Below are 113798 nucleotides of genomic sequence, written 5' to 3'. Positions count from 1 at the left end.
CGTCAAGGGCCACAACGTGCCCAAGCCCGGCGTGCCCGAGTCCTTCAAGGTTCTGGTCAAGGAGCTGCAGTCCCTGTGCCTGGACATCAAGGTCCTGGACGAGCACGGCGCCGAGATCGAGCTGAAGGAGGACGACGAGGATACCTATCAGCCCGACCGCATCCGGGACGACGACGATTTCTACAGCTACCGGGACAACGACTCCGAGTCGGAGTTTGCCGCCGCCGGCTTCACCATGAAGGAGGAGAGCGACGACGATGACCTGGGTGTCAGCGCCGCCGCCGTGGAGTCCGACAACGACGACTCGTTCCTGGACGATCAGGATATGTAAGAGAGAGGGAGGAATCATAATCCATGAGTTACGCTGAATTTGATGCCATCCAGATCGGTATCGCCTCCCCGGAGAAGATCCGTGAGTGGTCCTACGGCGAGGTCAAGAAGCCGGAGACCATCAACTACCGGACCCTGAAGCCGGAGCGGGACGGCCTGTTCTGCGAGCGCATCTTTGGCCCCACCAAGGACTGGGAGTGCCACTGCGGCAAGTACAAGAAGATCCGCTACAAGGGCAAGATCTGTGACCGCTGCGGCGTCGAGGTCACCCGGGCCAAGGTCCGCCGTGAGCGCATGGGCCACATCGAGCTGGCCGCGCCCGTGAGCCACATCTGGTACTTCAAGGGCATCCCCTCCCGGATGGGCCTGCTGCTGGACATCTCCCCCCGCATCCTGGAGAAGGTCCTGTACTTCGCCAGCTATATCGTCACCGACCCCGGCTTCTCTCCTCTGGCCAAGAACCAGATCCTCTCCGAGAAGGAGTACCGCGACATGCGGGAGAAGTACGAGGACGACTTTGAGGCCGGCATGGGCGCCGAGGCCATCAAGAAGCTCCTCCAGGACATCGACCTGGAGCAGCTCTCCGAGCAGCTCCGCGCCGAGCTGAAGGAGGCCTCCGGCCAGAAGAAGGCCCGCATCGTCAAGCGCCTGGAGGTGGTGGACGCCTTCCGCATCTCCGGCAACAAGCCCGAGTGGATGATCATTGACGTGCTGCCGGTCATCCCCCCCGAGATCCGCCCCATGGTCCAGCTGGACGGCGGCCGCTTCGCCACCTCTGACCTGAACGATCTCTACCGCCGCGTCATCAACCGCAACAACCGCCTCAAGCGCCTCATCCAGCTCAACGCCCCTGACATCATCGTGCGCAACGAGAAGCGCATGCTCCAGGAGGCCGTGGACGCCCTCATCGACAACGGCCGCCGCGGCCGCGCCGTCACCGGCGCCAACAACCGCGCGCTGAAGTCCCTGTCCGACATGCTCAAGGGTAAGCAGGGCCGCTTCCGTCAGAACCTGCTGGGTAAGCGTGTCGACTACTCCGGCCGTTCCGTTATCGTCGTCGGCCCTGAGCTGAAGATCTACCAGTGCGGCCTGCCCAAGGAGATGGCCATCGAGCTCTTCCGCCCCTTCGTCATGAAGAAGCTGGTGGAGGACGGCGTGGCCAACAACATCAAGTCCGCCAAGAAGATGGTGGACAAGGGCAAGGCCGAGGTGTGGGACGCCCTGGAGTTCGTCATCAAGGAGCACCCCGTCATGCTCAACCGCGCGCCTACCCTGCACCGCCTGGGCATCCAGGCCTTCGAGCCGGTGCTGGTGGAAGGCCGCGCCATCAAGCTGCACCCCCTGGTGTGTACCGCCTTCAACGCCGACTTCGACGGCGACCAGATGGCCGTCCACGTCCCCCTGTCCGCCGAGGCCCAGACCGAGGCCCGGGTGCTCATGCTCTCGGCCAACAACCTCCTGCGGCCCCAGGACGGCGGCCCTGTCACCGTGCCGACTCAGGATATGGTGCTGGGCTCCTACTACCTGACCTTCGAGCGTTACCCCGAGCACACCCCCGAGGAGGTCTATCCCGACTGCGCCGCCGTGCGCAAGGATCTGGAGGAGGGGGTCATCACCCCCGACGCCAAGATCTGGGTGGCCAACCCCGGTTCTCTGGACGACATCCCCACCGTGGCCGACATCGCCGCCAACACCCCCGACGGGGAGCTGCCCCGGGAGTGCCTGCCCAGCTACGGCAGCGATACCGACGCCCGCCTGGCCTATGACGAGGGCGAGCTGGAGCTGCATGTGCCCATCCTGGTGCAGCGCACCATGGAGGTGGACGGCGTGGAGCAGCACAAGATGGTGCGCACCACCGTGGGCCGCCTGATCTTCAACGAGGGCATCCCCCAGGATCTGGGCTTCGTGGACCGCACGAACCCCGAGACCATGTTCGATCCCGAGATCAACTTCATCACCGGCAAGAAGCAGCTGGGCAAGATCATCGACCGCTGCATCACCAAGCACGGCTTCACCGAGTCCGCACGCGTGCTGGACGTCATCAAGGCCAAGGGCTACAAGTTCTCCACCCGCGGCTCTCTGACCGTCTCCATCTACGACATGACCATCCCCGAGAAGAAGTACGGCCTCATCGCCGACACCGAGAAGGAGATCGTCAAGATCGAGCGGCAGTACAAGCGCGGCTTCCTGACCAACGAGGAGCGCTACCGCCTGGTCGTTGAGGCCTGGGAAAAGACCACCGGCGCGGTCTCTGACGCCCTGATGGCCGGCCTGGACCGCTACAATCCTATCTGGATGATGGCCGACTCTGGCGCCCGTGGTAGCTCCGCCCAGATCCGTCAGCTGGCCGGTATGCGCGGCCTGATGGCCGATACCTCCGGCCGCACCATCGAGATCCCCATCAAGTCCAACTTCCGTGAGGGTCTGTCCGTCCTGGAGTACTTCATCTCCAGCCGAGGCGCCCGTAAGGGCATGGCCGATACGGCTCTGCGTACCGCCGACTCGGGTTACCTGACCCGCCGTCTGGTGGACGTGTCCCAGGAGGTCATCATCCGCGAGCACGACTGTGGTACCGACGACGGCATCATGGTCAGCGAGATCAGCGAGAACGGCCAGGTCATCGAGACCTTCGGCGAGCGCCTGAAGGGCCGCTATCCCGTGGACGACATCTGCGATCCCGTCACCGGCGAGGTGCTCATCTCCAAGGACCGCCTGATGGTCCCCGCCGACGCCGACCTCCTGGAGGCCCACGGCATCCACGAGGTGAAGATCCGCTCCGTGCTGACCTGCCGTGCCCGCAGCGGCGTGTGTACCAAGTGCTACGGCATGAACCTGGCCATTGGCGAGCCCGTCGGCCCCGGCGAGGCGGTCGGCATCATCGCCGCCCAGTCCATCGGTGAGCCCGGTACCCAGCTGACCATGCGTACCTTCCACACCGGCGGCGTCGCCGGCGGCGATATCACTCAGGGTCTTCCCCGTGTTGAGGAGCTGTTCGAGTCCCGCCGTCCCAAGAAGATGGCCCAGCTGGCCGAGATCGGCGGCCGGGTGTCCATCGAGGAGACCAAGCGCAACGCGCTGTGCAACCTCACCATCACCGCCGACGACGGCGAGACCGTCACCTATTCTCTGCCGTACAGCGCGGGCATCCGCGCCAAGCACGGCGAGGTGGTGGAGAAGGGCTTCGCCCTCACTGAGGGCGCCCTGTATCCCCAGGACGTCATCCGCATCCGCGGTGTCCACGCCGTGTACGACTACCTGATCCGCGAAGTGCAGAAGCCCTACCGTCAGCAGGGCGTTGATATCAACGACAAGCACATCGAGGTCATCTGCCGCCAGATGATGCGGAAGGTCCGCGTGGAGGACGCCGGCGATTCCGACCTGCTGAGCGGCTCCACCATCGAGCTCATCGAGTTCGAGGACGCCCGCGACGCGGTGCAGAAGCGCATCGACGCCGGTGAGACCAACGACGGTATGGAGCTGCGGCTCCCCACCGCCACCCGCCTGCTGATGGGTATCACCAAGGCCAGTTTGGCCACCGAGTCCTTCCTGTCCGCCGCCTCCTTCCAGGAGACCACCAAGGTCCTGACCGAGGCCGCCATCAAGGGTAAGGTGGACCACCTGCTGGGCCTGAAGGAGAACGTTATCATCGGTAAGCTCATCCCCGCCGGCTCCGGCCTGTCCATCTATCGCAAGTACGATAAGATCGAGGACGAGTGCCCCTGCGGCTGCGAGCATGAGCATGAGCACGACCACGCCGCCGAGGCGGAGGCTGAGCCCATGGAGGAAGCTCCCGCCGAGGACGAGATCCTCTCCATCACCCTGGAGGGGGAGGATGAGTCCGGCGAGGCCGACTGATCCAGCAAAGTCCTGAACAGGGGGCGTGCCGCAGACCCGGCGCGCCCCCTTTTGCATACTCCGGCGGAGACTGGATACTTTGACGGAGAGTGAAGCTGAAAAAAGGGAAATTCCGGGCTCTTTTCTGCTTGACGAGTGAGTATCCATATGGTATAATCCAAAATTGCGCGGGACTGAAAAACTGCGCAGGATCGACCCGACCTGAACCGGCTCTGCTGGGAAGAAAAAAGGAGGCGCGTGGGGATGCTCAACGAACTGAAGAGCGGCCGCAAGGTCGTGGGCGCGAAGCAGACCAAGCGCGCGCTGGGCGACGGGACTGCCGCCCGGGTCTATCTGGCCGAGGACGCCGACCCCCGGGTCATCGAGCCCGTGGAGGCCATGTGCCGGGAGCGCAGCGTCCCTGTGGAGCGGGTGGAACGCATGAAGGATCTGGGTTCCGCCTGCGGCATCGCGGTGGGCTCCGCCGTCGCCGCGTTGCTGCGTTGATTTTAGCTGAATGATCTCCGGGTCATTTGGTTAAAATAAATTTATGTATCACTCAAAGAAAGGAGGAACCACTTCATGCCTACTTTTAACCAGCTCGTCCGCAAGGGCCGTGAGCAGGCGACCTACAAGTCCAATTCTCCTGCCATGCAGTATGGCCTGAACACCCTGAAGAACAAGGAGACCGATCTGCCCTCTCCCCAGAAGAGAGGTGTCTGCACCGCGGTCCGTACGGCCACTCCTAAGAAGCCGAACTCCGCTCTGCGTAAGATCGCCCGTGTGCGTCTGACCAACGGTTACGAGGTCACCGCCTACATTCCCGGTGTCGGCCACAACCTGCAGGAGCACTCCGTGGTCATGATCCGTGGCGGCCGTGTCAAGGACCTGCCCGGTGTTCGTTACCACATCATCCGCGGCACTCTGGACACCCAGGGCGTCAACGGCCGTATGCAGGGCCGTTCCAAGTACGGCGCCAAGCGGCCCAAGGCCGGCAAGGGCGGCGCGAAGAAGTAATTCTCCGCACTCCGTACGACTTCCGGCATAGCGCCGGACACTGAAATGCACTATGCGCATGCGCGCAAGGCACATCGCCTTGCCGAGCGTTTACCATATAAGGGTAGACCTCGGAAAGGCACTGGACAAGCAGGCACTTGTCTTACACGGGGGTCCCCCCTCGTGGGGATCTTCGAGTACCTATGAAATCATACTATGAAGGAGGGAAGCAAAGTGCCCAGAAGAGGTAATGTACCCAAGCGGGAGGTTCTGCCCGACCCGCTCTATAACTCCGTTCTGGTGACCAAGCTCGTCAACAGCATCATGCTGGATGGCAAGAAGGGCGTGGCCCAGAAGGTGGTTTACAGCGCTTTCGACATCATCAAGGAGAAGACCGAGAAGGATCCTCTGGAGGTCTTCACCACCGCTCTGGAGAACATCATGCCGTCCCTGGAGGTCAAGGCTCGCCGTGTCGGCGGCGCCACCTACCAGGTGCCCATCGAGGTTCGTCCTGAGCGCCGTCAGACCCTGGGTCTGCGCTGGCTGACCACTTATGCTCGCGCCCGCAGCGAGAAGACCATGAAGGAGCGCCTGGCCGGCGAGATCATGGACGCCGCCAACAACCTGGGTTCCGCCGTGAAGAAGCGCGAGGACACCCACAAGATGGCCGAGTCCAACAAGGCCTTCGCTCACTACCGCTGGTAAGGAGGGTAACAGCATATGGCTAGAAAGGTTACCCTGCAGAATACCCGTAACATCGGCATCATGGCTCACATCGATGCCGGTAAGACCACCACGACCGAGCGTATCCTGTTCTACACCGGTGTTAACTACAAGATCGGTGAGACCCATGATGGTACCGCCACCATGGACTGGATGGCTCAGGAGCAGGAGCGCGGCATCACCATCACCTCCGCCGCCACCACCTGCTACTGGAAGGGAACCAAGGATCAGTTCCCCCAGACCCGTATCAACATCATCGACACCCCGGGCCACGTGGACTTCACCGTCGAGGTGGAGCGCTCCCTGCGCGTGCTGGACGGCTCCGTGACCGTCATGTGCGCCAAGGGCGGCGTTGAGCCTCAGTCCGAGACCGTGTGGCGTCAGGCCGACCACTACAAGGTCCCCCGCATGATCTACGTCAATAAGATGGACATCATGGGCGCTGACTTCTACAACGTGCTCAACATGATCCACGACCGCCTGAAGTGTAACGCCGTGCCCATCCAGCTCCCCATCGGCAAGGAGGAGACCTTCAAGGGTATCATCGACCTGGTGGAGATGGACGCTGACATCTACTACGATGACATGGGCAAGGATATGCGCGTGGAGGAGATCCCCGCCGACATGATGGAGCTGGCCCAGGAGTACCGCACCAAGCTCATCGACGCTGTCGCTGACATCGACGACGAGATCATGGAGCTGGCCCTGGAGGAGCAGCCCATCCCTCAGGAGAAGATCCGCGCCGCCCTGCGTAAGGGCACCATCGAGAACCTGCTGGTTCCCGTGGTCTGCGGTACTTCCTACAAGAACAAGGGCGTGCAGAAGCTGCTTGACGCCATCGTGGACTATATGCCCTCTCCTCTGGACATTCCCGCCATCAAGGGCGTGAATCCCGACACCGAGGAGGAGGACGAGCGTCCCGCCGACGACAACGCTCCTTTCTCCGCTCTGGCCTTCAAGATCGCCACCGATCCCTTCGTGGGCCGTCTGAGCTTCATCCGTGTGTACTCCGGCGTGCTGAACACCGGTACCACCGTGCTCAACTCCACCAAGAAGCAGCGTGAGCGTATCGGCCGCATCCTGCAGATGCACGCCAACCACCGTGAGGACATCGAGACCGTGTACTCCGGCGACATCGCCGCCGTCATCGGCCTGAAGAATTCCACCACCGGCGACACTCTGTGCGACGAGAAGGCTCCCATCATCCTGGAGTCCATGGAGTTCCCCGAGCCTGTTATCCGCGTGGCCATCGAGCCCAAGACCAAGGCTGGTCAGGAGAAGATGGGCATCGCTCTGGCCAAGCTGGCTGAGGAGGACCCCACCTTCAAGACCTACACCGACGAGGAGACTGGTCAGACCATCATCGCCGGCATGGGCGAGCTGCACCTGGAGATCATCGTCGACCGTCTGCTGCGTGAGTACAAGGTCGAGGCCAACGTGGGCGCTCCCCAGGTTGCCTACAAGGAGACCATCCGCAAGAGCGTGGAGCAGGACACCAAGTATGCCCGTCAGTCCGGCGGTAAGGGCCAGTACGGTCACGTCAAGATCCGTGTGGAGCCCAACGAGTCCGGCAAGGGCTACGAGTTTGTCAACTCCATCGTGGGCGGCGCCATCCCCAAGGAGTATATCCCTGCTGTCGACGCCGGTATTCAGGGCGCCATGCAGGCCGGTGTTCTGGCCGGTTACCCCGTGGAGGACGTGAAGGTCACCCTGTACGACGGCTCTTATCACGAGGTCGACTCCTCTGAAATGGCCTTTAAGATCGCCGGCTCCATGGCCTTCAAGGAGGCCTGCCGCAAGGCCGGCGCTGTGCTCCTGGAGCCCATCATGAAGGTGGACGTCATCGTCCCCGAGGACTATATGGGCGACGTCATCGGCGACCTGAACGCTCGCCGTGGCCAGATCCAGGGCATGGAGGCCCGCCCCGGCGCCCAGGCTATCGACGCCCTGGTGCCCCTGAGCGAGATGTTCGGCTACGCCACTGACCTGCGTTCCCGCACTCAGGGCCGTGGCCAGTACTCCATGGAGCCCCACAGCTACGTGGAAGTGCCCAAGAACATCGCTGAGAAGATCATTGCCGAGCGCGGCCGTCGGGACGACTGATCGACTGCGTAAAAATGAGGTTGCATTTTGTCCCACAGTAGGATAAAATAGCATCATCATTGGGCAACAACCCCAAATTCATTTACAACCGATTCAAGGAGGCTAATCAAACATGGCTAAGCAGAAGTTTGAGCGCACCAAGCCCCATGTCAACATCGGCACCATCGGCCACGTTGACCACGGCAAGACCACCCTGACCGCCGCTATCACCAAGTATCTGGCTCTGAAGGGTCAGGCTCAGTACGAGGACTACTCCAGCATCGACAAGGCTCCCGAGGAGCGCGAGCGCGGCATCACCATCAACACCGCTCACGTCGAGTACGAGACCGACGCCCGTCACTACGCTCACGTTGACTGCCCGGGCCACGCCGACTATATCAAGAACATGATCACCGGCGCTGCTCAGATGGACGGCGCTATCCTGGTCATCGCCGCCACCGACGGCCCCATGGCTCAGACCAAGGAGCACATCCTGCTGGCCCGTCAGGTCGGCGTGCCCGCCATCGTCGTGTTCCTGAACAAGTGTGATCAGGTCGACGACGAGGAGCTGCTGGAGCTGGTCGAGATGGAGGTCCGCGAGACCCTGACCGGCTATGAGTTCCCCGGCGACGAGATCCCCGTCATCAAGGGCTCCGCTCTGAACGCTCTGACCTGCGAGGGCGGCGTGGACGATCCCGACTTCGCCTGCATCAAGGAGCTGATGGACGCTGTCGACAACTATATCCCCACTCCCGACCGTAAGGCCGACATGCCCTTCCTGATGCCCGTCGAGGACGTCTTCACCATCACCGGCCGCGGCACCGTGGCCACTGGCCGTGTCGAGCGTGGCCAGCTGAAGGCCGGCGAGGAAGTCGAGATCGTGGGCCTGACCGACGAGAAGAAGAAGACCGTCGTCACCTCCATGGAGATGTTCCGCAAGACCCTGGACTTCATCGAGGCCGGTGATAACGCTGGCTGCCTGCTGCGCGGCGTGTCCAAGACCGACATCGAGCGTGGCCAGGTTCTGTGTAAGCCCGGCTCCATCCACCCCCACACCAAGTTCGTGGGCCAGGTGTACGTCCTGAGCAAGGACGAGGGTGGCCGTCACACCCCCTTCTTCAACAACTATCGTCCCCAGTTCTACTTCCGTACCACCGACGTTACCGGCGTCATCACCCTGCCCGAGGGCACCGAGATGTGCATGCCTGGCGATAACGTCGACATGAAGGTCGAGCTGATCACCCCCATCGCCATCGAGAAGGGCCTGCGCTTCGCTATCCGCGAGGGCGGCCGTACCGTTGGCTCCGGCGTCGTCATCGACATCGAGGAGTAATTTAAACTCCCTCAGAGGAGCAGCCCAACAGGGCTGCTCCTCTTTTTTTGTCACCGGGGCAGGGACGCTTGCCCTTTCGGCGGGAATATGGTAAACTAGAACGAACCTCTCAGAAAGGAGGCGTATCATGTCTGCAACGCCCATTCCCAGCGAAACCCTGGCCCCGGTAACGGAGATCATCGACAACGTAGCGGGTGACACCACCGGTTCGGTCAGTGATGTGCTCAACGAAGTGGCGGAGAGCACCGGCCTGAGCGAGCTGTTCCGGAATTTTACCGGTCTGTCGCTGAGCAAGGTCATCTCCATCGCCATCCTCGCGGTATGCTGCCTGCTCATCATCAAGGTGATCCAGCACTGTCTCAACCGCATCCTGGCCAAGGGCAAGATCGAAAAAAGCCTGCACAGCTTCCTGCGCAACAGCGTGAATATCCTGCTCTGGTTCCTCTTTGTCCTCATCATGGCCAGCGCGGTGGGCATCGACGTGACCTCCCTGGTGGCGGTGCTGAGCGTGGCCGGTCTGGCGGTGTCCCTGGCCGTCCAGGGGAGCCTGTCCAACCTGGCTGGCGGCATTCAGGTCCTCACCGCCAAGCCCTTCAAGGTGGGGGATTACATCGAGACCAACAGCGTCAGCGGCACGGTCAAGGAGATCGGCATGGCCCACACCAAGCTGGTGACCGTGGACAACAAGCTCATTTACATCCCCAACAGCGAGATCGCCGGAGCCAAGATCATCAACTACAACCCGGAGGAACGCCGCCGGGTGGATCTGGTATTCAGCGCGTCCTATGACGACCCCACGGAGCGGGTCATCGCCGCCATCCGCGGCGTCATCGAGGCCCACCCCAAGGCACTGATGGACCCGGAGCCGTTTGTGCGGCTCTCGGCCTTCCAAGACAGCTGCATCGACTATACGGTGCGGGTGTGGTGCGAGACGGGGGACTACTGGGACCTGTATTACGACCTGCTGGAACAGGTGCGTACCGCCTTTGACCAGCAGGGCATCACCATGACCTATCCCCATATGAACGTACATCTTCTGAAGTAGGAGGGAGCCTTTTGAATCAGAACCGAACCCTGCAGCGGGGCCTGGAACAGCTCTTCCTGGCCGAGGTGCTCACCACGGTGGTGGGCGTCGGGACCCTGCTGCCCCTGGGGGATTTCTTCCTCAGCGCCATCAGCCTGCTGAGCATCGGCGCCCTGGTGCTGATGCTGGTGGGCCTGAGCACCCTGCGGAATGTGGCCCAGGGCTATCGCCTGGCCTTCCTGCTGAGCATTGTGGAGCTGGTGATGGCCTTTATCGGCGGCCTGATCACCGCGGTGCTGGGCCTGTATGTCAGCATCTCTACCATGCTGGCCGCCCTCGCGCTGATTTCCGTGCTGGCGCTGGCGCTGGAGGGCGCGGTGCTCTACCTGAGCTGCGGCGCCACCATGGAGCAGATCCGTCCCATTGCCGACCAGACCGCCGACCAGGGCGGCCTGGTGCGGATGCTGGTGCCCCTGGTGGTGGCGGTCGGCGTGGTGGGACAGGCCCTCTACGTGCTGCCTTTGACCCGGGATCTCTCGGATTTCGTCACCCTTCTGGCCAGCGTGCTGCAAGTGGCGTGTCACGCCTGCTTCGTGCGCTTCCTGTTCCAGTGCCGGAAAGTGGTGGCCCCGGTGGCCCGCTGAGCGGACAGAACGGGAGAGCGGCGCGCCCCAAGGCGCGCCGCTCTTTTTCTTATGGCATGGCCAGCCCGTGGAGGAAACCGTCCAGATCGGTACACAGGATGTCGCCGCCCACCACGGTATTCTGGCAGAGGAGCAGGTTGGCCTGGATGTCCTCCTCGCCGGTGGGGTAGTTGAGCACCGTGTAGGTGTAGCGCTTGACCCGTTTGCCGGCGTATTTGCCCAGGTCGAAGCCCTGGCTGGCCTGAAGGTCCAGATACTGCTGATAGGTCTCGTCGGGCTCCTCCGGGAGGATGAGCTCCTCCACCGCCACCGGGTCGGCGGAGACCTCCCAGCCGTAGGAGGCCAGATAGGCCACCCGATCCTGATTGGTGCGGATGTTCTTGGGGCTGACGGCGGCGGAGGCGGTCACGTGGCCGCCGCTGAGGGCCCCGGCGGCGGTAAACACCGCACCACAGAGCAGCGCGGCCACGGCCACGCCGGCCGCGATCCGGCCCCGGGTGAGGCGGGCCGTGAAGATGAACACAGCGCAACGCTCCTTTCTGTTCCTGGTGGGACCATCCTATGCGCCGGGGCGGGGGAGTATGCGCGGAGAAAGGAGCCGATGGATGGAACGGCTGGATAAGATCCTCTCCGGTACCGGACGCTGGTCCCGGAAAGAGGTAAAGGAGCTGGTCAGGGCGGGGCGGGTGACCGTGAACGGCGCCGTGGCCCGCTCGCCGGAGGAGAAGTATGACCGGGAGGGGCTGGACCTGCGGGTGGACGGCGAAGCGGTGTCGGGGGAGAAGTACCTCTGCCTGATGCTCCACAAGCCGGCGGGCTATGTCTCCGCCACCGACGACCCCCGCCAGACCACCGTGCTGGAGCTGCTGCCCCCCCATCTGCGCCGGGTGGGGCTCTTCCCGGCGGGGCGGCTGGACAAGGACACCGAGGGCCTGCTGCTCCTGACCAACGACGGCGCCCTGGCCCACGACCTGCTCTCTCCCCGCAAGCACGTGGACAAGACCTACTTCGTCCGGGTGGACGGAGTGCTGGACGAGAGCGACACCGCCGCCTTTGAGGCCGGGATGACTCTGGGGGACGGGCTGGAGTGTCTGCCGGCGGGGCTGGAGCGCCTGGAGCGGCCGGACGAGGGCCTGGTGACCCTGCGGGAGGGGAAGTACCACCAGATCAAACGGATGCTGGCCGCCCGGGGCAAGCCGGTGGTGTATCTGAAGCGCCTCACCATGGGTCCACTGACCCTGGACGAGGGCCTGGCGCCGGGGGAGTGGCGGCCGCTCACCGCCGAAGAGCGGGCGGCGCTGGACGCCGTGCGCCGAAAGTAAAACGGCGATTTCGGCATTTTCACCAAAAAACTTGGAACAAGCTATTGAAAAGAGCGAAAAAAGCCGTTATAATATTGCCATACGAGCGTGAATGTACTGCGTGTGTTGACGAACGGGGTAACCCAGCGCGAGTAATGAAGTTTAGGGGGGCATTCCAATATGTCTAGCAGGATTTTCCAGAGTGTTGTTCTCCAGATGAAAGATAGTACGGACCGGGCCATCGGCGTCATCGATTCTGAGGGTACGGTCGTTGCCTGCAACGAGCTGACTTGCATTGGCGAGCGCTGGACCGGAGTAGTGGACGCGGTCAACCGCGGCGAGGGGAACGTGGTGGCCTACGAGGGGCGCACCTTCAAGTCCCTGACCGGCTGGGGCTCCCAGTTCGACTATGCCGCCTTCGTGCGGGGCGACGACGCCGAGGCGCGGCTCATCTGCTCCATGGCGGTGGTGGCGCTCAACGGCGCCAAGACCTACTATGAGGAGAAGCACGACAAGGCGACCTTCATCAAGAATATCATCTCGGACAACATCCTCCTGGGTGATATCTACGTCCGGGCCAAGGAGCTCCACTTCGTCTCCGAGCTGCCCCGGGCGGTGCTGCTCATCCGTCAGGTGGAGAGCAGCGAGGTGGCGGTCATCGACGTGGTGCAGTCTCTGTTCCCCGACAAGCAGACCGACTTCGTCCTCTCCATCAGCGAGACCGACGTGGCCCTCATCAAGCAGCTGCCCGAGGGCAGCGAGGGCAAGGACCTCTACAAGATCGCCAAGCAGGTAGAGGAGGCCATCACCAAGGAGCTCAACATCAAGGTGGTCATCGGCATCGGCACCGTGGTGGGCCACATCCGGGATCTGGCCCGCGCCTACAAGGAGGCCCAGGTGGCCATCGACGTGGGCAAGGTGTTCGACACCGAGAAGTCCATCATCAACTATGAGAACCTGGGTATCGGCCGTCTGATCTACCAGCTGCCCACCACGCTGTGTGAGATGTTCCTCCAGGAGGTCTTTAAGAAGAACCCCATTGACGCCCTGGATCAGGAGACGCTGTTCACCATCAACAAGTTCTTCGAGAACAACCTGAACGTCTCGGAGACGGCCCGGAAGCTCTTCGTCCACCGGAACACCCTGGTGTACCGCCTGGAGAAGATCAAGAAGCTCACCGGACTGGACCTGCGCGAGTTCGACGACGCCATCACCTTCAAGGTGGCACTGATGGTGAAGAAGTATCTCATTTCCCGGGGGATCGACAACTAAAAACCACAGGATGCAGAATCCGGCGCGGCGCATATGTGCCACGCCGTATTCTGCATTGCTGTTGCGTGCGAGGTATTTATGATCCGATTTATTGACATCTACAAATCCTACGACAACGGGACCAAGGCCCTGAAGGGGGTCTCCATGCGCATCGACGACGGGGAGTTTGTGTTCCTGGTGGGGCCGTCCGGCTCGGGCAAGTCCACCATCATCAAGCTCATCACCGCCGAGATCGCCCCCAATGAGGGCCGCCTCATGGTCAACGGCTACAACCTGAACACCATCCGGCCCCGGCAGGTGCCCTACATGCGCCGCACTCTGGGGGTCATCTTCCAGGACTTCCGCCTCATCGAGAAAAAGACCATCTATGAAAACCTGGTCTTTGCCATGCGGGCGGTGGGCGCCTCCCCCCGGGAGATCAAGAAGCGCATCCAGTACGTATTGGAGCTGGTGGGTCTGGACAACAAGGCCGACCGCCGGCCCGACGAGATCTCCGGCGGTGAGCAGCAGCGCGTGGCCATCGCCCGGGCTCTGGTCAACAACCCCAGCATGATCATTGCCGACGAGCCCACCGGTAACCTGGACCCCCAGCGCTCTCTGGAGATCATGATGCTCCTGGAGAAGATCAACGAGCTGGGCACCACGGTCCTGGTGGTCACCCACGAAAAAGAGCTGGTCAACCGCTTTGACAAGCGGGTGATCGCCATTGAGAACGGACGTATCATCAGCGACGGAATGGGCGGGTATTACGACAATGAGATATTTTAATAACATCGGATATTTCTTCGCGGAGGGCTTCCGGAGCATCTTCACCCACGGGCTGATGTCCTTCGCGGCTTTGTGTATGATCGTGTGCTGTCTGCTCATCATGGGCTCCTTCTCCCTGGTGGCCATCAACCTGGACGAGATGTGGGGCAATTACGAGCAGCAGAACGAGTTCCTGGCCTTCATCGACGAGAATTATACGGAAGAGGAGGCCCGTGCCCTCCAGAGCCAGATTGAGGCGGTGCCCAACGTGGCGGAGGTCACCTTCGTGACCAAGGCCGAGGCCAAGGAGGACTTTTCCGCCGACAAGGAGGAGAACGAGCTCTTTGAGAGCCTGCCCGACACCGTGTTCCGGGACCGCTACCGCATCCACGTGGTGGACCTGGAGCAGCTGGAGCAGACGGTGGACCAGGTCAGCCAGATCCCCGGCGTGGTCAACACCAGCGCCGCGCCCGAGATCGCCGAGGGCTTCGTGGTGGTGCGCAACATCGCCAGCGGCGTGGCCCTGATCCTGGTGATCACCCTGCTGTTGGTGAGCCTCTTCATCATCACCAACACCATCCGTCTGGCCACCTTCAACCGCCGGGACGAGATCGCCATCATGAAAATGTGCGGCGCCACCAACGGCTTTGTCCGCTGGCCCTTTGTGTTTGAGGGCCTCATCATCGGACTGGTCGGCGCGGTGGTGGCCTTCTTCCTCCAGTGGGGCATCTATGTCCTCATCACCAAGGCCATCGCGGGCACCGACACCATCCAGCTGATCACCATGCTGCCCTTCCGGCGTCTGGCCGGCCGGGTCATGGCCATCTTTGCGGGCACCGGTTTCGTCATCGGTGTGGGCGGCAGTGTGCTGGCCATCCGCAGGTTCCTTCAGGTCTAACGCGAACAGGAGAACAAGATGAAGAAAAGCAACCATCCCAAACACAAGCTGGAAGCCCGCCGGGTGCTGACGCTGGTGCTGGCGGTGCTCATGGCCGCCTCGCTGGTGGTGCCCATGCTCACCATGACGGTGGGCCGGGCCGGAGCGGTCACGCAGAGCGAGATCGACGCCCTCAAGGAGCAGCAGCAGGCCTCCAAGGAGAAGCAGGAGCAGCTCCAGAACGAGCTGGACGACGTCAAGGCCCAGAAGGCCGACGCCGAGGCCCAGCTGAGCGTTCTCACCCAGCAGCTCAACGCCATTGCCGACGAGATCGACAGCATCGAGAGCCAGATCAGCTACTACGACGGCGAGATCGCCCAGAAAGAGGTGGAGCGCCAGGCCGCCGTGGAGAAGGAGGAGCAGCAGTACGAGCTCTTCTGCCAGCGGGTGCGGGCCATGGAGGAGGACGGAGACATCTCTTACTGGTCCATCCTCTTTTCTTCCGAGGATTTTTCCGACCTGCTGAGCCGTCTGGCCGATATCAACGAGATCATGGACTATGATAACGCCATCATGAACGATCTGGTGGCCACCCGGGAGCAGATCGAGCAGCTGAAGGCCGACCTGGAGACCGCCCGCAGCGAGCAGGAGACCGCCAAGGCCGCCAAGGAGACCGCTCTGGCCCAGCAGCAGAGCAAGGTGGACGAGTCCAAGGCCCTTCTGGAGCAGATCAACGCCAGCGCGGAGAAGCTCAACGCCGCCCTGGACGCGGAAAATGCGGCCCTGGCGGAAGTGAACGCCCAGATCGTGAAGAAGCAGAAGGAGCTGGAGGCCCAGCGCCAGCAGAACAATGTGGTCATCAACACCGGCTCGGGCTATGCCTGGCCCCTGCCCGGGCACTATAAGCTGACCTCCGCCTTTGGCTACCGCATCCACCCCATCACCCAGCGGCCCCACAGCCACACCGGCATCGACATCCCCGCGCCCGGCGGCACCTCCATCCTGGCGGCCCGGGGCGGTCAGGTGGTCACCTCCGCCTATCACAGCTCCTATGGCAACTATGTGGTCATCGACCACGGCAATGGTAATTCCACCCTCTACGCCCATATGAGCTCCCGCGCGGTGAGTGAGGGCCAGATGGTGAGCCAGGGCCAGGTCATTGGCTACGTGGGCACCACCGGCTCCTCCACCGGTAACCACCTGCACTTCGAGGTGCGCGTGAACTACCAGCGTGTGGACCCGGAGCAGTTCTATAATCTGCCCTTCGTGCGGGCCTACAACTGGTAACCTCTTACATCCAGCGGAGCGGACCGGGCGAGATGCCGGTCCGCTCCGTTTTTCGATTCTGCGAAAGGAATTCCAGCTATGAAACAAACGCGCTTTGGTCAAAAACGGTTTTCCCTCTTACAGCTGCTCCTCGCCGTACTGCTCACGCTGGTGGTGGTGCTGGGCGTGCTGGCGGCGGTGTTCTGGCAGGTGCTGGGGAAGAGCGGGCTCACCCTGTTGGAGGGTCTGAGTCTGGTCAACACCTGCTTCGTGGGGGAGTACGACGAAGACACAGTGGTGGACGCGGCCATGGACGCCATGATCGAGGCCACCGGGGACCGCTGGTCCTACTACCTGACGGCGGAGCAGTACGCCTCCGAGCAGGAGCGCCGGAGCAACTCCTATGTGGGCATCGGCGTCACCGTGACCTATGAGTCGGAGGACGGCCTCACCATCCTGGCGGTCACCGAGGGCGGTCCGGCGGCCGAGGCCGGACTGAAGGCCGGGGAGCTCATCACGGCGGTGGGCGGCCAGAGCGTGGCGGGGGAGGCCCGCTACGACGCCACCGGTCTCATCCAGGGGGAGGAGGGGACCACCGTGGTTCTCACCGTCCGGGATGCCGCCGGAGCCGAGCGGGAGGTCACCGTGGAGCGGCGGAGCATCGAGACCGACCCGGTGCGCTATGAGCTGCTGGACAACGGCGTGGGCTATGTGAAGCTCACAAACTTCTTCTCCCGCAGCGCCGAGCGGGTGGAGGAGGCCGTCACCGACCTCCAGGAGCAGGGCGCCACCGCCCTGGTGTTCGACATGCGCAACAACGGCGGCGGCTACCTGGATGAGCTCACCGACATGCTGGACTTCCTGGTGGACGAGGGTCCCATCCTCCGCACCCGCAGCAACACCGGCAAGGAGGAGGTGGTGGAGTCCGACGCGGACTGCGTGGACCTCCCCATGGCGGTGCTGGTGAACGCGGACACCTACTCCGCCGCCGAGATCTTCGCCGGGGAGCTCCAGGAGCGGGGCGTGGCCGTGGTGGTGGGCGTACCCACCAGCGGCAAGGGCTACTCCCAGCAGACCTTCCCCCTGGCCAACGGCGGCGCGGTGGGCATCTCCACCGCCGAGTACTTCACCGGCGAGGGGGTGAGCCTCATCGGCACCGGCCTCACCCTGGACCGGGAGGTGGCGCTCACCGACGAGCAGGCCGCCCTCCTGGCGGCGGACGCCCTGGACTACGCCGACGACCCCCAGCTCCAGGCGGCACTGGAGCTGCTGGAGCAGGGGGCATGAACCAAACCCCCGGCGCATAGCCTGGGGGAGAGGTGATGGACATGGTGGGCTGGCTCAGTGAGACGGAGCGCCGGGGATGGCGGGTGGCGGTGACCTGGGGGACGGTGGAGGGCGTGACCCTCTGCCGGGCGGACTGCCCTGTGGGGCGGCGGACCTCCCAGCGGGCCCGGCAGCGCCGTCTCCGGCGGGCCGCCCGGCTGCTGCTCCAAAGGGGCTGCCGCCGGGTGCTCACCACCCCGGACTTCGACGGCTGGCCCACTCTGGAGGCGGCGGGGCTGCGCCGGGTGGAGCCCGGCCCCCTGTGCGGTGCGCTGGCCGCCCGGCTGGCGCTTGCCTGGCTGGAGCGGGCCGCCATCCCCCCGGAGCGGGCCACGGTGGCCCTGGCGGGGCGTCGGGTGGATCGGGACCTCTTCGAGGCCGCCGCCGCCCTGGCGCCCCGCGTGCGCCGTCTGGCGGTGGAGGTCCCCGGCGAGGGAGCGGAGCTGCTGCGGTGTCTGGCCGAGGAGTACGGCCTCCCCGCCCTGGAGGGACGTGCCGGAGCCGACGTGACGCTCTGCTTTCCCGGTGCGGCAGGGGAGGGGAGCGGAGCGCTGATGCTCTGGGGCTCCCGGCCGGACCTGGACGGGCTGGTCCTCACCGCCGGGGACCGGGTCCTGCCCGGGGAGCTGGACCCACTTCCGCTGCTGCAGATCTTGTGGGAACACGGGGTACTGCTGGGCGCGGAGGTGGGCATCCGGCCCGGGGTTTCCGGGCAAATCACTTGACATCTGGACGGAAACTACATATAATGTAAAAACAAAATTATGCCTAAAGATACGAGCCGGAGACGGCTCATTTCTAATATCCGGCAGAAAAGGAAAGGTGTGCGCAGTCATGGCAAAAGAGTATAAGCTGAGCCCTGAGCGTTTTGAGAAACTCAAGGAGGAGCTCAATTACCTGAAGACGGTCCGCGAGCGCGAGGTGGCCGACCAGATCAAGGAGGCCCGCTCCTTCGGCGACCTGAGCGAGAACAGCGAGTACGACGAGGCCAAAAACGAGCAGGGCAAGCTGTACGCCCGCATCGCCGAGGTGGAGAACATCCTGCAGAACTGTGTGGTCATCGAGGACGAGCACAGCGATGACACCACCATGGTCCGCCTGGGCAGCCGGATCACCGTGCTGGACAAGGAGTTCGACGAAGAGGTGGTCTACGAGGTGGTGGGCTCTCAGGAGGCCGACCCCATGAACGGCCGCATCTCCGAGGATTCCCCCTTCGGCCGCGCCCTGCTGGGCAAGAGCGTGGGCAACGAGGTGGAGGTGGAGGCCCCCGCCGGCACGCTGTACTACAAGATCCTGAACATCGAGAAGGCATAAGACAGAGAGGGAGAGGCCAATGAGCAACGAGAAGAAGAACCCGGCGCAGGAGCCGTCGCTGTCCGAGCTGCAGCAGGTCCGCCGGGCCAAGCTGCAGGAGCTGCAGCAGGCGGGTCAGGACCCGTTCCAGATCACCCGCTTTGACTGGGACGCCACGTCCTCCCAGATCAAGGCCAATTTTGACGCCATGGAGGGCCAGAACGTGAAGGTGGCCGGCCGTCTCATGTCCAAGCGCGGCATGGGTAAGGTCAGCTTCTGCGACCTCCAGGACCGGGACGGCCGCATCCAGCTCTACGCCCGCCAGGACGAGATGGATGAGGAAGTTTATAAGAAGTTCAAGAAGTTCGACATCGGCGACATCGTGGGCGTCGAGGGCGATGTGTTCCGCACCCAGCGGGGCGAGATGAGCGTCCGCGCCAGGAACATCACCCTCCTGTCCAAGTCCCTGCTGCCCCTGCCGGAGAAGTTCCACGGCCTCACCGACAAGGAGACCCGGTACCGTCAGCGCTATGTGGACCTGATGGTCAACCCCGAGGTGAAGCGGAATTTCCTCATCCGCTCCCGCTTCATCCAGTTCATGCGCAGCTACCTGGACGGCATGGGCTATATCGAGGTGGAGACCCCGGTGCTGAACACCATCGCCGGCGGCGCCGCCGCCCGGCCCTTCATCACCCACCACAACACCCTGGACATCGACATGTATATGCGCATCGCCACGGAGCTCCCCCTGAAGCGGCTCATCGTGGGCGGCATGGACCGGGTGTATGAGATCGGCCGCATCTTCCGCAACGAGGGCATGGACCCCAAGCACAACCCGGAATTCACCACTGTGGAGCTCTATCAGGCCTACACCGACTTCCACGGCATGATGGACGTGGCCGAGGGCATCCTGTCCGGCGCCGCCAAGGAGATCCTGGGCACCTATGAGGTGGAGTGGCAGGGCGAGAAGATCGACCTGACCCCCGGCTGGCGTCGCCTCACCATGGTGGACGCGGTGAAGGAGTACGCCGGAGTGGACTTTGGCGCCATCACCGACGACGCCGAGGCCGTGGCCGCCGCCAAGGCCATCGGCGTGGAGCTGGCGGATACCGCCGACAAGACCTGGGGCAACGCCCTGTACGCCTGCTTCGACCAGAAGGTGGAGGAGCAGCTGATCCAGCCCACCTTCATCACCATGTACCCGGTGGAGGTCTCCCCGCTGACCAAGCGGAGCCCCCTGGACAGCCGCCTCACCGAGCGGTTCGAGCTCTTCGTCTGCCACAGCGAGCTGGCCAACGCCTACTCCGAGCTCAACGACCCCATTGACCAGCGCGGCCGCTTTGAGAAGCAGCTGGAGCTGCGGGAGCGGGGCGATGACGAGACCGAGATGCTGGACGAGGACTTCCTCACCGCTCTGGAGTACGGCATGCCCCCCACGGGCGGCATGGGCATGGGCATCGACCGCTGCGTCATGATGCTCACCGGCGCCGACTCCATCCGGGACGTGATCCTCTTCCCCACCATGAAGCCACTGGAGCAAAAACGGGATGAAAGCAAGGCTGGGAATGCAGCTGTAAACGTATCTGCGGAGGCTGCAAGCGTGTCCGCGCCGAGCGTACAGATTGATCTTACCAAGGTGAAAATCGAGCCTTTGTTTGCAGATGAAGTAGACTTTGAAACATTCAGCAAATCTGATTTCAGAGTGGTCAAGATCGAAGCTTGCGAGGCTGTACCGAAGTCCAAGAAGCTCCTGAAGTTCACATTGAATGACGGAACAGACCGGAAACGCACGATTTTAAGCGGTATTCATGAATATTACGAGCCGGAAGAACTGGTTGGTAAGACCTGTGTGGCAATCACAAACCTGCCGTCGAGGAAGATGATGGGGATTGATTCCGAGGGTATGCTGATTTCCGCAGTGTACGAGTATGACGGACGGGAAGGCTTAAATCTTCTGATGCTGGATGACAATATCCCGGCGGGAGCGAAGCTGTACTAAAGAGGTCGTTTAACACTGAAATTCGTGTTACTACAACTTTTTTACAACTTTTGCTTGAAACCGGACGACACCAGACGGGCCAAAATAAAGGGCAAATCCGCGTTTGAAATGCGGATTTGCCCTTTTTTGTAATTTTCACATTAGCACCAAATCGTCCTTGATCACTTCAGCTTTTTCCTTCATGCTTTCCTGCGTGATATGGGTGTAGATATCCATGGTGGTGGAGAAATCAGCATGTCCCATCACTTGCTGGATGAACTTAATGTCGTTTGTCTTCTCGCAAAGTCTGGTGCAAAAGGTGTGCCGTAAATTATGTACGCTGAAATGAGGCAAGAGATTCGGTTCACGGTCTTCCAATTCTGCTTGATCCATTTCTTCAGCGTTATAGGCGATGGAGATGCGCTCAATGGCCCGATTGATGTTATGGGCGCTGAGAAATAGCCAGAGCGGTTGCGGAAGAGGAACCCATGATATCCATTCATTACGAGATCCTCCGGATACAAGGCGTCCATCACTTCAATCAGAGCGCGGAGCTGTTCGGCAACCTGCGGATACAGGATGGGAATAGTGCGTGTGCCGCTCGCCGTTTTAGGAGTGGTGATGTGAAAGCCTGCTTTTCCATCAATGACTCGATAAATCAGGCTGTGATTCACAGAGATAGTGTTGTTCTCCAGATCCACATCGTTTTTGGTCAGCCCGGTACACTCTCCCACACGCAGTCCCGTACTGAGCAGTACGACCATGACTGGTAGCCAGTGGCTATACATCGGTGACTTGGAAATAAAGCGAAGAAAATTCTTCTGCTGCGTCATCGTGAGAGCGATCCTTTTTTTCGCAGGTTTCCCTGCGCCATCTGCTTTTAGGGAACGATAAACGCCTTTACTGGGATTCTTCCGGATGTAGTCATCATCGACTGCCAATTCAAGTGCAGGATGAACCAGATTATTGATGTTTTCCAGTGAGTTGATTGCAAAGCCCTTTTTCAAGAGTTTCGTGTAAAATGTCAGGATATCGCTTTTACGAATATTGGGCAGGGGAATGTTAGCAAACGGCTCGTCTTTAACATAGTTGCTCCAGAGGTATTCGTAATTAGCTCGCGTGGAAGCCTTCAACTGGAGTTTCGTATCCATGAGAACTTTGAACATATCATTTAGGGTGATTTTCATGGCCTCTTGGGTACGAATGCCGTCATCGGCATCTTTCGTGAGCTGTTTTTCTTTTACACGAAGAGCAGCTAAGTCGGAATCATAAATGTACTTTTTCTTTTTTCCCAGCTTGTAGACAAACATATAGCTGCCGTCTGATCGCTGGGTTTCACCTGGCCGCAGATTGCGGCCTTTGTTGTCTTTCCTGATTTTTGGCATAGATTGATACCTCCCGATGGTTGGTGTACTGTTGCGCCCCTGGTGGGCAGGATTCTGTCAGCATGAGATCTCGTAAAGATATTCCTTTACGCGCTGAACGCTCCAAAGGACACGAGAATTCATGGTGATGCGAGCATGGGCAAGGTCGCCGATCTGAACGGCAGTGTGCCGCCCGCAGTCGAGCAGCTTGCAGAGCGATTCCGTATCTACTGCCAAGCACTGCTCAGGCGAAAGGTCATTGGGTTTTCTTTTCTCCATAATTGCCCTCCTTTATTTGCAATTACATATATCCTCTACTGTTTGTAGGGAAAGGTTTTCAACAAAAACAATGAAGTCATTAAAATTCATCGGGAAGTATCAGGACTCTTCCAAAGGCCATTTCCTGCGCCGGGCTTTTCCGCCGCGTATTTTCAGGCAGCCGCTATGCGGCAATTAAGCTGTGGGCGCGCAGAAGCACACTGTCCGCAGCGCCTGTATAACTCCAATGGAAAAGGTTTATAGGGGCTGTCAAGGTACAAAAGGCGTACAGACAGGCAGTGGAACCACACGCCATGTCTATACGCCTTATATATAGGGACGGAACGGGTTGAATTCTGCAGATTCCCGTTTTTTATGCTCAAACAGATATGAAGAAATAATTGAAACGCTATATGTAGATTACAATGCTTGACTAACACTATATATTGTGCTAAACTTGCTTTGTAATTGATTTTTGTGCGCTTCCCGTATGGGATACAGACCGATGTTCTGTACCGCAGGCCGAAAGCCCGCATTGCACACGCAGTTAAGATTGTACTTGTGCCAGTAGTATTACTGCGCCCGTATGGGACGGTATATTACTGGCTTTTTCTATTTTCAGGGAGTATCCATTCCCTATTTGCGAGGATGACTTTGGTTCACAGGTTACTGTGGACATCAGGCGTATGCCGCAGTCAGCCTCGCTTATTTTTTTGCCCAAACGCCGGAAACGGCTTTGAGGATATATCAAAAATAAGAAAGGCAGGTATACAGATGAACACGAAAATGTCGAACCATGAAATCATGGTGAAAGAGAAGAAATTGAACGAGAGCTGGAGGCAGTCCAAGAGACAGCAGCAGCCTATCAAGAGACGGTGCCCGGTGATGAAGGCGCACGTCGTTCCTCGCCCGACGAGGAGGGGGTGCTGAGTATGCCGGATAGCTGTGCGGCATTGAAAGAAACACATCAACCGCAGGTATTGGTCGAGACCGCAGGCTTATCCGAAAAGGAATGGCTCGCTTATCGGCGAAAAGGAATTGGCGGCAGTGATGTGGCTGCGTTGCTGGGGATATCGCCCTGGCGGACGGCCCGTGACCTCTACTACGACAAGCTGAATATTGTAGCGGTTGAGGACAACGAAAACAACTGGGTTGCTCTGGAAATGGGGCATCTGCTGGAGCCGCTGGTGGCAAAAATTTTTCAGCATCGGACCGGCTACAAGATTTATCAGGTCAAGAAGATGTTCCAGCACCCCAAGTATCCCTGGATGCTGGCTGATGTGGACTACTTTGTAGAACTTCCGGATGGCACGACCGCAATTTTGGAAATCAAAACCACAAACTACAATGCTAAGGATCACTGGTGGCTGGATGGGGAAGAAACTGTTCCGGTCTACTACGAAACCCAGGGGCGGCATTATATGGCGGTCATGGATGTGGATCGCTGTTTCTTCTGCTGCCTGTATGGCAACAACGAGGAAGAAACCATCATTCGTGAGATTCGCCGTGACGAAGCTTATGAGGATGAGATGATTTTTCTGGAACAGCATTTCTGGGAGAACCACGTCCTTGCCAAAACACCGCCGCCCTATACCGAGGATGGCGATCTTGTAATTGAAAGCGTGCGCCGGCATACGGGTCCTGCGGATAAGAACGCCCCTGTGGTGACCTTTGATTATTCTCTGACTGCCAAGCTGATGCGGTATCTCCAGCTTCAAGAAGAAAAGAAACGTGCTGAAAAGGACAGCAAGGAAATCGATGCGGATATGCAGCGACTGAAGGGAGCACTGATTGCCGAAATGGGCAAGAGCTGCAAAGCTATTTGCCAGCAGGATGGCGTAAATTATACGGTCACCTACAATCCGGTGCGGAAGCCTAACATCGACAAGGACAATCTGATCCGGCTGAAACTGGAACATCCTGATATCTACGAGCAGTATGTCACAATTTCGGAGTTTCGCCGGTTCAGTGTGAAAGCTGATACCAAGGCGGCTTAAAGGAGGGAAAAAAGAAGTGATCCACAGAGGAACTTATGACGGGACGATTTATCACAACCCGACAAATCGGTTCTGCATTATTAGTGTGAAGACTGCCGACAAAGAGGTGCCGCAGGAGGCCCGTTCTACCCGGCGGTACAGAGACCATCTGATCCGTTTTGTGGCGACCGGTTATGAACTGCCCCGTACGGATGCGGTGGAGCTGGAACTGGATGGTGAATGGAAGCAGGGTAAGTATGGTATGCAGCTTCAGGTGGAGCAGTGGCGCGAGATCGTCCCCCGCACCAAAAGCGGTGTGGAGGGGTATCTGGCATCGGGTCTTATCAAAGGCATCGGGCCCGCAACCGCCGCGCTGATTGTCGCCCGGTTTGGCGAGGACACGCTGGATATTCTGCAAAACCAGCCGGAACGGCTCTTGGAAATCAAAGGTATCACGGAAAGCAAGCTGGAGGACATCAAGACCTCCTATGCGGAGAGCCGGATGCTGCAGGATCTGATGACCCTGCTTTCCCCGTTCAAAATCACGCCGAAAACTGCGCTCAAGATTTATCAGTATTTCGGGCCTGCCAGCGTAGACATCTTGAAAAAGAGTCCGTTTGAGCTGTGCCAGATATCCGGGTTCGGCTTTCTGCGTGTAGACGCCATTGTTCAGAAGAACGGCGGTGACCTTCATGCCCCCATGCGGGTCAAGGGTGCGCTGTTCTGGGCGCTGGAAGATGGTAAAGGAGCTAAAGGGCACCTGTTCTTGCTCAGGGAAACCATACAGAAAGAGGCGCTTCGGCTGCTCAACAACAAGATTCCGGTGCCGGCACTTCGCCTTCAGGCGCAGGAAGTCGCAGATGTACTGCAAGACATGATCCTTAAAGGAGAAGTAGTGTCGGTCAAGGATAACATCTATCTGCCCCGGGTGTTTGCACAGGAGGACGAAACCGCCCGCCGCATTGCCATGCGGTTGGTGGAGCCGTCAGAACCGGAGCGGATTGAGCGGGTGTTGGAACGGGTCAAGCGTGAGATGGGCGTGGTGTTGTCCTCCAAACAGGAGGCTGCCGTCTATGCGGCGTATCGCCACAATCTTTCCATTATCACAGGCTCTCCCGGTACCGGCAAAACGACGGTTCTGAAAACGATCCTGGAGGTATACCGCCGGCTGCACCCTGATGGCCAAATCGTCTTGATGGCGCCGACGGGCAGAGCCAGCCGTCGTATGGCAGAGAGCACCGGCTTTGATATGGCCCGGACGCTTCACAGCGGGTTGGGCCTCGGCAGCGAAGAGGACGATGTCAACCGAACCAAACAACAGGAGCCGTTGTCGGCTGACCTGATCATTGTGGACGAGTTTTCCATGGTAGATATGTGGCTGGCAGATAAATTCTTCTCTCGTATCAAGGACGGTGCACGAATCGTGCTTGTAGGCGACCCGGATCAGTTCCCCAGCGTGGGAGCCGGAAATGTGTTCCGTGAGCTGATCGACTGTGAGTTGGTGCCTGTCACCGTGCTGGATCAGATTTTCCGTCAGTCCAAAGACAGCTTGATTGCCTACAATGCCAAGTTCATCAACGAGGGCAATACCAAGCTGTACTATGGGCCGGATTTTATGTTTATGGCAAGCGATAACCAGGCGGATGCCGCCGAGCGGATCATCTCCCGTTATTGCAGAGAGATTGAAGAAAGCGGCATCGACCGAGTGCAGATCCTGTCGCCCTTTCGCTCAGAAGGTGCGGCATCGGCGGAACAGCTCAATGAGACTATCCGTGAAGTGGTCAACCCGTTCCGATCCGCCGAAGACGAGATCAAAATCGGTGTCAAGGTTTTTCGGGTCAATGACCGTATTATGCAGACCAAGAACACAGCAAAGGTATCCAATGGCGATCTGGGCTTTATCCGTTATATCAAAGACGGGGAGAACGGAAAGCGTGTGGGCCTCGATTTTGGAGTTGGCCGGGAACTGGAATACAGCGTAGAGGATATGGTCAATCTGGACCTTGCCTATGCCACCACCATCCATAAGTCTATGGGTTCTGAGTATGAAACGGTTATCATGCCGCTTTTGAAAGCGCATAGCATCATGCTCTACCGCAATCTGCTCTATACCGGAATCACCCGTGCTAAAAAGCGTGTGGTGCTGATTGGACAGAAGCAGGTGCTGTTCATGGCGATTCACCGCAACGAGATCAGCAAGCGAAATACGCTGCTGGGCGCACGCATCGACATGTACTTTAAGGCCTATGCCAGACGTGCCGGTATTCCGCTCCCGAATGAAGCGAAAAAAGAATTGAAACATGCAGGTTAAAAAGGGACGCAAAGTGCAGAAAAAGCACAGTGCGTCTCCTATTTTATTTAACAGGAAGGTGCCGGGCTTTGACCGTCTCAAGTTCCTCCGCCGCACCAAGGATAGCATGAGACTGGATCTGCCCTATCAGAAGCTGTGGTTCCGTATGGCCCATCCCAATGGCCGTATGCGCGTGACGGCGCTGCGGATCACCGAACAGATGGCGATTTTCGAGGCCCGGGTGTTTTTGGATCGTGGCGATGCCGAGCCTTTCAGCATGAGCGTGGCCCAACAGCAGCTTCAGGACAACCGTGACTTTATCCGAGGCGCACAGAATGAGGCTTTGAGTCAGGCTCTCACGGATGCCGGCTTCGGTATTCAGCTCATCAACGCCGACGCACAGGCCGCCGCCGAGCAGAAGAAAGCCAACGCCGCCGAGAAAAAGGCGGCTGAGACTGTCCCTGTTCAGGTGGAGCGCACGGAACCGCGTCAGGCGCCTGTCAATACCCCTCAGAAGCCTGTTGCGCCCGCTGTTGGTGATTCCCCTGCCAGCGACCTTAAAACGCAGCAGAGGGCGTCTGTGGCCCCGAAAACGGCTGTGACGGCCCCGCCTGTGGAGTCGGTGGAACAGCGGCTGCCGGTGGAGCCTGTTAAGGCGGAGAAAGTGGTGCCCACGGATACTGTGATGGCTGCCGCTGAACCGGGAGCTGTGGAGCAGACGGATGAACTGCCGCTGCCCGCCCAAAAGGCTGAGATGCGAATCGAACCCAAGGGCAACGATGCGCCTGCGCAGGACGAGGCTCCGGCCTACACGCAGAATACTCCTGTGGAAGAGCTTCTGCAGGTGATGACGCTGGAACAGGCCAGACAGGTCGTTGTGGATGATGGCATCTGCCGTGGCATGACGATTGCACAGGTGGCGGAGAAACGCCCGGTCAATTTGCGCTTTTATCTCATTCCGGGCAAGAGCAAGAACAACCTGGTGCGCGCTGCCGCCCAGCTGGTGCTCGATTCTCTCCAGAAGGCCGGCTGATATGAACCCCAGCGTGGGTACAAAGGGAGGAATGACAGATGGGCTCATACCCGGATGAATTTCCGTTCAATATCATGGATGTCGTGGAACTGCTGCACCTGCGTATCAGGCGCCAGCAGTCAAATAGTGTCTATGTGGATTGCCCGTTCTGTGGCGACCGTCGGGGTAAGATGAATGTCAATTTCGTCAAAAATGTGTGGCGCTGCAATTACTGCGGCGAGCATGGCGGAATGCTTGGGCTGTATGCACGGCTCAACAATACGACGACCTCGGACGCTTATTGGGAAATAGCAGAAGCTTTGTGCGACAACTGCCATGAAGAACATATACGCTCCGGGAATGAAGCTCCTAAGCTGACGGCCAGCACCGGGTCCTCGCTTTCGGGGGCCCGGGCTGACGCCGGCTGTCATTCTACTTCCGAGCGAAAAACTGTGCCGCAGTCAGAAAAAGCAAGTCCTGCGGAGATCCATCAGACGCTGTCCCTGCTGTTGGCCCAGCTTACACTGCGGCCAGCTCATAGGGAGCATCTTCGTTCGCCCAAGCGCGGGCTGTCTGATGAACAAATCGAATCGCTGGGCTTTAAGAGCACTCCACCGCCCTTTTTGTGCCGCTCTATTACGGCGCGTCTGATAAAAATGGGTTGTAAGGTGGAAGGTGTCCCGGGGTTCTACCGCGATGACTGCGGCTACTGGACCATGGCCTTCTATAAAAAACATCTGGAATTTTGATTCCAGCCGTTGGTTTTGACGGCAGATTACAGGGGTTTCAAATCATGCTGGATGTGCCGCTGAAGGACAAAGATGACCCGCCGGAAAAAGCTGGCGCCAAATACATCTGGTTCTCTTCTTCTTCCAAGAGGGACGGCGCTTCATCGGGAAGCCCGGTACACCTGGTTGGTGATCCGTCTGCCCGTGTGGTGTATGTCATTGAGGGGTTGCTGAAAGCCGACATATCCCACTGTTTGACTGGACGCACATTTGCTGCGATTGCCGGAGCCAATAACACAAGTCCGCTGGACCCATTATTTGCCCTTCTGGCGCAGAGCGGTACAGAGGAGATCATCGAAGCCCACGATATGGACAAGTACAATAACCAAATGACCATGGCGGGAGCATCAAAAATCTATCTGACAGCCCGAAAGTACGGAATGAATTGCAGGCGGCTGACCTGGAACCCCAACTATAAGGGATTTGATGATTGGCAGCTTGCCTTGCGCCGGGAAAATCAGCGAAGAAAGGAGTTGGAAAGAAAGACATTCAAAGAACAGTACCTCAATGGCTGGTGTGAGTTGGCGCATATTGAGGACTGCACCGAGCAATGGCAGCACCTGGCGGAGAGGAATATCAGTTTGACCGAATATTTGGGCCTGACCCGGGAAGAGCATGAAGCTTTTCTGCGCCATGGCAGGGAGGCGCTTGGCATCCTTCTGGAACCCCAGCGCAGGAAACAGCGATTTGTGCTCTATCAGCTGGAACTGGACGAGCAGAGAGCGATTCCCTTTGCTTTCAAGGATATGGAAGCGGTAAGAAAGGCCGGCTATGAGCAGCCGCCCGCGGCTCAATATTGTATGGTCTGGACGGGGGAAGTCTATTGTCCTACCAATCAAAGTGATGCCGAGATATTGAAACGCCTGTTTTCAGAACTCAGCGTGGAGTTGCCAGAAGACTGCAACGGACGGCCAATGTCGCTTTCCGATGTTGTGGAGCTGGAGTATCCCATGAAACGAATTTACTACTATGTGAACGGAGATACACAGTTTCAGCAGGTAAAGTTTTCTCCGATGCTCGCCAAAAAGAAGGTTTCGGGAGGAGCATGAGCAGATTGATGGTTGTTGTAAAAGGAACGAAGAAGGGACAGTTGGAAGCACTTTTGGAGCAATGCGTTCAGCTGAATGCGGATGTTCGCCCCAGCATAGAACAGGGATATTTCACGGTGACAGTTCCGCCGCCCTGGAATATTTCGGCACAGCTGGTGGCGCAGGCAGTACAGGAACAAATCAAAGAATGGGCGGAGCAGTACCCCAATGTGGTCTGCTACTGCTTTGACAGCTTCAGCACTTTGTTCTATGTGCTGTGATACAGGTAACGATGGCATGGAATGGGCTTTGGCCCGTCCATGCCGTTTTTTGTTTACAGAAAGGAGTTCACTATGGGATATTTTTCAGAAATGTCGCTGGGTATGCAGGAGGGACGCAAACCGTCGGCAACTGCACTCACGGGCGAAAATGCCTTTGAGGAAGAGGAAAGCTTTGACGAGCTGCCGGTGCCTCCGGTCAGCAGTTCGTCTGTCCAGCCCCTGAACGAAGCTGCACCACAGCCTGGTTCTGATGCGGCTTCCTCCGTTTCCGCTGAGATGATGGAAGCGCCGGAGGATGACCTCGTGGAAGAGGATGGCGGATGTGACGATGCGGCTGACATCAAAACGGATGTGCCCGTCGGAAATGGTGCGTCCAAGGATGCCGATGAAGAAAAGCGCCGTGCCGAGCATGAGGCTGCCGAAGCAAAACGCAAGGCTGAATGGGAGGCCAAGCAGGCGGAGAAAAAGCGGGCCCTGCAGGAGCAGATGGACCGCCTTTCCGCTATGAGCGATGATGAAGTGGTATCCGCCTCCATGCAACGTGTCAGTAAGGATGTGGAAAAGCTGACCCGTCGGAATATGAAGGAGTGCGTTTCGGAGTATATCCAGACGCTCTGCCTGGATGATCCGGCTTTTGCCCGGCTCACCATGCACCCGAAGAAAACCATGATCCATTACTTCCAGTACATCAGCCGGAAGGCGTGGGACTATGTTCAGGACGAGCTCAGGGCCAGTGGTATCCAGCCCGGACAGGGCGGCCAAGGCTATGGCTGCGATATTCCGGACGATTTGTGCTACCAGTGGGCGGAAGATTATTTCCGCGACCCGGATGCCAAGGAGGACCAGGAGCAGGAGGAAAAGTTTGTGCCGAAGCCCTATATTGGCAAGACTACCGGAAATACCGGCAAGAAAAAGAAGGCGGAAAAGAAGCCCGCCGAAAAGAAAAAGCCGGAACCAAAGCCGGCGCCGGAAAAGAAGCCTTCTACTGATGGCCAGATGTCTTTGCTGGATTTCAGCGTGGCAAAAGCTGGGTAAGGAGGCAGCGTATGATCGCGTACAAAGGGTTTCATCCTGGCATGGTTTGTATCGGCTATCAGTTCCAGATGGGATTGAACGTAACCAAAGAAGCCAACTGCCGCCAAAACGGTTTTCACTGTGCGGAAGATCCTCTGGATTGCCTGAGTTATTACAGTGATGTGGATCACTCGGAATACTATATCGTCAACGCTGGCGGCGACATTGATGAAGACGAATTTGACTCAAAGATTTCCTGCACTGAATTGACGGTTCTTAGGCGGCTGACCAAGGAAGAACTTTTCACCCTTGGCCTTGCGTTTATGGCCGATCATCCGAAACGGAAATGGAACAGCCATGTGAAGAAGGACAAAGCTGTGGCGTGTTGTGGATACGCTGTTGTGCGTGGTGTTGACCCTGTTGCACAAGGCAGCCGGAAAGGTGATGTGTTAGCGTTTGCCAAGGAAGATCCGGTCACCGGCTGTATCCAGCAGATCGTGGTGGCGACCATTGATGGGAAGAAACTCCGACCCAATGAGTGGTATGGAGCCGATCTTGAAAAAAGGACGGTGAAATGAATTGAAGAAATCTATTCTTCTGGGGATGCCAAAACTGACGGCATCCCCGGAAATGAAAAAAGTGGCACTTGAAGACGAGCCGGAAAAAGTGAGAACCTACTCCGGGTACACCCGCATTCGTCGGAAGTATAAATGCTATATGAATTGCATGGTTCAGAACGGCACTTTGAAGGTGGCGCTTTATCTGCCGGATCATCTTCGATTGGATGGGGACAATCCCGCCTATGAGGTGTTTCTTGATAAAAAGAAGCGCCAATTCCTTACCTATGACTATTTGGATAAGAAGTGGCGAGATGCCAAGCTGGACAGACTGGAATGGCCTGGACAGGATTATGATGCGGTTTGCTGGGTGAGTACAGGAGACTCAGATATGGTGCAGCAGTATTTTTCCAGCGAACGTGGCGGATACTTCGGCATCCTCGATTTTCAAAGAAAAGTGAGAGAAGAACAGCTGGATCAGCGTCATAGGCGAATCACCGACCCGTGGGACAAAGATCTTGCTCAGGTACCGGAATTGCCGAAAGACTGGGGCCGTTGGGCCGACAAGGTGGCCGTGCGGGAAAATTTTATATTTTACCACTACAAGCGCGGCGGAGCAAAAACCGGCTACTGCACCTTCTGCGGGAAGGAGGTGCCTATTTCCGGGCATCCCTACCACAACAAAGAGGGACATTGCATCCGTTGCCGGCATCCCGTTGTTTTTAAGGCGCTGGGCCGCACTGGCTATTTTCAGACGCAGAGGCATTATGCTTATCTTATCCAGCGGTGTAGAGATGGGTTTGTTGTCCGAGAATTCTGGGCGAACAGGACCTATCGAAAGCACAGTTTGCCCAATAGTGAACCTTATTGGCAAGAGATCCGGCGTTCGATTTATGACCGCAGCGGAGAAATCCGATCTTATTACTGGGGAATGTACTGCCAAAGAGAAGTGCGCTGGATCATGGGAAGCCCCTGCTATTACAACTATAGCTGGAATCAGTCTGGCCGGGTGTATGGAAAGACTTTGCCCAGCCTGGGGAAAAAAGAACTTCGCCAGACCGGCTTGGTTGAGTGGGTACGAAGCCATCCCATCACTGATCCTGAAAAATACTTGGCGGTATGGGAAAAATTTCCCCAGATGGAGCAGATCTGGAAGGCTGGATTGCCGAAGCTGACCAACGAGTGCTTCAACTCCTGTGATCGTGTGCGAAAATTGGTTCTGCATCCGAACGAGCCAGGGTTGATTCGAGCTCTTGGTCTGGATACGCCCAAATTCCGCCGCCTGCGCCAGTTGGACGGAGATACAGAAACTTTAGCCTGGCTGCAGCTTGAGAAGCGGACGGGACAGTGTATCACGAATGAAATGCTGTGCTGGAGCAAAAAAGAACGGATCAGCCCCAGGGATCTGGTGTTTATCGCAGACCGCATGAGCGTGGTACAGATCAAAAATTATCTGGAACGGCAAAAGAAGTATTTCGATGGCAGCTGCCAGCAGGCGCTGACCACCTGGCAGGACTACCTTGCTATGGCAGAACGGCTGCACTATGACACCAGTGATGAGATCGTATACCGTGTGCGCAAACTGCGCCAGCGGCACGATGAACTGGTCCTTCAGAGTGAAGCTGGGAGTCTGGAGGAGCAGGCATCGAAAATGGCGGCGAAATATCCCCATGTCAACGACATCTGCATGGAACTGCAGGGAAAATATGCCTACAGCGATGGCGACTACACAGTGCTTGCGCCTCAAAACATCTTTGCCATCATCAAAGAGGGGCGTATGCTCCACCATTGCGTCGGGAATGACGGAAGCGGCGAGCGGTATTATGAGCGCATCGAGCGCCGGGAGAGTTTCATCATGTTCCTTCGCCGGACGGATGAACCGGAAGACCCCTACTACACGCTTGAAATCGAGCCGGATGGTACTGTGAGGCAGAAACGCACCCTGTTTGACCGCCAATATGAGGACATCGAACAGGCAACGGAATTCCTGCTGAAGTGGCAGAAGGTCATTGCAGCCCGACTTACCGGCTGCGACCTGAAGCTGGCCGAGCGGAGCCGTGAGCTGCGGAATGAAGAATTTATCCAGATGCAGAAAGACCGTGTGATTATCCACACTGGGCATCTGGCTGGCCGTCTGCTGGCAGATGTGTTGTTGGCCGACTTAATGGAAAATACGGAAGTCATACAGCCGCAGGCACTCCCTGCAGTCGCGTGAGACAGGTTCAATGGCCGGGCGTCCCTTGGGGCGTTCGGCCATTCATTTAAGAAAGGGGTTTTACATTGAGCAAATTGAAATTTGAGTACAACATCCGCGGTTATCGCTATGCTCCCGAGAGCTTCCACATCTATAAGGGGCTGCCGGGACAAAAGAAAAAAGAGATTCCCTTGTCCGATGAACAGCGCCAGCAGATGGGATACCTCTGTTTGACGGAGGGGGTTAAAAGCGCCGTGGACTATGTGAAACACATCGAGCGGGAGCGGGAGCGTAAATGCCGTCAGTATATGACCTATGGCTTCATGCTCGAAGAGAACCCGCACGAATATGTGTATTGCCCTTCGCTTCGTTGCAGAGAAAGCGACACATTGAAAACTCGCCTATGTATTTTGCAGGCGGTTCGTGAAGAACTGGCCCGGGATAAAGGCCGAGTGGAGCAAAGCATTGAATGCGATTTGGATGGGCACTACCGTCCCGTCAATATCAGAAAGAATTATGCGACTGCAGACCTTCGCCGTCCCGTCATGGTTTGGCTGCATGTTGTGTGAACAAGGAGGAATTATGAAACAGCTTGGAAATTTGTCAATCGTCTGCGCCCAACGCCCGGATGTGCTGATGCAGATCTATGGTGGACAGGTGAGTGTCCATGTGGGGGAAGGGCCGGAGCGGACTTCTCTTTTTGCCGCATGGGATGATGACGAAGTGATCCAACACATCATCCATGAATTGAATTTCGGCCACTACGCTATCAAGGAAAAACGGAACAGTAAGGAGGATGCCGCATGATCGAAAATTTGAATCAGCTGAAACGCGCGCTGCGGCCCGGAATCCGTCTGCAAATTGTTGATCATCGCCGAACGGAGTGCATCAATCAACTGCGTGAGGTCACATGGATTACCTCAAATGGATTTTGCACGAAGGTGTTGAATCAGCCGGCCGACAAGATCAATGCCGGCAATAATGGCCGCGGCGCCATGCTCTGGTGGGGGCCGGCCAGCACCTGGACATTTGAAAATGGTGTGTGCAGTTCGTTCACCTACGGCGGCAACAAAAAAGAAACGCTGATCATTGCGTTTCGTGTACTGAATGAGGAGGTGGCGTGATGAATCAGGAATTGATAAGGAAGCAGCAGGATCTGACTGCCCGGCTCAACCGTTATCGCCATGAGTATTACAATCTCAATGCGCCCAGCATCAGTGATGCTGTCTATGATCGGCTGTTTGAGGAACTTCAAGACCTGGAGCGGCAGACGGGCATCCAGATGGCGAACTCTCCCACCAGTACGGTGGGGTATCCGGCAATCAGCAAGCTGGAGAAAACGAATCACCCGATTCCGCTGCTGTCGCTGGATAAGGAGAAAAACATCGTGGAGGTGTGCCGTTTCATGGGGGAACATCAGGTGATGTTCATGCTCAAACTGGATGGGCTCACCATCAAGTTAACCTATGAGGGCGGCGAGCTGCTGGAGGCTGCTACCCGAGGCGATGGGGAGGTGGGCGAAATTGTGACCCACAATACCCGCGCCATCGGCGGCATACCAGCACATATCCAGTATGAAGATCGTCTGGTGATCACTGGAGAGGCATTCATCCGGCCCAGCGATTTCGAACAGCTGAAGGCCTCGCTTGTGGACAATAACGGAGAGACCTACAAAAACGGACGCAATCTGGCGGCTGGCTCGGTACGCCTGCTGGATGCCAAGACCTGTATGGAGCGGCGTCTGATGTTCATGCCGTTTACTGTGCTGGAGGGATTTGAAAACCTGCCGCGCAAGTCGGAGCGGCTGAAAGAGCTCTCTGCGCTGGGATTTACCCCCTGCAAGTATCTGGTGACCAAGCGAACGCTGACGCAGGCAGAGGCGGAGGATGGAATCACGCAACTGCAGCAGTATGCCAGAGACAATGACATTCCCATCGACGGCATCGTTGTCACCTACAATGATGTGGCCTTCTCCAAAAGCTGCGGGCGCACAGGCCACCACTATAAGGACGGACTGGCTTTCAAATTTGAGGATGATCTGTTTGAAACAAAGCTCCAGATGATTGAATGGACGCCCGGACGCACCGGCGAGATCGCCCCGGTCGCAGTTTTTGCGCCGGTGGAGATCGATGGCTGCGAGGTGTCCAGAGCGAGCCTGCACAATCTTTCCTTTATCGAAGATCTGGAACTGACGCCGGGAAACCGCATTTTGGTATCGAAGAGGAACCTCATCATTCCGCATGTGGAAGACAATCTGGACCGCGGCGGCTTTGTGCTGGAAAGCGCATACCCCCACCGGTGCCCTTGCTGTGGAGAACCTACCCGTATCCACGAAACCAGAGGGCGCAATGAGAACGGCGAGGAACGCACGATCAAGACGCTGTTCTGCGACAATGCTGGCTGCGAGACGAAAAAGCTCAAGCAGTTTGTCCATTTTGTCGGCAAAAAGGCGATGAATATTGAGGGACTCTCCGAAGCAACGCTGGAAAAACTGATTGGCCGGGGGTGGATTCACAGCTATCTGGACATCTACTGCCTGGATCAGCATAAAGACGAGCTGGTGCGTATGGACGGCTTTGGAGAAAGATCCTGGCAGCGCCTTTGGAGCGCCATTCAGCAGAGCCAGAATACGACCTTTGAGCGGTATGTGATTGCCATGGACATCCCCATGATCGGCAACACCGCCAGCGGCGTTCTTTGCCAGGTATTCCACGGTAATCTGGACGAGTTCCGGGATGCCGTTTATGCCGGGTACGACTTCCGGCAGCTCCCGGACTTTGGAGATGCGCTGCACAATAATATTCATGAGTGGTTCAGCAAAGAAGAAAATTTCTGTATTTGGGAGGAATTGCAGATGATGATGAAGATCCAGAAGCCGGTGCAGCCGGTTGCGGAAAACAACACGCAGGACAATCCCTTTGCCGGGAAAACCATTGTGGTGACCGGAAAGGTGGAACCCTACACCCGCGATGAGATGAACAGCCTGATCGCCTCGCTGGGGGCGATTGCTGGCAGCTCGGTGACCCGTAAGACCCACTATCTGGTCTGCGGCGAGAAGGCCGGCAGCAAACTGTCCAAGGCGCGGGAACTGGGTGTCACTGTGCTGGAACCGCAGGAGTTTTTCCGTATGGCAGGCGTGGCCTGAACACCAGGCCAGTCAATAACAACAGGGAGAGCACCATAATTCGGCGCTCTCCCCCTGTTTTTATGGAGGAATTGATATGGATAGAACCTATATCACGCCAATCGTGAACCAGACTTATACCAATCGCAACGGCAGTGAATATCGCTGCACCAGTGTTGCCGAAGCAATCCGGCCGTGTGAAACGACGGCGCTCTTCACGCGAGTGCGCGATGGCTGGAGCCTGCAGGCGCATGGAATTCTCCAGTACGACGATGGAACCATCGAATGGAACTACTCCACTGGGGGCCACTGGCCCAGGTAATCACGAAAGGAGGGACAACTGTGAATCAAGAAATCATGCCGGCATACGCGGCCTATCAGAAAGCCATTGATCTGACATTGTATCATGCTTTTGCCGAACTGGTGGTACAGACTTCTCAGGACGACAAGGCAAGGATGCACTATCGCCAGATTGAAGCTGCCCAGATTTGGCAGCAAGATGTGGATGTCTCTATCTATTTTGAGCAGTATAGCCTGCGCTATCCTGGAGAGGTGCTGGAGCGGTTTGCGAATAAGCTGGGCACAGATATCCGTATTGTCCGTGCATTGGCACTGGCACTTGCCGTTACACGCACACTCCACGCAGACCAGATGTTTGTGGGCAGTCAGCGTAGTGGCTTTCTCCAGAAAATCCGGCGAATCGCTGATGGGGATGTGTACCTGAGCGGTGCTCTGTATCATCTGGAGGAAGATACTGTGCGCCAGCGTGCCCTGTTGGATGCCCTGGCAAAGACGGAATACACCAAGACAGAAGAAGCCTTGTTTGTCCTTTCTCTGTTTGATGACCGGGAAGAAGGATATCAGGCGATGCACGCACAGCTGCTCCGGTTGCTTGGTCCGGAGCGAACGATGCCGCTGGCTTTTAACTGTGGTGTGCTGGAGTGGTTTATCCGCACTTACGCCGAGCGGGTAAAAGCCTACCGGTCAAAGGCAGATCTTGTATTGCGAACACTGGTAAAGCTTCCTTGTATGAATATGAAACAGGACAGCCGGGAGTTTGCAGTTTTGACCGCAGCTGGGTACGGAGCAGATGAAATCATTCTGACAAACTCACTCGCAATGTGGATGGATAGAATTCCGTATCGGCTATCCTCTAACAGCATTCCTGCCGAGAAACTTGCGGCGGCGTGCTGCAAGATGTTGCTCAACTGCCCGGAAGCATTGCCGGATTCGCTCTATGGATATGTTGGCTGGCTATTTACCCGCTACAAGGATTTCTCCATCAAATATGAGGGCAATCGGGATTTGTGGGCGGCTGTAAATTCAAGCCTTTCACCGTCTTCCCCCAAAACTATCCTTTGGATGAACCGAAACATCAAGCAGTCATTTAATTATCGGTTCGATTTGTTTGATCCGCAGTATGACTGCCTGGCAGTCGAGTTAAAGCGGGACACCTATTTGGAATTGTTCACGATGCAAATGCTTCGCTCGCTTGGATCGGCAACTACTGGACAGTGGCTTGCCCGGTATAAGCAACTGACCGGTGCCGACTACATGGAGTATTTCACTTGCTTTCGGCAGCACACCGAGGAGGCGTTTACCCTTCTGGTGGAAACGAAGAAAATTGACCTGTGGGCTTTTTTTGAGAAACACCGAGCGGAGGGTGAATACGCATACCCTTTGAAGCTTCTTCGGGACTATGCCCTGCGTATTTCCAGCTGGAAATGCTATCGGTTTGTCGAAAAGTTGCTGAACCAATACAGATTTACACAGCTGCAGGAGATTTTCGGAGATCGGTTCTATTTTCACCGCTCTTTCTGCGAGAATACTGGTGGTTACGGAAACGAGAATTTTCGCACCATAATTGCCCGGCCTTTCCTTGGCCCGGAGGAGCACCGAAAGCTCTACGAATGGGTGGACTCTTCGTTTTTTCAAATGGAGCCGGAACACTATACGGCATTTGTCTGGAGCGCACTGAAGGACCCGACGATTCAGCGGCTCTACGACAGGCCCACCCTGGCCTCTGTCCTGCGGCAGCTGATTGCCAGGGGCAACAGCGGAGGCTATGATGGCAACTGCCTGAAAAAGCGGTTCTATTCCAAAAAAGAACTCGAAGCCGACCGAAAGGCCGCTGCAGAGAAAAAAGAGCAGGAGCAGATGCTGCAAAAGCAGCAGGAATTTTTGAAAAGAAAGGAAAAACTGGCGCAGATCTATAACGGAAGTGCGATGTCTTTGGTTCAATTTGCAGACAAGTATTATTACAAAGAAGATAAACAGCAAGCCATGAATATGGTCTATGAAAAACTGTTAGAATGGCCTGCCGGCTGTGTGCAGGAACTGACGCCGATAGACACACAGAATTTCTTTGTGCTGTGCGGAATGCTGGCAAAGTACGAGACTAGGCCAAAACAAGAACTATTGGATATGGTGAAAAACATGATCGAAGGAGGTGCAGCAGCATGACCAATACGATGAAACATTTGTCTCTGCTGGGCCGCATGGAAACTGACGGCCTGATGCTGAGCCTAACGGGCTTGTTTTCTGAGAACGAGTTGGACGGGGCCTGCGAAAAGGTCGAACGGCTGGAACTGCAGGCGCGGCTGAAGAAAAACAGGAGCTCCCAAATTCAGCAGGAGCTGGTTGAATGCGGTGAGTTCGCAGATTTGTACCATGCTTTGTGTACCTGTGAGATCGAGGATGACAGGATCGAACCGATGCTCAAATCGGCAGATGACTGCCATGAGAGCCTGACACAGTATCCGACGGAACAGGTACTGGAGGCAGCGTCTTTGAATGTTCCAACGGCGCTGACTTTTGAGTATTTGAAATACTATTTGCCCTATGTCAAGTACGAAGAAGAGGAAAAAGCTATTCTGGATAATCTATGGCTTTTTCCTGTTGCAGATTGGAAAGGGCTTTCTTCACTGACCGCACATCAGCGGGACCTGATGCGCTTTCCATTTCTTGGCGCCTGCCTGTTCAACTGGCATAGCAACGAAAAAGAGACGCTGGTACTTCTGGAGCAGAATACACCGCTGCAGAAGATCCTCGGCCTGCTGTACCAGCAGGGCGTGACCGTGTTTCTTGATTCTGGCCGGCTGAAAGCGCTTCAATGGCTGCGGGAAACCGATATCGGGAAGTTTCGCCAGCTGCTGGAGGTCTTTGAACATGATGCAGATGATTTGAGTATCTTTTTCCAACGCTGGTTTGAAAACCGTGCGGGACAGTATGATCTCAACTGGTTCATCAGACAGGAAGCACCGCTGAACAAAGAACAGCGTGAAGAGATCTTGTGCAATCAGGTCAGTTACCTGAATGCACTGTATGCCGGTTGCCTCCATCTGGATTTCGGTGCGATCCGCTCGTATCAGTTCCCGATCCTTGTCTATGCGGTGGAACACCGGAAAAAGCACTTTTTACAGTTGGTGGATCAGAACAGTGAGATTTTCCTTTCTCTGAGCCGCTATGCGCTCCTGTTTGAAGACTGCTTTTGTGAGCACTGCAATATCAATTCCCTGTCAGAAAAGAATTTACAGGATTGCGATGCTGCAAAGCGCACAGACAGCTATTTTGACTGCCTGGAGGAAGGACAGCAATACACCTTTGAAGAGATGCGGCTGCTGTGGCAGCAGGACCAAATCTATGTCCGCCTGTATGCAAAGCTGACCCCGCTCCCGGTAGACCAGCGTATGCTCATGCTTCGCCAACTCCTCAAGCGGGATCTGGTCAGCCGATACACGGAGGATGAGCAATTGACTCAGCTGGCTCAATGCCTGCTGGAGCAACCGTTCAGCGAATGGTATCGGAAGCGATTCGGTCATATTCGCGGGCTGACGAGGCGGACGGCTATGCAAATGCTGTTTCATTACACCCAGCTTTGCCCCTTTGTCCCGGATCTCCGGACGGAAACGGATGCGGTCTTTGCGACCAGAAACCTGCCCTTGCTTGCCGGGTGTGAAAATTGGCCGCAGGTTCGCGCCTCTGTCCTGACCACGGATATGGATTGGGCCCAGTTAAAAGAAAGCCTCTCCATTTCAGACGAGTTTGTGAAACAGAACCAAAATCGTATCACAGACTTCCTGCTTCGAGGAGGCAGTAGCTTGGTGACTCCGCTATATAACTACCTGCAGGGAAATGATGCGGCTATTGAGGCACTCAGAAGAATCGTGCAGGCTGAACTGTTCTATGTGCTGAAATATTTCGCAGACGATCTGCGCCGGGAAATAAACCACCCAATCAGTGAGCAGCAGGAGACCGCATGGCAAAAGAATCTTGCGTTGGAGCGAGGCAAGTTTATTGCCGAAGAAGCGGATGATTTCTACCACACCATTCAGATAGGTGAGCTACCCTATGGTACCTGCTTGTCTTACCGAACGGGGAGCCAACGAGAGTGTCTGCTGGCGGCTTTTGATTCCAACAAGAAAATCATCCTGATCAGAAAAGGTGATGAAATCGTGGCCCGCGCCTGCATTCGCCTGACGAAAGGGGCGTTTCAAAAGCCGACAGAACTGATGCTTTCTTTTGCTGATTTGGCCGGAGAGAATACAACCGAGAGCGGTCATATTGTCAGTGAGAAGCTGGTGCTGTTTCTGGAGCGCATTTACACCTCCGGCATCAATGACGATGAGCAGCAGGTGGTCATGGAGATGGCCGTCGCTCTGGCAACGCAGAAGGCTGCGGATCTGGGGGCAGTCTCTGTTCTGGCAAGGAGGTATGTCAACTGTTATGCACGGGATCAGTATGTCAGCAGCCCGTTTTATGTGTATATCTCTAAATCTAAGAACGGGCAGCAGTATCTCGATTCCCTGGGCGGCGCAGCAACGACCTCCCGCAAAGAAAAATATGTGGAAGGTGCATTTTTGGTAGAACGGGCGGCCCTGCATACCGCAGGGGCGCTCCCTGAAAAGGAGGAATGAACATTTGAATGACCGGACTATGATAAAAGTGCGGTGCGACAAGGAACTGCTTTATATTCGCACCATTTCATGGGAGAAAAAGTCCCCGCATCGGTTTGCCATCCTGCGCAGCGAACTGCAAAAGTTGGAGCAGGAGCCGAATAAAAGGGTACTGACGAGTGATTGCGGTTCCTTTGCCAGTCTGCGACTGACAAAGGGGCCAGATGGTACGCAGATTCTGGAGATCCGGTTCACATGGCTTCAGGAAGATGGCAATGACAGGGTGCATGGCTGGAAAGAGGATGTGCGGCTTCCCTATGAGCCATTCCGCGCTTTTGCAGGGGCCGGAGAGGATATGGATGGTTCCGAGTGGCGCCAGCTCTCCATCCCGGAACTGGTAACACGCCGATATGAATTCCGCTGCCGGAAAAATCTCCAGGAGGTTACCGGGTGCCGGCTTCTGCGTCACAAATTCGGAAAGATCCTGGAACAGCATTTCCAGTGGCGCGGTACGGAAAAGATCGTCCTCTATGATGACAGCCAGCCGTACAGCTTCTTTTTTGAGGAGTATACGCCTTATGGCAGAGGGATCTGCGGCGCCGTCATCCTGCATGGAATAGAAGACATAGCAAAGGCTCGATACAGCGTACACACATAAAATATATACTGATTTACATCGGATGGATGAGATACCGCCGGAGAAGAAAAAATTCTTCTCCCGGCGGTATCGTTGTATAGGCTTTGTGTTTTTTGCCCTCCTGTTGAGAAAGGCGTCATCCAGGCGTAAAGGATATGTATAAAGCAAAAAAGGAGGCAACTACCTATGTTGATTGGTGTCGATCATGGCAACAAGCAAATCAAAACCGTCCACTGCAGCCCCTTTGTTTCCGGCCTGCAGCAGAGCATTACAAAACCCTTTGGCCAGAGCCTGCAATATCGGGGCAATTACTACACGCTCTCCAGTGAGCGCATCCCGTTCCGCAAGGACAAGACGGAAGATGACCGCTTCTTTGTACTTACGCTGATCGCTATCGCAGAGGAATTGGAGGCGCGCCAAATCGGCAAGCAGGAACTCTACAATATCCAGCTTCCGGTAGGACTGCCGCCGGCACATTTTGGCGCCCAGGCAAAAAAGTTTTCCGATTATTTCAAGAGAGATGGGATCGTGGAGTTCGTGTACCGGGATAAGCCCTATGCCATCCGCATTACTGATGTAGTTTGCTACCCGCAGGCGTACGCGGCGGCCGCTACCATGCTTCACACGCTCATGGATGACCTGAAAGCGGTGGTGTTGGATATTGGAGGCTTTACGGCGGATTATCTTCTCCTGAAAAACGGAAAAGCTGATCTCACCTCCTGCGATTCGCTGGAAAACGGCGTGATTCTGCTCTACAATAAGATCAGGTCCAGAGGAAACTCGGAACTGGATCTGCTGCTGGATGAAAGCGATGTGGATGCAATTCTTGCTGGCAGGAAGACCTCGTATCCGGCTGAAGCAGTGCGCCTGGTGGAGCGGCTGGCACAGGAATTTGTAAACGACCTCTTCAGCACGCTCCGTGAGCGGATGCTGGATCTTCGTTACAGTAAGGTGGTCTTTGTGGGCGGCGGCGCGATCCTGCTACGCCGACAGATCGAATCCTCCGGTAAGGTGGGGACGCCGCTGTTCGTCACGAACATCAATGCCAATGCGGCCGGCTTTGAATACCTCTATCGACTGGAAACGGCGGGTAGGTGATGGGAATGGCGGCCAAAAAGGAACGGGGGCGATTTTCTCTGCGGTTCAATATTGGCGACCCCGTACAGCGAGCTGCCGTTGAACTGTTGGAACTTCAGCCGCCTCATAGCAAATCCCAGTATATTGCCAATGCAATCACATACTATAATGCGAATTTTGTAGATGACCCGCAGCCTTTGAAAGCAATGGCTCCGGTCATTGACAGAGCCGCCATCGAAGCCATTGTGCGTGAGATCATGCGGCAAGAGACAGGACAAACCGAAAAGCCTGCCCCGGCCTCGGGCACCTGCCGAGTGGAAGAAGAGAAAGCGGCTTCGACACCAAATGTGCAGGCGCAGGAGCCAGAGTATATGCCGGAAGTGGGAGAAGCACTGGAGATTGATGATGTGACCCGAAACCTGATAGCCAGCACAATGGCTGAATTCCGCAGATAATAAAGAAAGAGGTATAGGAGAGACAGATAAAGCCTCGTCCTATACCTCTTTCTGTTCTTGAATGGCAGCAATATAACTGTCAATAATATCTTCCAGATGGCGGTACTGGCTGGGTGTCAATGAAGAAATCTTTTGATGAAGCAGGCGTGCATCGTCTTCTATGACCTGACCGCGCAGCAAATAATCTGTGCTGATGTCCAATGCTTCACAGACATTCAATATAGTTTCAGGCCGCATGGCTTTTGTTCCCAGTTCAGCAGTTGAAATAGTTTGCGGGGTTACATGTGCCATTTTAGCCAGAGTTTCTTGTGTTAATCTCAGTTGTTTGCGGCGATCCAGCATTCGCTGGCCCATCTCTTTTAATAATTCACCCATTGGCAGCCCTCCATGCTATAGCTATATTTTATCCGCCATGGCACGAAAAATTAAGCGGCCATAGTTGAACTTATTCAGCCATAGTAGGTATAATGAGCTATATTACTGTACTATTGAAAAAAGAGGAGATGAGATGGACAAGTTTTATTCGTGTGCTGTTGTTAGTCAACGGCCCACGCAGTTTAAATTCAAATATCAAGAATATATGACTTCGTGCAAGCGTCTGAAGAAGCGGTTGCATGATGTTTTTATGGAATTGTATCGGCGTGGAGTACGTCGGTACTATGTCGGTGGAGCTCTTGGTGTCGATCTATGGGCCGGTGAGATCCTGTTGGAAATGCGATGGCAGGAAGAATGCCCGGAATTGAAAATTGTGCTTGTGTATCCCTTTCCAGGTCATGACGAACGATGGGACCCAAAAAGTCGTGAAAGGTTGCGTCGCCTAAAGGAGAACTGCGACCAATTTGTAATGGGTAGCAGGGGAGTGGGAGCGCAGGGGTATAAAGAGCGCACAGCTTACATGGTGGAATGCGCCGACTACTTGGTGGCAGTGTATAATAATGATCTGCAGAAAGCTGGTAGCATACGAATAGCAATGCGGATTGCAGAGACGCGCAGACTGCCGCTTGTGCTAATTCATCCAGATACGGGGAAGATTAGCAGAATAGTCCAATAAAAGCATATCGCACCCTACATTGGGTGCGATATGCTTTCAGATACCGTACATAGATTTAGCTATTCCTCGTGGCGCGGACCAGGGAGACTGGTTTCTTTCACTACAGTTCCAACAAAAACAACAATACCGGTACGTGTGGGATTTTAGATGGACTCTCCGGAGAAAGAGCGCCTAATTGACGGTGGTCTCGCCATCTAATACCACTTAGTCCACGGAGATGATGCCGCTTGCCTAGACCGCCGTGGATCTACTGGTTGGATTAGGACATAGGGAGTACCACCTGCCCTGAGCTGTGCACCACCAGACACGATCCATATTCAGGAACATACATTGAGTCAAATCAGCAACAGATTTTTCCTTCTCCACTCCTCCAGTGGTTATTCGGTAGCATCAAAGGATAAAAAACCAAAAGGAAGCTTGTATAAACTGTCTGCGCGGGCGGGAGACAAGATTCTCAGGCCTATTTTAAATAATAGAGGAAGGAGTTTAGGCGGGACCAGGAACTCTCATCCCAGTCGCTGTCCATAGCCAGATGGAAGTGAGAGGTTCCGTCTAGTGCGCCAGTCATATCAAGCACTGTTTCTGTGTTTTCATACCGGGGAGCCAGAGTTAGCACACCAGCCGATGTTCGGCCAAGTTCCCGTGCCTTAGCCAAACGGTACCGACCATTGGCCCCGGCAAATCCCGGCAGTAGCTGATCCGCTGCAGTACGCATCCCTTCCGGATCTTTTGAGAAGCTGCTCCTCTCCCTCAATAGACGGCCCAGCTCTGTCATTTGCTCTGTCCAGGAAGCGGCTATAACACTCCCGGAATCCCGCCAGAGAAACCAGAGGTACTCGCTCAAGGGGGCACGATACAGAGACCGGCCCTGCTGCTCCAGCGTTTCCAGCACCCCGTCATTCAGAGCAAACAGCGTAAGGGGTTCTCCCACTGCGGCTAGAGGCTGGCTCTTGACGGGGATGTTTCCGATTTGCGATGCCAGCGCATTCAGACTGTCCCAATCTGGAATATCGTGTGGACTTAGTGCGCTGCGCTGCTCAGGCGGGGCACACAGTATGAGATCTCCTGTCAGTACAGCCCGGAACAACAGGTCGGGATCTGGAACATGTTCCGGCAAGGTTTCCAGTTCCGGGGAAACCAGGGTCACCCGCCCTAGTCCCCGGTTGGCAAGCACTGCCTCTACTGCCCACGGGTACTGGCCGTCAGCCTCCGCGCCTTGGGTGGATGGAATCAGCATCTGAAAGGAATCGGATTCCTTCTCTGCTGCGTTCAGAATACCACCCAGCAAGGCGGGGAAGGGAAGGTACTCTTTGGAACTGGTCTCCGCCCGGCCCAAAACCAGGGAAGTGTCGCTCAGAGGCATGGTACGGGCCTCCACATTCCATACCATTTCCGCATATTTCCTAAGATATGTGGTAAACGGCGGCAGATCCAAAACATATAGAGGGCCGCGACTTGGTTCCAGGGTATCAACGACTTTGGTGGAGCAGCGTTCCACAGCTGTAAGCTGAAAGTGCTCCGGCAGTGGCTGAGAGGGACGGCTTTCCAGACTCTGGAGAAATGCCTCAATGCGAGTAATAACGCCCACTGGTGAGAAGTGCTCATCTACTTCGATGTGCAGATAGGGTTTTTCGCCCATCTCCTTTCGGAACAGATAGGAGAGCATCGTGTCCGGTCCACAGCCGTGATTGGTCAGATAGACGGCGTATAGATTGGGGTGATGGGCCACGAGTTTCGCCCCGGAGAGGATGTGTTGTCCGAAGGGCCAGTACAGATTGGGGTAGTCCGCTGACAGATCCAGGTCGTGAGCAGGCAGATGGGAGAGCGTAATTACCTTATGCCCCCGTTCCAGCAGCAAACGAGGGACCCCCATATTCAGCACGGGATCGGAAAGGCCGTAGTTTCGGGTAATCAGTACAAGTACTTTGTCCTCAGGATTTAGAGAGGAAAGCAGTTCACGGCCCTGCCGCTCTACTGCTGTTGTATGCCGGCGTACTGCTTGGGCACCTGCCATCAGGGCGGGGAGACACCGCAGTTTTGGGATACCAAGCTGTTTTCCAAGGCCCAGCATAGCTGAGGCCATCGCTTCCTGCCCAAAGTCCAGATCGAACACAGGATTGAGCAACTCAATGCCCTGCTCTGCCAAACGAAGGGCACGGGCGGCTAATTGGGGTGCAGTCTGCATATATACACAGCCGTAGTTGTGCTCAACCTGAGAGGTCTCATGCCTCATGGTGTGGATGGAGGGGAGAAAGATGTAGTCAACACCGTGCTCTGCCAACCAGGCCATATGACCATGGATCAGCTTTACCGGGTAACAGGTCTCCGCCTGGGCTGTCTGTTGGGAGAGGCGTATGATCTCCTCGTTGGTAGACGGCGAGAGCAGTACATTGAATCCCAACTGCCGGAAGAAGGCATTGGCCATAGGAAAGAACTTGTGGATCATCAGGGCGAAAGGTACACCCACCGTTTTCCGTCCGGAGACGGGTGTTGGATCATAACCCTCCAACAGCAGCTGTGGGCCGCGCTGGTAAAAGGCAATGTTGCGCTGGACCTCCGCGGACAGGGCGACCTCCTCTTCCGGCTGCCTGTCGAACCCATGAAAGCGGGAAGGGCCTTTCGTGGATTCCAGTGCCAGCAGGGCGGCGCCGTATGCTCCACTGATGGAGAAGCAGGGAGAGACTGTGAGCCGATCTCCAAATTCCTGGCGGAAAGCGGCCACGATGCCGGGGTTGTAGGCCACACCACCCTGGAGCACAATATGGTGTCCTACTGGCTTGCTCCCAACTACCTTGTGAAGATAATTTCGGACAATGGACTGGCACAAACCGGCTGCGACCTCTGCCTGGGTGGCTCCCTGTGCCTGGGCAGATTGGATAGCGGTCTCGATAAACACGGTGCATCGCTCTCCCAATTCCACAGGGGCCTTTGCAGTAAGAGCCAGGCGGCCGAAGTCCTTCAAAGGGATGTTCATGCGTGCGGCCTGCTCCTCCACAAAGGAGCCGGTTCCGGCAGCACAGATTTTGTTCATTTGAAAGTCTGCAACCTGTCCATTCTGAAGGGAGATGTATTTAGAATCTTGACCGCCGATCTCAAAGACGGTATCTGCTTTGGGCATACAATGGATGGCAGATCTTGCCTGGGCTGTAATCTCATCTCGTACAGCATCCGCACCAATGAGTCGGCCGATCCGCTCTCGTCCGGAACCGGTGACGCCAACTGCCAGAAGGGGAATCTGCCCAAAACGGGAGCGGATATTCTCCAGGCCCTTTCGCACTGCAGCCTCTGGGTCTCCGGCGGTGCGTAGATACTGGAAGTCCACCAGTTCTCCGAATGGATCCATGAGAACCAGGTCTGTGCTGGTAGAACCTACATCAATGCCCAAAGCGCAGCCCTGAGGTGGGATATGGCCAGAAACAGGCGGATCGGATACAAAAACCTTGGGATCAGGATCCAGTGGCTGACGACGGTGCAGCCGGTCTCCCATGTTTGGATCCTGCCCGCACAGAGAGGCCAGCAGTTCCCCCATGGAACAGGTGCCTGCCTCCTGAGCAGCCAGCGCAGCCCCGGTGGCGCCAACATAGAGGAAGTTTTTTGGTAAAATCAATTCTTCTTCCGTGAGGGCAAAAACATCCCGGATAGCCCGAAGAACCCCTGCATTGCAGCCAACTCCGCCACATAAAGCCACAGGTTTCTCCACAGGAAGTCCCCGCACGATAACCGCTTTATAGTTGCGGACCATTGCGTAGCAGAGCCCCAGCAGAATGTCAGGAGTAGGCACCCCCTCCTGCTGTCGGTGAATGATATCCGTTTTAGCAAAGACAGCACAGCGGCCGGAGAGGCGGGGGATGGAGTGGGCCTTTGCTACCAGTTCGGAATAATCCTCGATTCGCAAGCCCAGCCGGGACATTTGGTCCTCAAAAAAGGAGCCGGTGCCCCCGGCACAGTGCTCATTCACTGCAAATCTGGGAGGAGTACCACGATCCAGCTCTGTGAGGAAACGAGCACTTTGACTGCCAATTTCGATGGCAGATTTCACTTCCGGCGCCAGCAGACGGATACCGCGATGGATGGCGGGAATATCGCCCAGAGTCGAGAGTCCGGGGCAGGCATCTGAAAGTCGATCTCCTGCGCTTCCGGTGAGCATTACTGGATAGCCGCAAGCATTGCGATCCGCCTGCAGCAGTTCGCCGAGAAGCAACCGAACGGTTTGAACTGCGGCGCCGTGATGTGCGGAGGATTTGAACCATAAAAGCTCACCCTTCTGGGAAAGCATCACCAGTTTGACGGTAGCAGTTCCACAGTCTAAACCAATTCCATTCATAGTGACCCTCTTTTCTTACGTTGACATTTTATTGGCCAAGCAGTATAATAATGGTTAGTTAATGCTAACTATAAATGTGTTTTTTGTTTTTGTCGGTTGCCACAGCAACACGGAGGGGTCTCATGGGTTCGATTTTTGCAGCAATGTCCCGTTGTCAACTGTTCGACGGTATTCCGGAAGAAAAATATCAGAATGTTCTTAACTGCCTGCATGGAGAGGTGCGGACAGTTCTGAAGGACACGGTCCTCCTGCGGATCGGCGATTGCCAAAGGCGCCCCGGCGTTGTTATGTCCGGCACCTTGAGGATCTCACTTTACAGCGAGGACGGAAATCTGCTGACCATTGATCGCCTGAGTCGGGGGCGCGTGTTTGGGGAGACATTGGTTTGCTCCATGTCCCAAGACAGCCCCATTCAAATTGATGCCCTTAACGATACAGAGGTGCTCTATCTGGACTTTGACCCTTTATTGCTTCAGCAAGAAAATGGGTGTCCATACCGGATGCGGGTGACCGCCAATTTGTTGCAGGAGATGGGAAGGGGAGCCTTATTTCTCAATCAGAAAATGCGTATTTTGGCGCAGAACCGGCTTCGCAACCGGATCAAGGTCTATCTTCAAGGTTTGCCGGTTGCTCCCAATGGTGAGATACGCTTGGAGATGGGACGTGGTGAGATGGCGGACTATCTGTGTGTGGACCGCAGCGCCCTTTCCCGGGAACTGGGCCGAATGCAGAAAGAGGGAATCCTTACTTATCAGGGTCAGGTCATTCAAATTCTGGACAGTGAATTTTTAACCGCGTAGACAGAAAAATCAGGGCTATCCGTTGCCATGGCAACGGACGGTCCTGTTGTTTTATGCAATAATCCTTCCGGTGGTTAGACATAGCTAACCACCGGAAGGATTATTTTGATTCAGATTGGAGGATCTCAAATGAAACGCACCCTTGCTTCCATCCTGGCTTCTGCCATGATGCTCTTTGCCCTGGCCGGTTGTGCCGTGGGCAATGCGCCTGCAGACAATACCAACCAAAACGACACGGCAGAGGAATCCAGTCAGGCCACCGAACCGATTACCATTTCTGTAGGCGTACCCACTGCCCCGCCTGCTCTGCCGGTTCTTTACATGATGGAGGAGCAGCTGCTGGGGGAGAATGTGACCATTGACCTGAATGTGTGGAATGCCCCGGAAGAACTTCTGGCTATGGTCCAGGGCGGAGAACATGACCTGTACGCATTTCCCCTGACCGTGATATCTACCCTCTATAATAAGGGCCTGGATGTACGTCTGATGAATGTGAACACCTGGGGCGTTACATACTTCATGACCACCGATCCGAATTTCACGACCTGGAGCGATTTGGAGGGTAAGACGGTATATATCCCGCTTCAGTCCTCTCCTCCGGATGCGCTCACCCAGTATTTTATGAGTGAGGCCGGCTTGACGGTGGGTGAAAATGTCCAGGTGGTCTACGCCAGTACCGCAGAGGTAGCCGCCCTTTTGGCCTCTGGGGAGGCGGAATACGCCACTTTGATCGAGCCCCAGGTTACTTCCGCCATGGCACAGAATGAGAATGTGCGCCGGGCACTCAGCTTTGAAACCGAGTGGCAGCGCTCCACCGGCACGGATACTATGATCCCTAACGCAGGCTTCGGCACCACCCAGACTTTCCTGGATGAGAACCCTGAGCTGGCCGTCCAGTTCCAGGCTGCCTATGAGGAGAGCGTGCAGTGGGTGTTGGATCACCCGGCTGAGGCTGCTGCGCTGGCTGAGGAGTATCTGGGCATGAAAGCCGCAATTGTGGAGGCAGCGATTCCCAATATGGGCTTGACTTTTAAGAGTGCCCAGGACGCCAAAGAGGAACTGGATACCTTCTATAACCTTCTTTACAACTTTGAACCCTCTATGATCGGTGGAAAGCTGCCCGATGAGGGGCTGTTCTATGCAGGGTAAGGCGGGACTGTGGTTCCGCCGTGCCTTGGGAGTGTGCCTGCTGCTGGGAGCCTGGCAGCTGGCATCTCTCTTTTACCCGCCGCTGGTGGTGCCCCCCATTGCCCAGGTCCTTTCTACATTGGTTCGGCTCATGACGCAGTCGGATTTCGGAGCCACCATAGGAACAACGATCCTGAGGCTGATTGCCGGTCTGGCCATCGGTGTGGGCGTTGGCGCTGTTCTGGGGCTGTTGTTTGGCCTGTGTCCCAAGATAGAGGATGTGGGAACCCCACTGATCCATGTGCTCCAGGCCATTCCGCCCGTATGCTGGGTGGTTCTGGCACTGGTGTGGTTCGGATTTAACGGAAAGCCTTGCGTCTTCATCGTGGCCACAGCCACAGTTCCAACTGTGGTGATCAACCTCAGTCACGGCGTCCGCAGCGTAGATCCACAGCTGTTGGAGATGGCGCGCCTTTACCAATTTTCCCGCTGGAAGATGCTGCGCCATGTAACCCTTCCTTCTATCCGCCCTTATTTCCGCTCAGCGCTGGAAATCGTGATCGGAGGCGGATGGAAGCTGGCAGTTATGGGAGAGGTTCTTACTACAAACAGCGGAATCGGAGGAGCCATCACCACGGCCCGGCTCAACATCAAGCCCGATGCCATCATTGCCTGGTCGCTGCTGCTGGTATTGGGATGCTATCTCACACAAAGATTGCTGAGGATGGCTTTTTGTGGGAAAGAAGGTGTGACATGCTGAAACTGAGCGGAATCACCAAGTCCTATGACGGATTACCTGTCCTGTCTGACTTGTCTTTGACCCTTTCTCCGGGGGAGATCGTGGCTCTGATCGGTCCCTCCGGCTGCGGAAAGACCACGCTTCTTAACCTGATTTCAGGCCTGGCAACACCTGACACGGGTACCATCGAGGGAACCGATACTCGGCTGAGCTATATGTTTCAAAGTCCCCGCCTTCTGCCGTGGCGAACGGTGGAAGAAAACATCCATCTGGTTCGTGAGGATGCCGAGCCGGAGGCTGTGCGTACCCTCATTTCGGATGTAGGGCTGAAAGGCTTTGAGGGGTACTATCCTACGCAGCTCTCCGGGGGCATGGCCCGTCGATGTGCGCTGGCACGGGCCTTCCATTTCGGCGGAGAGTTCTTCCTGATGGATGAGCCCTTTCAGGGGCTGGACTACGGCATTCGCATGGAGATGGTGAATATGCTTCTGGAGATCTGGAAGATCAAAAAGCCAGGCGTTCTGTTTGTCACCCACGAAATTGATGAGGCGTTGACCGTGGCCACCCAGATTGCTGTCCTGACACCCAGGCCAACCACCATTCAAACATGGATCACCCTGCCTGGCCGGGAAGGCCGGGATGCCTCGGCGCCGGAACTGACGGAGATCCGGCGGGAAATTATTGGTCGCATCACAGCCTGATCGTTGTTGCTGTGGCAATGGAATGATCCCGTTTCCTGGGGTATCATATGGATAAAACGACCCATGGAGGTATGAGCAATGGACTTTTTACGCAACCTGCCCACACAGCAGCCCCAGCAGCTCACCCAGCTGATTCAGATTCAACCTGGCCGCGTGGTCAGTATGGCCATGAGCCGGCAGGAACACTGCCAAATGACTCTTTTGGCCTTTGGCGACGGGGAGAGTATCAGTGAGGAATGCTATTTTGGCGATACCCTCTACTACATTCTGGAGGGGGCGCTTGATGTCTCTGCGGGGGAGGACAGCCGCAGTCTTCAAACGGGCGATTGTCTGGCTGTTCCCGCCCATACGCCCCACGCAGTAGTTGCTCCGGATGGCTGCAAGCTGCTGCAGATCACGCTTTCATAATGATTTAGGAGGAATGACTCATGGAAACCCTGATTAAGAATGTCCCTCATGCGCAGCCCTTTGCCTTGAAGGGGCAAGTGGAATATGAAGCGGGTAAAGTTGTCAGCCTGACCCTGGCCCAACAGGCCGGTGCGGGGATCACCCTGTTTGCCTTTGATGCGGGTGAGGCCATCAGCACCCACGCTGCTCCCGGAGACGCTATGGCGACCATTTTGGAAGGGACGGCACAGATTACCATTGACGGTGTTCCCCACACCCTGAACGCAGGAGAAGCCATTATCATGCCCGCCGGCATCCCTCACGCGGTACAGGCGGTGACAGCGTTCAAGATGTACCTGGTGGTCGTGAAGACCCCGTCCTGCTGACAGAAAAAGAACGGGCTCCATAGAAGCCAAAACGCTTCTATGGAGCCCGTTTTTTATTCCAATCCAGTCAGCAATTCGGTCACACCCAGCGCATCCAGCTCTGTGGGATCATGGGTGACAAGCAGCACGGTTTTTCCCATGCATCGGCGTTGAGTATCCTCTATCACCAGCTGCTTGGTCTCCCGGTCCAAACCCTTGAAAGGCTCATCCAGGATCAGGAGGTCATAGTCAGCCAGCAGACCACGGAGAATCGCCACTCTGCGCCGCTGTCCTCCGGAAAGCTCCCGGGTGGGCTGACCGATGCAGTCGGCAAGTCCCACCGCCTCTAAAGCGTTTCTGGCTTCTGTGCGGCTCAGGGACGGTGTTACCAAGCGGAGGTTGGAAACGCCGTCCAGTTGGTCACACAGACGATCTTCCTGGAATACTGCGCTGAGGCGGAGACCATCCAGGCCGTCGATCCGGCCACTGTCCGTCTGCTCCAGTCCCATGAGGATGCGCAGCAGGGTGGTTTTTCCTGCGCCGGAAGGGGCCATCAGCCCGGTGATGCGGCCGGCTGCCAGTGTGCCGGAGACATTCCGCAACACCAATTTTTCCCCAAAAGACTTGCATAACGCATGCATCACAATATCCTGCATGGCTCACATCCTCTCCAAGTGGTGCGCAGCCTGTCTCAGCACTACCAAAAAGAACCGCTCAAATAACAGGCTTACCAGTACGATGACCAGTGTCCAGGCAAACAGATCCGGCGTATCCAGATAGACCTTGGCCTGCTGGAGCCGCTCACCGATGGAGCCTGTGGGCATACCGATGACCTCGGCAGCGATTCCCGACTTCCAGCATAGGCCCAAAGCGGAGGCGCAGGCCGCCTGAAAATAGGGCAGCACCTGGGGCAGATACACATAACGGATCCGCCGGAGCGTGGGAATCCGGAACAACTGTGCCATCTCCAGCATCTGACTGTCCATGGCACGGATCCCGCCCAGAACCCCGGAATACAGCACCGGCAGAACCATCAGAAACGAGATCAGGATGGACAGATTGCGGGAAGAAAACAGGATCAGGGATAGAATGATAAACGAGGCCACAGGGATGGACTTGATGGCCAGCAGAAGGGGGGCCAGCAGCTCCTCCACCAGGCGCAGCTTGGCAGAGAACGCTGCAAGAACGGTACCCACTGCTGCCCCTAAAAGAAAGCCGCCGGTAATCCGCAGCATGGAAAATCCCACAGCCTTCCAGAACGACCCCTGAAGGGCCAGCTCCCCCAACCGGGCCAGAACCTGTATGGGCGAGACCAGTAAGATTTGCTGATCCAGCGCCATGGCCCCTATCTGCCAGACCAGAAGCCATACAAACACCGCCCAGGGCCGTAGTATTCCGGTGCGTTTCATCTTCCTCAGCGGCTGTAGTAGAAGTCGTCAGCGGGCAAAGCGCCGCCCACAGACTTGGCGTTCTGGTCGAAGAGGACGGTCAGATAGCCGGACAGCTTGTCCTTCATCTCGGCACCCTCTACAAAGACGATATTGCAGGCGGGAATGGCTTTCTGGGCAACCTCCGCGGTGACGATGTCATAGGAACCGACCAGCTGTGCGGCATCCGCGACATTGGAGTTGACAAACTCCACGGAAGAGGCATAGTGATCCAGGAAGGAGGAGACAGCCTCGGGATGCTCCTGGACAAACTCTGCCCGGGCCACTACCACTCCGGTGACCAGAGTAGAGGGTGTTTCGCTGTCCGCCTGCAGCTTGTCCCATTCCTCCGTCAGATCCAGGGCCACCCGGATGCTGTCGCTTTTGCTCTGGGCGGTGGTAACAAAGGGCTGGGGCAGCATGGCGATGGCATTCTCCTGAGCGGTCAGCGCAGCCAGGCATTCTGCCTGTTCGCTTTTCCACTCGATGGTCACATCACTGGTGGGATCGATGCCGTTCTGGGCCAGCACATAGTTCAAAGCATATTCCGGCGTGCCGCCCTTTCCGCTGGCATAGATGGTTTTGCCCCGCAGATCTTCCATGGACTGAACGGTATCCCCGCTCTCCACAATGTACAGCACACCAAGCGTATTGATTGCCAGAACCTGTACGCCGCCCTCTGTGTTGTTATAGAGGACGGAAGCCAGATTGGCCGGAACTGCGGCAATGTCTGTGGTACCCTGGGAAAGGGCCGCAGAGACCTCATCTGTCATGGCTGTGATGGTAAAGTCGTAGTTGTTGTCGGTTATGGAGCCGTTATCCGTCTCACTCATGAACTGCACCATTCCCATGGCGGTAGGACCCTTGAGGACCATCACCTTCACATCCACAGCTTCCGTCGTGACCGATTGACTGGTGGTGGGAGTTTCCGAATCAGAGGGTGTCTGAGAGGCGGTGGGCTCCTGGGGTGTGGAGGAGCAGCCAGCAAGAAGCGCCGCAGACAGAGACAGAGAACAAATGAGAGACAAGAGCTTTTTCATGATCGTATTCCTTTCTGGGTGGTTTATTTGGTGTTGGATGGATGATAGAGCAGATCTTCCAGCTGGTCCGGCTTAATCACATGGAACAGATTCCCGTGGGACTCAATAGCTCCCATGGTCTGCAGTGCTGCCAGCTCCCGGAACAGGGCGGCACGACTGACACCCAAATGGCGGGCCAGATCCTCCCGTGAGCCCCGAAAAATTACCTCGCCGCCTTCCTTGCTATGGGCAAGGAGAAAGGCGATGACCCGCCCCCGGCAGGACTGCATGGTGAGTAGCTCGATCCGCTTCAAGAGAAACTGGATTTTCTCACTGCAAACCGCAGCAAAGCGAAGGGCAAGTGTGCCATTTGCAGCCATGACTTCCTGCAGTACAGCTTTGGGAATATAGAGGATTTCCGTTTCCACGCTGCATCTGAGCACAGTCTCCAGTTCGCACTGAGTCAGGAGATTGCAGATACCAAAGCATTCTCCAGCCGACAGCTCGTTGAGCAGGATATCCTTTCCGTCCAATGCTACGGAATAGACCTCGATCCTGCCCCTTGTGATCAAACCGATGGATGGGATCCCCCGGGGAATGTCGCTGACGATCTGTCCGCTCCGGAAAATCTGAGTGGACACCTTTGTCCCAGGCAGTGTAACATCTGCCAAAAAAGCAGAAAGTGCCAGCTTGTGAGATAGCTCAGTTTGTTCCAACACCTCACCTCATTTCAATGGGTTAGCTTTCGCTAACCGTATAATATTGTACATGCCAAATATCGCTTTCGTCAAGAAAAAAAGCTGCGCTCTCAGTCTCACTTGATACTGACAAGTGGCACAGTCAGGTGGTAAGTTAATGCTAACTGCATGACTGGAGAGGAGCACACGCATGCCAAATCACATTTTCTTGTTCTCTGGAGCTTCTGCAGTAGGGAAGACCTCTGTTTTGCGATCTCTTCTTCCGCTGCTCAAGCAGAGCGGGGCAACCCCCTGCGTTTGCAAGATCGACTGCCTGCAAAGCGGAGATGCCGCAGTCTTTGAGGAACTGGGATTACCCTGTGTCACTGGCCTGAGCGGGGATATTTGCCCGGATCACTTCCTTGTATCCAATTTGCCTGAGCTGTGGGGTTGGGCTGATGACCGGAATTGCGATACGTTAGTGATTGAGACAGCAGGCCTGTGTCATCGCTGTTCCCCTGCCACCATCCACATGGTGGCGGGATGCGTCCTGGACTGTACTGCCAGCTGCAAGGCGCCGGGACAGCTTGGTCCCATGCTCACGCAGGCGGACTTTGTGGTGCTGACCAAAACTGATATGGTTTCCCAGGCTGAGCTGGAGATCATTTCCTGGCAAATTGGGGAACTAAACCCAAAGGCAGCGTTGTTCCCGGTAGATGGTTTAGCCGGATATGGCATCGACCGCCTGGCACAGTGGCTGCTGGAGCAGCCCACCAACTGCGGCTCCGGGGAGGATGTGCTTCGGCATACCATGCCAAGCGGGGTATGCTCCTATTGTGTGGGAGAACGCCGGGTAGGCGGAGCGTTCCAGCAGGGCGTTGTGGGTAAGATCGCCTTTGGAAAGGAGGCGCCGGTATGGAGTGCCTGACCATTTTGCCGGGGCATGACAAGGGCGGAAGGGTGGAATCCTTTTTGCCCATTCATCTCAAACGTGGTCAGCTGTACACCATTGTGGGGAACACTGGGTCAGGGAAGTCCCGGCTGATCAAAGATGTGGAGCAGATGGCCCAGGGAGACTCGGTTACCGGACGCACCATTTTGTTGGATGGAGCGCCCGTATCCCGCTGTCATCGGCAGAGGCTGTCGGGTCAGCTGGTAGCCCATCTTGGACAGAACATGCGCTTTGTTCTGGACACTACGGTGGAGGACTTTTTACGCCTGCACGCCCGCTGCCGCAGCCGGGAGATCACCCCGGAAGAAATTCTGAAATTGGTGAACGAGATCACGCCGGAACCCGTAACATTGGGTCAAAGCCTCAACCAGCTCAGCGGCGGGCAGTCCCGGGCCCTGATGATCGGGGATATCGCCCTCGTTTGTGACAGCCCCATCGTACTGATTGACGAGATTGAAAACGCCGGGATCGACAAGCAGCGGGCGCTGCATTTGCTTCGCCGTCAGGACAAGCTGGTTCTGGTGGTCACCCATGACCCCCATACAGCGTTGATGTCGGAGCGGCGGATCGTACTTGGCGGCGGCGCAATTACCGCGGTGGTGGGACGTTCTCCGGCTGAAGCGGCCCTCTATCAGCAATTAGAAGCCGAATACCAAACCCAGCGTCGCTATCAGACGTTGTTACGGAAGGGAGAACTCCTGGCATGACACATATTTTGCTCTACTGGAATCATATCTGCGTACTTCACCGACAGGAGAAGGCGTTCCTGGATGGGCTGACGCAGAAACTGCTCTCCGATGGGATCCAATTGGAAGTGCGCTATTTCGGCTTGGGATATCCGGAGCACATGTCTGAATATCTGGCCCGGCCGGATGCCGTTCTTCCCGACCTCATCGTTTCTGCCGATCTGGAGGTATTCGAAGATCCAGACATTTTCTGCAAACTGAAAGATGATCTCTATCCGGTGCGAAGCTGGATGTCCCTGCGTTCCGGTCCTATGCTGGATGCTGTGGAGCGAGGGCCGTTTCTGCTGCCGTTCCTGTCCATTCCTCTGGTCTACTATACCAGGGAACCGGAGGTCTGTGGCCATACTGCCCTGGCTGACTGGAACGGTCTGGCATTTGGCGGCATCAACAACTCGGCGGTCAAGACGGTGGTGAAAGCGGTTTGGGAACGATGGGGACATCAAGCAGCAGAAGCATTGCTGGAGCGCAGTCTGGTGACCGATATGCCCATTGGCGCCTTTCAGGCTGTGCGCCAGGGGCAGGCGTCCACTGCCCTTGTGCCTTCTCTATATGCTCTGCGGGCAGACGGACAGGAGACCTTCCTTCAGATTCCACGGGAAGGTCCGGTTCTGATCCCGTCCTACTTCTGTGCCCGCACTTCTGTTCCCCAGTCGATTGCCTGCCGTATGGTGAAAGAGATTTTGTGTCAGGAGCTTTGCTCCTTTTATGCTGCCAACGGAGATCTGATCGTTTATCCCGAGCACGCCCAGGGAAAAAGCCAGCAGGAGAGTCCCAGCGCCTGCTGTCCTTCTACTGAGTGGCTTGCATCCTTGACACACGATGAATTTTATGGACTATACTGCCAAAAACTTTCCAAAGCAACCGATTGGAAGGCTGATAACAAGTTACAAGTTTAGAAGAAAAAACAGAACTACCTCAGCCGCAGAGCACGGCTGAGGTAGTTCTGTTTTTATAGCATTTATAGGTTCCAAAGGATCGTCCTGATTTCCAAGTATGATCCAAGTAGTTTTATAGAACCTGTTTCCTCTCTTTCTGATGGGGAAGTGGACTCATACTTCTCAAACTGACCCCCAAAGTGGAAAGATTGTGCAGCGTGGCAGAGGTGGCGGGAGGAATGATCCCGGCCACGCCGAGGGCGATCAGAGCGCCGTTAAAGCCGATAACAAAGCGGTAGTTGGAATGGATGCGGGCCATGAGCGCCATAGCAATCCGGCGCAGTTCCACCAGCTCCCAAAGGCTATCGGCAGCGATGGTGATGTCCGCAATCTCCCGGGCGATGGCGGCGCCATCGCTGATAGCAATGCCGGCATCTGCCTCAGACAAGGCCGGCGAGTCGTTGATGCCGTCGCCCACCATCAGAACGGTATGCCCCTCCCGACGAAGCCGGGCCACATAGTCTGCCTTATCTACCGGGAGCACCTCCGAACGGAAATCGTCCACCCCCACCTGGGCGGCAATGGCTGCAGCGGTACGGTGACTGTCTCCGGTGAGCATGACTGTGTTGGAAATTCCCAGAGCGCGGAGTGTGGCGAGCACATCTTTTGCTTCCTCCCGCAGCGGGTCGGAAATACAGATCACAGCCGCCAGCTGTCCACCCACTGCCAGATACAGGTGGGAATACTCCGGCGGGAGCATGTCAAAGCGTTCCTGCTCACCTTCGGGGACCTGGCAGTGCTCATCCTCAAATACAAAGTGGGCGCTGCCGATGAGCACCCGCTCCCCGTTGACGGTACTGGCAATGCCGTGGGCCACCAGATACTCGACCTTGGAGTGGAACTCATCATGGGTTAGTCCCTGCTGCCTGGCCTCCTCGACCACAGCGTTAGCCATGGAGTGGGGAAAATGCTCTTCCAGACAGGCAGCCACCCGCAGCATCTCTCGTTCGTCTTTGCCGCCGAAGGGGATGATCTTTGCCACCTTGGGGCAGGCATGGGTCAGGGTGCCGGTCTTGTCAAAAACGATGGTATCGGCTGCGGCCACTGCCTCCAGGAATTTACCGCCCTTGACGGTGATATGTGCGTCTCCAGCCTCCCGCATAGCCGAGAGCACTGCCAGCGGCATGGCCAGCTTCAGGGCGCAGGAGAAATCTACCATCAGCACGGAAAGCGCTCTGGCCACGTTGCGGGTGAGGACGAAGCTCAGTAGGCTTCCTGCAAAGGTATAGGGAACGAGCTTGTCGGCCAGATGGGCAGCCTTGCTCTCAGCGGCAGACTTCATCTGTTCCGATTGCTCAATCATGTGGACGATCTGGTCGTATCGGCTCTGTCCAGAGGCTTTCTTGACCTCCAGCACACATTCGCCTTCCTCTACCACAGTTCCGGCATAGACCGCTCCGCCGGGACGTTTGGGCACGGGGATGGATTCACCAGTCAAGGATGCCTGGTTAACGGTGATCTCGCCCTCCAGTACCACTCCGTCCACAGGGACGATTCCGCCGGCCCGCACGACTACTGCATCCCCAGGCTGAACCTGGGAAATAGGAATCAGTACCTCACCCTCGGAGGTCCGGAGCCAGACTCGATCCACATTCAGCGACATGCACCGGGCCAAGTCTTCCACAGACTTTTTCCGAGTCCACTCCTCCAGAAGCTCTCCAAGTTCCAAAAGGAACATGACCGCACCCGCAGTTCCGAAATCCCCACGGCAGGCGGAGATGGAAATGGACAGGGCATCCAGCAGCTCCACCTTGATGCGGCGGCGCAGTAGGCAATGCAGACCGCGGCGCACAAAGGGGATCATATGCCACACGATCCGGGCAATGCGAAGCGGGGAGGGCAGAAACAGTGTGCAGGCCGCCTTCATCATGACCTTGCTGACCAACTTCTCCTCAAATTCTCGGTTAAGCGCCCGGGTGCTGTGGGCGGGCAGAGAGATTTGCTGTTCTGCTTTCTCCCAGGAAAAACAGCGGACATCGTCCAGAACGGCCTGCCGGTCTCCTTCGTACTGTAAAATGATGCAGCATGTCCGCTCGTGGACCGTAACACGGCGAGCCCAGGCTTTATTCTGCAGCCAGAGTTCCAGCCGGTCGGCCTGCTCCAGCGTCATGCGATTCTGCTTCAGCCTGATTCGAATACGTCCCCGGCTTTCATGCAATATGGTTGCGTTCATAGGTTCCTCCTTCACGAAAAGAGGGAGCCGCACGGGCGGCTCCCTCTGCTGTCATCAGGCTTCCACGCTGTCCAGATTGGCAGCAGCGGCATCCTCTGCCTCTTTGGCAGCCCGCGCCTCATTCAGGTCCTTGGCAGAAGCGAGAATGTCGGCGGCATTCTCCTGCACAGTAGCAACGGTTCCCATGACGGAATCCTTCATACGCAGACCAGCAGCAGTCGCATGGACATATGCATTCTTAGCATCCTTGCTGGACAGCAGCTTGATTCCGAAAGATCCAAACAGTGCGCCGCCTACAAAGCAGGCCAATTTCGTATAGACACTCATTCTGATACTTCCTTTCTGTTATTTTCGTTTGTAGCCGGTAACCATGACCATGATCATGCAGATTACCGCGCCCCAGGCCCAAAAACGATGCTGTTTCATCGCAATCACCCCTTATATCTCAGGATAGCGTTGAGCGTCCAATCATTATAGCCAACTAAATTCACTTTGTCATCACTGAAAAAGACAATGCATCCCGGCTTTCGACATTTTTTGAACTGCCCTGGTGTTACTCCATAATAGCGCTTGAAGACAGAGCTGAACTGGTTCATTCCTGCATAGCCTACTTGCTGAGCGATCTGATAGATCGGCAGATCTGTGCAATGAATCAATTCAGCGGCCCTGCGCATACGCAGATCCGTGAGATAGCCGTGAATAGACGTTCCATATATACGTCGGAACTCTGCTTTTAGATAGGTGGGTGAGACGGCAAGAAGCCGGCTCAAATCTGCGATTGTAATTTTCTCGGACAAATGCGACTCCATATATGCCCGTGCATCCAAAAGATTTTTAGGCACTTGGTTTGCTGTTGAGTATGCGGAACTATGGTCTTTTACCGTGAGGATATAGAGCAGTTCCATAGCTTTCAAGAGGCAATATCTTCCGCATGCCTCTTTCGGCAGATGCGTCAAAAAATCAAATATGGCCTGGCCCCAGCAACGATTGCAAAGCGTGGTGTAGCCATAGTGTACGGCTAATTTGGAGGGAAGTTGACACAGGTCTATAGGGAGTCCCAAAGAGGTGAAGACGGAAAAAAGTCCGTCATGGGATAGGTTTGGTTCGATCGTAATAAGAATTCCTTGCAGGTTCCCGCTGATTTTTACTGAATCGGGCGCGCAAACACTGGAAAGGACAAGTACATCATATTTTTCGATTGTATGAGATTTTTCGTTTGGTCGCTTGGCAACGACCTGCCCGCCCAAGCAAAAAAAGATTTCGTATATCTGGCCGGGGGGGTGTGCCGGAAGCATGGAAAGGTCTTCCGGCGTCGATCCTGACAATGTGAATTGGCAAACATGCGCACCAGGGATATCATGGAGCCATTGCACATATTCCGGATATTTGGTTTGCAAATACTCGATCAACATATCCAACACCTATTTTCAGAGAGAAGGCCTGCAGTCAAAAATAAGATCGATCGTATCCGGTATTCCTCGGATCTAACACAACTCGTTTGACCAGATTCTATGATGAAAAAGAGTGCATGACTCATTGAGTCAGCGATTTCAGGGCGCGGAAGCTTTCATCACTGATCGCGTGTTCCATCCTGCATGCGTCATTGGAGGCAATATCGGCACTTACACCAAGCCCTATCAAAAGGTCGCACAAGACCTGATGCCGTTCCTCCACTATTTGAGCAAGCTCAAGCCCTTTGTCAGTTAAATGAAGCGCTCTTTTGTCATCCATATAGAGAAGGTCAGCTTCACAGAGCGCTTTGACGGTAACAGAAACGGTGGGGCGGGAAACGGATAGACATGTAGCCAGTTGATGGCAACGCACATCTCCTTTTCGGGATAAAATGAAGACTGTTTTTACGTAATCTTCCGCTGTTCGTTTTAATGTCATGGACGATTACCATCCTTTTGGTCTGCGTTTCGGGAGACTGGTGTTACAGTTATGAACACTGCATTCTTTTCTCTTGTAGACAGTGGAAGGCTTTTAGTGAACAAGACGATACCAAAAAAGGATTGCGGCCCTTCCGCTGGAAAAGCCGCAATCCTTTGCTCATGTGTTATTTATGATGATGGTTTCCGCAGCTGCAATGTGTATCGTCATGTTTCGAACTGCAGGAGCAGCCGTCAGGACAACCGATACACTTTTTTCCACTTTTTTTCGCTTTATAAACATAGAACGCAGCGGCGGCAACAATAACCACAAGGATTGCGATCACAATGTAGTCGATCATCAGGATTTCGCCCCACTCAGCGCATACTCACGCTTCAGGTCCTTTTCTGTTTTCATGCACAGGTAGACCAGGACCGCAGCAAAGGCAACCACTGCAATCAGGCCGGGGAGGAAGCCAGCGCCCACCGCGCCGGTGGTGACCAGAGTGCCGATCTGATAGACCAGATAACCGACCGCATAGCCGGTACCCAGCTGGAGACCAATACCGGCCCACAGCCACTTAGCGCTCTTCATCTCAGAGTTCATGGCGCCGATGGCCGCAAAGCAGGGAGGGGTGTAGAGGTTGAACATCAGGTAGGCCAGGGCGGCCACCTTGGTGATGGCGATCACGCCCGCCACCTCAGCGCCCGCGCCTTCCAGCATTTCCAGCGCGTCGGTGTCAATGAAGTTCTCCAGACCCACGAAGCACACGGCCAGGGTGCCAACCACATTTTCCTTGGCGATGAAGCCGGTGACAGCAGCGGCGGCCAGCTGCCAGCTGAGGACGCCCACGATGGGCACCAGCAGGTAGGCGAAGGGGCCGGCAATGGAAGCCAGGATGGAGCTGTCGGCGGTTTCAGCCACCTGGAAGCTCCAGTTGAAGGTCTGCATGATCTGCACGGCAGTGTTGCACAGCAGAATGATGGTGGCAGCCTTTACGATGTAGGCCCAGCCCCGGGCACACATGGCCTTCAGGGCAAAGAGCAAAGAGGGGATCTTGTACTCGGGCAGCTCAATGATGAAGAAGGACTTGCGGTTCTTGTAACCAGCAATCTTGTTGACCAGCAGAGCGCCCAGGAAGATCAGAACGATACCGGTAAAGTACATGGTGAAGCTCACCCAGCCTGCATCATCAAAGAAAGCACCGGCAAAGAGGGCGATGACAGGGATCTTGGCGCCGCAAGGCATGAAGGGGGTCAGCATAGCGGTGGCACGGCGCTCACGCTCATTGCGGATGGTGCGGCTGGCCATGACGCCGGGGATAGCGCAGCCCGTACCGATGACAAAGGGAATCACGGACTTGCCGGAGAGGCCTACTTTTTTGAAGATGGGATCCAGCACCACGGAAACACGGGACATGTAGCCGCAGTCCTCCAGCAGGGCAATCAGGAAGTACATGATCATCACCAGGGGCAGGAAGCCAACCACAGCGCCCACGCCGCCGATGATACCGTCGGCCAGCAGAGCGGTCAGCAGGGGGTTGGCATCGGCCAGGGAGTCGGCCACAGAGCCCTGGAAGGTCTCGATCCAGCCCACCAGTGTGTCCGCAATCAGCGGGCCTACCCAGGTTTGGGAAATCTGGAATACCAGGAACATGACCACGGCAAAAATAGGAATACCCAGGAATTTGTTGGTCAGCACAGCGTCAATGGCATCGCTGGTACCCTTCTCTTTCGTGAGGACTTTCCGCTTTTCCACCTGGGATACCAGAGAGTTGACAAAGGTGAAGCGCTTGCGGTCCGCATCCTCCACGACCTTCTTGTCGGTCACGTCGATGTCACCCTGGGAGTAAGGAGCCTTCTGTGCCTTGCCGTTCAGCTCGACAGCAGCGTCTACCACTGCTTTCAGGCCTTCAGCGGAAGTAGATACGGTTTCCAGAACCGGGCAGCCCAGCTTGGCGGAGAGGGATGCAGTGTCAATGGTGGTCTGCTTCTTGGCGTTGATGTCACTCTTGTTCAGAGCGACCACCACCGGAATGCCCAGCTCCAGCAGCTGGGTGGTGAAAAACAGACTGCGGCTGAGATTGGTGGCATCCACGATGTTGATGATGGCATCCGGGTGCTCATGCCGCACATAGGCACTGGTGATGCTCTCCTCCGAGGTAAAAGGGGACATGGAGTAGGCACCGGGCAGATCCACTGCGATCAGATCTTCAGTCCCACTGTAATAGGCTTTCTTGATGGGGTGTTCCTTTTTCTCCACCGTCACACCGGCCCAGTTGCCCACTTTCTCGTTCCGCCCGGTAAGGGCGTTATACATGGTGGTTTTGCCGGAGTTCGGGTTGCCTGTCAAGGCAATACGCATGGGTAGTTCCTCCTCTTTTTGCTATTCTCTCTATTACAACACATGGCGGTTGCTGTTGGCTAACCGATATGTGCAGTAAACACACATATATTTTAGAAACAGGGGGTGGAGGCAGCTCAAATCAGAATTGCCTCCGCCAGTTGATTGTCAATATTATAGCGGCCATCTTTGATAGAAACGACGCAGCCGCCCTTTAAATGGGAGATTACCGTGATCGGCTCTCCTTCGTAGCATCCAAGCGAAAATAAAAACGCATTCAACTCTTCATCGTCTGTATCGATTCGCTGGATTTTGTACTCCGTTCCTTCTAGGGCTTCTTTCAAAGTCATATTCTTCACCTGTCAATAAAATGGTAGCCTTGGTTAGCGTATAACAACCAAAACTCATTAAAAAAGGTTAGACAACCCTAACCACTGCATCGCAAATAAAATATCATCAAAACGCCTTTGTCAAGACCAAATTTGAAAGTATACTCACTAGTATAAATCAGAAAAAAGATAATCAAATTGGAACTTGCTGGTTTTCTGTGATATAATAAAAAAAACAGTATCGTCGGAGGTAGCTATGTCGATTTATGAGTCTGGCCAGATGTATCTGGAAACGATTTATATCCTCTCTCAAAATAAAAGTTATGTGCGAGCTATTGATGTCGGAGAACATTTAGGATATTCCAAGCCCAGTGTCAGCAGGGCAATGTCTATTTTGAAGAAAGACGGATATGTTCTGGTGGATACAGACGGCGCAATCACATTAACGGAAAGTGGTATGGAAGTTGCACAGACTATGTATACTCGTCATATTGTCCTATCAGAAATGTTGATGCGATTGGGTGTGGATGAGAAAACGGCAACGGAGGATGCATGCCGAATTGAGCATGTCATCAGTGAAGTGTCTTTTTCAGCCATTCAGCAACATTTGAAATGGACTTTGGAGCAGACGATGGAGGAATGACCAATGGGTATTGATCATTGTTTTTTACAAGAAAACATGATGGGGCCAAATGCATGGATACTTGCTGAGGAACTCACATCTAATTTGCCCAGAAAAAAAGGAATGCGGATTTTGGATTTAGGATGTGGTCGAGGTATTTCGTCCATATTTCTTGCAAAAAAATATGAGGCTGAGGTCTTTGCTGTAGATTTATGGATCTCCGCTACTGAAAACTTTGCCCGATTCCAGCAAATGGGCGTAGCACAACAGACAGTTCCTCTGCAATTCGATGCCAGACAGCTTCCGTTTGCGCAAAGTTTTTTTGATGCCGTAGTCAGCATAGATTCTTACCATTATTTCGGCAACAATAATACCTATTTTGAAAAGATTCTGAGACCTATCTTGAAAAAGGGGGCTGTGGTCTCACTTGCTTTTCCCGGTATTAAAAACGAAATCCATGAGAATATCCCGGAAGAGATGAAGCCGCTGTGGGATGAAGAAGCGCTGCAGATGTGGCACTCCATCGACTGGTGGAAGCCTAAATTTGAAGCACACCTTGAAGATTTTAACATTTGTGAAATGGATTGTTTTTCCAGAGCGTGGGATGATTGGCTTGCTTGCGATAACCCATACGCCTCCGAGGATAGATTGATGATCGAAGCGGATAACGGCCGATTTATGAATTTAATAAAGCTTACTGGTACTATTCGTTAGATGAAAGCACAAAACAATCGGACAGCTGCTATGCTGTCCGATTGTTTTTGTAACTTGAGTTATAGAGTATTAGGTTAGAACCGCTTGGCTGCCAGTTTCAGACCAGAGAAGCACCCAAATTACGGCATGCAGCCAGACCATCGTCATCCGGAGTTTCATTGCAGATCACACTGTCACAGGCCAGATTAGCGCCGTCATCATTGCAGCGGGCCTCCCAACTGCGCATCCACTCGCCATCGCCCCATCCGTAGGAGCCGAACAGAGCGATGTTTTTTCCGCTCAGGCGGTTTTCGCAAGCGGAAAACATGGGCTCAAATTCCATCTCCTCCAACTGCTCAGCGCCCATAGAGGGACAACCGAATGCTATGGCATCAAAGCTGCCCATCTGATCCGCCGAAAATTCAGAGGCGGTCAGAACCGAAACCTCGGCGCCCTTCTCCTTGGCACCCTCTGCCACGGCCATTGCCATGGCTTCGGTATTACCCGTACCGCTCCAAAAAACAACTGCAACTTTACTCATAAGACACAACAACCTTTCTTCGTAATTTATTATGGCAGAAACATCAACCAGCTACTGTGAGCTGCTCAATGGACTTCCCTCGCAGCCACTGCCGGGAGTAGGCTTTGCTGCACATATCGTACTTTTCAAACGTATTCTTTGCTGTTTGTTCGTCGCCGTAGACCTTCCAGCATCCCACACACTTGTGCTTGCAGGCTCCATTTTGGATAAAACCTAACACGTCTTCCGGCGGATAGCTTAAAAACAGGCCGATCTCATGAGGAAATTCCTCTTCTGCGCAAAGGCGACGGATTAAATGAACCACGCAGCAGTTCGGATTTTCCGGCGCGTATCCGTACTTCAGCAGAAGAGCTCTGGCACGTTGATCGGCCAAGTCGCACTCCAGCGCATGGGGCCGATAAACATAAATCAGGGCACGTCCTCTGCGGACTCTGAGCGGCAAAACTCGGATTCCTTTCGGAACCAGCTTTTTATTCAATCGGCACAATTCTTTTGTCAGGTCTGTTCGGGAGGTACAGGGGCATGAGAACAGATTCCCTGTTTTGATTCCTGCCAGTGTAGGGGAACAATGGCGAACCAATAAATCCTCTGACATGGAAGCACCCCATTTCTCGGTCGAGAATGATTCTTCTAAGTGGTATGTTTTGTACGATAGTTAGCAAAGGCTAACTGTTGCGAAAAAAATAATTTGCTTCACCAGGTTAGTTATTGCTAACTGATTGGTGTGGTTATATATGACTGGGATGAATTTGTCAAGATAATTTGTTCAGGCAAGGATGATGTAACTTCCGTGCCCCAGCAATCCAGAGGGGAAATCACATTTTCTTGTATGAGAAATGTAGTAGGCGCATCGATTAGTGGTGCATTTCAGTAAGCAAAATGCAGAAAGAGAAAATGCAGTCACGCTCTTTGCGTGACTGCATCAGCATAAAAAATCAAGTGTTTCGGTTGTCCAAACTATGGATGATACAGGCGATGCCTGAAATTAGTGCAAACAGGATCATCCCGCCAATGGCGTTGTTAAACAGCGCACCGAAAAACATACCCCCAATGCTGGCTGCCACCATAATGATGACGGAAACAACAGTCCTGAACATGTAAGACCCTCCTTTTGCAATCAATACATACAACAAGATAAGTATAGGGCCAACAGGGAGAGAAGTAAAGAGCAACGTTATCTCAGGAATGAAGTGGAGGAAATCTGACCTGTTTCTGCAAGAATGATTTTTATAAAAGATCTGCTCTGCTCAATAGTTAGCAAAAATTCACTTTTGTGAAACAATATGAGTGCTTCCTGGGATGAATTTCTCAAGAGGAAAAGCATCAATCCGTGGTGAGTAGTCCATAACAATGACGAGATCCTGAAAAAAATATTATGCTTTTTTGTTCTTCAAAAATGTGCGGATTGCATGAATCAAGCAGAGCGCGGAAATAAGGAGCTGTACCACAGCAAACCCCATGTTGCCTTCTGTATAATTGATCCATGAGATAGTAACCCAAATAACGACCGCGGCCAGCCAGCAGATGGGACCAATGTATTTTTTCATTATCTGCTCCTTTTAGCACATGAAAACTTGACTGTGGGTAGCACAAGAAAGAAGATAAACTAACCTTCTGCGGAAGGGCTCTCGCTGAGACATACAAATTCTCCGATCTCAACACCTTCTTCCAATACGGTGAATGTTGAGCCATCGTCATTTAATTGCAATTTATACCCGTATACCTCTTTCTTGCCATCATAACTATATTGATACCCCGAAATATAAACAAGAGGGTCGCTGGTAATAAAGCCGCCGGTAGTCAATAAGATCTCATATTGGGAAATACCCTCTTTTGAGAGCATGGATGCAAAGAGCTCGTTTGTGTATGCCTCGGCCATAACGCTTGTATCAAAAGCATCCTGTAATGCGGAGGTTGTATCACTGCTTTGGTCCACGAAGGAAGCTGTGTTGCCGTCACATCCGGTAAGGATAGACAATAAGGCTGCGGTGAGAAAGAATAAGATGATTTTTTTCGGCATGATAAATCACACTCCTTCATTTTCCTTGCCGGAGCAGGTCTTGTGGCCCTCTCGGCGAGCGGCCCGCCGCGCAAGGTTTTTGATTTTCTGACACCCAAATACAAGTGCTGCACAAAACAGAAAAGCGGTCAACCCATAGCAAAAAGACTGCATATCGATGCCTCCAAGCATAGTCCACAATTCCTAAGTAACAGCAAAGAATTGCAGGATGTCTTCTGTGAGAAGCTGGGGTGTGAGCTCTATCACTCCCAAATTTCTCGCGGCTGACTGATGGACTACAAACGGTCCAGCGGGAGTTTTCGGGCAATTAGACAGCATAGTGGCGCATATTTGCTGCCAAAAAGCTGGTGGTGTATGATGGCATATCTGTGCTCAGACAGGTATGCCATCAGTTCACCTGCGTTCCATGGATGATAGACGCGAAATCCGGATAAACCCATGACCCAGAGTCGAAACCTGGCCCAAGGGCCTTTTCCCCAGACAAAGGTGGGAGCAAAAAGGAACCCGCCTGGCTTTAGTACCCGCCAGGCTTCTGATAGAGCCTTTTCCGGCTGCGGTATAATATAGAGCGCATTGGAAATCACCACCGCATCAAAGCTTTCAGGACAATAAGGCAGCTTTGTGGCATCCTGGATTGAGAAATGCAGACGTGATGTGTGGAGTTGCTTTTTTGCCTGCTTTACCATCTCAGGTGAGAAATCTGTGGCTTCCCAGTTGCGAACATACGGTGATAGTGAAATTGATAACTCGCCTGTACCGCAGGCAAGTTCCAGTACATCCATATCACGCGTCAGGAAAGGACGGATCGCTTTGTGGATCTGCCGGTAGGTCTTCTTTGAGTGACGAATAAAACCAGGATAATACTTTGAACATCGGTTCCAGAATCGTTTGTTATCCATAAAATGTATGCTCCATCTCGGTTAGATATGGCTAACTGAATATTACTACAGAATAACGGTAATTGCAAGGTATACATAAAGGAAATTTATATTAGTTGTCTGTCGCCCCGGGAAGGTAGGATGGGAAGGCGAAGGAATGATATGAAGGTCGTCCGTCAACAGCTGATCAGCGGTGCCATATTATCCCACAGGCTTTAAAGAATAGGCTTGACATACTGCCTGCCTCATGCTATCTTAACTTGCAAATGATTCGCAAATGTTGGGAGGCTTGGGATGAAAAAGTATGATACCCGTCAGCGGGATTATCTGATCAGCTTTCTCAATGAGCATCCGGATCAGCTGCTGTCGGTACGGCAGATCGCCCAGGAGCTATGCGCCCGGCAGATCAGCCTCAGTGCCGTCTACCGGAATCTGTCCCAGCTGGAGGCGGAGGGCCTGATTCGCAAATCAGTAAAACCTGGAAGCAGAGAGGCCTATTACCAGTATGTGGGCGCGGAAGACTGCCACTCCCATCTGCACCTGTCCTGCACCCGCTGTGGGAAAACCTTCCACATGGATGCGGAGCATACCGCACAATTGACCCATGCCATGTCGGAGCTGGATGGGTTCGACTTGGATATTCTCAAGACCGTCCTATATGGCGTTTGCCAGGACTGCCACCGCACATAACATTTCCGTATCCATTGAAAAGGGGGGAGAAGAACATGACGAAAACAACACGCTTTGCCGCCGCCTGCGGGGCAGCGCTGCTGGTGTTTGCCCTGTTCTTCTCCGTATTTTTTGTCGTTGCTGAGGCTGACCACGATTGTGGCGGTGAACACTGTACCATCTGCCATCAGATCCAAAGCGTCCAAAAGCTTCTGGAACAGCTCTCTGCAGCCCACACCGCTTCTGTTGGAGCAGCGGTGCTGGGCGGCTATATGCTGCTTTGCGTCCTGTGGACGCAGAACATCTTTGTCGCATCTTCTCCGGTTTTGTGGAAGGTAAAACTACTGAATTAAACAGAATGAAAAAGGACAAGGGGACGGGTCTGCCTATTTGAGGCAGGCTCTCCTGGCGCATGCCCGGAACCCCTTGTATTTTTGCGCCCATTTTTCAGTTTCTGTATGAATTCGGAGGTTTTATCCCATGAAAAAAGAGATTTCCATCCTTCTTTCCCTGGCGCTGACCGCCGGGATCCTGACCGGCTGCAACGGCGTATCTACCTCAGAAAGCGGCAGCGAAAAGCTGCGGATCGTCACCACCATTTTCCCGGAGTACGACTGGGTGCGGGAGATCTTGGGGGATCGGGCCGACCATGTGGAGCTGACGATGCTCCTGGACGATGGCGTGGATCTCCACAGCTTTCAGCCTACTGCTGATGATATGGTCACCATCTCTAACTGTGACCTGTTTCTCTACACAGGAGGAGAGTCGGACTCCTGGGTGGGGGATGCCCTGGCCAACGCCACGAATCCCGATCTGGTGGCCATAAACCTGATGGAGGTGTTGGGAGACGGCGTAAAAGCAGAGGAAGTGGTTGAGGGAATGCAGGAGAGCGAGCATCATCACCACCATGAGGAGAATGAAGATCACGAGGATGCCCATGAACACCACGAACAACACGACCATGAGCATGATCATCATGAAGATTGTGATCACGCCTCGGAATGCACCCACAGCCATGATGATGAGCATATCTGGCTGTCTCTGAAGCATGCCGCACTGCTCTGCGGCGCCATTGCGGACACCCTGGGTACCATTGACCCTGAGCATCAGGATGCCTATGCCGAAAATGCCGCCGCTTACATCGGGGAACTAACTGACCTGGATGGTCAGTATCAGGCTGCCGTGGACGCCGCTTCCACCCACACCCTGCTTTTTGCCGACCGGTTCCCCTTCCGGTATCTGGCGGATGATTATGGACTTACCTACTATGCCGCCTTTTCTGGTTGCTCGGCGGAAACGGAGGCCAGCTTTGAAACGGTGGCCTTCCTGGCCGGTAAGGTGGATGAGCTGTCCTTGCCCTGTGTGCTGACCATTGAGGGGGCCACCCATCAGATCGCCCAGACGGTAGTCGGCAATACCAGCACCAAAAACCAGGAGATCCTGGTGCTGGACTCCATGCAGTCGGTGACGGTTGCTGATGTGGAGAGGGGAGCCACTTATTTGGGCATTATGGAGCAGAACTTGGAGACCCTGAAAACCGCGCTGGGCTGAGAGGAGGGCCATCACATGATCCAGATGAACTGCCAGGGCCTGGCCCTGGGCTATGATTCTGCCCTGGTGCGGGATTTGAGCTTTACCGTGAGCACCGGGGACTACCTGTGCATCCTGGGGGAAAACGGCGCTGGAAAATCCACCCTGATGAAGACCATCCTGTGCCTGCTGACGCCCCTGGAGGGCTCGGTGACCCTGAGCGGTGGGGTGGGCGCCAATGAGATCGGATACCTGCCCCAGCAGACCCAGGCCCAGCGGGATTTTCCCGCCACTGTCTGGGAAGTGGCTCTGTCCGGCTGCCAGGGGCGGTGCGGCCTGCGCCCCTTTTACACCAGGGCGGAAAAGGAGCTGGCCCGGCAGTCCCTCCGGCGCATGGATATGGAACGATTCTCCAGGCGATGCTATCGGGAGCTGTCGGGGGGCCAGCAGCAGCGGGTGCTGCTGGCCCGGGCTCTTTGCGCCGCCCGGAAGATGCTGCTGCTGGACGAGCCAGTGGCCGGACTGGATCCGGCGGCCAGCCGGGAGCTGTATCAGGTCATTGCCCGGCTGAATCAAAAGGATGGCATGACCATCCTGATGATCTCCCACGACGTGGAGGCCGCTCTCCACTACGCCAGCCACATCCTCTATCTGGGGGAGCAGGTGTTTTTCGGAACCCGGGATGCCTTTGTCCGATCCACTCCCGGTCGTGGAATTCTGAAACCGAGAGGAGGCAGCGACCATGGAATTGCTGATTGAGAAGCTGGTCCAATACTGGGCCTATCCCTTCGTCCGCTACGCCCTTGTGGTGGGCGTGCTGGTGGCCCTGTGCGCATCGCTGCTGGGGGTCACGCTGGTGCTCAAGCGGTTTTCCTTTATCGGGGACGGGTTGTCCCATGTGGCCTTCGGGGCCATGTCGGTGGCCTCTGTTTTGAACCTGATCAATGACATGCCGCTGGTCATGGGCATCACGGTGCTGTGTGCCATCCTTTTGCTGGGGGCGGGTCAGAATTCCAAAATCAAAGGCGACGCCGCCATGGCCATGCTCTCGGTGGGCGCGCTGGCCATAGGCTATTTGATGATGAATGTATTTTCCACCTCCACCAATCTGACGGGGGATGTCTGCACCACCCTGTTCGGCTCCACCTCCATTCTCACTCTTACCCAGACCGAGGTCTGGATGTGTGCCGCACTATCGGTGGTGGTGGTGCTCCTGTACCTCTTTTTCTACCACAAGATCTTTGCCGTCACCTTTGATGAAAGCTTTGCTTCGGCCACTGGAACCAGAGGCAGGGTGTACAATCTGATTCTGGCGGTGGTGACGGCGGTAGTCATTGTGATGGCCATGAATCTGGTGGGATCTTTGCTGATCTCCGCCCTGGTGATCTTCCCGGCTATGTCCGCCATGAGATTGTTCAAAAGCTTCCGGGCCGTTACCATCTGTGCCGCTGTTCTCTCTGTATTTTGTGCCGCCGCAGGAATCATTACCTCCATTCTGGCCGGTACACCGGTGGGGTCCACCATTGTTGCCGTGCAAATTGCACTGTTTGTCCTTTGCTCCCTTGCAGGATGGATAGGAAGGAGATGACCGATGAAACGCCAAGCAATTTTGTTTCTGGCGGGGATGTTACTCTTGGCCTGCTCCGCATGTGGAAAAAATGAAGGCTCTGGGCAAGCTGAGAATCTGACACCGCCCACTGTTTCTCAACAGGCGGAAGCAACTCCGGAGGGTACACCATCCGCCGAATCCGAATTGCCCGGGGAAGAACCGCTGCCGGCAGAAGGCGGGGATGGGCAGGGAGACGGCCCGGCGCCTCCGGTTGTCGGTTTCGCGCCGGAAGAGGGAGAGACAGAAAACCCGGCTGCGGATTTGCAGCCGGATTCTCAGGAAGTGACCACGGTGTCCGTGGATGTGGATCTGACCACCCTCAGCAGCACCATGGTCTACGCGGAAGTGTTCAACATGATGATGTCGCCGGATGGCTATATCGGAAAAACCATCCGCATGACGGGAATTTTCACGGTATATCAGGACCCTGAGACGAAACAGGTCTACTGTGGCGTGATTGTACAGGACGCCACTGCCTGCTGCGCTCAGGGATTTGACCTTGTCATGCCGGAAGAACGTTCTTATCCTCAGGATTACCCAGATCCGGAATCGGAGATAACCGTGGTGGGAACGCTTCAGGCGGATCGCACGCTGGAGGAACATGGGATCATCTTTCTAAGATTGGAAGATGTAACCTTTGAGTAGGAGGATCATATGCCATAGACTATAATACCAAGCCCGGCGGATAAGGCAATGAGCCCGAAGGTGCCTCCCGATAAGAAAACATCGTGGGGCAAGAGAGAACGGTATAGCTTCGGCTATGCCGTTTTTCTCATTCTTGCCTTGATGAAGTGACTTTGGATACTTCCAGGGCTCCAATGCCCTTATAGTAGATGTCAATTTCCTGGGTGCGGTTCTTTCCCTTCGGATCGCTGGCAGCATGGACAACAATCTTCTCGACAAACTCATGCAAGATACATGGGGTCAATTCGGGAATTTCCGTATACCGTTCTACAACGGAGAGAAACCTTTCCACATTGGCGCTTTTGCGTTCCTCTGCCTCGATTTCATCCCGGAGGGTAATCACTACATCTTGAAGCTGATGCTGCTCTTTCTCATAGTCAGTGGAGAGCTTTTGAAAACGCTCGTCAGAAAGTTTTCCCGAAATGGTATCTTCATAGAGCCGCTTAAAAATGGTGTCCAGTTCGGCAATCCGCTTTTCAGCATCAGCCAGTGTTTTCTTCCGCTTTGCCAAACCTCGGTTACGTTGGCGCAAATCCGCATCCATAACCATCTTTACAAAATCGTCTTTGCGCTGTGATGCAAAGGAAACGATCTCACGCAGATTTTGCAGAACCAATTCCTCCAGGATAACAGTTCGAATGGAATGTGTCTGCCCGTATACATCACGGCTTTTCCGATAGCCCGAACACAGGTAATATTCCTGATCGCGCCGGAAATTGGTTGCCCTGCATTGATACATGATGGAGCCGCAGTCGGCGCAGAACATCATGCCGGAGAACATCCCCATTTCTCCCATCTTTGTGGGTCGGCGCCGCGTCTGCCTTGCAAGCCTTGCTGCATCGGCAATCGCCTCCGTCCAGATGGCTTCATGAGTATTCTCAAAAATCTTCCACTCCGTTTCTGGATTGAGAAGGGTCTTTTTACTCTTGTAGGATTTTTTGCGGGTTTTGAAATTAACCGTGTGCCCCAGGTATTCACGCCAGCGGTCCATGATGTCGGCAATCGTAGAAGAATCCCAGGCATAAGGAGAACCTTTCTTTGTGACATTGGTCGTCCTGCCTTTACTCTCATAGTAAGCAGCCGGAGTAAGGATTTTTCTTTCCGTCAGCTTTCTTGCGATCTGCGAGGGTCCCAATCCGTCCATGATATAAAGACCGATTTCATAAACCACCTGGGCTGCTTCTTCATCCTTCACCCATTGCTTTTTATCATCAGACGATTTCATGTATCCATACGGAGGCATGGTAGCCAAATGCTCCCCCGCATTGCCTTTCACTTTCATAACGGCACGGATTTTTTTGCTGGTGTCTTTGGCGTACCATTCATTGATGATATTGCGGAAGGGCGTAAACTCGTTGTCGCCCTGAGTGCTGTCTACACCATCATTTACCGCAATAAAGTGAATATCATGTTCGGGAAACATGATCTCCGTATACATGCCGACTTGCAGATAATCACGTCCGAAACGTGACATATCCTTGATGATGACCCTCTTGACAAGGCCAGCCTCAATGTCTGCAATCATCTGCTGAAAGCCTGGGCGGTTGAAGGTCGTACCTGAGATGCCATCATCAACATAGAATTTGAAATTGCTGTATCCATGCTCACGGGCATACTTTTCCAGGATTTTTCTGGTTTACAATGCTATTGCTGTCACCCTGCAATTCATCGTCACGGGATAAGCGACAATAAAAAGCCGTAAGTTTTTCGGAGTTCATAGCCGTGTAAGGGAATTGAAGCGCGGCAGCGGTGTTTGACTGGTAATACATAAATACCTCCTATCTGGCAGTCAAACACGATATTGAAGTCCAACTTCATTATACCGCGCTTTCTTTTCCCTGTCTGCCTGTTAGGAGGTTTTCAAGTCACAGTTTGTTTCTGAACATCGGCTTTTATCAGGTTCTCCAGTTTGGAGGCTATCGTCTGACTTCCCGTTTGAGGGAAAAAGGAATTGATGATAAAGGTCGTGTTGCTGATTTTCTTTTTGCTCCGCATAGGCGGGGCATATTTATTTTCAGATTGATTTTTCTGCATGTCTGCATGATAAAGCCCCTTTCATGCCATTACATTAAAACCATAAAAGAGGCAAAAAACGGATGGCTGCTGGCCGCAGCTCCACGGGAATCTCACCCCGGCCCATACTGATGGGTGCGCCGCGCAATGCTTTGAGGGCGTTCAACGCGGGAGTCTCATTATCCTGTCTGTGTATCCTCGCCCACAGGCTGCCACACCTGTTTCGCGGCCTGGTTTTGTCGCTCACCTGTTTGGTAGGGGTCCCGTCCTGCGGACTTGCAACAGGGTCATGGCGCACCGGCTGACCGGCTCCACACAGACAGATCGTATCCGTCTGCCCTATGCTGCACCGGTGGTCTCCCGCCGGGCTTTCTTTTTCAAGGTGGCACCATGCGGAAAGGGGAACACATGGCGGCGAGCCAAAATGTTAATTCAGCTCAAATTTCAGGATTGCGACGATCAATTTCGTTTCCAGCCGGTGGCGCAGGTCCTCGTCCACTTGGGTACGATAAACGCCCTGTGCATCATAGCTTGTCCGTGTGGACAATGTAGCTATGTAACCGGAGTAATGCCGTACCACCTGGTTTACCGCATCGGGATCACCATTGACAGCGGCAGCAATAACCGGATATGGAAGCAGGGCTGACCGCGTGTTCACGGGTTTAATCATCCGCTTCACCTCCCATCAGCTCAATCAGCAGCCGATAGGCCTTCCGCTTGTGGGTGTTGACCGTTCGACGGGCCATGTGCATGATCTCGCTGATCTCGCGGTCCGCCATTTCCAAAAACCAGAACATTAGGAAGATGTCCCTGTCATTTGGCGGCAGAGCGTTCAGCGCATCGGCCAGCCGGTCATCTTCAATCAGAATCACATCATTTCCTACCGGGAAAGGTGTGTATTCCCAGGGATACCGGTCCCACGCCGCAAGCTGCTCCATCGACTCCTCCGGCAGTTCGCTGAAAGGAACTTCCCGCTTCTGTCTGCGGCTAATCTCTCGATAGCCATTCCAGGCTTCGCATTTCAGAACCTTTTTGCAATAGCTGTCAAAGGTATGCTGCTTATGCTCGTAGTGGCGTTCAGGTGTCATAATCTCACCTCCTTTCGTCCCAGGAGGGAGGTCATTTCTTCCCCTTTCGCCCACTACTCGTTCACCAATGGGGGCTTTTGGCAGCCCTAAACGATATTTATCAGAAAAAATTTTGTTCTCCATACTTGCTCCTTTCACTTCGCGCGGTTGATAGCCGGATTGAAGTGAAGGGTGGAGAACGGCAACCAATAGGGAAACAAAAAAAGTGGCAAAAAACGCCCGCCCGCAAGTTGCGGACAGGCGTTAGAGAATTATAAATAGTATTTACATGAATTGTATGTTCATCTTTATGGTCGCAGCATCCCGGCGATGGATGAAGGCTTTTTTTGACAGGTTAGGTGGTTGGAGAATAAAAAAGGACACAGCGATACCTCCCGGCCCCCGCCGTATCCTTAGAAAAGGGCGACTTTAACACACCCCCCGTGTTCTCTTTTTTCCAAAAGAAAACGGCGGCTTGAATTTGCTATTTCAAAACCGCCGTCTGTGCCGCAAGGCCGATTTCAACGGTCTTGTTGTATGGTGCAAATGAGCGCCGGCACAATCTGCTATCAAAAGAAAAGAGCCGATAATCCGTGCCTAATGGCTAACGGGTTATCGGCTCTGCGTCTGTGCGTCTGGCTCTTTGATAACTTTCGTATTGAATTGTTTTACATATATCAGAGTTTCTTGCTTGCATTTGGGGCAATAGAGCGGGAAATATTCTAGTACTGTATCAGAGCGCAGCCTGATTCTGGTTTTATTTTTGCAAATCGGACAGAGCAACCATTCCATTTTACATGCACTCATGCAATTTAGTTCTGTACGCACTGGCTAACGATCTCACGGGCCTCGCTCTGATTCATATTTCCCAACTTGACCTGATCATTGCAGAAAGACTCTACTGCCGCATGTAATTCGCTGTGCGTTTCATAAGGCCCAAAAAGTTTTTCTTCACCATTCTCCAACGTCACAAAAAGTTCATAGCCAAAGCTGCTCGAAATGTATTTCGGATCATACCCCACCATAATATCTGTTTCGCCATCAACAGTTCTGGAATACATCATACCGTCCTTGATGTCCTGGAGCATCTTTTCATATTCGGCAATCGTTTCATCGACCATTTCCTGTGTCCAAACAAACTCGCCCTGACTAGCGGTCCAGCTCTTTTCACCGATCATCTCCTGGAGCGATTCTCTCTCGTTATCCAGCCAGTTTTTGTATTCGTCGTAGGTCCACCACTCGATGACCGGGGAAGGGTGCTGCCGTTCGAATTCTTCCGCGCTCATCGTCCATGTTGTATTTTCGTCCTCAAAAACATAGTACATATCTCCGTTGTCATCGGTATAGGAGATCAATAAACCTCCGGAGGTTTCTGCATCATAATAGTTTGTGTTCATGGAGTCTTTACTCTCGGCGAGAGCGGAGGTCGCAAAGACCGTTGTCGTTCCCGCAACGATCACCGCTGCAAGGACCAGAGATACAACTGTTGTTTTTCGTGTTTTCATAATTGCTGTTATCCTTTCTTCAATCGCATTTCTGCTGAAATTATTACAAAGAGGGGTGAAACCACTCCTTGTTTCCTCCATGCTGATCAGGACTTTGGCGTAAGCTGCTCTTGTATTTTCTCCGAACTGGCGAATCACGGTCTCGTCACAGGAAAGCTCAATATCTCTATTTGCCAGAACATACATAACCCATACCAGAGGATTAAACCAATGGATACAAAGAGCAACCGCCAGCACAACTTTTGTTATAATGTCAAATCGCTTGATATGCACAAGCTCATGTGTCAAAACATAATGCAGCGTCTCTTCGTTATTCCAGACTGTGGTTTTCGGCAGTAAAATGACGGGATGAATCACGCCGTAGGTCAATGGAGAAGATACCAAACTGGATTGGCGCACGGTAATAGTTCGTCTCGTTGGATGAGTTTCCAGCCACTTCTCAATCCCATCATTTCTGACAGGCAGGGACATTTGGAACTCCTTATACGATTTCCAGTAGGCTGCCACAAAGAAGAAAGCACAGAGAACACATCCAAGAATCCAGATGATTTCCGGTGCTGAGACATTCGCCATAGGGCCGACAGTATTGTGCGGCGTGGCAGCCTGATATCCCGCCGGTATTACAGGTATTAACGTACCCGCCGCCGTATTCATTCCCTCTGTGGGCATTTCTCTGTTCCAGAGAGAGTAGATGCTAAACCATGAGGGCAAAGAGAACGGTATCATTAGCCGCACCAGCGCGATCCCCCAAAGTACCAGAAATGTCTTTTTCGGGACTTTGTTAATTGCAAGAGCACGAATGACCGTAACAGCCAAAATCATTACAGCACCCGTAAAACTCATTTGGAGCAGGTTCATTATCACCACCTCATTCCAGATCGCCAACAATTTGTTTCAGCTTTTCGATTTGTTCCTCAGACAGTTTTTTTCTCCCAAGCAACGCAGCGAACAGTTTGTCAGCAGAACCGTCGTAGATTTTGTTGATCAATTCATCAGTTTCGGCTTCTTGAACAGCGGACTTGGAAACCAAGGCATGGCACATAAAGCCCGGCTCGGAACGCGCAATCGCCCCCTTTTTCATGCAACGCTTGATAAGCGTATATGTCGTGTTGACATTCCAGCCCAATTCATCTGTCAGTACCCGGGCTATTTCCCTGGCGGGTGTATCCCCCTCCTTCCAAAGAACATCCATTACCTTTAGTTCGGAATCAAACAATTTAATTTCCAAGGCGGCTACCTTCCCTTCATAAGACCGCAGTATTATCGTCACAACAGCATAATACCACAGTCTTATGTCTTTGTCAATACTACTGCGGTCTTGCTTATATCACTACTAAACTTCGCAACAATAAAGAACTTATCAACACCAAGACCGTAGCCAAAAAAACTGAAAGCTCCAAAGAAATAGAAGTTCCACAAGGCTTTCTTTGGCAAGGTATATGGAAAATGGATTATATAGCTTGTTCAAAATCAGTTCAGATCAAATCCCAGAATAGAAACGATGAGCTTCATTTCCAGCCGCTTGCGTAAATCTTCATCCACCTGGAAGCGGGGAAAGCCATTTGCATCATAGCTTGTCCTCATAGATAATGCGGCTATGTAACTGGAATAGTGCCGGATTACCCTTGCTATCGCGTCGGGATTTCCTCCCACCGCAGCGGCAATAACGGGGTAAGGGAGCAGCGCCACCCGCATATTTGCAGATTTAGTCATCCGCTTCACCTCCCATCAGCTCCTTCAGCAGCCGATAGGCACTTTGCCTGCGGGCATTGACCGTCCGGCGAACCATGAGCAGATGTTCAGCGATCTCACGGTCTGCCATTCCCAAGAACCAGTACATCAGGAAGATGTCCCGATTATCCGGAGGCAGCGCGTTCAACGCCTCGGCCAGCCGGTCATCCTCGATTAGAATGACACCGCCTCCCACGGGGAAAGCGGTGTATTCCCAGGGATAGCGGTCATAGACCGCAAGCTGGGCAAATTCTTCCTCTGACAACTCGCAGAACGGTGTTTCACGCTTCTGGCGGCGGCTGATCTCTTGATAGCCGTTATACGCTTCGCACTTCAACACCTTCTTGCAATAGCTGTCAAAGGTGTGCTGTTTGTGCTCATAGTGGCGGCCGTGTCTCAATTCCTCACCTCCCTTCATGCCAGGAGGCAGATCTTTTTGTTCCCTTTCGCCTATGACTTGTTCACTAAAGGGTGTTTTTTGCAGCTCTAAACCACATTTATCAGAAAAAATATTCTTCTCCATGACTGCTCCTTTCGCTTCGTGCGTTTGATGACCGGATCGAAGCGAAAAGGTGGAGAACGGCAGCCGACGGAGAAGCAGAAAAAACAGCAAAAAACGCCCGTCCACAAGTTGTGGACAGGCGTTAAGGAACAGCAAGATATATTTATATGATTTATTAGTTCATATTTATGGGTAAAATATGAGCTTGATATGCAAAGCCTTTTTTAACCAGTAAACACCGGGAGGATTATTGTATACAACAAACAGCATGGTAAAACCTCCAACATACCGCCATGCCGTCTGTTAATATGGCGGCAGATTTGATCTCAAATCAAACCTACCGCCGCAAAGTGGAAGCAAGATAAAGCCAATATGGAGTGTATATGAAATGGCCGGTTCTCGTTGAGAGAACCGGCCAAAGTGAGAAACTTATTATTCAACGGAACCATTGTTGAGCAAATTGTCCGCTTCTTCCTGTGATATATTTCCCGATGAGACTTGCTGCTCCAAGTATTCCTGCACAGCTTTTGTAGCAGCGTCGGCGGTATCAAAGTGGCCCAAATCAACTGTCGAACCGTCAGGTAAAGTAATGACTGTCGATCCGAGGGCAGACGCTGGTTCAGCGTTCCATGTTTCAGGGTCAAATGCGCCAGAAATGACACCACCGTTGGACAATTCCATAGATTTAGTAAAGTGATACCCCTCTTTCATAAGTGCAAGCTGATCCTTCCAGCTTTCATACAGACTATCTACATCTTCCTGTGTCCATTCGCGACACACATAGCTGCCGTTGTCATCTTTGTAATAGAAGGATTTATCCTTATTGTCCGCCAGCTTTTGAATTTGGTCTCGCTGTTGCTCCATCCAATCTTCAAATTCATCAATCTCCCAATACTCCAGTTGGGTATCGGATGGGCCTCCTGGCAAGCAGTTTTCATCTGCTATCACGTCAGATGAAACTTGGGTACTGGTGTTCATAGGAGCAGCTTGATCCTCTCCCGAATTACTCGGTATCTCTTGTGTGGAAGTGGCGTTTGCAGTACACGCGGCCAAGGTCAAGCAGCTAAACAAGGCAAGTGAGATGGCTGTAAACGTTTTTTTCATAATATGACCTCCATAGTGATTATTACACATACCCTACTGTGCAACGATAATCTACCATCCGTGCATGGAGCGTATATGAAACCAATATGGAGTATCTTTTTATTTCTGCATAGCAAGGGGGATCTCGGAATCATCAAAAAGTGATGATAAAGCGCATTCCCAATGGTTTTTGCATGGGTTCTAATGAGTAAGTAAGTTTCAGAGAATCTAAAATGGAGGCCACTATGTATAGCCCAAGGCCATTACCGCCATCATTCTGGTTACGGGCATAATCGGGGCGATAAAATGGTTCAAATATATGTTTTAGATGCTCTGCCGAAATTGGCTCACATTCATTTTCGACTATCAGCTTACGACCATCAGTATAAACAAAAATAGAATGTCCAGGCAAAGTGTAAGCAACAGCATTGGAGAGAATATTGGAAAATGATCTTGCAAATGTTTTTGGGGGCAAGGTAATTGTAAAGGTTTCAGGGAAATCCTCTTGAAAGGAAATTCCATTTGCCTGAGCAATCAAGCGATATTGTTTGCACAACTCTGATAAATAGCAGTCTACGGCTAATGCTTGTGGTTCCTCCGCCGCCGTTGTGCCAAGTTTGGATGCGTCCAATACCTCTGAAATCATTTTACTGAGTCGTTCCGTTCGTTCTTTGCACAATGGCAGATATTCTTCATAATCGCTGTATTTACCAACTTTTAAGATCATATTTTCCAACATGGCATTCAATGCTGTAACCGGAGTTTTGAGCTCATGGGATGCCGAACGTAGGAAGTCGATTTTTTGCTTTTCAGCTTCACTAACCTTATCTTTTTCCTCTTGCAGATGTTCAATCGTGCTCAATAAATTTTGATATAGTTGGTTGATTTGATTTGCTAATATTCCAATCTCGTCATTGGTTGCAGTCTTACACGCTGCTTTGCGATCCAAAACAGCCATGTGATTAGTTGCATCTAAAATACCCTTGATGGGATTTGTTATTGCTTTTGAGAAAAAGTAGGCACATAAAAGTGAAACCACAATACAAATTGCTACGGTATGGGGTAATGAGCGCAATATTGTGTGGGCTATTTCTGTATTTCTTGGAATGGCAGCAGTCTTAATTGCTGATGACATCCCATCGATATAAGTTCCCTCTGATAAGACTGAATTTTCTCCCATCATCGGGGCGAAAAGATAAATCGTTCCGCTGGCAAGCATTGTTATGAGCAATAATAGCGCCAAGGTATAAATAAATATTTTGGGAAAGAGCTTTAACTTTTTCATGTTTCTACCTCAAATTTATACCCGATCCCTTTCACCGTAACAATACAATCAAGGCGAAGTTTTTTGCGTAAGTTCTTAATGTATGTATCAATGGTACGATCAATAATAGGGTAATCGTCCCCCCATAGACTATCCAGCATTTGAGAGCGGGTAAGCACTAAACCTTTGTGTTCAACCAGGAGCTTTAGCAAATCAATTTCTTTTGGGGTAATGTCAATTTTCCCCTCGGGGCCTTTAGCTGTGTATCCAGAAAAATCAACTGTTACATCCCCAAAAGTCATAATATCAGGTGAAACCGTTTGCCCGCTCCGCCGTAGGAGGGCAGTAACTCGCCGCCCAAGAAGAACCATTGAAAAAGGTTTTGTAATGTAGTCATCAGCCTGTTCATCGAAACTTGTAACTTGAGTATATTCATCACCGATTGCGGTGAGCATGAGGATTGGCACAGAGCTTTTTTGTCTAATCGTATGCAACACAGCAAGTCCCGTCTTTTTAGGGAGCATAATATCCAGAATAAGCAGATCGATTTTACTGCGCTCAAAAAGTTGTAATGCTTCATCACCGTCATAGGCCGAAAGCATTCGGTGTCCAAACGATTTTAGATATTCAGAAACCGCGTCATTTGTTTGTCGATCATCTTCCACAATCATTATTGTTGCCATGAAAACACCTCCTTATATAGTCTACCATTAACTTATGGAGTGTATATGAAATTAAATATCTTTTCCCTTTGCAAAGTGACTCTACATTAAGAGCGCAGAAAAGTTCTTAATGTATTATAGCGCATAGGAATTATTTGAGTCAATCAAAGGAATTGTATAGACATATCCAAGAAGAAAGGTGAATTGTAAAATGTAATTGAGTGAATTTATATGGCAAAAAGACCTGTACCAAAATATGACTTTAAGGCGTTTGGGGCAGCCATCAAAGAGGCCCGGAAAGGGCGAAAAGAAAGCCGCAAGAAAGTAAGTGACAAGATGTATATCTCTCCCCGCTATCTTGCCAATATCGAGAATAAAGGGCAGCATCCAAGCCTCCAAATCTTCTATGAGCTTGTTGCCCGTTACAACATTTCGGTGGATCAGTTTTTCTTCCCGGACAATGAGACCGAAAAATCCACACAGCGCCGCCAGCTTGACACGCTTTTGGACAATATGAGCGATGCCGGGCTCCGAATTGTGGCAGCTACCGCAAAAGAAGTGGTGGAAGTTGAAAGCGAAAAAGATTGATTTTCTGATGAATGGTTGAACGCCGTAACCTATGGTGGTTACGGTGTTTTTCTTTGCAGAATTTCCATTGCCGTTTGCCATTTTGGGTGTTGGAAATTGTAGTATTAGTAGAGGGGAAAACAGTTGGGGAGAAACGATAGCAAGCACAGCAAGCGAGTACCCGCTTGCGATTTTTGGCTTTAGGGAACCCTCCCCCTAAACCCGAAAAATGCTTGTTGGGAACATCCCAAACCCTGATACGAAAAGAGGCGAGATACCACGATGGCAAACCGAAAACGAAATATCCAGGTGAAGTTCTATGTGACCGCCGAGGAAAAGGAACTGATGGAACAGAAGATGGCCCAGCTCCAGACAAAGCGGATCGGCGCCTACCTGCGGAAGATGGCGATTGACGGATATATCATCCAGGTGGACACCAGGGACATTAAGGAGATGAACAAACTTCTGTCCGCCATTGGCCGGAACATCAATCAGATTGCCAAGCGGGTCAACGCTGGAGACCCCACCTATCAGGCCGACATGGAGGAAATCCGGGAAAGGCTGGATCAGATATGGCAGTTACAAAGACGCATCCTATTAAGTCAACTCTGAAAGCTGCGATTGACTATATCTGCAATCCTGACAAGACGGACGGGAAGCTGTTGGTGTCCTCCTTCGGCTGCGCCGCCGAGACCGCCGACATTGAATTTGAATGGACACGCCGCCATTCCATCGACAAGGGCACACACCTGGGCCGTCACCTGATCCAAGCCTTTGAACCTGGGGAGGTCACGCCAGAGGAAGCCCACCGGATCGGCATGGAACTGGCACGGGAGGTCCTGGGCGGCAAATATGAATTTGTCCTCACCACTCACATTGACAAGGATCACGTCCATAATCACCTGATTTTCAATGCGGTCAGCTTCACCGACCACAAGCACTACCATTCCAACAAGCGCAGCTATCACGAGATACGCCGGGCCAGCGACCGGCTGTGCAAAGAACACGGCTTGTCCGTCATCGTCCCTGGCCGGGATAAGGGTAAGAGCTACATTGAGCATCAGGCCGCACAGAACGGCACCAGCTACAAGGCAAAGCTGAAAGCCGCCATCGACCGGCTGATCCCCGTATCCTCCAGCCTGGAAGATTTGCTTGCCCGGTTACAGCGGGAAGGGTACGAGATCAAGCGAGGAAAGTATATCTCCGCCAGGGCGCCGGACCAGGAGAGGTTCACCCGGCTCAAAACCCTGGGCGCCGATTACACGGAAGAAGCCGTTGTCTCCCGCATTGCCGGAGGCCTCCGCCCCTCCAGACAGCCCCAGCAGCGCAGCGGGAAGGTCAGCCTGCTCATTGACATTCAGAACAATATCAAGGCCCAGCAGAGCGCCGGATACCAGCGGTGGGCGACCATCGAGAATCTGAAACGTGCGGCCGCCACTATGAACTTTCTCACCGAACACGGCATCGGCAGCTATGAGGAATTGGTAGAACGGTGCGACGCCGTTGCCGCCGCCTCCATCCGTACCAGGGAAAGCCTGCGGGATACGGAACAGCGGATCGCCGACCTTGCCCTCCTGGGAAAGCAGCTTAACACTTATCGCAAGCTGAAACCTGTCTATGACCGATACAAGGCATCAAAAGACAAGGAAAAATTCCTGCGCGGCTTTGAGAGCGAGATTATCTTATTCGAGGCGGCAGCCAGGGAAATCAAAAAGGCCGGGCTCGCCAAACTTCCTTCCTCCGAAAAGCTGAAAGCAGAATTGGACGGACTCTCCGCCCGCAAGACCGCCCTGCAAACGGACCTTCGGAAGATACGGCGGGAGGAAAAGGAGTATGACACCCTCCGCCAGAATGTGGACGCCCTGCTGGAAAGGCCGGAGGAACAGGAACAGCAGCGGCAGCGGAGCAACGACTTGGAGTAACGGGGATTGGGCGCTTTTTACAGTCTTTGCAAAACCCCTGGGCGCATGGTTATCCGGCTGATATAATGGAACCAGGAATGGAGGTGCTGACTGTGACGAAATCCGAAGTAATCAAAGAGTTTTTCAAGAAGAGCGTGTTGCCCGTGGCGGTGGCGGCTTTGCTGTACTGCATTTTCAAATCCGCCTGCACAAAAGATGGAGTCACCGACTATGTATGGCTGTTCATCCTTTGCGGCCTGCCTTTTGGCATCCCACGGATGTTTGCCTGGATCGTGCCGGGCGGCTCTTTGGGAACCGCCCTTCCGTTGTTTCTGCTGAACTTTATTATTGGCGGAGTGATCGGCGGTTTCGTCCTGGTCTGGCGACTGCTGGTGGCTGCCTGGTATATTCCCTTGACCATCTATCGCCTATGGGACTGTGCAAGGAAAGTCCCCATGCAAAGGAGCGTGTACTATGAAGAATAGAGCGTGGAAATACTGTCGCCAGGCAGGATATGATGGAGATGACTGCGGAATACGGACACAGGAACTTTGGATCAATCAGTATATCTCCAAACATGGGCTTGTTTCTGTTGGTGAAAGCAAAGTTTTTGAAAGCGGAACAACCATAAACCGCCCCAGCCTTCAGGAGCTCATTCAAAAGGCGAGGAACGGGCTTATGATATTTTGGTCGTATCCGCTCTTGACCGTTTGGGGCGGGATTTATGGTCCGCTATGGAATATACAAAAAAGCTCCTGCGTATGGGGATCAGAATAATTTCCGCAAATGACAACACCGAAATCACCGAGAGGGATTTTGAAGAGATGGACAATTTTATAAAATCCATTTGCGAATGATCCACTATGGAAATGTGGAAAACGGCCGCTCCACCGATGGAAAACAAATATTTACGTCCCGATGGAAAAGCTGTCAGCTTTCCCACAGCCCGCAAACACTGTTTCCCACAGCTCCGCCCCTTTGACCGTTTACACACATTCCCACAGCGCCTACTACTGCTGCTGAAAATGAGCGCCATCACCGAAATGATGATGGCGCTCATTCTTTATCTCCGTATCCTTCTTCAGCAAGATTAAGTATATTCTTTTTTTCTTTCTGCGCATAGCGCATGGTCCAAGTGGCATTCAAGAATCTGTGAAAATCCAGTAATATCAACGGCTTGTAAGCAAGGCTTTTATCCAAATACTACTTCAGCGGTGAGTAAATGAGGCCACAACGAGATAAACCGTGTCAAAGGCCAGCAGCATCCACAGGGCGGGATTGCTCCACACGCCGCTACTCCCGCCGGCCTGACTTCTCTCGCGCTTCCGTCCCCGTCTTTTCAGCAGCAGGCGGATCCCTCCTGTCACTGCGATCACCACCGAGACAAACACCAGAGCCAAGGTAGCCAGGGCACCAGGAGTGCCCGCCTGGCGCAGTAGCGGCAGCGCCACAGCAATGCTGTTTCCGGCGATGTGCAGTCCGATGGACGTCCCCAATCCGTAGTGCAGGGCCGCATAGCCGAAAATCAATCCGCACCAGAAGGCGGACAACCCCTGATAGAGATCGTGGTGCATCAGCCCGAAGCACAGGGCCGACAGTAAAATGGCCTGCCGCGCACCCCCTGGCAGCAAGCGGCGCAGCACCACTCCTCGGTAGATCAGTTCCTCAAGGACAGGACCGACTATACAAATATATATTGCCAGCAGCGGTGTGGCGATTTCTTCTCCCACTGCCGCCGCTTGGGCGGTGAAGCCAACCAGGTTCCACACCCGCTCTAGAACCGGAGTAAGTACCATGACGGCAAGATTTCCACTCAGCGCCACACTTATGAGAAAAACCAGCGTGCCCAAAGAGGCCTTCTGGGAAGAGAAGTGAGGGGCTTCGCCGCTCACTAGTGAGGACCAGAGCAGGGGGATCGCCGATGCCACCGCGCAGCTAAGGAGCAGCACGATACCCTCCGGCAAGCCGGGAACAGAAGACAAAAGTTTTTGCAGTAACCCAAACAGCACGCTGTATGCGAATAAGCTGCACCACAGCCATGTCAAGCTGTGTAGCGGGGGAATCTTTTTGTTCATAACAACCTCCCATGCGGCCTTGGCCGCAAAATTTGGCCTAATTATAGCATATTCCCGTCGATTTGCGGGCAGCTTTAACAAATTTTAAGCTTTTTTTAAAATAGCTCCATCACCAAACGCACGGCTGCCGAGCTCATTCAGTACATCGAGGTTTATCCTGCGGTCAAGGAGAACAGAATCACCAAAACTGCATTGGATCCTTTGAGGTACCGGATTGCCGGAAAATCCCCGAGCGGGACATTCTTTTGGAAACGAGAAAAGGCGTAGCATTAAGCTACGCCCCCGCACAGATCTCTATAATAAACTTGGAAATAAAAAAATGCGGAGTATCATCAGCAGACCTTTTCAGATCCTTTAATGATACTCCGTATGGTCTGATAAGCTCCACCGCCTGTATGATCCACATAGAATACAACGAGATTGCTTCGCTTCACCATCTGCCGATTGCGAATTTGGAAAGCACCTTTCGGGTGGCTGCTGGCCGCGTTGCCGCATATTTCGATTTCATCATAATAGGCTTCAAAGTTTTCCATATTGTTGCGCAGCTCCGCCGTGGGATATGGCAGTATCCAAATCAAGGAACTGTTGTCATCCCGAACAAGCCGCTGCTGGCGTTTGACAGTGGAGGAAACGATCTGGTCAAAATCTCCGTCCCGTCCGACCAGGAACTCCACATACTCCTTTTCCAAAAGCAGCGCATGAACCAGCGCCTCCACACGATCCTCCGCCTCACGAAACTCCGGGATGATCCGGTGTCCAAAAAAACTAACGGTAAATATGTTCACGGTTTTATCTTCGCCATTTTCAAGCCAGCCTCTCCAACAAAGTAAATGATCTACTTCTCATTATATGCATATATTGACTTAAAGTAAATAATCCTCTAATTTGTTTCAATTATAATTTACCTGCTTTGTTGGTAGCATAATATCAGGAGGTGATATTATGCAGACGGAGTTTCCAGAACGCTATATCACTCTGGGCTTGAAGATCGCATATTACAGGAAAAAGGCGGGGCTGACACAGGAGGTCCTTGCGGAGAGGATCGGGAAAAGTGTCAACTTCGTTGGTCAGGTAGAAGGGACGGGTACGATCCGTGGCGTATCTCTTGAAACACTGTTCAAGATCGCCCAAGTGCTGAAAATCTCGCCCTCCAAGCTGTTAGAGGATGACTAATCGACTGCGACGCAGCCAGAACAAAAAAAGAATGGGAGCGCCAACATCGGATAACTGCATCCGATGTTGACGCTCCCATTTTGCTTGATAAAAGGTGAAAATCCGGCGTTTTTCCTATGCAGAAACGCCCTGCCGCTCCACATAGGAAATCATACTGCCCTTACACGGAAAAGCCACTACAGGCGGTTTCTTCGCCTATTTTGAACCCTAATTCCCGCACTTTTTGGAACGGAGGGAAAGATAGTGCGGGCAGGACACCACCACCGCCCGGAAACTCTGCTTGCAGGGATGGACGCAGCCCTTGCAGAGCTTGTTATACTTGCGTCTGCCGTTCTCGCCCAGGAAGAACGCCCATTCCAGACGCCATTTTTTGCTTCGGCTCATAAGTCATGCTCCGGGGGCTTTTTCTGATGAGCCTTGTCCGGGGGCTTGCGCTCGCCGCACTCCCGTTTTGCGTCCTCCAGCCGTTCCCGGATAGAGGGCTTTTTCTCCGGTGTGGTCCTGCGCGCCTCATCCTGGGCTTTCTCCAGTTCCTCCCCACGGCGGCCGTTGTTGATGATCCCGTCAATCATCCCATAGTCGTCCTCCAGGGTCATTTCAGCGGTACGGAGAGGGTTCTCCGGCTCCACCGGCAAGGCGACGATCTGGCCGTTCAGGTTGATGAACTGCTCCGGCTGCTTGAAGTGCTCCATGTACTTTTGTGCCAGTTCCGGGGGCAGAGAGGTGAAGGACTCCTCGCCGAGGCCCACCACCAGGAAGGTGCCTGCCACAATGTCGTAAATCTCCCCATGCTCGTCCCAGAGGGAACGGTTCAGGTCCAGACCGATGAGCTTGCCCTCGTCGTTCAGCACCAGCCCCACCGGATCGTCAAATGCTGTCCACTCCATCCAGGCATATCCGGGCAAGGCCTTTGGTGGTGTAGTCCCAATCCTCCGGCAAGGATAGCATGAGGGACAGCAGCCCCTTCGCTTTCAGCGACAGTGCCGTGTTCCGCAGATGATGGTTTGCCATCACCGTGTAGTCGCGGGTTTTCTCAATGCGAAATACCGCCATAATCTCACCTCCCTCCGGCGGTCTGGAAAAGTGTTCTTTTTCGGAAAAAATTCAATTCTGTGCCCATTTGCTTTTCCATGTGGGAAAACCTATGGACACTTGATTTGCATTCCCTACATGAAGAAATACCTTCGATTTCTCACCCCTTTCAATACAGTTTCCGTGTACTTGATGGAAAGTAAAAAACGCCATAGGATTTCCTATGGCGTTTGGGACAGGAAAAGGGTGCTGATATTTCACATCAGCACCCTTTATCCTGCCAGTATTAAAATTTTTGTCTTCACATCGTGTTCCTTGCCTCTGAAAACATTGATTTTACTGGACTATCTCATGTTTTCTCATTAGGAGGCGGGGGATGGGGGAGAGCTTTTTCCGGAACAGGAAACCGCTCCCTAACATAGCAAAGGCAAGGAGCAGCGTGATTAGGAAAGAGTGCATATCGAGTTCCAGATGCTCGCCGAAGGATACGCAATGGCTGCATACCATGTAAATGCCGGTAACGAGTATAATGCCGGCCATACATGGCTTTACGCCGCGCAGGACCGCCTGCATCCAAGGCTGCTGAAGTACGTTTTTCAGCAACACCATGATCAGCAGGATCACAAAGAACGAGGGCAGAACCACCGCCAGTGTGGAGATCATGGCGCCAAGCAGCCCGGCCTGACTGCTTCCCACATAGGTAGCCAGATTGACCATGATCGGTCCGGGCGTACTTTCACTGACGGCAATCATATAAGTCAGCTTTTCTTCTGTCAACCAACCGTTGGCCAGAACCACATCCCGGATTAGAGGGATCGCACCATAGGCGCCTCCAAAGGCAAAACATCCCACCTGTAAAAAGCCGATAAAAAGCTGCCAATAGATCATTGCTTGCTCTCCTTCTTTGTTTTCATGGTGTTATGGACAAAATACAATGTTAAACTAAGTGCTGCGGCTACCAACATCAAAGTGATGGAGGAAATGTTCAAGGAGAAAAAGCTGATGCACAGCATCATCAGAGCGGAGCATATCAGGATGCCCTTGGGCAATCTTTTGGCAGGCATCTTTTGGATGATGCGTATGGCTGCCTCCAATATCAGCAGTCCTACGGCGATTTTTATGCCCCGAAATGCGTTGGCTACCACAGGATACATTAAAAAACCATCCAGAAAAAGGGAGAGAAGATAGAGGATTACAAAGGAAGGAAAAACGATGGCAAAGGTAGCGGCGACTGCGCCGGGAAATCCAGCCTGCCGGTACCCCACGAAGGTCGCGCAGTTGATGGCGATCGGCCCCGGCGTAGATTCTGCGATCACAGTAACGTCCATCATTTCATCTTGGGAAATCCACTTCTTTTGGTCGACACAGTAATGCTCCATCATGGAGATCATGGCATATCCTCCGCCAAAGGTAAAAAGCCCGATTTTGCAAAAGGTCAAAAAGAGATCGGTATAACGGTGTCCTTTCATAGCAGCCTCCTCATGTCTTTCATGTATCCGTTCGGCCTGTGCTGGTCCTGTCGGCAAGATGGCAGTGCTCCGCCTCTTTCATCATACAGGCACCGTGTTCGGGGCAGCAGGTATCACATGGAATGGCTGCCCAGCTCTCCAGTTCTTTTGCCGTGTCTTTCAGAAGCTGACGATTGACGCTGTAGTGCATGAAATAGCCGTTTTTTCTCCGATAACCAGCTCTGCATCCCGTAAAATTTTCAAATGTTGAGAAATGGCTGCTTCTGAAAGATCCAACCGTCTTGCCAATGCGCGGACACAATAACTACGGCTTAACAGCAATTTCAAAATAGCTCTGCGGGTTTCATCCGACAATGCCTTCCATACTGTGACAGACTTCACTTCTTCACCTCAAGCAGGATATGATTAAGCGTACACTTAATCATATCCTGCTTTTTACAAATGTCAATCTTTTATTGGAACGTAGAGCTTGCCGTTGACATACCATGAGGAGAGTGATAGAATCAGCGTGGTTAGTCATGGCTAACCAAAAACAAACAAGGAGGTTTACTTTGGACTATACTGTTTTGCTTGCTTTTTTTCTGACACTGCTGGCTGGGCTCAGCACCGGGATCGGCAGCTGCATCGCGTTTCTCTGTCGGCACACCAACCGAAAATTTTTGTCGGTTTCCCTGGGCTTTTCCGCGGGTGTCATGATCTATGTCTCCATGATCGAGATATTTTTCAAAGCACAAGATGCGTTGATCGCCGAAATGGGGACCCGCCCCGGCAGTTGGGCGACAGTTGCGGCGTTTTTTGGCGGCATGCTGGTGATTGCTGTCATTGATAAGCTGATTCCCTCTTCGGAGAATCCCCACGAAGTAAAGCTCATGGAGGAGACGGAGAAGGGTGCCCCTCAGCCGGGGCGTTTGATGCGCATGGGTGTCTTTACGGCACTGGCCATCGCCATCCATAATTTTCCCGAGGGACTGGCCACTTTTGTGTCTGCACTACAAGAGCCAAGTGTGGCCATCCCAATTGTTGTAGCCATTGCCATCCACAATATCCCGGAAGGTATCGCGGTGTCTGTGCCCATCTACCAGGCAACAGGATCCCGGCGCAGAGCGTTCTGCTACTCCTTCCTTTCGGGTCTGGCGGAACCTCTGGGGGCTCTGCTGGGGTGGCTGGTGCTGCGCCCGATCATGAGCGACACGGTGTTCGGATTGTTGTTCGCTGGAGTAGCCGGCATTATGGTGTTCATCTCCTTTGACGAACTGCTCCCGGCAGCCCGGGAATACGGAGAGCACCATCTGTCCATCTACGGCCTGATCTCCGGCATGGTGGTCATGGCGATCAGCCTGCTGCTCTTTTTGTAAGCCCCAAATTGTAAATATTCTCAATAAGGAGAGGACGGCGTGCTGGTCCTCTCCTTATTTGCTTATTTCAAGAATAATTCCACCACGGAAATTGATTTCAGGCCTGAAATGGAGTATAGTGAATATGTGGTTAGCGATTGCTAATCAAAAAGAACTATGAGAAGAACGGAACTTTGATACCCGGCGGCAAGGAGGGACGTCATGCATCCGTATTATCAAAAAAATAAGAGCAAACTCAGGCGGGAAATGGATGGATATCTGAAGCTTATCAGAACGGAGATCGAGGAGATCTTCGGGAAGCCCTATCCCCAGGTTTTCTCTGAAATCTGGAATGAGTACGAGCAAGAGATGCTGGAGCATCTCCCCTTTATTGGCGGGGACAGCAGCAGTGGCACCAGAAATCTGACCGGTTGTATGTTCTTTGTTTCTATCGGGGTGGTTGGCAAGCAGTACGGTCTTTCCACCCGCGACTGGGGACGATTGGTCACCACGCTCTATGAGCGGTATTTTGAGACAGTTCCCAAGCTGCTGCGCCGGTTAGTCGGCGGACTATTCAATTGCTGCCCTGATCTTATCAACAAAGTGTTGCGGCGAAAAGACAGAAAGAATGCGGAAAACGCCGCAAAAAATCCGGGCAGCTTTGTGACACAGACCATGACGCCCACTGTCGAGTATCCCGTTATCTACCACAATCAGGTTTGCCCGATTTACGAATTCTGCAAAGAACGAGGATACATGGAGTATTTGCCCTATATGTGTAACCTGGACTATGTGATGTTCCGGGCTTTTGGTGTTGCCCTGTACCGAGAAAAGACCTGTGCGACCGGGGATGGACTATGCGACTTCAAGATGAAGCGGGGTGTACCCATTCCCGGTGTGTGGCCGCCTCATATTCTGGATGAATCGGATCCGCTGAAGTAATGGTGGCACCGTAAACGAGATGCCACTCGCTTCAAAGAAAAACATGAAGGAGGCAAAATCATTATGAAAAGACTGATGAAGGGTGGATTTTTGACATTGAGTGGTACCGTTGGAATTACAGGAATGATATTGACTGCAATGCAAAATCCGTCAAGTGCGTGGGTAACACCACCAGGAAGGATGATCACGAGTATTTTAGAAAACGGGCTGCTGATTCCTGCGATTCTGTTTTTTCTCCTTTTGGGCTGGGGATTATGTATTCTCCTGACGGAAAATAAAACAGATTAACAGATTTCTACATATCAAAAATTGAGCTATATGTTAAAAAAGCAGAGCCGATCGGCATGACCCTGACGGTTCTCCTGGTGAGGGTTATGGTTCCAGAGCTGCCGTGCATCTCGATACCTAGCTGAGTTTTCCCGCGTGGAATGCGAGCAAATGATAGTAATGGGGGATGTATATGAACTGGACGCGCACTTTTTTAGACGGGCTCGCTATGGCGGCCTACTTTAACCTGTTCGCCGGGCTGGTGGCGCTGTATCGCCCCAGGCTGATGTTCCCCTGCTATCCACCCGCCATCATCAAGGCGGCGAAAGAGCCGCCCACCAGGGCAGAAAACCGCTTTTACTGGCTTTGGATCTGCTTTGGAGAGCTACTGCCCCTCCTTCTTTATGGTGCGATCAGCGCTTTGGATGGCGGGACAACCGGATTCTGGGTTCTGGTTCTGACGGCCTACATCCAGTGGATGATGGTCGATTTCTGTGACCTGTTTTTTCTGGATTTCTGGCTGATTCAGAGGAAGGCGAAAAGCCGGTTTATCATCCCTGGAACGGAGGGACACCCCGGTTATGTGTTCAAAGCATGGATGAAAGACTACGCTCTGCCGGAGCACCTGCTCCAGTGGCCGTTTTTAATGTGTCCTATCATGGCGGCGGCCCAAGCAGGGCTGGGGCTGCTCATCGATATGTTTTGGTGAACTGTTTTGGTGAACTGTAAGAAAAGAAGATGTGCCGCATAAGTATTTGTTTTCAAGTCGTCAGACTGGTAGTCAAGATGATGGGGATGCCCTTGCCCAAAAGCTGCGGGACATGGGCTATCAGGATGTCCGACTCATGGATACTCTGGAAGAAGCCTTTGGCTTCCACACCCGGGCGGTAATGATGATGCTGGAAAACAGGAGGGATGTTGTTATGTCTAAGTTAGGCGTCGTGGAAGACACACTGTTCGTCCCCATGCTGGGCAGAATCTATGCCAGCGAGCATTGCCAGCGGATCTTATACGATCAAAAGGCGCTGGAGCTGAAGGAGAATCTGCCGTCCGATCTGCTGAAGTCGAATGACCAGAGTCAGTATACCCTGCTGGCCTCCGCTGTTCGCTCGGCCAATATGGACCGGTTCATCCGGGCATTTCTGGAGCGCAGGCCGGATGGTATCATTGTCCAGCTTGGATGCGGTTTGGAAACGACTTATTATCGCTGCGACAACGGTCACACTCGCTGGTACGCCGTGGATCTGCCCCGTGTGGTGGAATACCGGAGGGAGCTGCTGCCGGAGCCGGAGCGGGAAACCTACCTTGCTGGGGATGCCTTTTCCGAGGACTGGATCAGGCGGATCCGCGCCGATGTGCCGGATGCTCCTATCCTGGTTACTGCTGGCGGGCTGTTCCACTATTTTGAGGAGTCTAAGATTGTGGGGCTGTTCCAAATGCTGCAGCAATTCGGAAAGATCCAACTTGTCTTTGATGCTGTGAGCAAAAGTGGTATGTCCATGATGCGGAAGAGGTACATGAAGCAGGTAGGTCACGCCGATGCCCGGATGTTTTTCTATGTGGATTTAGCGGCGGAACTGGCCGGGAAAATCGGCGGTGGGGCCGAAGTTCTTGTCCAGGAACCGTACTATTGCCATATCCGCAAAGACGGTCTGCAATTTTTCACAAAGGTCAGCATGGCGGTTTCGGATCGTTGGTGTATGGTGAAGATGATACAGCTCAAATTGTAAAAAGTGGGGGAATCAACCATGAATATAGCGGAATTTCGCCAAATATACCCGACAGACACACTGTTGTTGCCCAGCGGAAAATCCTTTCCCTACCGCTACTACAAGAACCCACAGGCAAAGGTGACCATTGCTTTGCTGACAGGAGGACTGGGTTTGTCCGATCTGTTTTATTTTCATTTTGATCGCCTGGCCAAGGAGTTTTCTGTCCTTACCTTCGACTATCCCATCTGCTTTGCTGACAACAAGGCTCTTGCGCAGGCAGTGGCTGAACTTCTGCATCACCTCGGAGAGAAAGTCTGGCTTGTGGGACAATCTCTTGGAGGCGTTGTGGCGCAGATTATTGCTGCCCGTCATCCGGAGGTAGTGGCAGGTCTGGTTCTTTCCAACACCTGTTCTCTTTCCCAAGACATGAGTCCTTCTGCCCATGCCCATCTGATGAACATGATCAAAAGCCAGGAGAAATTCAAAAAACTGCTCTCAATCCTGCCCCTTTCCACGGTCAAACAATCCATCAAACGGGTCGTTATGGATCATAAAAAAGGTGAATTGACCCCGACGGAAAAAGCAGTTATGGAAGAATTATGCGATATCATGATGGAACTTCTGACAAAAGAATATGAACGCCACATGATAGACCTGCTGATCGACGCACAAAACCATTTGGGAATGACGAATGAGACCTTCGTCCCATGGGACAACAGGGTTTTACTGATGTTGTCCGAAGACGATACCACATTCACACAGGACTGCAAGGACGCCCTGATTGCGGTGATGCCAAACCCCACTGTCGTTACCAATCTGACCGGAGGACACCTTGCCCTGCTGTTTCGATTGGAGGAACATATAAGATGCATCACCGAATATATTTCTGAGCGCACATAGGGAAGAAGATTATAAATGGGCGGCAGAATTCAACAAAACTGAGAGCTGCACCGAGCAGCTCTCTTCCGGAACCCAAGATATCCTTGTGATACGAAAATAAATGGCTTATGGGACAATTTAATTCCTCAGACTGACAATAGGAGCGTCATCGTCGGATATTTTGATCCAACGATGACGCTCCTGATTTCGCTTTTAATCGAGCAAAAAGTGCTTAAACGCCCCATCCGTCTACTAGGGAAATTTTATAGTATTCAGTATCTTTGGTCATGAAAGAATCCGGAGATCACAAATGGCTCCTCCTGCAAAGAAATGCCTTTCCCTATAACTGGCGCTTTAGACGATGCACGCAACCTGCTCGGCCATACGCTTGCCATAGATGCGGAACAGGTCTGCAAAAGCATCTAGATCCGGAGCGATAGCCACCGGCCCCAGATGGATGACGGGCATTCCCTTAGCCTGTCCGCTGGAGTACACCATCATGCCGTCCACCAGAAGATGCGTGAGGATGCACTGAATAGCCAGATCTCCACCGCCATGAATAAAGGCGGCGGTAGCGTAGGCACCGCCCAGCTTGCCCGCAACATTCAACTTGGCAGGCGTGCTCTCCAGCCAGGCCTTCATCCGAGCGGTCAGGTAGCCGTTATAGGTCGGTGTGCCGACGATGAGGGCATCGCTTGCTTTCACATACTCCTCATCCACTGCGGTAATGGGGAAGGCCTTTGCTTCCGCGCCGTCCACAGCAGTAAAGCCTTCGATGAGATATTCTGCCATCTTGGCGGTGTTTCCGGTCTTAGTATCGTATACAATAGCCAGTCGCATGAGAAACATCCTTGATAAGTTCTAAATATCTGGTATAATTTATGTACCTTTTTTATTATACAGCTCTCAAGCACTTTATCAATAACGCAGTTTTTTTGTACATGGTATACTTTTTCTTACCTGAGGAGGTCCAGCACATGAACACAGAGCAGTCTGAGATTTGTCCATTGCGCCTGGCCATGGATGTGGTGGGTGGAAAATGGCGTTTGAGTATTATTTGCCTATTAAAAGATGGAAAGCCGCTACGCTATAATCAGATTAAGAGGGGTGTTCCGGGTATCACCAATGTGATGCTGTCCCAATCCCTCAAGCATCTTGAGGAATACGGAATTGTTAGTCGACGGCAGTACAGCGAAGTTCCGGTGCGCGTGGAGTATCAGCTGACGAACAATGGCAAAACCCTTCTTGATTTACTAGAGCAGTTCAGCGAGTGGGGAAACCAATACATTAGCCGACACCAGGAATATCGCTCCCACTGTATAAACTGTCTTTTTCGGGATGGAGAAGACTTTTGATCGTCCGGTCAATGCTTCTTGGATGTAAATAGAGAGGCAGAGAGGAACGGCTTCCTTGAGGTTCTTCTTGACGGATAACCCGGTGGAATGTATAATTGTCCTGTGGTTAGCGATGGCTAACCACCAAAATATTGAATGGAGGTACTATCCTATGTCCCTGATTCAGAAAGAAATTGCCGATTTTACCGTTCAGTGCTACCAGAACAACGCCTTCCGCGCTGTCAGCAAGGCGGATGTGCGGGGTAAGTGGAGCGTGTTTTTCTTCTATCCCGCTGACTTCACCTTCGTCTGTCCCACGGAGCTGGAGGATCTGGCCAACCTCTACGAGAAGTTCCAGGCGGTGGACTGCGAGATCTACGCCGTCTCCTGCGACACTCATTTCGTCCACAAGGCCTGGCACGACGCCTCGGAGCGCATTCAGAAGATCCAGTATCCCATGCTGGCCGATCCCACCCATTGCCTGTCCAAGGATTTTGAGGTCTACATTGAAGCCGACGGCCTGGCAGAGCGGGGCAGCTTCATCGTGAACCCGGAGGGGAAGATCGTGGCCTATGAGGTCAACGCTGGCAACGTGGGCCGCAATGCCGACGAGCTGCTGCGGAAGGTCCAGGCCTGCCAGTTTGTGGCGGAGCATGGGGACGAGGTTTGCCCCGCCAAGTGGCAGCCCGGTGCTGAGACCCTGAAGCCCAGCCTGGATCTGGTGGGCCAGCTGTAAGCCATGGAACAGATGGAACATCTCTATGACGTGGTGGTCATCGGCGGAGGCCCGGCGGGACTGACTGCCGCCCTCTACCTGGCTCGTGCCCGTTATCGTGTGGTGGTGGTGGAACAGGAACGCTTCGGCGGACAGATCACCATTACCTCGGAGGTGGTCAACTACCCCGGCGTGGAGCGCACCAGCGGCGCTGAACTGACCGAGACCATGCGCAGACAGGCGGAACGCTTCGGCGCGGAATTCCTGCTGGCAGAGGTCACCGGCCTGGAGCTGGAGGGCGATGTGAAAACCGTCCGCACCAGCCGTGGGGCGTTGAGTTGCTTCGGTGTGCTGCTGGCCACCGGCGCTCACCCCCGCATGGTGGGATTCAGGGGTGAGGAGCAGTTCCGGGGCCGGGGTGTGGCCTACTGCGCCACCTGCGACGGAGAGTTTTTCACCGGAAAGGATGTCTTTGTGGTGGGCGGCGGCTTTGCCGCAGCGGAGGAGAGCGTGTTTCTCACCAAGTACGCCCGGCATGTGACCATCCTTATCCGGGGAGATGATTTTACCTGTGCCCAGGCCACGGCGGACGCTGCCCGGAACCATGAGAAGATCACCATTCTCACCAATACGGTGGTGGAGGAGGTTTCAGGAGATACTGCGCTGCGCAGCATCCGGATGCGTAATGCCAAAACCGGACAGGAGACGGAGCATCAAGCAGCGGACGGGGAAACCTTCGGCGTGTTTGTGTTCGCCGGCTATGAGCCGGCTACCGAGCTTGTCAAGGGTCTGGCTGAGCTGGACGGACAGGGCTATATCCTTACGGACCGCAGCCAGAAAACCACGGCGGATGGTCTGTATGCCGCCGGCGATGTGTGTGTCAAGCCTCTGCGCCAGGTGGTCACCGCTGTGGGCGACGGTGCTCTGGCCGCCACCGAGCTGGAGCGGCTGTGCGCTGCCATGCAGCAGAAAACCGGTCTGCGGCCCCAGGCTCCCAAGAGCCGGGCGCCGGAACCGGAGGTCCAGGTACAGGCGAAAAGCGGTCTGTTTACTGGGGAGATGCTCTCCCAGCTCCACACGGTATTCGATCGGATGGCTTCCTCCCTGATTCTGCAGCTCTGCCTGGACGAAACACCTGTCTCCGCCGAGCTGGAGCACTATATGCAGGAGTTGGCTGCCCAGAGCGACAAGCTGTCGGTGGAGCAGGGCGATCCGTCCAAGGTCGAGCATCTTCCCTGTGTCCAGATCTGCCGCTCCGACGGTAGCTGGACAGGCCTGGCCTTTCACGGCGTGCCCGGCGGCCATGAGTTTACCTCCTTTGTCCTGGGGCTCTACAATGCGGCCGGGCCGGGCCAGGCTCTGGATGAGGAGACTGAGGCGGCTATCCGGGCCATCCGGAAACCGGTGGAACTTCAGGTACTGGTGTCCCTCTCCTGTACCATGTGCCCGGAACTGGTAACGGCGGCGCAGCGTCTGGCGGCGGCCCATCCTGATATTTCCGCTCAGGTGTATGATCTGAACCATTTCCCTGATTTGCGGGAACAATATCAGGTGATGAGCGTGCCCTGCCTGGTGGTCAACGGCGGGGAGCAGATCTCCTTCGGAAAAAAGAATATCCGGCAGCTGCTGGAGTTGCTGATGCCATAGGTACTAGGCGTGCCGCACAAACCGTGCGGCAGGCTTTAGTAATACGGTGGTATAGATTTGAGAGGAGTTGTCTTTATGAAAAAACATTGGGGCATTGGCGGTATAATTTTAGGTTTATTGTTTCTTTCAGCCGAATTGTACTGTCTTAAAGTAATACAATCCTTGGAGATGCTTCACGGCACATGGCTCCTCAATGCTTGGGAGTACATGAAAGAACCACAGTGTCTGATTGCTATTCTCATTACTATCGGTGTCATTATTTACTCCTGCTACCTTGCCTTTTTCTCAAAAAAGTAAGTGCCGGAGGATACTTGAAGAGGGTTTTATACAAGGGTATATTCATAGAATATAATAAAACAGAGCTAGTCAACATTAAAACGTCGCTATTTCTTCGTGAAAAGCGACGTTTTTTATGGCCGGGACTAAAAAAGGAGTGCTGCTGATCATATATCTTGAAAAAGGAAGGGGAAAAAATTTTAAAGTTGGACGGGTTGAGGGGCTGACTTTTTTCATTTCAAAACCGCTGCAGAAAAATAAAAAAGGCGCTCAAATTACCTGCCGTATCAGCGTTTTTCTTTCCCTGATAGGGCAGAATAATTTGAACGCCTATTGAAATTAAAAGTTTGAATGGACAGGAAGATTACCTTGCCCGTTTTTCTGTTTGCTAATGTTTATTTTCTTATCTCCCAAACAAATAATGGATGAGATAAATTGTCCAGCCCATCACAGCCATGACAGTTTTTGCACTGTCCACTACACCCCGTCATGCTTGTCTGTTTAATATATCCCGTTTGCTCTAAAAACTCGATTGCGGCTCTTACCCGGCTTTCTGATGTGTTTAACTTTTCGGCTATGTCAGAAATGCTCCACATGTGCCCTGCGCGCATAAGCGCCATAATTTCATTCAACATTTCAGAATATCAACAATCCTATATGATATGCGATAGTGGACAAAATCAAAGTGACAAAAATGTAATACAAGATAATCTTTATTGTCCACTTCCAAGAATGAATTTCCTGAAATGCGCTACCCATAGCCGCAATACAAGGCACATTGAAGAAAAATGCAAAAATATAAGCAAGAGCTTCTGGCTTGCTCACCATAGTCAAAAGTGTGCCGCTCAAAGCGGCGCTATCTGTAACTCAGCTTGAAAACATAGCGCCCCAAACGCCAGAGTTGCCGGCGGACGAGCCGAGATCAAATAGCGCCGCTAATACACCAAGAGTTATAGGCTCAATAGCAACACCAATTTTATAAATAAAGCTGTTAGCAATGTTTCCGTCTGGTGTATAGGAGAGCAACCAGAAGAATACGGCAACAAGAACAATAATCTTCATAGCCCGTTTAAATACATCGCCTAATCTTTTCTCAACGAAGCGGAAAAGATTTTTCCACTTCGGTTTATGGTAGGGCGGTAATTCCATAATCATACCGCACCGATCATTTTCTTGTAAAAGTTTTCTTCCGAATATTCTGGAAGTAATCATAATGTGTAAGAGAGCCGCAGCAAATAGAGCAATAATGACTAAAATTGCTCCTGCGCCAAAAAAAGTCCCGCACATTAGACCGATAACACCCCAGGTAGCAGAACAAGGTACAACCCATGATGTAGCGATCGCCGTTACCCTTTGCCCCCAAGAGTCTAATACTCTTGTGCCAGATGAGCCGCCAATATTACACCCCAAGCTCACCAAGAACGGCATAATGGCCTTTCCTTGCAATCCTAATTTTGACATTGTTCCATCAAATACATATGATATACGAGCCATGTATCCGACTTCTTCAATAAATCCGAAGACGAAGCTGACACCAAAAACGAAACAAAGCATTTGCAAAGCAAATTTAGTGGCACTAAGAATAGCATCGCACAAAAGTGCATCAATAAAAGCAGGCACTCCTATTGAAGCCAGCCCAAAAGATACCCCAGACTGTATTGCGCTCATTACAACATCCATTATTTTGATAAGGGGCAACGCGATTACCAGTGAAGCAATAAGCCCCGCTAAAATAATTCCAATCGCTAAAGGCTTTCCCCCAGCGGCGGCTGGTAGCAAGACGATCAAATTTGCTTTGTATTTCTTTTTCTGTTTGTGGCTCGGAAACCGATCCAGCCAAAATAGTATCGATCCATTGAAATTTGCAATCTCCAGTTAATAAGTTTCCTTTATTGATAGCGGATAGCAACGCATCTATATCTTCCCAAGCATTTTCCGATACAAGAGCAGGTACCTTGTCTTTTATTACGCTATCATTTTCGATCAATTTGACAGCAAGCCACATTCTGGAATAGGCATCAATACCATTATCGGGGAGCAAATCTATTAGTGATTGAAAGTTCTCCCCGATCCGGGTTCTATATAGGGAAAAAATGTTACTTACGTCTAATGTTCTGGGAGACTTTAATGCAGCTTCAAGCCCTTGATAAAAGGCTTCATAGTCTTTCAAATTAGCGGCCGACATTCCGATTACAGGAACATTAAGTTTCTGTGCGATTGCATCACAATCAATTTGTTTTTTTGCTGTGCGGCAACATCCATCATATTTAATACAACCATGACGGGAGTTGTTATTCCAGCAAAATCCGCTAACATAAATAAACTCCGCTCTAATTGTGAAGCATCGGCCAAAATACAAACAAGGTCGGCATTTCCAGACGCGATATAATCTCTGGTCACGATTTCCTCGTTGGAGTTTGCTGAAAGGCTATATGTACCAGGAAGGTCGATAATCGTATAGCTTGTTCCATTATGTGAAAAATGCCCTTCCTTTTTTTCAACCGTTTTTCCGGGCCAATTTCCAACATGTTGTTTTGAGCCTGTTAAGCCATTAAACAATGTTGATTTAACGGCGTTAGGCTGGCTTAATAACGCGATAGTTGTCTGTTTGGACATTTCAAATCACCTCCACAACTATTTTTTCACTTTCCTTGCGGTTTACAGCAATCAAAGTATTTCTGCTATAAACCAACAAAGGCCGCTTTTTTTGATTACTAACCATCTGAACAATGCCTCCGACGGTCAAACCAATAGAGGTGATACGAGTTAAAAATCGTGTATCTCCATCAATAGAGGTGATTTTAACTTTTTGGTGTTCTGCAACATCACTCAGCTTTCCCACTTTCTAATCCCTTCTTCCTTTCTTCAAGCCTATGTAAAAGCCCTTTTTGATAGATTGACTGATACAAACACTTGAAATAAAATGTAAAATCTGTTATACATAAAAGCAATGGTTAGACATAGCTAACTTCTAACAATTTACTTTACAGCATTGAAACAGTCTGTACAATAGCTTTGAAGGAAGTTTGCTGAAACGTGATATAAATTTGTTGAATAGGGATAGTGAGGAATAAGCGATGGCAGATCCGATTAAAGAATTGATGTTGCCTTGTCTTTCACAATGGGGATTTTATCCCTCTGATAATCCTGGAAACCTCAATAGAGAAGGGAAGTATTATGAATTATCTTCCCATTTAGGGGAAGGGTATTATTGGTACTATGAGCGCGAAGGAATGTTTGCGCTGGCCGTGATGGATTTACGGCTCAAAGAAGATACGGTGATAGAGTACAAACAACCTGATTTTATGTCCATTGCATATTATGATACAGTATCTGCAGAACAACTGACCACGTATAAAAGATTAAATGCAAATTGTGTTAGGGGACATGTTTCTGATCAGCAGATTTTCCGTGTAAAGTATCATAAAGATATTCCAATTCGGGGAATGCAACTAATGCTCGTACCAGGATATTTTTGTAATTACCTAAACTTAAAATATCCTGATAAGTTTCCAGATCCAAGAGCGGCCTTTCTTAATATAGACGGCAGTTCCGATTTTCCAGAACTATTACTCCTGATGAGACAAATACAGGCATTTCAAGGAGTTGGTGCCACAGCACATTTATTCTATGAAAGCAAAGTTGCTGACGCTGTTTCTCTTATCCTTGAAAAGACAACTGTTTCTAAAACTTCATATCAAGTAAAAAGGGAGTTGTCTTTTGAAGATATACAAAATTTAGATACTGTAAAATCTTATATTGCAGATCACTTTGCTTTTGACTTGCGTATAGAGCAATTAGCAAAAATTGCTTGTATGAGCCAGTCAAAGCTCCGATATTGCTTTAAGAGATGTTGCGGATGTACACTCACCGAATATATCCAAAATAAAAGGATCGCACAGGCAGAATACATGCTACTTAAAACTGATTTATAAATAAACCAAATAGCTAAAGCTGTTGGGTATAACCATGCCGGACACTTTTCAAGTCTATTTCAAAAAAGTACAGGACTTTTACCAGAGGAATATAGGCACTTAATGAGACGAACATAATAATTTGTCGACCACTTCTGGACATTTTGTTCCGGGCTAACCCGCTTTTCCTGCAGCCGGTTACCAACAGAGGTGGGGTATTTACCTATACTAAAATCTATGAACAGTTTTGGGGACTTTCCTATAGGAGATAAAAGTAACGCGATAGATTTTCTAAAGGGGTTGCTGCATTATTTTTATGCAGTAACCTCTTTTATTGAATGCTTCATGCACTGGTCCTTGACAAACTACGCTACTTATCTTATTATAACAGTGTTATATAGCACTGTTATATGGAGGGAGACACATGGAAGAAAAGTCTACCGCCACGCTGGAAAAAATCCAGCGGGCTGCCATAGAGGAATTCTCGGAGAAAGGCTTTCAGGGTGCCTCTCTGCGGCAGATTGTGAAGCAGGCTGGTGTCACCACCGGCGCATTTTACGGCTATTTCTCCAGCAAAGAGGCGCTCTTTGCATCCATTGTGGAGCCCCATGCCGCTGCACTGATGGGCCGATTCATGGAGGCCCAGACCTCCTTTGCCGAGCTGCCAGAGCTGGAACAGCCGGAACACATGGGGCTGGAGTCCAGTCAATGTGTGCATTGGATGGTGGACTACATCTGTGACCACCGGGAGCAGGTGAAGCTGCTGCTGTGCAAGGCTGAGGGCACCAGCTATGAGCATTTCGTCCACAACATGGTGGAGGTCGAAGTGGAATACACCCTCCAATACCTGGAGGTTCTGCACCGTCTGGGGCATGAATGCCCCCAGCTGGATGCACAGCTGTGTCACATCATCGCCAGCGGGATGTTCAACGGCATCTTCGAGATCGTCGTCCACGATATGCCAAAGGAGCAGGCCGTGCGGTATGTGGACCAGCTGCGGGATTTTTACACCGCTGGATGGCTGAAGCTGATCGGCCAGTCATGAGCCGCACCATTTTTCAGTAAGATAGGGGCTGCTCCCCTTTCTTTTTACACCAATGGTTAGCAATAACTAACCTGAAAAGGAGGAATATTTGTGAAGCAAAAGAAGCAAAACGCTCTGACCGTCCTGCTGGGATATGCAGGCAGCCACCGGCGGCTCACCTTTCTGGGGTTGGGGCTGTCGGCGGTGTCCATGGTGTGTAGCATGATCCCGTACCTCTGCATCTGGCTGGCAGCACGGGATCTGATCGCTGTGGCGCCGGACTGGACGCAGGCCCGGAGCGTGACGGACTACGGCTGGATCGCCTTCGCTTTCGCGGTGGGCGGCATCCTCATCTACTTCCTGGGTCTGATGTGCACCCATCTGGCGGCGTTCCGCACGGCGTCCAACATTCGCAAACAGGGCATGGCACATGTGATGCAGGCGCCGTTGGGCTATTTTGACGCCAATGCCTCCGGTTTGATCCGCAGCCGGCTGGATGCAGCGGCCGCCGATACAGAAACGTTGCTGGCCCACAATCTGGCGGACATCGTGGGTACGATCACCCTGTTTCTCGCCATGCTGGTGCTGATGTTTGTATTTGACTGGCGTATGGGCGCGGCCTGCCTGCTGGCGGCGGTGATCTCCATCCTTGCCATGTTCAGCATGATGGGCGGCAAGAACGCCGGGCTGATGGCGGAATACCAGGCGGCCCAGGATCGTATGACCAAATCCGGCACAGAATATGTGCGCGGTATCCCGGTGGTCAAGATCTTCCAGCAGACTGTGTACTCTTTCAAGGCATTCCAGCAGGCCATTGAGGACTACAGCACCAAGGCGGAGCACTATCAAGGTGATGTGTGCCGCGTACCGCAGTCCATCAACCTGACCTTTACTGAGGGCGCCTTTCTGTTTTTGGTGCCGGTGGTGCTGTTCCTGGCTCCCGGCGCGCTGGCTTCCGGTGATTTTGCGGGGTTTGTCACAAATTTCGCCTTCTACGCTGTATTCTCCGCCATCATTTCCACCGCACTGGCCAAAATCATGTTTGCGGCTTCCGGTATGATGCTGGCCGACACCGCTCTGGGCCGTTTCCAGCCAGTCATGGACGCGCCGATGCTGGCGGTGCCGGATCATCCACAGTCCCCCAGGGACAACCGGGTGGTATTCTGGGATGTGAGCTTTACCTACAACGGCGCGCAGTCTCCCGCCCTGTCCCATGTCTCCTTCACTGCCGAGCCCGGACAGACAGTGGCGCTGGTAGGGCCTTCAGGCGGGGGCAAGACCACAGCCGCCAGTCTGATTCCCCGGTTCTGGGACGCAGACACCGGCACTGTCGAAGTGGGCGGCGTGGATGTACGTCAGATCGACCCCCATGTGTTGATGGATCAGGTCGCTTTTGTGTTTCAGAACAACCGTCTGTTCAAGGCCAGCATTCTGGAAAATGTTCGGGCTTCCCGCCCCGACGCCAGCCGTGAGCAGGTGCTGGCTGCCCTGGAAGCCGCACAGTGCGGCGACATTCTGGAAAAGCTGCCCCAGGGACTGGATACTGTGATCGGAACCGAGGGGACTTATCTTTCCGGCGGCGAGGCACAGCGCATCGCGCTGGCACGGGCCATTTTGAAAGATGCCCCCATCGTGGTGCTGGATGAAGCCACCGCTTTCGCTGATCCGGAAAATGAGGCGCTGATTCAGAAAGCCTTCGCACGGCTGACAAAGAATCGTACGGTCATCATGATTGCCCACCGGCTCTCCACGGTGGTGGGTGCGGATAAGATTCTGGTGCTGGAGGGTGGCCGGGTGACAGAGCAGGGTACCCACGGGGAGCTGATTGCGGCAGGCGGATTGTACACCCGGATGTGGGCCGACTACAATCGGGCGATCCAGTGGAAAATGGAAAGCGGCAAGGAGGGGAAATAAATGTTCGGAGCAAAATTTCAACGGAAATATGCCCTGACGGATCAGGGTGTACAGAACACCAAAAAGGGCACCTTCTGGACGGTGGTCGTCAATCTGGTGGTCATGGGCGGAGTCAGCATCCTGTACCTTGTGATGTCCGGCCTGATGGCGTCTCTGACCGACGGTGTGTCCCTGACCGACTCCCTGCCTGTACTGGCCGGACTTTTAGTGTTTGCGCTTCTTTCCTTTCTCACCCATCTCCAGCAGTACAAAGCCACCTATGGCCTTGTGTACGGCGAGGTGAAAACCACCCGGCTGCGGCTGGCGGAACGGCTGCGCAAGCTGCCCCTTGGATTTTTTGGCAAGCGGGATCTGGCCGACCTGACGGAGACCCTGATGGGCGATGTCAACCGCATGGAACATGTCTGGAGCCATGTGCTGGGCTACTTGTACGGCTCCTACATTTCCACCGCCGTGATCGCAGTCTGCCTGCTCTGGTATGACTGGCGGCTGACTATTGCCTGTCTTTGGGGAGTGCCGGTAGCGTTTGGCCTGCTGTTTGGAAGCCGGAAGCTCACCGAACGCCAGGCCGAGCAGACCAAGCACGCCGCCGTGCGGGTTTCGGATGGGATGCAGGAGGCGCTGGAAAATGTGCGGGAGATCCGTGCCACCAATCAGGAGGAGCGGTACCTTGCCGGGCTGTACCAGAAGATCGACGACCATGAACGGATCATGATCCGCGGCGAGCTGGTCACCGGCCTGTTCGTCAACGGGGCCAGCGTTATCATGCGGTTGGGCGTGGCGACCACGATCCTTACGGGCGCGGGGCTAATTTTGTCCGGACAGATCGATTTCATGCTGCTGTTCTTGTTCCTTATGGTCATTACCCGGATCTATGCCCCCTTCGATCAGAGCCTTGCGCTGATTGCCGAGCTGTTTGTCTCCCAGGTGTCGGCAGACCGGATGAATGCTCTGTTTGACACCCCGATTGCCGAAGGGGCGGAAACCTTTCATCCCAAGGGACACGACATCGTATTTGACCATGTGGAGTTTGCCTATGACAAAAAGGCCGTCCTGCACGATGTCAGCTTTACTGCAAAGGAAGGCGAGATCACCGCGCTGGTGGGCCCCTCCGGCTCCGGCAAAAGCACATGCGCCCGGCTGGCTGCCCGCCTGTGGGATGTCACCGGGGGCGCTATCAAAGTGGGTGGGGTGGATATTTCTACCGTGGATCCAGAGGTGCTGCTGACAGATTACTCCATGGTTTTTCAGGATGTGGTGCTGTTTGACGACACGGTGATGGAGAATATCCGCCTGGGCAGGCGAGGTGCCTCCGACGCAGAGGTGATGGCCGCGGCCAAAGCCGCCAACTGCGAGGAGTTTGTCAGCAAACTACCCCAGGGCTACCAAACGCCCATCGGAGAAAACGGCGCCAAACTCTCCGGCGGCGAGCGGCAGCGCATCTCCATTGCACGTGCGCTGCTCAAGGACGCTCCCATCGTATTGCTGGATGAGGCCACTGCCTCCCTGGATGTGGAAAACGAGACCAAGGTGCAGGGGGCGCTCTCCCGGCTGCTGACCGGCAAGACGGTGCTGGTCATTGCCCACCGGATGCGCACTGTGGCCGGGGCGGATCATATCGTCGTGCTGAAAGATGGCCGCGTGGAGCAGCAGGGTTCCCCGCAGGAGCTGATGGCGGAAGGCGGACTGTTCCGGCATATGGTAGAGCTCCAGACCGAAAGCGCCCAGTGGCAGTTGAGTGGGGCAAGGCCATAATTCTTTGTACAATAGAAATGAGAGAAGCCCACAGTTCCGGATAAAAAGAACTGTGGGCTTCTTTCTGGGCTGAAAGTCTGCGTTAATTGCCATCAGGTAACGAAAGCCGCGCCCTGCGATGAATACCCCAGCAGTGGGCAGCCGAAGTGCCGGACAAAGACCGCCGTAAATTTGCTTTGATTTTCGTAGCCTACTTACGCTCGCTGCAATTTCCGCCTTTCGCAAATCGCTACTCTACAGCAATTCTGCTGCTCTGGGCATCCTCACCTCCTGAAAAAAGGGGATCCTGAGAAATCATAGGTCAACAGATGAATCAAAAAGGGAGAATAAACCCTCTAATAATTCGTCTATTTGACAAAAGCGCAGCTTACAGATAAAATATATAAAACCACATTCGCACAATATAAAATGGAGGATTTCCAATCTATGGCCATTGTAGGTAACGCTCGCATGGATGCCAGCAGACAGGCAGATGAAAACTGTCTGAAAGCCATCCTAATGATTCATATTGATAAAGGCCGTGCTTATGTAAGCGACTTGGCTGAGGCCCTGGGCGTTGCTTTGACGACGGCATATTACTCCGCCTACCGCCTTGCGGATGCCGGTTACATCCAGCCGCTGGAGCGCCGGGGCGGACGGAAGTCCAATAAGCAGACTTTGGTGCTAACGCCTGAAGGGGAAAAGCTGGCGAGCCAGATCCTGGAGAAGCATCAACAGATCCAGCGATGGTTGACTTGTCTGGGTGTCCCAAAAGAGGAGGCTGACGAAGAGGCCTGCCATTGGGAACACAGTATCACAGACAAGACAATGGAGGCTATTCAGCATCACGTTGAAATGGCTGCCCGAATCCGGGGCTGTGATGCCAATGCGGTAGATGTGATGAATGCCATGGCACGCGCCTTTGGACAGGGAAATAATCAGACGATTAGCGGAAACCTGATCAGCATTATTGACCAATACGGCGGTGCTGAGGGGATCCGCCGCAAAGGAGAGTTGTCCGCCCGAGCGGGTGGTGATGATCAACTGGAAGAGACTTTGGTATTCTTGGAGGAATCCGGCGGCATTGATAAGGTGCGTGCTGACCTGCTGTCGTTCTCCCGGATTAAGAAAATGACAGACCGGAATGGTGGCGAGGATGGGATGGCCGCACTCTTTGCTCTTTGCGAGGACTTGGGCGGAGTGAGAAGACTGAATAAGCTCAAAACCCTCGCAGATGCAATGGGTGGGATCGATCAGATTTTGCGGATCCTTGGACAGAACTATAAACTTTGGTCTGCTGCTCTGCAGGCCGATCATCATGAAGCGTAAAGCGCAAAAAGCCAACCTAATGCGGCTGGCTTTTTGTTTTTTACATTTCTGCATCTTGAATTTTGCTTTATATGCAGGTATAATCAATGGAAATGATTCCCTCTAATAGTAAGCGGGAGTTTTTAATTTGAATAAAGGTTAGTATTTGCTAACCATTGGGGGTGCAAGGGTTGCACGATTCTAACGGCAGAAAAATAAATTATAAAAATATATTGACATTCTGTGAACAACATTATATTATCATTACAGACCACTAATATTTCTTCCAATCAAAAAGCATTGGAAGCTTTTTTTAAGAATAGAGGTTAGCGACAGCTAACCTTCGACAAATATTGACACCTGATTCTCTGTTTGACTTCGGTCTAATCCTCTCGATCGGCCGGCGGGAGGTTTAAGACACCATTCGTTTCTCTTGAGACGGAAGGTCGTTCATATTCACCTTATTACATGCCGCCATCCATGGCGGCAAAGCGAAAGGAGTATTTTTATGACTGCTACCAAGAACAACAGCATTTTCAAGAAGCTGGGCGCCCTGGTGATGGCCATGTGCCTGATCTGCGCCCTGGCTGTCAGCGCCAGTGCTACGGAAACCGCTGATGTTTCCGGCGAATATAGGGTAGCTTTCCTGAAAGAGGGGACTACCACAGCCTCTATGGCTCAGGATGCGGTGAACGGCAATGCAACCGTTTCCGAAAACGCCGATGGCTCCGTTACGATCCTCATTCCCATCAAGCCGATTGAAGATTACAAGCCTATGGGTTTTTTGTGGGCAGCAGATGGCTTTATTCAGGGACTGACTGTTTCCGGCGGCACGGCAGTTCTGCAGAACATCGTTGGTGATCAGGTGCGCTACGACAGTGCGAATCTGGTGATTACTCTCCCGGCCATGCCCAGCGACGGGACACTTAGCGGAGTGACCGCGTCTCTCAAATTGTTCTATGCAGACAGTGCCACGGAGTATCCTTTTGTATCGCAGATGGATCCGACCTTTGACATTCAGTTGACCAAGGTGGCGTAAAGCAATGCAGGCAGAGAGTCGGTGAACAATACCCACTCTCTGCCTGCGTTTATTTTTGGAAAGGCGGAAAATGAACTGGTATGAGACTACGTGAGAGGGTTATCTCAATTTGTTTAAGTGTGGCGATGCTGCTGTCAGTTGCACCGTTCCAAGCTAAAGCGGCAGAGAATACTACACCCTTAATCGAAGTGACGGTGACGGAAACGACCGAGACCGGCGCGACGATCCATATTAAAAACAATAAGGATTACGGAACGAACCAGATCGGTTTTTATAAGGTGCTGAAGAAGAGCGAGCAAGGCTTTGACAGCGCACAGGCGCTCATTACCTCTTTCGGGGATATTACTGACAGCACTACCATGATGGCAGCGAGCATCCCGGAGTTTTTGGCAGGGCCGCCGACCTTTACGGCACAGACGGAAGCGACGAAGACGGTGAGCGATCTGGAGGCCGGGACTGAGTATGTTGTGTATGCGGCGATCGGCGATTATTACGCTATGGCGACCTCCAATGATTACTCCGGTTGTA

General features: G+C 53.5%; 123 protein-coding genes and 5 pseudogenes (1 of these 128 running past the window's edge). 80 read left to right on the top strand and 48 right to left on the bottom strand.

The window, feature by feature from the left end:
- The 9 genes from rpoB to B5G43_RS08465 all read left to right on the top strand — a co-directional run.
- Nucleotides 1-331: the 3' end of a DNA-directed RNA polymerase subunit beta gene (rpoB, locus tag B5G43_RS08505; protein WP_087260227.1), read on the top strand. It extends 3380 nt beyond the left edge of the window; 331 of the gene's 3711 nt are visible here — the last part of the coding sequence; its start codon lies off the left edge, out of view; the stop codon is at nt 329-331.
- A gap of 23 nt (nt 332-354) precedes the next feature.
- Complete coding sequence (rpoC, locus tag B5G43_RS08500) at nt 355-4185, top strand: DNA-directed RNA polymerase subunit beta' (protein WP_087260225.1); 3831 nt, start codon at nt 355-357, stop codon at nt 4183-4185.
- Between the two features lie 243 nt (nt 4186-4428).
- Nucleotides 4429-4671, top strand: a complete 243-nt coding sequence (locus tag B5G43_RS08495) for a ribosomal L7Ae/L30e/S12e/Gadd45 family protein (RefSeq protein WP_087260223.1) — start codon at nt 4429-4431, stop codon at nt 4669-4671.
- Nucleotides 4672-4746: 75 nt separating this feature from the next.
- Nucleotides 4747-5181, top strand: a complete 435-nt coding sequence (rpsL, locus tag B5G43_RS08490; protein ID WP_087260221.1) for a 30S ribosomal protein S12 — start codon at nt 4747-4749, stop codon at nt 5179-5181.
- 213 nt (nt 5182-5394) lie between these two features.
- On the top strand, nt 5395-5865 hold the full coding sequence (gene rpsG, locus B5G43_RS08485) for a 30S ribosomal protein S7 (protein WP_204244544.1): 471 nt from the start codon (nt 5395-5397) through the stop codon (nt 5863-5865).
- A 15-nt stretch (nt 5866-5880) separates the two neighbouring features.
- A complete protein-coding gene (gene fusA / locus B5G43_RS08480; protein WP_087260216.1) occupies nt 5881-7986 on the top strand; it encodes an elongation factor G in 2106 nt (701 codons plus the stop codon).
- Between the two features lie 112 nt (nt 7987-8098).
- Entirely contained in the window at nt 8099-9298 is a 1200-nt protein-coding gene (tuf, locus tag B5G43_RS08475) for an elongation factor Tu (protein WP_087260214.1), read from the top strand.
- A 127-nt stretch (nt 9299-9425) separates the two neighbouring features.
- Nucleotides 9426-10343, top strand: coding sequence for a mechanosensitive ion channel family protein (locus B5G43_RS08470; protein WP_087260212.1), 918 nt, complete (start codon nt 9426-9428; stop codon nt 10341-10343).
- An 11-nt stretch (nt 10344-10354) separates the two neighbouring features.
- A complete protein-coding gene (locus B5G43_RS08465) occupies nt 10355-10966 on the top strand; it encodes a hypothetical protein (RefSeq protein WP_087260210.1) in 612 nt (203 codons plus the stop codon).
- Between the two features lie 49 nt (nt 10967-11015).
- Here the strand turns inward: B5G43_RS08465 and B5G43_RS08460 are convergent, their stop codons facing one another.
- Entirely contained in the window at nt 11016-11489 is a 474-nt protein-coding gene (locus B5G43_RS08460) for a DUF4830 domain-containing protein (protein ID WP_087260207.1), read from the bottom strand.
- 82 nt (nt 11490-11571) lie between these two features.
- Here B5G43_RS08460 and B5G43_RS08455 point away from each other — a divergent pair, with 82 nt between their 5' ends.
- The 9 genes from B5G43_RS08455 (at nt 11572) to lysS (ending at nt 21047) form a co-directional block, all read left to right on the top strand.
- Nucleotides 11572-12288, top strand: coding sequence for a pseudouridine synthase (locus tag B5G43_RS08455; RefSeq protein WP_087260206.1), 717 nt, complete (start codon nt 11572-11574; stop codon nt 12286-12288).
- Between the two features lie 159 nt (nt 12289-12447).
- A complete protein-coding gene (locus B5G43_RS08450; protein ID WP_087260204.1) occupies nt 12448-13539 on the top strand; it encodes a helix-turn-helix domain-containing protein in 1092 nt (363 codons plus the stop codon).
- Nucleotides 13540-13617: 78 nt separating this feature from the next.
- A complete protein-coding gene (gene ftsE, locus B5G43_RS08445; protein ID WP_087260202.1) occupies nt 13618-14307 on the top strand; it encodes a cell division ATP-binding protein FtsE in 690 nt (229 codons plus the stop codon).
- Entirely contained in the window at nt 14294-15184 is an 891-nt protein-coding gene (gene ftsX / locus B5G43_RS08440) for a permease-like cell division protein FtsX (RefSeq protein ID WP_087260200.1), read from the top strand. The genes ftsE and ftsX overlap by 14 nt, the downstream gene beginning before the upstream one ends.
- A gap of 18 nt (nt 15185-15202) precedes the next feature.
- The gene (locus tag B5G43_RS08435) at nt 15203-16450 is read left to right on the top strand and encodes a M23 family metallopeptidase (RefSeq protein WP_087260198.1); all 1248 of its coding nucleotides are present in this window, start codon (nt 15203-15205) and stop codon (nt 16448-16450) included.
- A 78-nt stretch (nt 16451-16528) separates the two neighbouring features.
- On the top strand, nt 16529-17716 hold the full coding sequence (locus B5G43_RS08430; protein ID WP_087260196.1) for a S41 family peptidase: 1188 nt from the start codon (nt 16529-16531) through the stop codon (nt 17714-17716).
- Nucleotides 17717-17751: 35 nt separating this feature from the next.
- On the top strand, nt 17752-18480 hold the full coding sequence (locus B5G43_RS08425) for a hypothetical protein (protein WP_242960507.1): 729 nt from the start codon (nt 17752-17754) through the stop codon (nt 18478-18480).
- Nucleotides 18481-18589: 109 nt separating this feature from the next.
- Nucleotides 18590-19069, top strand: coding sequence for a transcription elongation factor GreA (gene greA / locus B5G43_RS08420; protein WP_087260194.1), 480 nt, complete (start codon nt 18590-18592; stop codon nt 19067-19069).
- 19 nt (nt 19070-19088) lie between these two features.
- Nucleotides 19089-21047, top strand: coding sequence for a lysine--tRNA ligase (lysS, locus tag B5G43_RS08415; protein ID WP_087260191.1), 1959 nt, complete (start codon nt 19089-19091; stop codon nt 21045-21047).
- 249 nt (nt 21048-21296) lie between these two features.
- Here the strand turns inward: lysS and B5G43_RS18005 are convergent.
- The 3 genes and pseudogenes from B5G43_RS18005 to B5G43_RS08405 form a co-directional block, all read right to left on the bottom strand.
- Nucleotides 21297-21419, bottom strand: a pseudogene (locus B5G43_RS18005) (site-specific integrase); the annotation flags it as partial.
- 134 nt (nt 21420-21553) lie between these two features.
- Nucleotides 21554-22411: pseudogene (locus B5G43_RS08410) on the bottom strand (integrase DNA-binding domain-containing protein); the annotation flags it as partial.
- Nucleotides 22412-22468: 57 nt separating this feature from the next.
- Entirely contained in the window at nt 22469-22669 is a 201-nt protein-coding gene (locus B5G43_RS08405; protein WP_007713156.1) for a hypothetical protein, read from the bottom strand.
- A 911-nt stretch (nt 22670-23580) separates the two neighbouring features.
- Here B5G43_RS08405 and B5G43_RS08400 point away from each other — a divergent pair.
- From B5G43_RS08400 to B5G43_RS08315, 19 genes are all read left to right on the top strand, one after another.
- Nucleotides 23581-24645 (top strand): lambda-exonuclease family protein, encoded by a 1065-nt coding sequence (locus B5G43_RS08400; RefSeq protein WP_087260189.1) that lies wholly within the window; start codon nt 23581-23583, stop codon nt 24643-24645.
- Nucleotides 24646-24661: 16 nt separating this feature from the next.
- Nucleotides 24662-26935 (top strand): ATP-dependent RecD-like DNA helicase, encoded by a 2274-nt coding sequence (locus B5G43_RS08395; RefSeq protein ID WP_087260187.1) that lies wholly within the window; start codon nt 24662-24664, stop codon nt 26933-26935.
- The gene (locus tag B5G43_RS08390) at nt 26925-27947 is read left to right on the top strand and encodes a hypothetical protein (protein WP_242960506.1); all 1023 of its coding nucleotides are present in this window, start codon (nt 26925-26927) and stop codon (nt 27945-27947) included. The genes B5G43_RS08395 and B5G43_RS08390 overlap by 11 nt, the downstream gene beginning before the upstream one ends.
- Nucleotides 27948-27985: 38 nt before the next feature.
- A complete protein-coding gene (locus tag B5G43_RS18130) occupies nt 27986-28675 on the top strand; it encodes a CHC2 zinc finger domain-containing protein (protein WP_242963941.1) in 690 nt (229 codons plus the stop codon).
- A gap of 44 nt (nt 28676-28719) precedes the next feature.
- Nucleotides 28720-29763, top strand: a complete 1044-nt coding sequence (locus B5G43_RS18125) for a YodL domain-containing protein (protein WP_343214414.1) — start codon at nt 28720-28722, stop codon at nt 29761-29763.
- Nucleotides 29760-30023, top strand: coding sequence for a hypothetical protein (locus B5G43_RS08380; protein WP_087260185.1), 264 nt, complete (start codon nt 29760-29762; stop codon nt 30021-30023). The genes B5G43_RS18125 and B5G43_RS08380 overlap by 4 nt, the downstream gene beginning before the upstream one ends.
- Before the next feature lie 72 nt (nt 30024-30095).
- Nucleotides 30096-31058 carry a Cas9 inhibitor AcrIIA9 family protein gene (locus tag B5G43_RS08375; protein ID WP_242960505.1) on the top strand — a complete coding sequence of 321 codons (963 nt, stop codon included), beginning with the start codon at nt 30096-30098 and terminating at the stop codon, nt 31056-31058.
- A gap of 11 nt (nt 31059-31069) precedes the next feature.
- Nucleotides 31070-31615 carry a hypothetical protein gene (locus B5G43_RS08370; RefSeq protein WP_007713138.1) on the top strand — a complete coding sequence of 182 codons (546 nt, stop codon included), beginning with the start codon at nt 31070-31072 and terminating at the stop codon, nt 31613-31615.
- A gap of 25 nt (nt 31616-31640) precedes the next feature.
- A complete protein-coding gene (locus tag B5G43_RS08365; protein ID WP_206405014.1) occupies nt 31641-33809 on the top strand; it encodes a PcfJ domain-containing protein in 2169 nt (722 codons plus the stop codon).
- Between the two features lie 65 nt (nt 33810-33874).
- Nucleotides 33875-34357, top strand: a complete 483-nt coding sequence (locus B5G43_RS08360) for a hypothetical protein (protein WP_087260180.1) — start codon at nt 33875-33877, stop codon at nt 34355-34357.
- A 13-nt stretch (nt 34358-34370) separates the two neighbouring features.
- Nucleotides 34371-34595, top strand: coding sequence for a hypothetical protein (locus B5G43_RS08355; RefSeq protein WP_087260178.1), 225 nt, complete (start codon nt 34371-34373; stop codon nt 34593-34595).
- A complete protein-coding gene (locus tag B5G43_RS08350) occupies nt 34592-34912 on the top strand; it encodes a hypothetical protein (protein WP_087260176.1) in 321 nt (106 codons plus the stop codon). The genes B5G43_RS08355 and B5G43_RS08350 overlap by 4 nt, the downstream gene beginning before the upstream one ends.
- Nucleotides 34912-36933, top strand: coding sequence for an NAD-dependent DNA ligase LigA (ligA, locus tag B5G43_RS08345; RefSeq protein WP_087260175.1), 2022 nt, complete (start codon nt 34912-34914; stop codon nt 36931-36933). Before B5G43_RS08350 ends, ligA begins: the two co-directional genes overlap by 1 nt.
- 76 nt (nt 36934-37009) lie before the next feature.
- Nucleotides 37010-37234, top strand: a complete 225-nt coding sequence (locus B5G43_RS08340) for a hypothetical protein (RefSeq protein WP_040411900.1) — start codon at nt 37010-37012, stop codon at nt 37232-37234.
- 20 nt (nt 37235-37254) lie between these two features.
- Nucleotides 37255-39375 (top strand): hypothetical protein, encoded by a 2121-nt coding sequence (locus tag B5G43_RS08335; protein WP_087260173.1) that lies wholly within the window; start codon nt 37255-37257, stop codon nt 39373-39375.
- Nucleotides 39372-41828: a hypothetical protein gene (locus B5G43_RS08330; protein ID WP_087260171.1), complete on the top strand. Its 2457-nt coding sequence runs from the start codon at nt 39372-39374 to the stop codon at nt 41826-41828. The genes B5G43_RS08335 and B5G43_RS08330 overlap by 4 nt, the downstream gene beginning before the upstream one ends.
- Before the next feature lie 4 nt (nt 41829-41832).
- Nucleotides 41833-42465 carry a hypothetical protein gene (locus B5G43_RS08325; RefSeq protein ID WP_087260169.1) on the top strand — a complete coding sequence of 211 codons (633 nt, stop codon included), beginning with the start codon at nt 41833-41835 and terminating at the stop codon, nt 42463-42465.
- 165 nt (nt 42466-42630) lie between these two features.
- Nucleotides 42631-43542: a ParM/StbA family protein gene (locus tag B5G43_RS08320; protein ID WP_087260167.1), complete on the top strand. Its 912-nt coding sequence runs from the start codon at nt 42631-42633 to the stop codon at nt 43540-43542.
- Nucleotides 43543-43547: 5 nt separating this feature from the next.
- Nucleotides 43548-43976 carry a hypothetical protein gene (locus B5G43_RS08315; protein ID WP_087260244.1) on the top strand — a complete coding sequence of 143 codons (429 nt, stop codon included), beginning with the start codon at nt 43548-43550 and terminating at the stop codon, nt 43974-43976.
- Nucleotides 43977-44015: 39 nt separating this feature from the next.
- Here the strand turns inward: B5G43_RS08315 and B5G43_RS08310 are convergent, their stop codons facing one another.
- Complete coding sequence (locus B5G43_RS08310) at nt 44016-44351, bottom strand: helix-turn-helix transcriptional regulator (RefSeq protein WP_087260165.1); 336 nt, start codon at nt 44349-44351, stop codon at nt 44016-44018.
- A gap of 133 nt (nt 44352-44484) precedes the next feature.
- Here B5G43_RS08310 and B5G43_RS08305 point away from each other — a divergent pair, with 133 nt between their 5' ends.
- A complete protein-coding gene (locus tag B5G43_RS08305; protein ID WP_087260163.1) occupies nt 44485-45027 on the top strand; it encodes an SLOG family protein in 543 nt (180 codons plus the stop codon).
- 460 nt (nt 45028-45487) lie between these two features.
- Here the strand turns inward: B5G43_RS08305 and B5G43_RS08300 are convergent, their stop codons facing one another.
- Nucleotides 45488-49351, bottom strand: a complete 3864-nt coding sequence (locus tag B5G43_RS08300; protein WP_087260161.1) for an acyl-CoA dehydratase activase — start codon at nt 49349-49351, stop codon at nt 45488-45490.
- Nucleotides 49352-49473: 122 nt separating this feature from the next.
- Here B5G43_RS08300 and B5G43_RS08295 point away from each other — a divergent pair, with 122 nt between their 5' ends.
- The 6 genes from B5G43_RS08295 (at nt 49474) to B5G43_RS08270 (ending at nt 53492) form a co-directional block, all read left to right on the top strand.
- Nucleotides 49474-50151: a Crp/Fnr family transcriptional regulator gene (locus B5G43_RS08295; protein WP_087260159.1), complete on the top strand. Its 678-nt coding sequence runs from the start codon at nt 49474-49476 to the stop codon at nt 50149-50151.
- A 129-nt stretch (nt 50152-50280) separates the two neighbouring features.
- Nucleotides 50281-51300, top strand: coding sequence for an MqnA/MqnD/SBP family protein (locus B5G43_RS08290; protein ID WP_087260157.1), 1020 nt, complete (start codon nt 50281-50283; stop codon nt 51298-51300).
- Nucleotides 51290-52039, top strand: coding sequence for an ABC transporter permease (locus tag B5G43_RS08285; RefSeq protein ID WP_087260155.1), 750 nt, complete (start codon nt 51290-51292; stop codon nt 52037-52039). Before B5G43_RS08290 ends, B5G43_RS08285 begins: the two co-directional genes overlap by 11 nt.
- Complete coding sequence (locus B5G43_RS08280; RefSeq protein ID WP_087260154.1) at nt 52033-52719, top strand: ABC transporter ATP-binding protein; 687 nt, start codon at nt 52033-52035, stop codon at nt 52717-52719. Before B5G43_RS08285 ends, B5G43_RS08280 begins: the two co-directional genes overlap by 7 nt.
- 78 nt (nt 52720-52797) lie before the next feature.
- A complete protein-coding gene (locus B5G43_RS08275; RefSeq protein ID WP_087260152.1) occupies nt 52798-53127 on the top strand; it encodes a cupin domain-containing protein in 330 nt (109 codons plus the stop codon).
- Between the two features lie 20 nt (nt 53128-53147).
- Complete coding sequence (locus B5G43_RS08270) at nt 53148-53492, top strand: cupin domain-containing protein (protein ID WP_087260150.1); 345 nt, start codon at nt 53148-53150, stop codon at nt 53490-53492.
- 53 nt (nt 53493-53545) lie between these two features.
- Here B5G43_RS08270 and B5G43_RS08265 read toward each other — a convergent pair whose 3' ends face one another.
- Genes B5G43_RS08265 through B5G43_RS08250 form a run of 4 tightly spaced genes read right to left on the bottom strand, consistent with a single transcriptional unit; the run spans nt 53546 to nt 56636 of the window.
- Nucleotides 53546-54127 carry an ABC transporter ATP-binding protein gene (locus B5G43_RS08265; protein ID WP_087260148.1) on the bottom strand — a complete coding sequence of 194 codons (582 nt, stop codon included), beginning with the start codon at nt 54125-54127 and terminating at the stop codon, nt 53546-53548.
- Nucleotides 54128-54130: 3 nt separating this feature from the next.
- Complete coding sequence (locus B5G43_RS08260) at nt 54131-54880, bottom strand: ABC transporter permease subunit (protein ID WP_087260146.1); 750 nt, start codon at nt 54878-54880, stop codon at nt 54131-54133.
- 5 nt (nt 54881-54885) lie between these two features.
- Nucleotides 54886-55938: a PhnD/SsuA/transferrin family substrate-binding protein gene (locus tag B5G43_RS08255; protein ID WP_087260144.1), complete on the bottom strand. Its 1053-nt coding sequence runs from the start codon at nt 55936-55938 to the stop codon at nt 54886-54888.
- Between the two features lie 23 nt (nt 55939-55961).
- Entirely contained in the window at nt 55962-56636 is a 675-nt protein-coding gene (locus tag B5G43_RS08250; RefSeq protein WP_087260142.1) for a Crp/Fnr family transcriptional regulator, read from the bottom strand.
- A 169-nt stretch (nt 56637-56805) separates the two neighbouring features.
- Between B5G43_RS08250 and B5G43_RS08245 the strand changes: the two genes are divergently transcribed.
- From B5G43_RS08245 to B5G43_RS08235, 3 genes are read left to right on the top strand one after another with little or no spacing between them, the layout of a single operon-like run.
- Nucleotides 56806-57522, top strand: a complete 717-nt coding sequence (locus B5G43_RS08245) for a GTP-binding protein (protein ID WP_087260140.1) — start codon at nt 56806-56808, stop codon at nt 57520-57522.
- Nucleotides 57510-58253, top strand: a complete 744-nt coding sequence (locus tag B5G43_RS08240; protein ID WP_006571815.1) for an ATP-binding cassette domain-containing protein — start codon at nt 57510-57512, stop codon at nt 58251-58253. The genes B5G43_RS08245 and B5G43_RS08240 overlap by 13 nt, the downstream gene beginning before the upstream one ends.
- The gene (locus B5G43_RS08235; RefSeq protein ID WP_087260138.1) at nt 58250-59188 is read left to right on the top strand and encodes a hypothetical protein; all 939 of its coding nucleotides are present in this window, start codon (nt 58250-58252) and stop codon (nt 59186-59188) included. Before B5G43_RS08240 ends, B5G43_RS08235 begins: the two co-directional genes overlap by 4 nt.
- A gap of 112 nt (nt 59189-59300) precedes the next feature.
- Here B5G43_RS08235 and B5G43_RS08230 read toward each other — a convergent pair whose 3' ends face one another.
- The 7 genes from B5G43_RS08230 to B5G43_RS08200 all read right to left on the bottom strand — a co-directional run bounded on the left by B5G43_RS08230 (nt 59301) and on the right by B5G43_RS08200 (nt 65962).
- Entirely contained in the window at nt 59301-61400 is a 2100-nt protein-coding gene (locus B5G43_RS08230) for a heavy metal translocating P-type ATPase (RefSeq protein WP_087260136.1), read from the bottom strand.
- 54 nt (nt 61401-61454) lie between these two features.
- Nucleotides 61455-61727, bottom strand: coding sequence for a DUF6110 family protein (locus B5G43_RS08225; RefSeq protein WP_087260134.1), 273 nt, complete (start codon nt 61725-61727; stop codon nt 61455-61457).
- A gap of 104 nt (nt 61728-61831) precedes the next feature.
- Nucleotides 61832-62812, bottom strand: coding sequence for an AraC family transcriptional regulator (locus B5G43_RS08220; RefSeq protein WP_087260132.1), 981 nt, complete (start codon nt 62810-62812; stop codon nt 61832-61834).
- 121 nt (nt 62813-62933) lie between these two features.
- A complete protein-coding gene (locus B5G43_RS08215) occupies nt 62934-63290 on the bottom strand; it encodes a metal-dependent transcriptional regulator (protein ID WP_087260130.1) in 357 nt (118 codons plus the stop codon).
- Nucleotides 63291-63456: 166 nt separating this feature from the next.
- Entirely contained in the window at nt 63457-63630 is a 174-nt protein-coding gene (locus B5G43_RS08210) for a FeoB-associated Cys-rich membrane protein (protein ID WP_006571808.1), read from the bottom strand.
- Nucleotides 63630-65633 (bottom strand): ferrous iron transporter B, encoded by a 2004-nt coding sequence (locus B5G43_RS08205; RefSeq protein WP_087260128.1) that lies wholly within the window; start codon nt 65631-65633, stop codon nt 63630-63632. Before B5G43_RS08205 ends, B5G43_RS08210 begins: the two co-directional genes overlap by 1 nt.
- A gap of 116 nt (nt 65634-65749) precedes the next feature.
- Nucleotides 65750-65962 (bottom strand): FeoA family protein, encoded by a 213-nt coding sequence (locus B5G43_RS08200; RefSeq protein ID WP_087260126.1) that lies wholly within the window; start codon nt 65960-65962, stop codon nt 65750-65752.
- A 235-nt stretch (nt 65963-66197) separates the two neighbouring features.
- On the opposite strand from B5G43_RS08200, the gene B5G43_RS08195 reads away from it, so the two are divergent.
- Both B5G43_RS08195 and B5G43_RS08190 read left to right on the top strand, forming a co-directional pair.
- Nucleotides 66198-66584 carry a metal-dependent transcriptional regulator gene (locus tag B5G43_RS08195; RefSeq protein ID WP_087260124.1) on the top strand — a complete coding sequence of 129 codons (387 nt, stop codon included), beginning with the start codon at nt 66198-66200 and terminating at the stop codon, nt 66582-66584.
- Nucleotides 66585-66587: 3 nt separating this feature from the next.
- Nucleotides 66588-67277 carry a methyltransferase domain-containing protein gene (locus B5G43_RS08190; RefSeq protein ID WP_087260122.1) on the top strand — a complete coding sequence of 230 codons (690 nt, stop codon included), beginning with the start codon at nt 66588-66590 and terminating at the stop codon, nt 67275-67277.
- A 97-nt stretch (nt 67278-67374) separates the two neighbouring features.
- Here B5G43_RS08190 and B5G43_RS08185 read toward each other — a convergent pair whose 3' ends face one another.
- The 6 genes from B5G43_RS08185 to B5G43_RS08170 form a co-directional block, all read right to left on the bottom strand.
- On the bottom strand, nt 67375-67797 hold the full coding sequence (locus B5G43_RS08185) for a flavodoxin (protein ID WP_087260120.1): 423 nt from the start codon (nt 67795-67797) through the stop codon (nt 67375-67377).
- A gap of 43 nt (nt 67798-67840) precedes the next feature.
- Nucleotides 67841-68392, bottom strand: coding sequence for a DUF3793 family protein (locus tag B5G43_RS08180; RefSeq protein WP_087260118.1), 552 nt, complete (start codon nt 68390-68392; stop codon nt 67841-67843).
- Between the two features lie 340 nt (nt 68393-68732).
- Nucleotides 68733-68894, bottom strand: a complete 162-nt coding sequence (locus B5G43_RS17505; RefSeq protein WP_006571801.1) for a hypothetical protein — start codon at nt 68892-68894, stop codon at nt 68733-68735.
- Between the two features lie 276 nt (nt 68895-69170).
- Nucleotides 69171-69344 carry a hypothetical protein gene (locus tag B5G43_RS17315; protein WP_158097384.1) on the bottom strand — a complete coding sequence of 58 codons (174 nt, stop codon included), beginning with the start codon at nt 69342-69344 and terminating at the stop codon, nt 69171-69173.
- A gap of 59 nt (nt 69345-69403) precedes the next feature.
- On the bottom strand, nt 69404-69817 hold the full coding sequence (locus tag B5G43_RS08175; RefSeq protein WP_087260116.1) for a hypothetical protein: 414 nt from the start codon (nt 69815-69817) through the stop codon (nt 69404-69406).
- Nucleotides 69818-70092: 275 nt separating this feature from the next.
- Nucleotides 70093-70716, bottom strand: a complete 624-nt coding sequence (locus B5G43_RS08170; RefSeq protein ID WP_087260114.1) for a class I SAM-dependent methyltransferase — start codon at nt 70714-70716, stop codon at nt 70093-70095.
- 273 nt (nt 70717-70989) lie between these two features.
- On the opposite strand from B5G43_RS08170, the gene B5G43_RS08165 reads away from it, so the two are divergent.
- From B5G43_RS08165 to B5G43_RS08140, 6 genes are all read left to right on the top strand, one after another.
- Nucleotides 70990-71385 (top strand): transcriptional repressor, encoded by a 396-nt coding sequence (locus B5G43_RS08165; RefSeq protein ID WP_087260112.1) that lies wholly within the window; start codon nt 70990-70992, stop codon nt 71383-71385.
- A gap of 35 nt (nt 71386-71420) precedes the next feature.
- On the top strand, nt 71421-71717 hold the full coding sequence (locus B5G43_RS08160; protein WP_087260110.1) for a hypothetical protein: 297 nt from the start codon (nt 71421-71423) through the stop codon (nt 71715-71717).
- A gap of 127 nt (nt 71718-71844) precedes the next feature.
- A complete protein-coding gene (locus B5G43_RS08155) occupies nt 71845-72915 on the top strand; it encodes a metal ABC transporter substrate-binding protein (RefSeq protein WP_087260108.1) in 1071 nt (356 codons plus the stop codon).
- A 15-nt stretch (nt 72916-72930) separates the two neighbouring features.
- Complete coding sequence (locus tag B5G43_RS08150) at nt 72931-73653, top strand: ABC transporter ATP-binding protein (protein ID WP_087260106.1); 723 nt, start codon at nt 72931-72933, stop codon at nt 73651-73653.
- Nucleotides 73637-74482 (top strand): metal ABC transporter permease, encoded by an 846-nt coding sequence (locus B5G43_RS08145; protein WP_087260104.1) that lies wholly within the window; start codon nt 73637-73639, stop codon nt 74480-74482. Before B5G43_RS08150 ends, B5G43_RS08145 begins: the two co-directional genes overlap by 17 nt.
- 3 nt (nt 74483-74485) lie before the next feature.
- Nucleotides 74486-75148 carry a hypothetical protein gene (locus B5G43_RS08140; protein ID WP_087260102.1) on the top strand — a complete coding sequence of 221 codons (663 nt, stop codon included), beginning with the start codon at nt 74486-74488 and terminating at the stop codon, nt 75146-75148.
- A gap of 127 nt (nt 75149-75275) precedes the next feature.
- Here the strand turns inward: B5G43_RS08140 and B5G43_RS08135 are convergent, their stop codons facing one another.
- The 12 genes from B5G43_RS08135 to B5G43_RS08080 form a co-directional block, all read right to left on the bottom strand.
- On the bottom strand, nt 75276-76811 hold the full coding sequence (locus B5G43_RS08135) for a recombinase family protein (RefSeq protein ID WP_242960508.1): 1536 nt from the start codon (nt 76809-76811) through the stop codon (nt 75276-75278).
- The gene (locus B5G43_RS17790; RefSeq protein WP_242960504.1) at nt 76792-76956 is read right to left on the bottom strand and encodes a hypothetical protein; all 165 of its coding nucleotides are present in this window, start codon (nt 76954-76956) and stop codon (nt 76792-76794) included. Before B5G43_RS17790 ends, B5G43_RS08135 begins: the two co-directional genes overlap by 20 nt.
- Before the next feature lie 671 nt (nt 76957-77627).
- Nucleotides 77628-77870 carry a helix-turn-helix domain-containing protein gene (locus B5G43_RS08125; protein ID WP_087260098.1) on the bottom strand — a complete coding sequence of 81 codons (243 nt, stop codon included), beginning with the start codon at nt 77868-77870 and terminating at the stop codon, nt 77628-77630.
- Nucleotides 77863-78288: a sigma factor-like helix-turn-helix DNA-binding protein gene (locus tag B5G43_RS08120; protein ID WP_242960503.1), complete on the bottom strand. Its 426-nt coding sequence runs from the start codon at nt 78286-78288 to the stop codon at nt 77863-77865. Before B5G43_RS08120 ends, B5G43_RS08125 begins: the two co-directional genes overlap by 8 nt.
- A 591-nt stretch (nt 78289-78879) precedes the next feature.
- Entirely contained in the window at nt 78880-79074 is a 195-nt protein-coding gene (locus B5G43_RS08115) for a cysteine-rich KTR domain-containing protein (protein WP_087260094.1), read from the bottom strand.
- Nucleotides 79075-79079: 5 nt separating this feature from the next.
- Nucleotides 79080-80630, bottom strand: coding sequence for a M56 family metallopeptidase (locus B5G43_RS08110; protein ID WP_087260092.1), 1551 nt, complete (start codon nt 80628-80630; stop codon nt 79080-79082).
- 10 nt (nt 80631-80640) lie between these two features.
- Nucleotides 80641-81000: a BlaI/MecI/CopY family transcriptional regulator gene (locus B5G43_RS08105; RefSeq protein ID WP_087260089.1), complete on the bottom strand. Its 360-nt coding sequence runs from the start codon at nt 80998-81000 to the stop codon at nt 80641-80643.
- 242 nt (nt 81001-81242) lie between these two features.
- A complete protein-coding gene (locus B5G43_RS08100; protein WP_087260087.1) occupies nt 81243-81485 on the bottom strand; it encodes a helix-turn-helix domain-containing protein in 243 nt (80 codons plus the stop codon).
- Nucleotides 81478-82161 (bottom strand): sigma factor-like helix-turn-helix DNA-binding protein, encoded by a 684-nt coding sequence (locus tag B5G43_RS08095; protein WP_242960502.1) that lies wholly within the window; start codon nt 82159-82161, stop codon nt 81478-81480. The genes B5G43_RS08100 and B5G43_RS08095 overlap by 8 nt, the downstream gene beginning before the upstream one ends.
- A gap of 276 nt (nt 82162-82437) precedes the next feature.
- Nucleotides 82438-83109, bottom strand: a complete 672-nt coding sequence (locus B5G43_RS08090; protein ID WP_087260083.1) for a hypothetical protein — start codon at nt 83107-83109, stop codon at nt 82438-82440.
- Nucleotides 83110-83242: 133 nt separating this feature from the next.
- A complete protein-coding gene (locus B5G43_RS08085; RefSeq protein ID WP_087260081.1) occupies nt 83243-84373 on the bottom strand; it encodes a HAMP domain-containing sensor histidine kinase in 1131 nt (376 codons plus the stop codon).
- Nucleotides 84370-85035: a response regulator transcription factor gene (locus B5G43_RS08080; protein WP_087260078.1), complete on the bottom strand. Its 666-nt coding sequence runs from the start codon at nt 85033-85035 to the stop codon at nt 84370-84372. Before B5G43_RS08080 ends, B5G43_RS08085 begins: the two co-directional genes overlap by 4 nt.
- A 210-nt stretch (nt 85036-85245) precedes the next feature.
- Between B5G43_RS08080 and B5G43_RS08075 the strand changes: the two genes are divergently transcribed.
- The 6 genes from B5G43_RS08075 (at nt 85246) to B5G43_RS17060 (ending at nt 88576) form a co-directional block, all read left to right on the top strand.
- Entirely contained in the window at nt 85246-85602 is a 357-nt protein-coding gene (locus tag B5G43_RS08075) for a helix-turn-helix transcriptional regulator (RefSeq protein ID WP_087260076.1), read from the top strand.
- 261 nt (nt 85603-85863) lie between these two features.
- Nucleotides 85864-86193 (top strand): plasmid mobilization relaxosome protein MobC, encoded by a 330-nt coding sequence (gene mobC / locus B5G43_RS08070; protein WP_087260074.1) that lies wholly within the window; start codon nt 85864-85866, stop codon nt 86191-86193.
- Complete coding sequence (locus B5G43_RS08065; protein WP_087260072.1) at nt 86154-87503, top strand: relaxase/mobilization nuclease domain-containing protein; 1350 nt, start codon at nt 86154-86156, stop codon at nt 87501-87503. Before mobC ends, B5G43_RS08065 begins: the two co-directional genes overlap by 40 nt.
- 92 nt (nt 87504-87595) lie before the next feature.
- The gene (locus B5G43_RS08060) at nt 87596-87967 is read left to right on the top strand and encodes a DUF6050 family protein (RefSeq protein WP_087260070.1); all 372 of its coding nucleotides are present in this window, start codon (nt 87596-87598) and stop codon (nt 87965-87967) included.
- Nucleotides 87957-88259, top strand: a complete 303-nt coding sequence (locus B5G43_RS17785; protein ID WP_242960501.1) for a recombinase family protein — start codon at nt 87957-87959, stop codon at nt 88257-88259. The genes B5G43_RS08060 and B5G43_RS17785 overlap by 11 nt, the downstream gene beginning before the upstream one ends.
- A gap of 86 nt (nt 88260-88345) precedes the next feature.
- Nucleotides 88346-88576: a hypothetical protein gene (locus tag B5G43_RS17060; protein WP_140397496.1), complete on the top strand. Its 231-nt coding sequence runs from the start codon at nt 88346-88348 to the stop codon at nt 88574-88576.
- A 114-nt stretch (nt 88577-88690) separates the two neighbouring features.
- On the opposite strand, the gene B5G43_RS08050 is transcribed toward B5G43_RS17060, so the two are convergent.
- Nucleotides 88691-89557, bottom strand: coding sequence for a type II CAAX endopeptidase family protein (locus B5G43_RS08050; RefSeq protein ID WP_016147931.1), 867 nt, complete (start codon nt 89555-89557; stop codon nt 88691-88693).
- 332 nt (nt 89558-89889) lie between these two features.
- Nucleotides 89890-90342 (bottom strand): hypothetical protein, encoded by a 453-nt coding sequence (locus tag B5G43_RS08045; RefSeq protein WP_164488732.1) that lies wholly within the window; start codon nt 90340-90342, stop codon nt 89890-89892.
- 157 nt (nt 90343-90499) lie between these two features.
- Between B5G43_RS08045 and B5G43_RS08040 the strand changes: the two genes are divergently transcribed.
- The gene (locus B5G43_RS08040) at nt 90500-90730 is read left to right on the top strand and encodes a helix-turn-helix transcriptional regulator (protein WP_071429493.1); all 231 of its coding nucleotides are present in this window, start codon (nt 90500-90502) and stop codon (nt 90728-90730) included.
- A 207-nt stretch (nt 90731-90937) separates the two neighbouring features.
- On the opposite strand, the gene B5G43_RS17500 is transcribed toward B5G43_RS08040, so the two are convergent.
- From B5G43_RS17500 to B5G43_RS17780, 6 genes and pseudogenes are all read right to left on the bottom strand, one after another.
- Nucleotides 90938-91114, bottom strand: a complete 177-nt coding sequence (locus B5G43_RS17500; protein ID WP_006573022.1) for a hypothetical protein — start codon at nt 91112-91114, stop codon at nt 90938-90940.
- A pseudogene (locus B5G43_RS08035) lies at nt 91111-91596 on the bottom strand (DUF4316 domain-containing protein); the annotation flags it as partial. The gene B5G43_RS17500 and the pseudogene B5G43_RS08035, both read right to left, overlap by 4 nt.
- A gap of 4 nt (nt 91597-91600) precedes the next feature.
- Nucleotides 91601-91783: pseudogene (locus B5G43_RS08030) on the bottom strand (helix-turn-helix domain-containing protein); the annotation flags it as partial.
- A 315-nt stretch (nt 91784-92098) separates the two neighbouring features.
- On the bottom strand, nt 92099-92650 hold the full coding sequence (locus B5G43_RS08025) for a chromate transporter (RefSeq protein ID WP_087260064.1): 552 nt from the start codon (nt 92648-92650) through the stop codon (nt 92099-92101).
- On the bottom strand, nt 92647-93231 hold the full coding sequence (locus tag B5G43_RS08020) for a chromate transporter (RefSeq protein ID WP_087260062.1): 585 nt from the start codon (nt 93229-93231) through the stop codon (nt 92647-92649). Before B5G43_RS08020 ends, B5G43_RS08025 begins: the two co-directional genes overlap by 4 nt.
- Before the next feature lie 159 nt (nt 93232-93390).
- Nucleotides 93391-93612: a metalloregulator ArsR/SmtB family transcription factor gene (locus B5G43_RS17780; protein WP_242960500.1), complete on the bottom strand. Its 222-nt coding sequence runs from the start codon at nt 93610-93612 to the stop codon at nt 93391-93393.
- A gap of 170 nt (nt 93613-93782) precedes the next feature.
- Between B5G43_RS17780 and zupT the strand changes: the two genes are divergently transcribed.
- The 6 genes from zupT (at nt 93783) to B5G43_RS07985 (ending at nt 98386) form a co-directional block, all read left to right on the top strand.
- Nucleotides 93783-94586, top strand: a complete 804-nt coding sequence (zupT, locus tag B5G43_RS08010; protein WP_087260060.1) for a zinc transporter ZupT — start codon at nt 93783-93785, stop codon at nt 94584-94586.
- A 201-nt stretch (nt 94587-94787) separates the two neighbouring features.
- Complete coding sequence (locus B5G43_RS08005) at nt 94788-95507, top strand: L-2-amino-thiazoline-4-carboxylic acid hydrolase (RefSeq protein WP_087260058.1); 720 nt, start codon at nt 94788-94790, stop codon at nt 95505-95507.
- A gap of 63 nt (nt 95508-95570) precedes the next feature.
- Nucleotides 95571-95795, top strand: a complete 225-nt coding sequence (locus B5G43_RS08000; protein WP_087260056.1) for a peptidase M50 — start codon at nt 95571-95573, stop codon at nt 95793-95795.
- A gap of 172 nt (nt 95796-95967) precedes the next feature.
- Nucleotides 95968-96483: a hypothetical protein gene (locus tag B5G43_RS07995; protein ID WP_087260054.1), complete on the top strand. Its 516-nt coding sequence runs from the start codon at nt 95968-95970 to the stop codon at nt 96481-96483.
- Between the two features lie 136 nt (nt 96484-96619).
- On the top strand, nt 96620-97504 hold the full coding sequence (locus B5G43_RS07990; protein ID WP_343214413.1) for a class I SAM-dependent methyltransferase: 885 nt from the start codon (nt 96620-96622) through the stop codon (nt 97502-97504).
- 18 nt (nt 97505-97522) lie between these two features.
- A complete protein-coding gene (locus B5G43_RS07985) occupies nt 97523-98386 on the top strand; it encodes an alpha/beta hydrolase (protein ID WP_087260052.1) in 864 nt (287 codons plus the stop codon).
- Nucleotides 98387-98719: 333 nt separating this feature from the next.
- Here B5G43_RS07985 and B5G43_RS07980 read toward each other — a convergent pair whose 3' ends face one another.
- Nucleotides 98720-99205: an NAD(P)H-dependent oxidoreductase gene (locus B5G43_RS07980; protein ID WP_158097382.1), complete on the bottom strand. Its 486-nt coding sequence runs from the start codon at nt 99203-99205 to the stop codon at nt 98720-98722.
- Nucleotides 99206-99342: 137 nt separating this feature from the next.
- Here B5G43_RS07980 and B5G43_RS07975 point away from each other — a divergent pair, with 137 nt between their 5' ends.
- From B5G43_RS07975 to B5G43_RS17055, 5 genes are all read left to right on the top strand, one after another.
- Nucleotides 99343-99720, top strand: a complete 378-nt coding sequence (locus tag B5G43_RS07975; RefSeq protein ID WP_087260048.1) for a helix-turn-helix domain-containing protein — start codon at nt 99343-99345, stop codon at nt 99718-99720.
- Nucleotides 99721-99871: 151 nt separating this feature from the next.
- Nucleotides 99872-100435, top strand: a complete 564-nt coding sequence (gene ahpC, locus B5G43_RS07970; protein WP_087260046.1) for an alkyl hydroperoxide reductase subunit C — start codon at nt 99872-99874, stop codon at nt 100433-100435.
- Between the two features lie 3 nt (nt 100436-100438).
- The gene (locus B5G43_RS07965) at nt 100439-102061 is read left to right on the top strand and encodes an FAD-dependent oxidoreductase (RefSeq protein WP_087260043.1); all 1623 of its coding nucleotides are present in this window, start codon (nt 100439-100441) and stop codon (nt 102059-102061) included.
- A gap of 75 nt (nt 102062-102136) precedes the next feature.
- Entirely contained in the window at nt 102137-102358 is a 222-nt protein-coding gene (locus tag B5G43_RS07960) for a hypothetical protein (protein WP_087260041.1), read from the top strand.
- A gap of 115 nt (nt 102359-102473) precedes the next feature.
- Nucleotides 102474-102674, top strand: coding sequence for a hypothetical protein (locus tag B5G43_RS17055; protein WP_143382845.1), 201 nt, complete (start codon nt 102474-102476; stop codon nt 102672-102674).
- Nucleotides 102675-103204: 530 nt separating this feature from the next.
- Here the strand turns inward: B5G43_RS17055 and B5G43_RS18120 are convergent.
- From B5G43_RS18120 to B5G43_RS07945, 4 genes are read right to left on the bottom strand one after another with little or no spacing between them, the layout of a single operon-like run.
- The gene (locus B5G43_RS18120) at nt 103205-104005 is read right to left on the bottom strand and encodes a nucleoside recognition domain-containing protein (protein WP_343214412.1); all 801 of its coding nucleotides are present in this window, start codon (nt 104003-104005) and stop codon (nt 103205-103207) included.
- Nucleotides 103941-104507, bottom strand: coding sequence for a hypothetical protein (locus tag B5G43_RS18115; protein WP_343214410.1), 567 nt, complete (start codon nt 104505-104507; stop codon nt 103941-103943). The genes B5G43_RS18120 and B5G43_RS18115 overlap by 65 nt, the downstream gene beginning before the upstream one ends.
- A 20-nt stretch (nt 104508-104527) precedes the next feature.
- A complete protein-coding gene (locus B5G43_RS18110) occupies nt 104528-104953 on the bottom strand; it encodes a FeoB small GTPase domain-containing protein (protein ID WP_343214409.1) in 426 nt (141 codons plus the stop codon).
- A 1-nt stretch (nt 104954) separates the two neighbouring features.
- Nucleotides 104955-105179 (bottom strand): FeoA family protein, encoded by a 225-nt coding sequence (locus B5G43_RS07945; RefSeq protein WP_087260037.1) that lies wholly within the window; start codon nt 105177-105179, stop codon nt 104955-104957.
- A 235-nt stretch (nt 105180-105414) separates the two neighbouring features.
- Here B5G43_RS07945 and B5G43_RS07940 point away from each other — a divergent pair.
- The 7 genes and pseudogenes from B5G43_RS07940 to B5G43_RS07905 all read left to right on the top strand — a co-directional run.
- Nucleotides 105415-106389, top strand: a pseudogene (locus B5G43_RS07940) (AraC family transcriptional regulator).
- A 286-nt stretch (nt 106390-106675) separates the two neighbouring features.
- Entirely contained in the window at nt 106676-107296 is a 621-nt protein-coding gene (locus tag B5G43_RS07935; RefSeq protein WP_087260035.1) for a TetR/AcrR family transcriptional regulator, read from the top strand.
- A 90-nt stretch (nt 107297-107386) separates the two neighbouring features.
- The gene (locus B5G43_RS07930) at nt 107387-109189 is read left to right on the top strand and encodes an ABC transporter ATP-binding protein (RefSeq protein ID WP_087260033.1); all 1803 of its coding nucleotides are present in this window, start codon (nt 107387-107389) and stop codon (nt 109187-109189) included.
- Entirely contained in the window at nt 109190-110944 is a 1755-nt protein-coding gene (locus B5G43_RS07925) for an ABC transporter ATP-binding protein (protein ID WP_087260031.1), read from the top strand. It abuts the gene before it with no gap.
- A 351-nt stretch (nt 110945-111295) separates the two neighbouring features.
- Nucleotides 111296-112252 (top strand): metal-dependent transcriptional regulator, encoded by a 957-nt coding sequence (locus B5G43_RS07915; protein ID WP_087260029.1) that lies wholly within the window; start codon nt 111296-111298, stop codon nt 112250-112252.
- A 487-nt stretch (nt 112253-112739) separates the two neighbouring features.
- The gene (locus B5G43_RS07910; protein ID WP_087260027.1) at nt 112740-113270 is read left to right on the top strand and encodes a hypothetical protein; all 531 of its coding nucleotides are present in this window, start codon (nt 112740-112742) and stop codon (nt 113268-113270) included.
- A 119-nt stretch (nt 113271-113389) separates the two neighbouring features.
- Nucleotides 113390-113798, top strand: a 409-nt coding sequence (locus tag B5G43_RS07905) for a hypothetical protein (RefSeq protein ID WP_143382844.1), incomplete at its 3' end; no start/stop codon positions are given.

Origin of the sequence: Flavonifractor sp. An92, assembly GCF_002159175.1 — a bacterium.
In the GTDB taxonomy this organism is placed as follows: Bacteria; Bacillota; Clostridia; order Oscillospirales; family Oscillospiraceae; genus Pseudoflavonifractor_A.
This window is presented reverse-complemented; position numbering and strand designations above follow the sequence as displayed.

Coding starts and splice junctions, on each gene's coding strand:
- rpoC (WP_087260225.1), top strand. CDS start 355: ATGAGTTACGCTGAATTTGATGCCATCCAGATCGGTATCGCCTCCCCG.
- B5G43_RS08495 (WP_087260223.1), top strand. CDS start 4,429: ATGCTCAACGAACTGAAGAGCGGCCGCAAGGTCGTGGGCGCGAAGCAG.
- rpsL (WP_087260221.1), top strand. CDS start 4,747: ATGCCTACTTTTAACCAGCTCGTCCGCAAGGGCCGTGAGCAGGCGACC.
- fusA (WP_087260216.1), top strand. CDS start 5,881: ATGGCTAGAAAGGTTACCCTGCAGAATACCCGTAACATCGGCATCATG.
- tuf (WP_087260214.1), top strand. CDS start 8,099: ATGGCTAAGCAGAAGTTTGAGCGCACCAAGCCCCATGTCAACATCGGC.
- B5G43_RS08470 (WP_087260212.1), top strand. CDS start 9,426: ATGTCTGCAACGCCCATTCCCAGCGAAACCCTGGCCCCGGTAACGGAG.
- B5G43_RS08455 (WP_087260206.1), top strand. CDS start 11,572: ATGGAACGGCTGGATAAGATCCTCTCCGGTACCGGACGCTGGTCCCGG.
- B5G43_RS08450 (WP_087260204.1), top strand. CDS start 12,448: ATGTCTAGCAGGATTTTCCAGAGTGTTGTTCTCCAGATGAAAGATAGT.
- ftsE (WP_087260202.1), top strand. CDS start 13,618: ATGATCCGATTTATTGACATCTACAAATCCTACGACAACGGGACCAAG.
- ftsX (WP_087260200.1), top strand. CDS start 14,294: ATGAGATATTTTAATAACATCGGATATTTCTTCGCGGAGGGCTTCCGG.
- B5G43_RS08435 (WP_087260198.1), top strand. CDS start 15,203: ATGAAGAAAAGCAACCATCCCAAACACAAGCTGGAAGCCCGCCGGGTG.
- B5G43_RS08430 (WP_087260196.1), top strand. CDS start 16,529: ATGAAACAAACGCGCTTTGGTCAAAAACGGTTTTCCCTCTTACAGCTG.
- B5G43_RS08425 (WP_242960507.1), top strand. CDS start 17,752: ATGGACATGGTGGGCTGGCTCAGTGAGACGGAGCGCCGGGGATGGCGG.
- greA (WP_087260194.1), top strand. CDS start 18,590: ATGGCAAAAGAGTATAAGCTGAGCCCTGAGCGTTTTGAGAAACTCAAG.
- lysS (WP_087260191.1), top strand. CDS start 19,089: ATGAGCAACGAGAAGAAGAACCCGGCGCAGGAGCCGTCGCTGTCCGAG.
- B5G43_RS08405 (WP_007713156.1), bottom strand. CDS start 22,669: ATGGAGAAAAGAAAACCCAATGACCTTTCGCCTGAGCAGTGCTTGGCA.
- B5G43_RS08400 (WP_087260189.1), top strand. CDS start 23,581: ATGCCGGATAGCTGTGCGGCATTGAAAGAAACACATCAACCGCAGGTA.
- B5G43_RS08390 (WP_242960506.1), top strand. CDS start 26,925: ATGCAGGTTAAAAAGGGACGCAAAGTGCAGAAAAAGCACAGTGCGTCT.
- B5G43_RS18130 (WP_242963941.1), top strand. CDS start 27,986: ATGGGCTCATACCCGGATGAATTTCCGTTCAATATCATGGATGTCGTG.
- B5G43_RS18125 (WP_343214414.1), top strand. CDS start 28,720: ATGCTGGATGTGCCGCTGAAGGACAAAGATGACCCGCCGGAAAAAGCT.
- B5G43_RS08380 (WP_087260185.1), top strand. CDS start 29,760: ATGAGCAGATTGATGGTTGTTGTAAAAGGAACGAAGAAGGGACAGTTG.
- B5G43_RS08375 (WP_242960505.1), top strand. CDS start 30,096: ATGGGATATTTTTCAGAAATGTCGCTGGGTATGCAGGAGGGACGCAAA.
- B5G43_RS08370 (WP_007713138.1), top strand. CDS start 31,070: ATGATCGCGTACAAAGGGTTTCATCCTGGCATGGTTTGTATCGGCTAT.
- B5G43_RS08365 (WP_206405014.1), top strand. CDS start 31,641: ATGCCAAAACTGACGGCATCCCCGGAAATGAAAAAAGTGGCACTTGAA.
- B5G43_RS08355 (WP_087260178.1), top strand. CDS start 34,371: ATGAAACAGCTTGGAAATTTGTCAATCGTCTGCGCCCAACGCCCGGAT.
- B5G43_RS08350 (WP_087260176.1), top strand. CDS start 34,592: ATGATCGAAAATTTGAATCAGCTGAAACGCGCGCTGCGGCCCGGAATC.
- ligA (WP_087260175.1), top strand. CDS start 34,912: ATGAATCAGGAATTGATAAGGAAGCAGCAGGATCTGACTGCCCGGCTC.
- B5G43_RS08340 (WP_040411900.1), top strand. CDS start 37,010: ATGGATAGAACCTATATCACGCCAATCGTGAACCAGACTTATACCAAT.
- B5G43_RS08330 (WP_087260171.1), top strand. CDS start 39,372: ATGACCAATACGATGAAACATTTGTCTCTGCTGGGCCGCATGGAAACT.
- B5G43_RS08320 (WP_087260167.1), top strand. CDS start 42,631: ATGTTGATTGGTGTCGATCATGGCAACAAGCAAATCAAAACCGTCCAC.
- B5G43_RS08315 (WP_087260244.1), top strand. CDS start 43,548: ATGGCGGCCAAAAAGGAACGGGGGCGATTTTCTCTGCGGTTCAATATT.
- B5G43_RS08310 (WP_087260165.1), bottom strand. CDS start 44,351: ATGGGTGAATTATTAAAAGAGATGGGCCAGCGAATGCTGGATCGCCGC.
- B5G43_RS08305 (WP_087260163.1), top strand. CDS start 44,485: ATGGACAAGTTTTATTCGTGTGCTGTTGTTAGTCAACGGCCCACGCAG.
- B5G43_RS08300 (WP_087260161.1), bottom strand. CDS start 49,351: ATGAATGGAATTGGTTTAGACTGTGGAACTGCTACCGTCAAACTGGTG.
- B5G43_RS08295 (WP_087260159.1), top strand. CDS start 49,474: ATGGGTTCGATTTTTGCAGCAATGTCCCGTTGTCAACTGTTCGACGGT.
- B5G43_RS08290 (WP_087260157.1), top strand. CDS start 50,281: ATGAAACGCACCCTTGCTTCCATCCTGGCTTCTGCCATGATGCTCTTT.
- B5G43_RS08285 (WP_087260155.1), top strand. CDS start 51,290: ATGCAGGGTAAGGCGGGACTGTGGTTCCGCCGTGCCTTGGGAGTGTGC.
- B5G43_RS08280 (WP_087260154.1), top strand. CDS start 52,033: ATGCTGAAACTGAGCGGAATCACCAAGTCCTATGACGGATTACCTGTC.
- B5G43_RS08275 (WP_087260152.1), top strand. CDS start 52,798: ATGGACTTTTTACGCAACCTGCCCACACAGCAGCCCCAGCAGCTCACC.
- B5G43_RS08270 (WP_087260150.1), top strand. CDS start 53,148: ATGGAAACCCTGATTAAGAATGTCCCTCATGCGCAGCCCTTTGCCTTG.
- B5G43_RS08265 (WP_087260148.1), bottom strand. CDS start 54,127: ATGCAGGATATTGTGATGCATGCGTTATGCAAGTCTTTTGGGGAAAAA.
- B5G43_RS08260 (WP_087260146.1), bottom strand. CDS start 54,880: ATGAAACGCACCGGAATACTACGGCCCTGGGCGGTGTTTGTATGGCTT.
- B5G43_RS08255 (WP_087260144.1), bottom strand. CDS start 55,938: ATGAAAAAGCTCTTGTCTCTCATTTGTTCTCTGTCTCTGTCTGCGGCG.
- B5G43_RS08245 (WP_087260140.1), top strand. CDS start 56,806: ATGCCAAATCACATTTTCTTGTTCTCTGGAGCTTCTGCAGTAGGGAAG.
- B5G43_RS08240 (WP_006571815.1), top strand. CDS start 57,510: ATGGAGTGCCTGACCATTTTGCCGGGGCATGACAAGGGCGGAAGGGTG.
- B5G43_RS08235 (WP_087260138.1), top strand. CDS start 58,250: ATGACACATATTTTGCTCTACTGGAATCATATCTGCGTACTTCACCGA.
- B5G43_RS08230 (WP_087260136.1), bottom strand. CDS start 61,400: ATGAACGCAACCATATTGCATGAAAGCCGGGGACGTATTCGAATCAGG.
- B5G43_RS08225 (WP_087260134.1), bottom strand. CDS start 61,727: ATGAGTGTCTATACGAAATTGGCCTGCTTTGTAGGCGGCGCACTGTTT.
- B5G43_RS08220 (WP_087260132.1), bottom strand. CDS start 62,812: ATGTTGATCGAGTATTTGCAAACCAAATATCCGGAATATGTGCAATGG.
- B5G43_RS08215 (WP_087260130.1), bottom strand. CDS start 63,290: ATGACATTAAAACGAACAGCGGAAGATTACGTAAAAACAGTCTTCATT.
- B5G43_RS08210 (WP_006571808.1), bottom strand. CDS start 63,630: ATGATCGACTACATTGTGATCGCAATCCTTGTGGTTATTGTTGCCGCC.
- B5G43_RS08205 (WP_087260128.1), bottom strand. CDS start 65,633: ATGCGTATTGCCTTGACAGGCAACCCGAACTCCGGCAAAACCACCATG.
- B5G43_RS08200 (WP_087260126.1), bottom strand. CDS start 65,962: ATGACTTTGAAAGAAGCCCTAGAAGGAACGGAGTACAAAATCCAGCGA.
- B5G43_RS08195 (WP_087260124.1), top strand. CDS start 66,198: ATGTCGATTTATGAGTCTGGCCAGATGTATCTGGAAACGATTTATATC.
- B5G43_RS08190 (WP_087260122.1), top strand. CDS start 66,588: ATGGGTATTGATCATTGTTTTTTACAAGAAAACATGATGGGGCCAAAT.
- B5G43_RS08185 (WP_087260120.1), bottom strand. CDS start 67,797: ATGAGTAAAGTTGCAGTTGTTTTTTGGAGCGGTACGGGTAATACCGAA.
- B5G43_RS08180 (WP_087260118.1), bottom strand. CDS start 68,392: ATGTCAGAGGATTTATTGGTTCGCCATTGTTCCCCTACACTGGCAGGA.
- B5G43_RS17505 (WP_006571801.1), bottom strand. CDS start 68,894: ATGTTCAGGACTGTTGTTTCCGTCATCATTATGGTGGCAGCCAGCATT.
- B5G43_RS17315 (WP_158097384.1), bottom strand. CDS start 69,344: ATGAAAAAATACATTGGTCCCATCTGCTGGCTGGCCGCGGTCGTTATT.
- B5G43_RS08175 (WP_087260116.1), bottom strand. CDS start 69,817: ATGCCGAAAAAAATCATCTTATTCTTTCTCACCGCAGCCTTATTGTCT.
- B5G43_RS08170 (WP_087260114.1), bottom strand. CDS start 70,716: ATGGATAACAAACGATTCTGGAACCGATGTTCAAAGTATTATCCTGGT.
- B5G43_RS08165 (WP_087260112.1), top strand. CDS start 70,990: ATGAAAAAGTATGATACCCGTCAGCGGGATTATCTGATCAGCTTTCTC.
- B5G43_RS08160 (WP_087260110.1), top strand. CDS start 71,421: ATGACGAAAACAACACGCTTTGCCGCCGCCTGCGGGGCAGCGCTGCTG.
- B5G43_RS08155 (WP_087260108.1), top strand. CDS start 71,845: ATGAAAAAAGAGATTTCCATCCTTCTTTCCCTGGCGCTGACCGCCGGG.
- B5G43_RS08150 (WP_087260106.1), top strand. CDS start 72,931: ATGATCCAGATGAACTGCCAGGGCCTGGCCCTGGGCTATGATTCTGCC.
- B5G43_RS08145 (WP_087260104.1), top strand. CDS start 73,637: ATGGAATTGCTGATTGAGAAGCTGGTCCAATACTGGGCCTATCCCTTC.
- B5G43_RS08140 (WP_087260102.1), top strand. CDS start 74,486: ATGAAACGCCAAGCAATTTTGTTTCTGGCGGGGATGTTACTCTTGGCC.
- B5G43_RS17790 (WP_242960504.1), bottom strand. CDS start 76,956: ATGTATTACCAGTCAAACACCGCTGCCGCGCTTCAATTCCCTTACACG.
- B5G43_RS08125 (WP_087260098.1), bottom strand. CDS start 77,870: ATGATTAAACCCGTGAACACGCGGTCAGCCCTGCTTCCATATCCGGTT.
- B5G43_RS08120 (WP_242960503.1), bottom strand. CDS start 78,288: ATGACACCTGAACGCCACTACGAGCATAAGCAGCATACCTTTGACAGC.
- B5G43_RS08115 (WP_087260094.1), bottom strand. CDS start 79,074: ATGAGTGCATGTAAAATGGAATGGTTGCTCTGTCCGATTTGCAAAAAT.
- B5G43_RS08110 (WP_087260092.1), bottom strand. CDS start 80,630: ATGAACCTGCTCCAAATGAGTTTTACGGGTGCTGTAATGATTTTGGCT.
- B5G43_RS08100 (WP_087260087.1), bottom strand. CDS start 81,485: ATGACTAAATCTGCAAATATGCGGGTGGCGCTGCTCCCTTACCCCGTT.
- B5G43_RS08090 (WP_087260083.1), bottom strand. CDS start 83,109: ATGAAAAAAACGTTTACAGCCATCTCACTTGCCTTGTTTAGCTGCTTG.
- B5G43_RS08085 (WP_087260081.1), bottom strand. CDS start 84,373: ATGAAAAAGTTAAAGCTCTTTCCCAAAATATTTATTTATACCTTGGCG.
- B5G43_RS08080 (WP_087260078.1), bottom strand. CDS start 85,035: ATGGCAACAATAATGATTGTGGAAGATGATCGACAAACAAATGACGCG.
- B5G43_RS08075 (WP_087260076.1), top strand. CDS start 85,246: ATGGCAAAAAGACCTGTACCAAAATATGACTTTAAGGCGTTTGGGGCA.
- mobC (WP_087260074.1), top strand. CDS start 85,864: ATGGCAAACCGAAAACGAAATATCCAGGTGAAGTTCTATGTGACCGCC.
- B5G43_RS08065 (WP_087260072.1), top strand. CDS start 86,154: ATGGCAGTTACAAAGACGCATCCTATTAAGTCAACTCTGAAAGCTGCG.
- B5G43_RS17785 (WP_242960501.1), top strand. CDS start 87,957: ATGAAGAATAGAGCGTGGAAATACTGTCGCCAGGCAGGATATGATGGA.
- B5G43_RS17060 (WP_140397496.1), top strand. CDS start 88,346: ATGGAAATGTGGAAAACGGCCGCTCCACCGATGGAAAACAAATATTTA.
- B5G43_RS08050 (WP_016147931.1), bottom strand. CDS start 89,557: ATGAACAAAAAGATTCCCCCGCTACACAGCTTGACATGGCTGTGGTGC.
- B5G43_RS08040 (WP_071429493.1), top strand. CDS start 90,500: ATGCAGACGGAGTTTCCAGAACGCTATATCACTCTGGGCTTGAAGATC.
- B5G43_RS17500 (WP_006573022.1), bottom strand. CDS start 91,114: ATGAGCCGAAGCAAAAAATGGCGTCTGGAATGGGCGTTCTTCCTGGGC.
- B5G43_RS08025 (WP_087260064.1), bottom strand. CDS start 92,650: ATGATCTATTGGCAGCTTTTTATCGGCTTTTTACAGGTGGGATGTTTT.
- B5G43_RS08020 (WP_087260062.1), bottom strand. CDS start 93,231: ATGAAAGGACACCGTTATACCGATCTCTTTTTGACCTTTTGCAAAATC.
- B5G43_RS08005 (WP_087260058.1), top strand. CDS start 94,788: ATGCATCCGTATTATCAAAAAAATAAGAGCAAACTCAGGCGGGAAATG.
- B5G43_RS08000 (WP_087260056.1), top strand. CDS start 95,571: ATGAAAAGACTGATGAAGGGTGGATTTTTGACATTGAGTGGTACCGTT.
- B5G43_RS07995 (WP_087260054.1), top strand. CDS start 95,968: ATGAACTGGACGCGCACTTTTTTAGACGGGCTCGCTATGGCGGCCTAC.
- B5G43_RS07990 (WP_343214413.1), top strand. CDS start 96,620: ATGGATACTCTGGAAGAAGCCTTTGGCTTCCACACCCGGGCGGTAATG.
- B5G43_RS07985 (WP_087260052.1), top strand. CDS start 97,523: ATGAATATAGCGGAATTTCGCCAAATATACCCGACAGACACACTGTTG.
- B5G43_RS07980 (WP_158097382.1), bottom strand. CDS start 99,205: ATGCGACTGGCTATTGTATACGATACTAAGACCGGAAACACCGCCAAG.
- B5G43_RS07975 (WP_087260048.1), top strand. CDS start 99,343: ATGAACACAGAGCAGTCTGAGATTTGTCCATTGCGCCTGGCCATGGAT.
- ahpC (WP_087260046.1), top strand. CDS start 99,872: ATGTCCCTGATTCAGAAAGAAATTGCCGATTTTACCGTTCAGTGCTAC.
- B5G43_RS07965 (WP_087260043.1), top strand. CDS start 100,439: ATGGAACAGATGGAACATCTCTATGACGTGGTGGTCATCGGCGGAGGC.
- B5G43_RS07960 (WP_087260041.1), top strand. CDS start 102,137: ATGAAAAAACATTGGGGCATTGGCGGTATAATTTTAGGTTTATTGTTT.
- B5G43_RS17055 (WP_143382845.1), top strand. CDS start 102,474: ATGGCCGGGACTAAAAAAGGAGTGCTGCTGATCATATATCTTGAAAAA.
- B5G43_RS18120 (WP_343214412.1), bottom strand. CDS start 104,005: ATGAGCGCAATACAGTCTGGGGTATCTTTTGGGCTGGCTTCAATAGGA.
- B5G43_RS18110 (WP_343214409.1), bottom strand. CDS start 104,953: ATGTCCAAACAGACAACTATCGCGTTATTAAGCCAGCCTAACGCCGTT.
- B5G43_RS07935 (WP_087260035.1), top strand. CDS start 106,676: ATGGAAGAAAAGTCTACCGCCACGCTGGAAAAAATCCAGCGGGCTGCC.
- B5G43_RS07925 (WP_087260031.1), top strand. CDS start 109,190: ATGTTCGGAGCAAAATTTCAACGGAAATATGCCCTGACGGATCAGGGT.
- B5G43_RS07910 (WP_087260027.1), top strand. CDS start 112,740: ATGACTGCTACCAAGAACAACAGCATTTTCAAGAAGCTGGGCGCCCTG.